This is a genomic window from Citrobacter sp. EC_71 (assembly GCF_019584005.1).
Lineage (GTDB): Bacteria > Pseudomonadota > Gammaproteobacteria > Enterobacterales > Enterobacteriaceae > Citrobacter > Citrobacter werkmanii.
On the sequence record NZ_VDAY01000008.1, the window covers coordinates 114131 to 229473 of the forward strand.

Annotated in this window: 106 protein-coding genes, 5 tRNA genes, 1 other RNA gene, 1 pseudogene and 1 riboswitch (2 of these 114 running past the window's edge); of the genes and pseudogenes, 69 read left to right on the forward strand and 44 right to left on the reverse strand. The window is 52.8% G+C overall.

Annotated features, from left to right (window positions below):
- The 3 genes in view from FHD02_RS10930 to nei are tightly spaced (at most 14 nt apart) and all read left to right on the forward strand, a layout consistent with a single transcriptional unit that may run on beyond the window.
- Window positions 1-270, forward strand: partial view of a DUF979 domain-containing protein gene (locus FHD02_RS10930; RefSeq protein WP_042309733.1) — the end only. It extends 726 nt beyond the left edge of the window; the window shows 270 of its 996 coding nt (coding positions 727-996); the start codon falls outside the window, past its left edge; it ends in the stop codon at window positions 268-270.
- 9 nt (window positions 271-279) lie between these two features.
- Window positions 280-924, forward strand: coding sequence for a pyroglutamyl-peptidase I (gene pcp / locus FHD02_RS10935; RefSeq protein ID WP_137360520.1), 645 nt, complete (start codon window positions 280-282; stop codon window positions 922-924).
- Between the two features lie 14 nt (window positions 925-938).
- Window positions 939-1730 (forward strand): endonuclease VIII, encoded by a 792-nt coding sequence (gene nei, locus FHD02_RS10940; RefSeq protein ID WP_220393872.1) that lies wholly within the window; start codon window positions 939-941, stop codon window positions 1728-1730.
- Between the two features lie 2 nt (window positions 1731-1732).
- On the opposite strand, the gene FHD02_RS10945 is transcribed toward nei, so the two are convergent.
- The gene (locus FHD02_RS10945) at window positions 1733-2581 is read right to left on the reverse strand and encodes an AraC family transcriptional regulator (RefSeq protein WP_137360522.1); all 849 of its coding nucleotides are present in this window, start codon (window positions 2579-2581) and stop codon (window positions 1733-1735) included.
- 191 nt (window positions 2582-2772) lie between these two features.
- Here FHD02_RS10945 and FHD02_RS10950 point away from each other — a divergent pair, with 191 nt between their 5' ends.
- The 4 genes from FHD02_RS10950 (at window position 2773) to FHD02_RS10965 (ending at window position 7925) form a co-directional block, all read left to right on the forward strand.
- Window positions 2773-4554: a DUF2264 domain-containing protein gene (locus FHD02_RS10950; protein WP_170972913.1), complete on the forward strand. Its 1782-nt coding sequence runs from the start codon at window positions 2773-2775 to the stop codon at window positions 4552-4554.
- 24 nt (window positions 4555-4578) lie between these two features.
- The gene (locus FHD02_RS10955) at window positions 4579-5844 is read left to right on the forward strand and encodes an oligosaccharide MFS transporter (RefSeq protein WP_137360524.1); all 1266 of its coding nucleotides are present in this window, start codon (window positions 4579-4581) and stop codon (window positions 5842-5844) included.
- Window positions 5845-5865: 21 nt separating this feature from the next.
- Window positions 5866-7056 (forward strand): glycoside hydrolase family 88 protein, encoded by a 1191-nt coding sequence (locus FHD02_RS10960; RefSeq protein ID WP_137360525.1) that lies wholly within the window; start codon window positions 5866-5868, stop codon window positions 7054-7056.
- An 80-nt stretch (window positions 7057-7136) separates the two neighbouring features.
- Window positions 7137-7925 carry an oligogalacturonate-specific porin KdgM family protein gene (locus FHD02_RS10965; RefSeq protein WP_042309719.1) on the forward strand — a complete coding sequence of 263 codons (789 nt, stop codon included), beginning with the start codon at window positions 7137-7139 and terminating at the stop codon, window positions 7923-7925.
- A 7-nt stretch (window positions 7926-7932) separates the two neighbouring features.
- Here the strand turns inward: FHD02_RS10965 and FHD02_RS10970 are convergent, their stop codons facing one another.
- The 3 genes and pseudogenes from FHD02_RS10970 to FHD02_RS10980 form a co-directional block, all read right to left on the reverse strand.
- Window positions 7933-8982, reverse strand: a complete 1050-nt coding sequence (locus FHD02_RS10970) for an AbrB family transcriptional regulator (RefSeq protein WP_137360526.1) — start codon at window positions 8980-8982, stop codon at window positions 7933-7935.
- Between the two features lie 174 nt (window positions 8983-9156).
- The gene (locus FHD02_RS10975) at window positions 9157-10440 is read right to left on the reverse strand and encodes a citrate synthase (RefSeq protein ID WP_006685463.1); all 1284 of its coding nucleotides are present in this window, start codon (window positions 10438-10440) and stop codon (window positions 9157-9159) included.
- A 203-nt stretch (window positions 10441-10643) separates the two neighbouring features.
- Window positions 10644-10754, reverse strand: a pseudogene (locus FHD02_RS10980) (hypothetical protein).
- A 383-nt stretch (window positions 10755-11137) separates the two neighbouring features.
- Between FHD02_RS10980 and sdhC the strand changes: the two are divergent.
- The 9 genes from sdhC (at window position 11138) to FHD02_RS11025 (ending at window position 21924) form a co-directional block, all read left to right on the forward strand.
- Window positions 11138-11542: a succinate dehydrogenase cytochrome b556 subunit gene (sdhC, locus tag FHD02_RS10985; RefSeq protein ID WP_042309715.1), complete on the forward strand. Its 405-nt coding sequence runs from the start codon at window positions 11138-11140 to the stop codon at window positions 11540-11542.
- Window positions 11536-11883 carry a succinate dehydrogenase membrane anchor subunit gene (gene sdhD, locus FHD02_RS10990; RefSeq protein WP_005122550.1) on the forward strand — a complete coding sequence of 116 codons (348 nt, stop codon included), beginning with the start codon at window positions 11536-11538 and terminating at the stop codon, window positions 11881-11883. Before sdhC ends, sdhD begins: the two co-directional genes overlap by 7 nt.
- Entirely contained in the window at window positions 11883-13649 is a 1767-nt protein-coding gene (gene sdhA, locus FHD02_RS10995) for a succinate dehydrogenase flavoprotein subunit (protein WP_038638885.1), read from the forward strand. Before sdhD ends, sdhA begins: the two co-directional genes overlap by 1 nt.
- A 15-nt stretch (window positions 13650-13664) precedes the next feature.
- Window positions 13665-14381, forward strand: a complete 717-nt coding sequence (gene sdhB, locus FHD02_RS11000; RefSeq protein WP_038638888.1) for a succinate dehydrogenase iron-sulfur subunit SdhB — start codon at window positions 13665-13667, stop codon at window positions 14379-14381.
- A 260-nt stretch (window positions 14382-14641) separates the two neighbouring features.
- Entirely contained in the window at window positions 14642-17443 is a 2802-nt protein-coding gene (gene sucA, locus FHD02_RS11005) for a 2-oxoglutarate dehydrogenase E1 component (protein WP_038638891.1), read from the forward strand.
- 14 nt (window positions 17444-17457) lie between these two features.
- Complete coding sequence (gene odhB, locus FHD02_RS11010; RefSeq protein ID WP_137349216.1) at window positions 17458-18681, forward strand: 2-oxoglutarate dehydrogenase complex dihydrolipoyllysine-residue succinyltransferase; 1224 nt, start codon at window positions 17458-17460, stop codon at window positions 18679-18681.
- A gap of 91 nt (window positions 18682-18772) precedes the next feature.
- Window positions 18773-19939, forward strand: a complete 1167-nt coding sequence (gene sucC / locus FHD02_RS11015) for an ADP-forming succinate--CoA ligase subunit beta (protein ID WP_038638897.1) — start codon at window positions 18773-18775, stop codon at window positions 19937-19939.
- Window positions 19939-20808: a succinate--CoA ligase subunit alpha gene (gene sucD, locus FHD02_RS11020; protein WP_003022929.1), complete on the forward strand. Its 870-nt coding sequence runs from the start codon at window positions 19939-19941 to the stop codon at window positions 20806-20808. Before sucC ends, sucD begins: the two co-directional genes overlap by 1 nt.
- Window positions 20809-21033: 225 nt before the next feature.
- The gene (locus tag FHD02_RS11025) at window positions 21034-21924 is read left to right on the forward strand and encodes a PocR ligand-binding domain-containing protein (protein ID WP_137360527.1); all 891 of its coding nucleotides are present in this window, start codon (window positions 21034-21036) and stop codon (window positions 21922-21924) included.
- On the opposite strand, the gene cobA is transcribed toward FHD02_RS11025, so the two are convergent.
- Window positions 21903-22691: a uroporphyrinogen-III C-methyltransferase gene (gene cobA / locus FHD02_RS11030; RefSeq protein WP_042309705.1), complete on the reverse strand. Its 789-nt coding sequence runs from the start codon at window positions 22689-22691 to the stop codon at window positions 21903-21905. The two genes, FHD02_RS11025 and cobA, sit on opposite strands and share 22 nt — an antisense overlap.
- Window positions 22692-23096: 405 nt before the next feature.
- Between cobA and FHD02_RS11035 the strand changes: the two genes are divergently transcribed.
- A complete protein-coding gene (locus FHD02_RS11035) occupies window positions 23097-23999 on the forward strand; it encodes a LysR family transcriptional regulator (protein WP_137360528.1) in 903 nt (300 codons plus the stop codon).
- Between the two features lie 82 nt (window positions 24000-24081).
- On the opposite strand, the gene cobO is transcribed toward FHD02_RS11035, so the two are convergent.
- The 10 genes from cobO to glmS form a co-directional block, all read right to left on the reverse strand.
- Complete coding sequence (cobO, locus tag FHD02_RS11040) at window positions 24082-24684, reverse strand: cob(I)yrinic acid a,c-diamide adenosyltransferase (protein WP_042309700.1); 603 nt, start codon at window positions 24682-24684, stop codon at window positions 24082-24084.
- Window positions 24685-24693: 9 nt separating this feature from the next.
- Window positions 24694-26346 (reverse strand): class I fumarate hydratase, encoded by a 1653-nt coding sequence (locus tag FHD02_RS11045; RefSeq protein ID WP_137360529.1) that lies wholly within the window; start codon window positions 26344-26346, stop codon window positions 24694-24696.
- 60 nt (window positions 26347-26406) lie between these two features.
- Window positions 26407-27408 (reverse strand): glutaminase A, encoded by a 1002-nt coding sequence (gene glsA, locus FHD02_RS11050; RefSeq protein ID WP_137349211.1) that lies wholly within the window; start codon window positions 27406-27408, stop codon window positions 26407-26409.
- A gap of 105 nt (window positions 27409-27513) precedes the next feature.
- Window positions 27514-28821, reverse strand: a complete 1308-nt coding sequence (locus FHD02_RS11055) for a dicarboxylate/amino acid:cation symporter (protein WP_137360530.1) — start codon at window positions 28819-28821, stop codon at window positions 27514-27516.
- A 169-nt stretch (window positions 28822-28990) separates the two neighbouring features.
- Window positions 28991-29308: a DUF4387 domain-containing protein gene (locus tag FHD02_RS11060; RefSeq protein WP_048212245.1), complete on the reverse strand. Its 318-nt coding sequence runs from the start codon at window positions 29306-29308 to the stop codon at window positions 28991-28993.
- Window positions 29305-30675 carry an acyclic terpene utilization AtuA family protein gene (locus FHD02_RS11065; RefSeq protein WP_042309692.1) on the reverse strand — a complete coding sequence of 457 codons (1371 nt, stop codon included), beginning with the start codon at window positions 30673-30675 and terminating at the stop codon, window positions 29305-29307. The genes FHD02_RS11060 and FHD02_RS11065 overlap by 4 nt, the downstream gene beginning before the upstream one ends.
- Before the next feature lie 3 nt (window positions 30676-30678).
- The gene (locus FHD02_RS11070) at window positions 30679-31920 is read right to left on the reverse strand and encodes a methylaspartate ammonia-lyase (protein ID WP_042309690.1); all 1242 of its coding nucleotides are present in this window, start codon (window positions 31918-31920) and stop codon (window positions 30679-30681) included.
- Entirely contained in the window at window positions 31920-33365 is a 1446-nt protein-coding gene (locus FHD02_RS11075) for a methylaspartate mutase subunit E (protein WP_137360532.1), read from the reverse strand. Before FHD02_RS11075 ends, FHD02_RS11070 begins: the two co-directional genes overlap by 1 nt.
- Before the next feature lie 12 nt (window positions 33366-33377).
- The gene (gene glmL, locus FHD02_RS11080) at window positions 33378-34772 is read right to left on the reverse strand and encodes a methylaspartate mutase accessory protein GlmL (RefSeq protein WP_042309686.1); all 1395 of its coding nucleotides are present in this window, start codon (window positions 34770-34772) and stop codon (window positions 33378-33380) included.
- Window positions 34772-35221 carry a methylaspartate mutase subunit S gene (gene glmS / locus FHD02_RS11085; RefSeq protein ID WP_038638933.1) on the reverse strand — a complete coding sequence of 150 codons (450 nt, stop codon included), beginning with the start codon at window positions 35219-35221 and terminating at the stop codon, window positions 34772-34774. Before glmS ends, glmL begins: the two co-directional genes overlap by 1 nt.
- A gap of 1220 nt (window positions 35222-36441) precedes the next feature.
- Between glmS and cydA the strand changes: the two genes are divergently transcribed.
- The 19 genes from cydA to pnuC all read left to right on the forward strand — a co-directional run bounded on the left by cydA (window position 36442) and on the right by pnuC (window position 48462).
- Entirely contained in the window at window positions 36442-38010 is a 1569-nt protein-coding gene (cydA, locus tag FHD02_RS11090; protein ID WP_038638936.1) for a cytochrome ubiquinol oxidase subunit I, read from the forward strand.
- 15 nt (window positions 38011-38025) lie between these two features.
- Window positions 38026-39165 (forward strand): cytochrome d ubiquinol oxidase subunit II, encoded by a 1140-nt coding sequence (gene cydB / locus FHD02_RS11095; protein WP_042309685.1) that lies wholly within the window; start codon window positions 38026-38028, stop codon window positions 39163-39165.
- 14 nt (window positions 39166-39179) lie between these two features.
- The gene (gene cydX, locus FHD02_RS11100; protein ID WP_061381940.1) at window positions 39180-39293 is read left to right on the forward strand and encodes a cytochrome bd-I oxidase subunit CydX; all 114 of its coding nucleotides are present in this window, start codon (window positions 39180-39182) and stop codon (window positions 39291-39293) included.
- Complete coding sequence (gene ybgE, locus FHD02_RS11105) at window positions 39293-39586, forward strand: cyd operon protein YbgE (protein WP_042309684.1); 294 nt, start codon at window positions 39293-39295, stop codon at window positions 39584-39586. Before cydX ends, ybgE begins: the two co-directional genes overlap by 1 nt.
- Before the next feature lie 275 nt (window positions 39587-39861).
- The gene (gene ybgC, locus FHD02_RS11110; protein WP_061381938.1) at window positions 39862-40266 is read left to right on the forward strand and encodes a tol-pal system-associated acyl-CoA thioesterase; all 405 of its coding nucleotides are present in this window, start codon (window positions 39862-39864) and stop codon (window positions 40264-40266) included.
- Window positions 40263-40955 (forward strand): Tol-Pal system protein TolQ, encoded by a 693-nt coding sequence (gene tolQ / locus FHD02_RS11115; protein ID WP_003022976.1) that lies wholly within the window; start codon window positions 40263-40265, stop codon window positions 40953-40955. The genes ybgC and tolQ overlap by 4 nt, the downstream gene beginning before the upstream one ends.
- 3 nt (window positions 40956-40958) lie before the next feature.
- Window positions 40959-41387, forward strand: coding sequence for a colicin uptake protein TolR (gene tolR / locus FHD02_RS11120; protein WP_003022978.1), 429 nt, complete (start codon window positions 40959-40961; stop codon window positions 41385-41387).
- Window positions 41388-41451: 64 nt separating this feature from the next.
- Window positions 41452-42708, forward strand: a complete 1257-nt coding sequence (gene tolA, locus FHD02_RS11125; RefSeq protein WP_038638946.1) for a cell envelope integrity protein TolA — start codon at window positions 41452-41454, stop codon at window positions 42706-42708.
- Window positions 42709-42836: 128 nt separating this feature from the next.
- Window positions 42837-44129, forward strand: a complete 1293-nt coding sequence (gene tolB, locus FHD02_RS11130; RefSeq protein ID WP_038638949.1) for a Tol-Pal system beta propeller repeat protein TolB — start codon at window positions 42837-42839, stop codon at window positions 44127-44129.
- Window positions 44130-44163: 34 nt separating this feature from the next.
- Window positions 44164-44682, forward strand: a complete 519-nt coding sequence (gene pal / locus FHD02_RS11135; protein WP_006685431.1) for a peptidoglycan-associated lipoprotein Pal — start codon at window positions 44164-44166, stop codon at window positions 44680-44682.
- Window positions 44683-44691: 9 nt separating this feature from the next.
- Window positions 44692-45480: a cell division protein CpoB gene (gene cpoB / locus FHD02_RS11140; protein WP_061381936.1), complete on the forward strand. Its 789-nt coding sequence runs from the start codon at window positions 44692-44694 to the stop codon at window positions 45478-45480.
- Window positions 45481-45645: 165 nt separating this feature from the next.
- Window positions 45646-45721: transfer RNA gene (locus FHD02_RS11145), tRNA-Lys, on the forward strand.
- 36 nt (window positions 45722-45757) lie between these two features.
- Window positions 45758-45833, forward strand: a tRNA-Val gene (locus FHD02_RS11150).
- A gap of 3 nt (window positions 45834-45836) precedes the next feature.
- Window positions 45837-45912: transfer RNA gene (locus FHD02_RS11155), tRNA-Lys, on the forward strand.
- 145 nt (window positions 45913-46057) lie between these two features.
- Window positions 46058-46133, forward strand: a tRNA-Lys gene (locus FHD02_RS11160).
- A gap of 32 nt (window positions 46134-46165) precedes the next feature.
- A tRNA-Lys gene (locus tag FHD02_RS11165) sits at window positions 46166-46241 on the forward strand.
- 22 nt (window positions 46242-46263) lie between these two features.
- A non-coding RNA gene (locus FHD02_RS11170) (RtT sRNA) lies at window positions 46264-46396 on the forward strand.
- A gap of 276 nt (window positions 46397-46672) precedes the next feature.
- Window positions 46673-47716 carry a quinolinate synthase NadA gene (nadA, locus tag FHD02_RS11175; RefSeq protein ID WP_137360338.1) on the forward strand — a complete coding sequence of 348 codons (1044 nt, stop codon included), beginning with the start codon at window positions 46673-46675 and terminating at the stop codon, window positions 47714-47716.
- A 26-nt stretch (window positions 47717-47742) separates the two neighbouring features.
- The gene (gene pnuC / locus FHD02_RS11180) at window positions 47743-48462 is read left to right on the forward strand and encodes a nicotinamide riboside transporter PnuC (protein ID WP_137360337.1); all 720 of its coding nucleotides are present in this window, start codon (window positions 47743-47745) and stop codon (window positions 48460-48462) included.
- On the opposite strand, the gene zitB is transcribed toward pnuC, so the two are convergent.
- Window positions 48459-49400: a CDF family zinc transporter ZitB gene (gene zitB / locus FHD02_RS11185; protein ID WP_042309673.1), complete on the reverse strand. Its 942-nt coding sequence runs from the start codon at window positions 49398-49400 to the stop codon at window positions 48459-48461. The genes pnuC and zitB overlap by 4 nt on opposite strands.
- 113 nt (window positions 49401-49513) lie before the next feature.
- Window positions 49514-49888, reverse strand: a complete 375-nt coding sequence (locus FHD02_RS11190; RefSeq protein WP_042309671.1) for a YbgS-like family protein — start codon at window positions 49886-49888, stop codon at window positions 49514-49516.
- Between the two features lie 316 nt (window positions 49889-50204).
- Here FHD02_RS11190 and aroG point away from each other — a divergent pair, with 316 nt between their 5' ends.
- Window positions 50205-51257 (forward strand): 3-deoxy-7-phosphoheptulonate synthase AroG, encoded by a 1053-nt coding sequence (gene aroG, locus FHD02_RS11195; RefSeq protein ID WP_038638968.1) that lies wholly within the window; start codon window positions 50205-50207, stop codon window positions 51255-51257.
- Between the two features lie 69 nt (window positions 51258-51326).
- Here the strand turns inward: aroG and gpmA are convergent, their stop codons facing one another.
- The 7 genes from gpmA to modE all read right to left on the reverse strand — a co-directional run bounded on the left by gpmA (window position 51327) and on the right by modE (window position 59116).
- Window positions 51327-52079 carry a 2,3-diphosphoglycerate-dependent phosphoglycerate mutase gene (gpmA, locus tag FHD02_RS11200; protein WP_042309669.1) on the reverse strand — a complete coding sequence of 251 codons (753 nt, stop codon included), beginning with the start codon at window positions 52077-52079 and terminating at the stop codon, window positions 51327-51329.
- A 233-nt stretch (window positions 52080-52312) separates the two neighbouring features.
- A complete protein-coding gene (gene galM, locus FHD02_RS11205) occupies window positions 52313-53353 on the reverse strand; it encodes a galactose-1-epimerase (RefSeq protein ID WP_137371048.1) in 1041 nt (346 codons plus the stop codon).
- Window positions 53347-54495 carry a galactokinase gene (gene galK, locus FHD02_RS11210; protein ID WP_137371047.1) on the reverse strand — a complete coding sequence of 383 codons (1149 nt, stop codon included), beginning with the start codon at window positions 54493-54495 and terminating at the stop codon, window positions 53347-53349. Before galK ends, galM begins: the two co-directional genes overlap by 7 nt.
- A 3-nt stretch (window positions 54496-54498) precedes the next feature.
- The gene (gene galT, locus FHD02_RS11215; protein ID WP_038638980.1) at window positions 54499-55545 is read right to left on the reverse strand and encodes a galactose-1-phosphate uridylyltransferase; all 1047 of its coding nucleotides are present in this window, start codon (window positions 55543-55545) and stop codon (window positions 54499-54501) included.
- A 9-nt stretch (window positions 55546-55554) separates the two neighbouring features.
- On the reverse strand, window positions 55555-56571 hold the full coding sequence (gene galE / locus FHD02_RS11220) for a UDP-glucose 4-epimerase GalE (protein ID WP_038638984.1): 1017 nt from the start codon (window positions 56569-56571) through the stop codon (window positions 55555-55557).
- 217 nt (window positions 56572-56788) lie between these two features.
- Window positions 56789-58261, reverse strand: coding sequence for a molybdate ABC transporter ATP-binding protein ModF (gene modF, locus FHD02_RS11225; RefSeq protein WP_137360332.1), 1473 nt, complete (start codon window positions 58259-58261; stop codon window positions 56789-56791).
- A gap of 66 nt (window positions 58262-58327) precedes the next feature.
- Window positions 58328-59116, reverse strand: a complete 789-nt coding sequence (gene modE / locus FHD02_RS11230) for a molybdenum-dependent transcriptional regulator (protein ID WP_137360331.1) — start codon at window positions 59114-59116, stop codon at window positions 58328-58330.
- Window positions 59117-59246: 130 nt separating this feature from the next.
- Between modE and FHD02_RS11235 the strand changes: the two genes are divergently transcribed.
- The 4 genes from FHD02_RS11235 to modC all read left to right on the forward strand — a co-directional run bounded on the left by FHD02_RS11235 (window position 59247) and on the right by modC (window position 62118).
- Window positions 59247-59396 carry an AcrZ family multidrug efflux pump-associated protein gene (locus FHD02_RS11235; RefSeq protein ID WP_003023026.1) on the forward strand — a complete coding sequence of 50 codons (150 nt, stop codon included), beginning with the start codon at window positions 59247-59249 and terminating at the stop codon, window positions 59394-59396.
- A 198-nt stretch (window positions 59397-59594) separates the two neighbouring features.
- Window positions 59595-60368 (forward strand): molybdate ABC transporter substrate-binding protein, encoded by a 774-nt coding sequence (gene modA / locus FHD02_RS11240; RefSeq protein ID WP_042309657.1) that lies wholly within the window; start codon window positions 59595-59597, stop codon window positions 60366-60368.
- Window positions 60368-61057 (forward strand): molybdate ABC transporter permease subunit, encoded by a 690-nt coding sequence (modB, locus tag FHD02_RS11245; RefSeq protein ID WP_042309655.1) that lies wholly within the window; start codon window positions 60368-60370, stop codon window positions 61055-61057. The genes modA and modB overlap by 1 nt, the downstream gene beginning before the upstream one ends.
- Before the next feature lie 2 nt (window positions 61058-61059).
- The gene (modC, locus tag FHD02_RS11250) at window positions 61060-62118 is read left to right on the forward strand and encodes a molybdenum ABC transporter ATP-binding protein ModC (RefSeq protein ID WP_137360330.1); all 1059 of its coding nucleotides are present in this window, start codon (window positions 61060-61062) and stop codon (window positions 62116-62118) included.
- Here modC and FHD02_RS11255 read toward each other — a convergent pair whose 3' ends face one another.
- Complete coding sequence (locus FHD02_RS11255; protein ID WP_042309653.1) at window positions 62119-62937, reverse strand: pyridoxal phosphatase; 819 nt, start codon at window positions 62935-62937, stop codon at window positions 62119-62121.
- Window positions 62938-63102: 165 nt separating this feature from the next.
- Here FHD02_RS11255 and pgl point away from each other — a divergent pair, with 165 nt between their 5' ends.
- Entirely contained in the window at window positions 63103-64098 is a 996-nt protein-coding gene (gene pgl, locus FHD02_RS11260) for a 6-phosphogluconolactonase (RefSeq protein ID WP_137360329.1), read from the forward strand.
- A gap of 58 nt (window positions 64099-64156) precedes the next feature.
- On the opposite strand, the gene FHD02_RS11265 is transcribed toward pgl, so the two are convergent.
- Entirely contained in the window at window positions 64157-65107 is a 951-nt protein-coding gene (locus tag FHD02_RS11265) for a LysR family transcriptional regulator (RefSeq protein ID WP_137371046.1), read from the reverse strand.
- 178 nt (window positions 65108-65285) lie between these two features.
- Between FHD02_RS11265 and FHD02_RS11270 the strand changes: the two genes are divergently transcribed.
- The 3 genes from FHD02_RS11270 to FHD02_RS11280 all read left to right on the forward strand — a co-directional run bounded on the left by FHD02_RS11270 (window position 65286) and on the right by FHD02_RS11280 (window position 70179).
- Entirely contained in the window at window positions 65286-66338 is a 1053-nt protein-coding gene (locus tag FHD02_RS11270; protein ID WP_220393873.1) for a 4-oxalomesaconate tautomerase, read from the forward strand.
- Window positions 66339-66420: 82 nt separating this feature from the next.
- Window positions 66421-67854, forward strand: a complete 1434-nt coding sequence (locus FHD02_RS11275) for an anion permease (RefSeq protein WP_220393874.1) — start codon at window positions 66421-66423, stop codon at window positions 67852-67854.
- A gap of 63 nt (window positions 67855-67917) precedes the next feature.
- Complete coding sequence (locus tag FHD02_RS11280) at window positions 67918-70179, forward strand: hydratase (protein WP_137371044.1); 2262 nt, start codon at window positions 67918-67920, stop codon at window positions 70177-70179.
- A 95-nt stretch (window positions 70180-70274) separates the two neighbouring features.
- Here FHD02_RS11280 and FHD02_RS11285 read toward each other — a convergent pair whose 3' ends face one another.
- Complete coding sequence (locus FHD02_RS11285; RefSeq protein ID WP_047025540.1) at window positions 70275-71558, reverse strand: putative acyl-CoA thioester hydrolase; 1284 nt, start codon at window positions 71556-71558, stop codon at window positions 70275-70277.
- A gap of 224 nt (window positions 71559-71782) precedes the next feature.
- Here FHD02_RS11285 and hutI point away from each other — a divergent pair, with 224 nt between their 5' ends.
- From hutI to hutH, 5 genes are all read left to right on the forward strand, one after another.
- Window positions 71783-73006, forward strand: coding sequence for an imidazolonepropionase (gene hutI / locus FHD02_RS11290; RefSeq protein ID WP_137371043.1), 1224 nt, complete (start codon window positions 71783-71785; stop codon window positions 73004-73006).
- A complete protein-coding gene (gene hutG, locus FHD02_RS11295) occupies window positions 73003-73944 on the forward strand; it encodes a formimidoylglutamase (protein ID WP_137350186.1) in 942 nt (313 codons plus the stop codon). Before hutI ends, hutG begins: the two co-directional genes overlap by 4 nt.
- A gap of 86 nt (window positions 73945-74030) precedes the next feature.
- Window positions 74031-74750 (forward strand): histidine utilization repressor, encoded by a 720-nt coding sequence (locus tag FHD02_RS11300; protein WP_061381925.1) that lies wholly within the window; start codon window positions 74031-74033, stop codon window positions 74748-74750.
- A 137-nt stretch (window positions 74751-74887) separates the two neighbouring features.
- Complete coding sequence (gene hutU, locus FHD02_RS11305; RefSeq protein WP_137361556.1) at window positions 74888-76573, forward strand: urocanate hydratase; 1686 nt, start codon at window positions 74888-74890, stop codon at window positions 76571-76573.
- 1 nt (window position 76574) lies between these two features.
- Window positions 76575-78095, forward strand: coding sequence for a histidine ammonia-lyase (gene hutH, locus FHD02_RS11310; protein WP_220393875.1), 1521 nt, complete (start codon window positions 76575-76577; stop codon window positions 78093-78095).
- A gap of 96 nt (window positions 78096-78191) precedes the next feature.
- Here the strand turns inward: hutH and FHD02_RS11315 are convergent, their stop codons facing one another.
- Both FHD02_RS11315 and bioA read right to left on the reverse strand, forming a co-directional pair.
- Window positions 78192-78668, reverse strand: a complete 477-nt coding sequence (locus FHD02_RS11315) for a kinase inhibitor (RefSeq protein ID WP_038639028.1) — start codon at window positions 78666-78668, stop codon at window positions 78192-78194.
- Window positions 78669-78725: 57 nt separating this feature from the next.
- On the reverse strand, window positions 78726-80015 hold the full coding sequence (gene bioA / locus FHD02_RS11320) for an adenosylmethionine--8-amino-7-oxononanoate transaminase (protein ID WP_220393876.1): 1290 nt from the start codon (window positions 80013-80015) through the stop codon (window positions 78726-78728).
- Between the two features lie 76 nt (window positions 80016-80091).
- Here bioA and bioB point away from each other — a divergent pair, with 76 nt between their 5' ends.
- From bioB to uvrB, 5 genes are all read left to right on the forward strand, one after another.
- Complete coding sequence (gene bioB, locus FHD02_RS11325) at window positions 80092-81132, forward strand: biotin synthase BioB (RefSeq protein ID WP_042309634.1); 1041 nt, start codon at window positions 80092-80094, stop codon at window positions 81130-81132.
- The gene (gene bioF / locus FHD02_RS11330; protein WP_220393877.1) at window positions 81129-82286 is read left to right on the forward strand and encodes an 8-amino-7-oxononanoate synthase; all 1158 of its coding nucleotides are present in this window, start codon (window positions 81129-81131) and stop codon (window positions 82284-82286) included. Before bioB ends, bioF begins: the two co-directional genes overlap by 4 nt.
- On the forward strand, window positions 82270-83025 hold the full coding sequence (gene bioC / locus FHD02_RS11335) for a malonyl-ACP O-methyltransferase BioC (RefSeq protein ID WP_137371037.1): 756 nt from the start codon (window positions 82270-82272) through the stop codon (window positions 83023-83025). Before bioF ends, bioC begins: the two co-directional genes overlap by 17 nt.
- A complete protein-coding gene (gene bioD / locus FHD02_RS11340) occupies window positions 83018-83716 on the forward strand; it encodes a dethiobiotin synthase (RefSeq protein ID WP_137361553.1) in 699 nt (232 codons plus the stop codon). The genes bioC and bioD overlap by 8 nt, the downstream gene beginning before the upstream one ends.
- Window positions 83717-84332: 616 nt before the next feature.
- Window positions 84333-86354 (forward strand): excinuclease ABC subunit UvrB, encoded by a 2022-nt coding sequence (uvrB, locus tag FHD02_RS11345; protein WP_220393878.1) that lies wholly within the window; start codon window positions 84333-84335, stop codon window positions 86352-86354.
- An 89-nt stretch (window positions 86355-86443) separates the two neighbouring features.
- Here the strand turns inward: uvrB and yvcK are convergent, their stop codons facing one another.
- Window positions 86444-87352, reverse strand: coding sequence for a uridine diphosphate-N-acetylglucosamine-binding protein YvcK (gene yvcK / locus FHD02_RS11350; protein ID WP_137361551.1), 909 nt, complete (start codon window positions 87350-87352; stop codon window positions 86444-86446).
- A gap of 289 nt (window positions 87353-87641) precedes the next feature.
- A riboswitch (molybdenum cofactor riboswitch) is annotated at window positions 87642-87787 on the forward strand.
- Between yvcK and moaA the strand changes: the two genes are divergently transcribed.
- From moaA to FHD02_RS11380, 6 genes are all read left to right on the forward strand, one after another.
- Window positions 87775-88764, forward strand: coding sequence for a GTP 3',8-cyclase MoaA (gene moaA / locus FHD02_RS11355; RefSeq protein ID WP_220393879.1), 990 nt, complete (start codon window positions 87775-87777; stop codon window positions 88762-88764). (Overlaps the previous riboswitch by 13 nt.)
- An 18-nt stretch (window positions 88765-88782) precedes the next feature.
- Complete coding sequence (gene moaB, locus FHD02_RS11360) at window positions 88783-89295, forward strand: molybdenum cofactor biosynthesis protein B (protein ID WP_003035187.1); 513 nt, start codon at window positions 88783-88785, stop codon at window positions 89293-89295.
- A gap of 2 nt (window positions 89296-89297) precedes the next feature.
- Window positions 89298-89783: a cyclic pyranopterin monophosphate synthase MoaC gene (gene moaC, locus FHD02_RS11365; protein ID WP_061381915.1), complete on the forward strand. Its 486-nt coding sequence runs from the start codon at window positions 89298-89300 to the stop codon at window positions 89781-89783.
- The gene (gene moaD / locus FHD02_RS11370; RefSeq protein ID WP_137361548.1) at window positions 89776-90021 is read left to right on the forward strand and encodes a molybdopterin synthase sulfur carrier subunit; all 246 of its coding nucleotides are present in this window, start codon (window positions 89776-89778) and stop codon (window positions 90019-90021) included. The genes moaC and moaD overlap by 8 nt, the downstream gene beginning before the upstream one ends.
- A gap of 1 nt (window position 90022) precedes the next feature.
- Complete coding sequence (gene moaE / locus FHD02_RS11375; RefSeq protein WP_047025512.1) at window positions 90023-90475, forward strand: molybdopterin synthase catalytic subunit MoaE; 453 nt, start codon at window positions 90023-90025, stop codon at window positions 90473-90475.
- Between the two features lie 41 nt (window positions 90476-90516).
- On the forward strand, window positions 90517-91221 hold the full coding sequence (locus FHD02_RS11380; protein ID WP_040230421.1) for a Bax inhibitor-1/YccA family protein: 705 nt from the start codon (window positions 90517-90519) through the stop codon (window positions 91219-91221).
- Window positions 91222-91311: 90 nt separating this feature from the next.
- Here FHD02_RS11380 and FHD02_RS11385 read toward each other — a convergent pair whose 3' ends face one another.
- The 3 genes from FHD02_RS11385 to FHD02_RS11395 are packed head-to-tail and all read right to left on the reverse strand — an operon-like array spanning window position 91312 to window position 94273.
- Window positions 91312-92274 carry a YbhN family protein gene (locus FHD02_RS11385; RefSeq protein WP_137361547.1) on the reverse strand — a complete coding sequence of 321 codons (963 nt, stop codon included), beginning with the start codon at window positions 92272-92274 and terminating at the stop codon, window positions 91312-91314.
- A complete protein-coding gene (gene clsB, locus FHD02_RS11390) occupies window positions 92274-93515 on the reverse strand; it encodes a cardiolipin synthase ClsB (RefSeq protein ID WP_200007143.1) in 1242 nt (413 codons plus the stop codon). Before clsB ends, FHD02_RS11385 begins: the two co-directional genes overlap by 1 nt.
- Window positions 93512-94273, reverse strand: coding sequence for an endonuclease/exonuclease/phosphatase family protein (locus FHD02_RS11395; protein WP_137361545.1), 762 nt, complete (start codon window positions 94271-94273; stop codon window positions 93512-93514). The genes clsB and FHD02_RS11395 overlap by 4 nt, the downstream gene beginning before the upstream one ends.
- 132 nt (window positions 94274-94405) lie before the next feature.
- Between FHD02_RS11395 and FHD02_RS11400 the strand changes: the two genes are divergently transcribed.
- Window positions 94406-94816: a YbhQ family protein gene (locus FHD02_RS11400; protein ID WP_042309614.1), complete on the forward strand. Its 411-nt coding sequence runs from the start codon at window positions 94406-94408 to the stop codon at window positions 94814-94816.
- Here FHD02_RS11400 and FHD02_RS11405 read toward each other — a convergent pair.
- Genes FHD02_RS11405 through cecR form a run of 5 tightly spaced genes read right to left on the reverse strand, consistent with a single transcriptional unit; the run spans window position 94778 to window position 100419 of the window.
- Window positions 94778-95884 (reverse strand): ABC transporter permease, encoded by a 1107-nt coding sequence (locus FHD02_RS11405; protein ID WP_137371034.1) that lies wholly within the window; start codon window positions 95882-95884, stop codon window positions 94778-94780. The genes FHD02_RS11400 and FHD02_RS11405 overlap by 39 nt on opposite strands.
- A 10-nt stretch (window positions 95885-95894) precedes the next feature.
- On the reverse strand, window positions 95895-97028 hold the full coding sequence (locus FHD02_RS11410; protein WP_220393880.1) for an ABC transporter permease: 1134 nt from the start codon (window positions 97026-97028) through the stop codon (window positions 95895-95897).
- A complete protein-coding gene (locus FHD02_RS11415; RefSeq protein WP_220393881.1) occupies window positions 97021-98757 on the reverse strand; it encodes an ATP-binding cassette domain-containing protein in 1737 nt (578 codons plus the stop codon). The genes FHD02_RS11410 and FHD02_RS11415 overlap by 8 nt, the downstream gene beginning before the upstream one ends.
- Complete coding sequence (hlyD, locus tag FHD02_RS11420; protein ID WP_137371032.1) at window positions 98750-99745, reverse strand: secretion protein HlyD; 996 nt, start codon at window positions 99743-99745, stop codon at window positions 98750-98752. Before hlyD ends, FHD02_RS11415 begins: the two co-directional genes overlap by 8 nt.
- Entirely contained in the window at window positions 99742-100419 is a 678-nt protein-coding gene (gene cecR, locus FHD02_RS11425; protein WP_137371031.1) for a transcriptional regulator CecR, read from the reverse strand. Before cecR ends, hlyD begins: the two co-directional genes overlap by 4 nt.
- Window positions 100420-100639: 220 nt before the next feature.
- Here cecR and rhlE point away from each other — a divergent pair, with 220 nt between their 5' ends.
- A complete protein-coding gene (gene rhlE / locus FHD02_RS11430; protein WP_137371030.1) occupies window positions 100640-101983 on the forward strand; it encodes an ATP-dependent RNA helicase RhlE in 1344 nt (447 codons plus the stop codon).
- 67 nt (window positions 101984-102050) lie between these two features.
- Here rhlE and FHD02_RS11435 read toward each other — a convergent pair whose 3' ends face one another.
- Window positions 102051-102785, reverse strand: coding sequence for a GntR family transcriptional regulator (locus FHD02_RS11435; protein WP_079224891.1), 735 nt, complete (start codon window positions 102783-102785; stop codon window positions 102051-102053).
- A gap of 202 nt (window positions 102786-102987) precedes the next feature.
- Here FHD02_RS11435 and FHD02_RS11440 point away from each other — a divergent pair, with 202 nt between their 5' ends.
- From FHD02_RS11440 to FHD02_RS11460, 5 genes are all read left to right on the forward strand, one after another.
- Window positions 102988-104340 carry an adenylosuccinate lyase family protein gene (locus FHD02_RS11440; RefSeq protein ID WP_220393882.1) on the forward strand — a complete coding sequence of 451 codons (1353 nt, stop codon included), beginning with the start codon at window positions 102988-102990 and terminating at the stop codon, window positions 104338-104340.
- A gap of 33 nt (window positions 104341-104373) precedes the next feature.
- A complete protein-coding gene (locus tag FHD02_RS11445; protein WP_137361539.1) occupies window positions 104374-105795 on the forward strand; it encodes a DASS family sodium-coupled anion symporter in 1422 nt (473 codons plus the stop codon).
- A gap of 167 nt (window positions 105796-105962) precedes the next feature.
- Window positions 105963-108113, forward strand: a complete 2151-nt coding sequence (gene dinG, locus FHD02_RS11450) for an ATP-dependent DNA helicase DinG (RefSeq protein WP_047025523.1) — start codon at window positions 105963-105965, stop codon at window positions 108111-108113.
- Between the two features lie 28 nt (window positions 108114-108141).
- Window positions 108142-109110 (forward strand): DNA-binding protein YbiB, encoded by a 969-nt coding sequence (gene ybiB / locus FHD02_RS11455; RefSeq protein ID WP_220393883.1) that lies wholly within the window; start codon window positions 108142-108144, stop codon window positions 109108-109110.
- Window positions 109111-109270: 160 nt separating this feature from the next.
- Window positions 109271-110356 carry a malate/lactate/ureidoglycolate dehydrogenase gene (locus tag FHD02_RS11460; RefSeq protein ID WP_137361537.1) on the forward strand — a complete coding sequence of 362 codons (1086 nt, stop codon included), beginning with the start codon at window positions 109271-109273 and terminating at the stop codon, window positions 110354-110356.
- 97 nt (window positions 110357-110453) lie between these two features.
- Here FHD02_RS11460 and ybiJ read toward each other — a convergent pair whose 3' ends face one another.
- The 3 genes from ybiJ to mcbA form a co-directional block, all read right to left on the reverse strand.
- Window positions 110454-110714 carry a DUF1471 family protein YbiJ gene (ybiJ, locus tag FHD02_RS11465; RefSeq protein WP_006685371.1) on the reverse strand — a complete coding sequence of 87 codons (261 nt, stop codon included), beginning with the start codon at window positions 110712-110714 and terminating at the stop codon, window positions 110454-110456.
- 301 nt (window positions 110715-111015) lie between these two features.
- On the reverse strand, window positions 111016-111282 hold the full coding sequence (locus tag FHD02_RS11470) for a DksA/TraR family C4-type zinc finger protein (RefSeq protein WP_220393884.1): 267 nt from the start codon (window positions 111280-111282) through the stop codon (window positions 111016-111018).
- Window positions 111283-111425: 143 nt separating this feature from the next.
- Window positions 111426-111686: a DUF1471 family periplasmic protein McbA gene (gene mcbA, locus FHD02_RS11475; protein WP_006685368.1), complete on the reverse strand. Its 261-nt coding sequence runs from the start codon at window positions 111684-111686 to the stop codon at window positions 111426-111428.
- 211 nt (window positions 111687-111897) lie between these two features.
- On the opposite strand from mcbA, the gene rlmF reads away from it, so the two are divergent.
- Entirely contained in the window at window positions 111898-112824 is a 927-nt protein-coding gene (rlmF, locus tag FHD02_RS11480; protein WP_220393885.1) for a 23S rRNA (adenine(1618)-N(6))-methyltransferase RlmF, read from the forward strand.
- Here the strand turns inward: rlmF and ybiO are convergent.
- Together ybiO and glnQ are read right to left on the reverse strand one after the other, a co-directional pair.
- Window positions 112821-115058, reverse strand: a complete 2238-nt coding sequence (ybiO, locus tag FHD02_RS11485) for a mechanosensitive channel protein (protein ID WP_079224874.1) — start codon at window positions 115056-115058, stop codon at window positions 112821-112823. The two genes, rlmF and ybiO, sit on opposite strands and share 4 nt — an antisense overlap.
- Before the next feature lie 117 nt (window positions 115059-115175).
- Window positions 115176-115343 carry the 3' end of a glutamine ABC transporter ATP-binding protein GlnQ gene (gene glnQ / locus FHD02_RS11490; protein ID WP_042309588.1) on the reverse strand. 555 nt of this gene lie beyond the right edge of the window, so the window shows 168 of its 723 coding nt (coding positions 556-723); its start codon lies off the right edge, out of view — the gene reads right to left on this strand; its stop codon occupies window positions 115176-115178.

Genomic DNA, 115343 nt, shown 5'->3' on the forward strand with positions numbered 1-115343 from the left:
TTTGCCGCTTTCCCGATTGTGACCGCTGGGATTGGTATTCCGATCCTCGTATTGCAACACGGTGGTAACCCAGCGGTGATGGCGGCGATTGGTATGTTCTCGGGGTATTGCGGAACGTTGATGACGCCAATGGCGGCGAACTTCAATATTGTGCCTGCGGCGCTGCTGGAGCTACCAGACAAAAACGCGGTGATTAAAGCACAGGTGCCAACCGGCATACTGCTGCTGTTGGTTAACGTTTTTCTGATGTATTTCCTGATGTTCCTGTAAGGAGGAAGGATGAAAACAGTACTCATCACGGGATTTGAACCCTTTGGCGGCGAGTCAGTTAACCCTTCCTGGGAAGTGGTCTCGGGTCTCGATAATGCTATCATCGGCGGATGCCGCGTCGTTGCCCGCCAGTTGCCGTGCGTCTTTGGCGAGTCTCTCGCCGTACTCAATGCCGCGATTGACGCATTGTCGCCATCGCTGGTGCTGTCAGTAGGACAAGCGGGTGGTCGATCGGATATCACCGTGGAACGCGTGGCGATCAACGTAGACGATGCGCGTATTGCGGATAATCAGGGGCAACAACCGATTGATGTACCGATTGTGGCCGATGGCCCTGCGGCGTGGTTTAGCACATTGCCGATCAAGGCGATGGTTGTCTCCATGCGCAACGCGGGAATTCCGGCCTCGGTTTCTCAGACGGCGGGCACCTTCGTGTGTAACCACGTGATGTATGGCCTGCTGCATAAATTACGCGACGTGCCGGCAGTGAAGGGCGGTTTTATTCATATTCCTTATCTGCCACAACAGGCCGCACAGCACCCCGGAGCGCCAAGTATGGCGGCGGAAACAGTACGTCGGGCGCTGGAGGTCGCGATTGCCACCGCATTGCAGGTGGATAGCGATATCGCCATGACGGGCGGTGCAACACATTAACAAAGGACAGTATTATGCCTGAAGACCCGGAGATCCGCCGTGCGGCGGATACCCTGGAGACGGCAGTCAAAGGCAAACCTCTGACGGATGTCTGGTTTGCCTTTGAGCAGTTAAAACCGTATCAATCCCAACTCATCGGGCAGAGTGTTACCCAGCTTGAAACGCGGGGTAAAGCCTTGCTGACCCATTTTACCAATGGCCTGACGCTGTATAGCCACAATCAGCTTTACGGCGTATGGCGAGTGGTCGATACCGGCAACATGCCGCAAACCACGCGGGTGCTGCGCGTCAGGCTGCAAACCGAGGATAAAACTATCCTGCTGTATAGCGCGTCTGACATCGAAATGCTTACACCAGAGCAGCTCACCACCCATCCATTTCTGCAACGGGTTGGACCGGACGTGCTGGATTTGCGTTTAACGCCCGCAGAGGTAAAAACGCGTCTGCTGTCATCCCGTTTTCGCAATCGCCAGTTTTCCGGTCTGCTGTTGGATCAGGCATTTCTGGCGGGATTGGGTAACTATCTGCGGGTAGAAATTCTCTGGCAGGTGGGGTTGACCGGGCAGCATAAAGCGTCACAGCTTAGCGATGAGCAGTTGGATGCGCTGGCGCAGGCGCTGCTTGATATTCCACGTCTGTCGTATAACACTCGCGGCCAGGTCGATGACAATAAGCACCACGGCGCGCTGTTTCGCTTTAAGGTCTTTCACCGGGACGGCGAAGCCTGTGAGCGCTGTGGCGGCATCATCGAGAAAACGACACTTTCCTCGAGACCCTTTTACTGGTGTCCCGGATGTCAGACGTAGATCTATACCGAAGCATATGTTTTACGATATTGCAGCGGCGTTTTGCCCATGTTTTTGCGAAAGCAGGTAATAAACCAGGCATATTCGGAGAAACCAACCTGTGCGGCAATATCGCGTACCGAGCCGTTGGTATGTAACAGCAGTTCGCAGGCCTGACGGATACGGCGCATCATCAGGTATTCCTGAATGGTACCGCCGGTCTCTTCGTGAAAACGGCGGGAGGCGTGACCCCGCGAGCAACCCATCTCGCTGGCGATATCTTCCAGCGAGCAGCGCTGGTGAAAGTGAGTTTCAATCCAGCGGATAATGCTGACCGAAAATGTATTTTGCCCCGTGGCCTGCGCCTGATGTGGCAGCAGGCTAATGAGCTGCATCACCAGAAATGCGCTGTCACTGATGCTAAAAGTCTGGTCTTTGATTTGCTCTTCAAAACGGCTCAGCAAGGTTTCAATGACTGGCTGAACATCGCCTACGTCAAATACTCGCGCTTTCTCTCCCCTGCCGCACAGTTGGCGCAGCAGCATCTGCTGGCGAGGAAAATCCCGCAGGTACTGCTCAATCTGTGGGCCGTTAAAGTGCAGCGTAGTACGATGATAAATATTACGATCATCCTGTTCGACAAACACTTTATGCAGCTTACCCGGCGGGAAAATAAAAATACGCCCGGGTTTGACGGTGTATTGTTGGTGCTCCATAAGCGCGATGCCTACTCCCTGAGAAACCGATAATATCTCCACGCACTGGTGCCAGTGATAGTAGTTGGCTGGCATATCCTTCATCCGATTAAAGTAAATCGACTTGTCGTTGAGGCTTATGTGCTCAAGATAGCTACTGTCTTCAGTCCGCTGCATTTATGTCTCGCCTGGTAATGTGAATAAACTTAAGTTTTTATCACTGTAATCGAATTTTCTCCGCAAAATGCAGGTGAATGTTGTTCTTCATCACTAGCGTTGTGTGGAAATACGACAATTATCACATTTGTATGTCAGCCCAAATCCTTATTATGCGCCCAATACTTCATCAAATGAAACGAGGTTTCATTATGCGAGCAAGGCAAGAGTATGCAGAAAAGGCGCGGCAATGGTTGGCATCAGCCATTCCTCATCTCTACCGTGATAACACGCGTTTGGACGTGGGCGAAACGTCTGCACAATATCCAATGGATATTGCCGGCATGGAGGGGTTTGCGCGTCTATTGTGGATCCTTTCACCGTTGTTAAGTGGGGGAGATGCGAGTGAGTATCATGAGGCTTTTATTTGCGGTATTCGTCATGGCTGTGACCCCGAACATCCAAATTATTGGGGCAATCTGGTTGATAACGATCAGCGCTGCGTGGAAATGGCCGCCTTCGGCGTTGCATTGGCTCTGCCGAATACCGGGTTATGGGACGCCTTAACAACCGATGAGCAGGACAATCTGGAGCGCTGGTTACGGCAAAGTGCTGATATCCAAATCCCGGATAATAACTGGCACTTCTTCCCGGTATTGGTGCAGGTCGGTCTTAAATGTGTCGGACGCCACTACGACATGATGGTTATTGATAAGCATCTGAATGCGATTGAACCTTTCTGGTTGGGTAATGGCTGGTACTCAGATGGTGCAGGCAAACCGCGCGATTACTATATCTCCAGCGGGTTTCATTTTTATAGTTTGCTGTATAGCCATCTTATGCAGGACGCCGACCCTGAACGGTGCCTGCGCTACCGTCAGCGGGCGCGTCAGTTTGCCAAAGATTACATCTACTACTTTACCTGTGAGGGCGATGCGATTCCGTTTGGCCGCAGTCTGACCTATCGCTTTGTTCAGGTTGCGTTCTGGAGCGCCGTCGTCTGGACGGAACTGGATGTTTTTACGATCCCTATCGTCAAAGGCGTGATTTTGCGCCACCTCGACTGGTGGTTCGCGCAGCCTTTCATTGGCCCGGATGGTTTATTTACGCTGGGATATACCTACCCGAACCTGGTGATGACCGAAGATTACAACAGTCCATGTTCGCCCTGGTGGGCATGTAAGGCGTTGCTGATTTTAGCACTGCCGGAACAGAGCGCGTTCTGGCAGGCCGAGTCGGCCCCGTTGCCTGAACTTGAGCCGATTCATCCGATAAAGGAAGCGGGACAATTTATCGTTCATGATGATGAAAACCGACACGCCTGGATGCTGATGTCGGGCCATTATGACCGCAATAACTTTGTCAATTTCGATGCCAAATACGGCAAATTTGCTTACTCCAGCCACTTTGGTTTTACCCTGGAGCGCGGTCATTATGGTCTGAACCATGCTGCCTGTGATTCGATGCTGATGTTCAGCGAACAGGATAACTACTGGCGTGGACGCCGTGAGTGCGATTCTGTTGAAATGACGGATGCGTTGATCCGAAGCCGATGGCTCCCGTGGTCAAACGTCGTCGTCACGACCTGGCTCGTCCCGTTTCAACAGGGACATATTCGCATCCATCGCGTTGAAACCACGCGCCTGCTTGACTGTGTCGAGGGGGGATTCGCGCTTAACCGCCATCAACTCATCGATACCCAAACTGCATCGCATGGGGTCACGCTTCGTGCCAGCTCCGGCATATGCCAGATAACCGATCTGTTGGCAGAGCGTCAACCGGAGGTCGTCACAACGCCACCCAACAGCAACATTCTGTATGCCTCACCGGGGGAGATCCCCTGTCTTCGTAGCACGCTTACGCCGGGTACACACTGGCTGGCCTGCGCTGTCAACGCCACATCGCTTTTATCGCTGCCGTTTGCGGCGGCAATGGCGTTCGACCGTGAAAATCAGGTGCTGACGCTGGGTGTGAAAACGCTGGAAATCATATAACTGATGCATGTGCGGAGAAAAATAATGACTAACCCTGTTCAGTCGACGCGCTCGGCTTACATCAAACTGAGCCTGTTCGTATTCCTGTTTACCTTTACCTGGGCGGCCAGTTTTGGCCTGTACGCTATCTGGCTGGGAGATAAAGCCGGGTTGGATGGTGTGGAGATCGGCACGGTGTTTGCCGTAAACGGTGTTTTTGCGGTAGTTATCAAACCTGTTTACGGTTACATCATGGATAAAATGGGCATGAAAAAACATCTGCTCTATTTTGTCTGTCTTGTTTCGGCCCTGATGGCGCCATTTTTTATCTGGTGCTATTTGCCGCTATTACAAACGCATTTTATCAGCGGGATGATCGTCGGTGCGCTATTTTTCAGCCTTGGCTGGTATGCGGGCGTGGCGGCGGAAGAGTCCTATGTTGACCGTTTCAGTCGTCTGTACGCGATGGAATTTGGCCGGATCCGCATGTGGGCGGCGCTGGGGTGGGCAACGGCGTCTTCATTCTCTGGGTATCTCTACAATATCTCGCCCAAAATCAACTTTGTTATCAGTAGCGTTTCCGCGCTGTGCATGTTTGCGGTTCTGCTGACGCTGAAAGTTGATCACTTTGGCCAGGAAGAGAATGACGTCCTGTCGAAAGAGAAGATTGTCATTGGCGATGTTTTCGAGCTGCTGCGCAATAAAAAATTCTGGACCTTTGCGCTGTATATCGCCGGAGTGGCATGGATGATGTTTATTGCCGAACAGCAGTTCTCTCGCTATTTCGTCACCTTCTTTAGCACGAAAGAAGAAGGCAACGCCATGTTTGGCTACATGAGTACCGCGCAGTCAGCCGCAGAGTTTTTCGGCATGATGCTGGTACCCACCATTATTAACCGCATTGGCGCTAAGCAGGGGATGATCCTGACCGGTCTTGTGATTAGCCTGCGTTTGATTATCTCCGGATTAACTACCGATCCGTTGATTATCTGTCTGGTGAAGCCGTTGTATGGGATTGAAATCGCCCTGATTCTGGTGTCGGTCTTCAAATACATTGCCGAGCATTTCGACAAACGCGTTAACGCCACGATGTACCTACTGGGCTATCAGGCCATGATTTATGTCGGTTCTATTGTCGTGGCACCACCTGCCGGCTACGCCTACCAAAAAATTGGTTTTGAGCATACCTATCTGATTATGGGCGTGATAGCTCTGGTATTTACCGGGATCTCCGCCATCACGCTTTCTACTTGCTATCAACACAAAAAAACCATTACAGCCCCTGTCCATGGGCAAGAAGCCACCCATTAAAATGAAGAAAACGAGAGAATTATGTCTGTAACTATCCGTAAAGAACCGATCGTTCCTGTTGTACTGCGAAGCGGCGAACGCGCTGCTATTGCGCAGAAGATTCGCCGCGCTTTACCGGTAATTTTATCTGCTGTCGATCGTAACCGTGATTATTTTGGCCTGCGTTATCCCGATGCGGCATGTGAAAACGGTCGCTACCCAATTATTGATAATCAGGAATGGACTACCAGTTTCTGGACTGGTCAGCTGTGGCTGGCATGGGAATGGACGCGTAATGACGCGTATCGCACGTTGGCCGAACAACATGTCCGTTCTTTTGGTGAACGTATTGCCCGACGGGACCATACCAATCACCACGATCTGGGTTTTCTGTACAGCCTATCCTGTATAGCGGCTAATAAACTGACCGGCAATCGCGAGGCGATTTATATCGCGCAGCAGGCGGCAGAAGTGCTGATGGAACGCTATCACGAGAAATGCGGCATTATTCAGGCGTGGGGCGAACTGGATAATCCGGAGCAGCAGGGCAGGATGATTATAGACTGCAATATGAATCTGCCATTGTTGTATCAGGCAAGCGCCGGCACTGGCGATCCTCGTTATGCAGAGGCGGCGAAAAATCATATTGAGCAGGCGCGACGTTATATTGTGCGCGAGGACGGTTCGACGTTCCATACATATTATATGGATGTTAACACCGGTGAACCGAGGTTTGGCAATACGCATCAGGGTTTTTCCGATGACTCCTGCTGGTCGCGCGGGCAGGCATGGGGTGTTTATGGCTTTCTGCTGAATTATCTCTATACCGGAGATGAGCGGCTTCTGGAACTGAGCCAGACGCTGGCAAATTACTTTATTAATCGTCTGCCAGAAGATCTTGTCTGCTATTGGGATCTTGCGCTTACCGATCCGAATAGTAAAAGGGATAGTTCCGCTAGCGCGATTCTCGCCTGCGCGTTGCTGGAGCTGGTAAAACAGTTACCGGCAACCCACCCGGATCGTGAAAGCTATGAAGCGCTGGCATTACGGATGATTGCGCGAATGCTTGATGATTATCTGAATACGTCGCATAAAGCCGGCGAAGGATTATTAAAACACTCTGTTTATTATTTTAAAGGTAACGTCGGTGTGGATGAGTGCTGCACGTGGGGGGATTATTTCCTGATGGAAGCGATGACCCGTGCAATATCCTGCTGGAATAGTTACTGGTAATATTCTGCTCCCCCAGTTAAATAATCAGGCTATTGATTTAGCAGGGGGAGATTTTATCTCTGTACGGCGAGGAAAATATAATGAAAAGTAATAATATTAATACAGCCATATTAATGGCTACACTGGTCATGCCTGCAACTGGCGTTATGGCCGCGGAAAATAATGCAACTCCTGTCTCTCTGGTAAAATCAACGCCATTTACTACTGTATATTTTGCGCCACGTACGCAGTATCGAACTGCCAGCAAAGGCTTTTTACAGCGATTGATGTTAACCGGTGTAGTACAGGATTCAGACAGTATTTTTAAAAGTATGTACTGGAGTTTTGAAACTGATGCCGATCTTGGTAAAAATATGGATCAGTGGAAAAGTAGCTATCAGGAAGCTGAATTTAACAAGCCTTTTGTATTGGGTGATAGTGACTTCTGGCTTGAACCCGGCGTAGTCTTTCACTGGGAGTCCGCGGGCTCACGCGTCGATCCTTATATAGGCATTGGCTATCATTTTGACCCAACGCTGGGCGCCGTATTACGCTACCGTTATAACCATCAAAATCATGACAGCGAAACACTGCAAGGTGACTGGGATGACTCTTCAGAACACCGCGTCGATATTTATTTAACCAAGTATTTTACGCCAAACTTCTGGGTTCAATATAATCCAACGTATTATAGCAAAACGCATGGCGACAAGTTTGAATATGCCAATGGCAAGAATCATACCCTGCAGCATAACTTTGTCTTTAACTTTCATACTACGCCGCGGTTTTATCCATTTTTTGAATTAGGTTATCTTGATAAATATCAAGATGGTGATGATACAAAAAATGAATATCAAATAAGGGTAGGGTTTAAATATAATTTAAACTAATCCCGGCTTACGATGATGAGTTTTTTGGCGCATGCGCTGAAATAAAACGCGCCACCGCCGGACCGGTCAATAAAATACTGAACAGCCGCAGGGTTTGCATCGCCATGATCAGCGCCATATCGGCGTGGCTGCCTGCGGCAATTACCGCGACGGAATCCACTCCGCCAGGGCTGGTCGCCAGATAGGCGGTGAGAAAGTCGATTTGCATGTAATGCGCCAGACCCCAGGCCATAGCGGCACAAATCGCCATCAGTGAAAAAATGGACAACAATATTTGTGGCAGGGGTTGCAGCGCCATCAAAAAAATCTGCTTGTCAAAGCCGAGGCCGATTTGCCAGCCAATCGCCATATAGGCTATCGCCAGTAGCCATTCCGGCAGTTCAATGACCATCACACCGCCCGCGTTCAGCAATGCACCCGCCAGCATGGGCAGCAACATCACGCCAGAGGGGATACGCAGTAAGCGCCCGGCTGTACCGGCAACAGCGGCCAGCAGTATGGTGCTCAACAGATTAACACTCAGCGGCGGAAACCAGACGATTTGCTGATTGACCGTTTGCGCCTGATCGCCCATTACAAGTCGGGTCACTAACGCGGCAGCGCCAACTACCAGCAGTACGCGCAAATACTGCATAAACGCCACCAGGCGGATGTCAGCGCCATAATCCTGCGCCATCGCAACCATCGCGGCTGCCCCGCCAGGTGATGACCCCCACGCGCCGGTGTTCCCCGGTAGATTGCTGTAGCGAACCAGCAGCCAGCCGATTACCGCGCTGCTAATAAGTGTTGCCAGCAGGATGACAATCACCATCGGCCAGTGTGCCGCAAGTGTCGTTAAAATGGAACCGGTGAGGTTTTGCGCAATCATGCAGCCGAGAATGGCCTGAGCGGCAAGAAATGTGCAGCGGGGAGGGTGCAGGGAGATCCCGCGCATACTGAAAATGATACCGACGATCATCGAGCCGAGCAGCAATGCGCCTGGAAGATGTATCAACAGAAAGAACAGGGAAAGAAGGAGTGATAGCAGAAATAGCAGGCTCCACTGCAATACAGGCATCCCATGCTCCTGAGTGAAATGAGGAAGATCTCAGTAAATCATAGAGAAAACGTGATGAGAATAAAATAATGTGGGTCAAGAAAAAACAGGCCGGACAGAGGTATTAACCCCATGTCCGGCCTGGAAGATTCAAGGTAGTAGGCCGGACAGGCGAGAGCGCTATCCGGCAGACAATTAACGCTTAATATCAGACTTAAAATCGCGCTTGTCGTAGCCGGTATACAGCTGACGAGGACGGGCGATTTTCATGCCGTCAGTGTGCATTTCATTCCAGTGTGCAATCCAGCCAACGGTACGCGCCATGGCGAAGATCACGGTGAACATGGAGGACGGAATGCCCATCGCTTTCAGAATGATACCAGAGTAGAAGTCTACGTTCGGGTAGAGTTTCTTCTCGATGAAGTACGGGTCGTTCAGCGCAATGTGCTCAAGCTCCATTGCCACTTCCAGCAAATCATCTTTGGTGCCCAGCTCTTTCAGCACTTCATGGCAGGTTTCACGCATCACGGTGGCGCGCGGGTCATAGTTTTTGTAAACACGGTGACCAAAGCCCATCAGGCGGAAAGAATCATTCTTGTCTTTCGCGCGGCGAACAAATTCCGGAATGTGTTTAACCGAGCTGATTTCTTCCAGCATTTTCAGCGCAGCTTCGTTGGCGCCGCCATGTGCCGGTCCCCACAGGGAAGCAATACCAGCCGCGATGCAGGCAAACGGGTTAGCCCCTGAAGAGCCTGCGGTACGCACGGTAGAGGTTGAGGCGTTCTGTTCGTGGTCAGCGTGCAGGATCAGGATACGGTCCATGGCGCGTTCCAGGATTGGATTGACTTCGTATTTTTCGCACGGCGTGGAGAACATCATGTTCAGGAAGTTACCGGCGTAGGAGAGGTCATTACGCGGGTACACGAACGGTTGTCCGATGGAGTATTTGTAGCACATCGCTGCCATGGTCGGCATTTTGGACAGCAGACGGAAGGCGGCGATTTCACGGTGACGCGCATTATTTACGTCCAGAGAATCGTGATAGAACGCAGCCAGCGCCCCGGTGACACCGCACATAACGGCCATCGGGTGGGAGTCGCGGCGGAAACCGTGGAACAGACGCGTGATCTGCTCGTGAATCATGGTATGGCGAGTGACCGTGGTTTTGAACTCGTCGTACTCCTCCTGCGTCGGTTTTTCGCCGTACAGCAGGATATAACACACTTCCAGATAGTTGGACTCGGTCGCCAACTGGTCAATCGGGAAGCCGCGATGCAGCAAAATGCCTTCATCACCATCGATGAACGTAATTTTGGATTCGCAGGATGCGGTAGAGGTGAAACCTGGGTCAAAAGTAAACATCCCCTTTGAGCCAAGGCTACGAATATCAATAACATCTTGACCGAGCGTACCTTTCAGCACATCCAGTTCAATAGCAGCGTCACCATTTAGAGTGATTTTTGCTTTAGTATCAGCCATTTACGGTCTCCTTAGCGCCTTATTACTTAAGACTGCGGAAGTCAGACTTGTTTTCGATACATCAATCAACCGTTACCAGTTTTTTATTCGGCTCGCCGCTCTGCGATAGAGGCGAAAACCAGGGTACAGAGCAATGGGCGCTTGCAGGTAAATCAGTTAACTCATGGTGAAATAGTAACAAATCAACAACTTAGCAATCCGAATTATTTAACCTGTCTATCACTAATAACTGTCCTGAAGGTATTGGTCAATACTTCCACACTGTTACATAACTAAATCTCCGGTGAAAGAGTGACCCCATAACTTTTACGCATTATATGCTTTTTCTGGTGTCGTTTGTAACAACTTTGTTTAATGATTGTCAAATCAGATGATTAAAAATTAAAATAATGTTGTTATCGTGACCTATGTCACTGTTCGGGATAAAACCCGACAAACTATATGTAGGTTAATTGTAATGATTTTGTGAACGTCCTATACTGCCGCCAGGTCTCCGGAATACCCTGCAATCCCGAGCCAACCAGCGTTGTAACGTGTCGTTTTAGCAACTGGAAGCAGTGTTTTATATGACGCGTAGTTATAGTAAGGACGCTGTCTGACCCGCAAGCAGACCGGAGGAAGGAAATCCCGGCGTCTTTCAGACTACAGAAGTCTGCATCTTCTGTGCCCGAAGTCCAAAGGGAATAATAAGAACAGCATGTGGGCGTTATTCATGATAAGAAATGTGAAAAAACAAAGACCTGTCAATCTGGATCTGCAAACGATCCGGTTCCCAATCACGGCGATAGCGTCCATTCTCCATCGCGTATCCGGAGTGATCACCTTCGTGGCGGTCGGGATTCTGTTGTGGTTATTGGGTACCAGCCTTTCCTCCCCTGAAGGTTTCCTCACGGCGTCATCCATTATGAATAACTTCTTCGTGGAGTTAATCATGTGGGGGATCCTGATTGCGCTGGCTTATCACGCCGTAATGGGCATTCGCCATCTGTTGATGGATTTTGGCTATATCGAAGAAACCCTCGAAGCAGGGACACGCTCCGCCAAAATTTGTTTCGTTATCATTGTCGTGCTTTCACTTCTCGCAGGAGTCCTCGTATGGTAAGCAACGCCTCCGCATTAGGACGCAACGGCGTACATGACTTCATTCTGGTCCGTGCTACCGCTATCGTTCTGACGTTATACATCATCTATATGGTCGGCTTCTTCGCCACCAGCGGCGAGTTGACCTTTGAAGTCTGGACCGGTTTTTTCTCATCGGCATTCACCAAAGTCTTCACTCTGCTGGCACTTTTTTCCATCTTGATTCATGCCTGGATTGGCATGTGGCAGGTGTTGACCGACTACGTTAAACCTCTGGCTGTACGCCTGATTCTGCAACTGGCTATCGTCGTTGCGCTGGTGGTTTACGTCATTTATGGATTTGTTGTGGTGTGGGGTGTGTAATGAAACTGCCAGTCAGAGAATTTGATGCTGTTGTGATTGGTGCCGGTGGCGCAGGTATGCGCGCGGCGCTGCAAATTTCCCAGAGCGGACAGACCTGTGCGCTGCTCTCCAAAGTTTTTCCAACCCGTTCCCATACCGTATCTGCGCAGGGTGGCATCACCGTGGCGCTCGGTAATACTCATGAAGATAACTGGGAATGGCACATGTACGACACCGTCAAAGGGTCGGACTACATTGGTGACCAGGACGCAATTGAATATATGTGTAAAACTGGCCCGGAAGCGATTCTGGAGCTGGACCATATGGGCCTGCCGTTCTCTCGTCTCGATAATGGCACCATTTATCAACGTCCGTTTGGCGGTCAGTCGAAGAACTTCGGCGGCGAGCAGGCGGCACGTACCGCAGCAGCGGCAGACCGTACCGGCCACGCGCTCCTGCACACCCTGTATCAGCAGAACCTGAAAAACCACACCACCATCTTCTCTGAGTGGTATGCACTGGACCTGGTGAAGAATGCTGATGGCGCGATTGTCGGTTGTACCGCACTGTGTATTGAAACCGGTGAAGTCGTTTACTTTAAAGCTCGTGCCACCGTACTGGCGACGGGTGGCGCAGGTCGTATTTATCAATCAACCACTAACGCCCACATCAACACCGGTGACGGTGTAGGTATGGCTATCCGCGCTGGCGTGCCGGTGCAGGATATGGAAATGTGGCAGTTCCACCCGACCGGTATCGCTGGCGCGGGCGTGCTGGTCACAGAAGGTTGTCGTGGTGAAGGCGGCTACCTGCTGAACAAACACGGCGAGCGCTTTATGGAGCGTTATGCCCCGAACGCGAAAGACCTAGCGGGTCGTGACGTGGTGGCGCGTTCCATCATGATCGAAATCCGTGAAGGCCGCGGCTGCGACGGCCCATGGGGTCCGCACGCCAAGCTGAAACTCGATCATCTGGGTAAAGAAGTGCTGGAGTCCCGGCTGCCGGGTATTCTCGAACTGTCTCGTACCTTTGCCCACGTTGACCCGGTGAAAGAGCCGATCCCGGTAATTCCTACCTGTCACTATATGATGGGCGGTATCCCGACCAAAGTAACCGGCCAGGCGTTGACCGTGAACGAGCAGGGCGAAGATGTGGTGATTCCGGGGCTGTTTGCGGTAGGCGAAATCGCCTGCGTATCGGTTCACGGCGCCAACCGTCTGGGCGGCAACTCGCTGCTGGATCTGGTGGTCTTTGGTCGTGCGGTGGGTCTGCATCTGCAGGAATCTATCGCGGAACAGGGCGACCTGCTGGATGCGACGGAAGACGAGATCGATGCTTCTCTGGCTCGTCTGAATCGCTGGAACGGCAACCGTAACGGCGAAGATCCGGTCGCCATTCGCAAAGCGCTGCAGGAATGTATGCAGCATAACTTCTCGGTATTCCGCGAAGGCGATGCGATGGCGAAAGGACTGGAAGAGCTGAAAGCGATTCGCGAGCGTCTGAAAAACGCCCGTCTGGATGATACCTCCAGTGAATTTAACACCCAGCGCGTTGAGTGTCTGGAGCTGGATAACCTGATGGAAACCGCTTACGCCACCGCAGTCTCTGCAAACTTCCGTACCGAAAGCCGTGGCGCGCATAGCCGCTTCGACTTCCCGGAACGTGATGATGAAAACTGGCTGTGCCATTCCCTGTACCTGCCAGAGTCGGAAACCATGACGCGACGTCAAGTCAATATGGAACCGAAGCTGCGCCCGGCATTCCCGCCGAAGATTCGTACTTATTAATGCGGAGACAGGACAATGAAACTCGAGTTTTCAGTTTATCGCTATAACCCGGACGTTGACGATGCTCCGCGCATGCAGGATTACACCCTGGAAGCGGAAGAAGGGCGCGACATGATGCTGCTGGATGCATTGATGCAGCTGAAAGAAAAAGATCCGTCGCTATCGTTTCGTCGCTCCTGCCGTGAAGGGGTCTGCGGCTCTGACGGTCTGAACATGAACGGCAAAAATGGATTGGCCTGTATCACACCTGTTTCTGCGCTGAATCAGCCGGGCAAGAAAATTGTCATTCGCCCGCTGCCGGGTTTACCGGTTGTGCGCGATTTGGTGGTAGACATGGGACAATTCTACGCACAGTATGAGAAGATTAAGCCTTACTTGTTGAATAATGGGAAAAATCCACCGGCTCGCGAGCATTTACAAATGCCAGAGCAGCGTGAGAAGCTCGATGGGCTGTATGAATGTATTTTGTGTGCATGCTGCTCAACGTCCTGCCCATCATTCTGGTGGAATCCGGACAAATTCATCGGTCCGGCTGGTCTGCTGGCTGCATATCGCTTCCTGATTGACAGCCGCGATACCGAGACCGACAGCCGCCTGGAAGGTTTAAGTGACGCTTTCAGCGTATTCCGCTGTCACAGCATCATGAACTGCGTCAGCGTATGTCCTAAGGGGCTGAACCCGACGCGCGCCATCGGCCATATTAAGTCGATGCTGCTCAAGCGTAGTGCATAAGTTGTTGTAGTGGTTGCCGGATGGCGACGTAAACGTCTTATCCGGCCTACAGGTACAATCCCGTAGGCCTGATAAGTGAAGCGCCATCAGGCAAATTGTTAATGTAGGAAACCTCTAAAAACTGCCACATGATTAGACAGTTTTTAAAGGTTCCTTCGCGAGCCAAACAAAAAGAGCTCGCAAGTGAACCCCGGCACGCACATCGGTGTGCGTGGTAGTATCCACGGCGAAGTAAGCATACAAATGCTTAAGGGATCACGATGCAGAACAGCGCTTTGAAAGCCTGGTTGGACTCTTCTTACCTCTCTGGCTCGAACCAGAGCTGGATAGAACAGCTCTATGAAGACTTCTTAACCGACCCTGACTCGGTAGATGCTAACTGGCGTTCGACGTTCCAGCAGTTACCTGGCACCGGAGTCAAACCGGATCAACTCCACTCAAAAACACGTGATTATTTCCGTCGGCAGGCGTTGATTACCCCACGTTACTCTTCTTCTATTTCCGACCCTGATGCCAATGTGAAGCAGGTTAAAGTCCTGCAGCTCATTAACGCCTACCGTTTCCGCGGTCATCAACATGCGAATCTTGATCCGCTGGGACTGTGGCAGCAAGAGAAAGTGGCCGATCTGGATCCGTCTTTCCACGATCTGACCGATGCGGATTTCCAGGAAAGCTTTAACGTAGGCTCTTTTGCCGGCGGCAAAGACACCATGAAGCTGAGCGACCTGGTTGTTGCGCTGAAACAAACCTACTGCGGCCCGATTGGCGCCGAGTATATGCACATCACCAGCACCGAAGAAAAACGCTGGCTTCAGCAGCGCATCGAGTCTGGCCGCGCCGCGTTTAGTAGTGAAGAGAAAAAACGCTTCCTCAGCGAACTGACCGCAGCGGAAGGTCTGGAACGTTACCTGGGCGCGAAGTTCCCGGGCGCGAAACGCTTCTCGCTGGAAGGCGGTGATGCGTTAATTCCGATGCTGAAAGAGATGATCCGCCACGCGGGTAACAGTGGTACGCGTGAAGTGGTGCTGGGCATGGCGCACCGTGGTCGTCTGAACGTACTGGTCAACGTGCTGGGTAAAAAGCCGCAGGATCTGTTCGACGAATTCGCGGGCAAACATAAAGAACATCTCGGCACTGGCGACGTGAAGTACCACATGGGCTTCTCGTCAGATATCGAAACCGAAGGCGGTCTGGTACACCTGGCGCTGGCGTTTAACCCGTCACACCTGGAAATTGTTAGCCCGGTGGTAATCGGTTCCGTCCGTGCGCGTCTGGATCGTCTGGATGAGCCGAGCAGCAATAAAGTCCTGCCTATCACCATTCATGGTGATGCGGCGGTGACCGGGCAGGGCGTGGTGCAGGAAACCCTGAACATGTCGAAAGCGCGTGGTTACGAAGTGGGCGGTACCGTTCGCATCGTTATCAACAACCAGGTGGGCTTCACTACCTCTAACCCGTTGGATGCGCGTTCTACCCCATATTGCACCGACATCGGTAAGATGGTTCAGGCACCGATTTTCCACGTCAATGCGGATGACCCGGAAGCAGTCGCTTTCGTCACGCGTCTGGCGCTGGACTTCCGTAATACCTTCAAACGCGATGTCTTCATCGATCTGGTGTGCTACCGCCGTCACGGCCATAACGAAGCCGATGAGCCGAGCGCAACCCAGCCGCTGATGTATCAGAAAATCAAAAAGCATCCGACCCCGCGCAAAATCTACGCCGACAAGCTGGAAGCGGACAAAGTCGCCACGCTGGAAGATGCGACCGAAATGGTCAACCTGTATCGCGATGCGCTGGATGCTGGCGAGTGTGTAGTGAAAGAGTGGCGTCCAATGAACATGCACTCCTTCACCTGGTCGCCATATCTCAACCACGAATGGGACGAAAGCTACCCGAACAAAGTTGAGATGAAGCGTCTGCAGGAGCTGGCTAAACGCATCAGCACTGTACCTGAAGCGGTTGAAATGCAGTCGCGCGTTGCCAAAATTTACGGCGATCGTCAGGCCATGGCCGCAGGCGAGAAGCTGTTCGACTGGGGTGGCGCAGAGAATTTGGCTTACGCCACACTGGTTGACGAAGGCATTCCGGTTCGTCTGTCGGGTGAAGATTCCGGTCGCGGAACCTTCTTCCACCGCCACGCGGTTATTCATAACCAGGCGAACGGTTCAACCTACACGCCGCTGCAGCATGTGCATAACGGCCAGGGCACGTTCCGCGTATGGGACTCCGTACTGTCTGAAGAAGCGGTGCTGGCGTTTGAATACGGTTACGCCACGGCAGAACCGCGCACTCTGACCATCTGGGAAGCCCAGTTCGGTGACTTCGCCAACGGTGCTCAGGTCGTTATCGACCAGTTCATCTCTTCCGGCGAACAGAAATGGGGTCGTATGTGCGGTCTGGTTATGCTGCTGCCGCACGGCTACGAAGGTCAGGGCCCGGAGCACTCCTCCGCGCGTCTGGAACGTTATCTGCAACTTTGCGCTGAGCAAAACATGCAGGTTTGCGTCCCGTCCACCCCGGCACAGGTGTACCACATGCTGCGTCGTCAGGCGCTGCGCGGTATGCGTCGTCCGCTGGTGGTGATGTCACCGAAGTCGCTGCTGCGTCACCCGCTGGCGGTGTCTACGCTGGACGAACTGGCAAATGGCACCTTCCTGCCGGCTATTGGCGAAGTCGATGAACTTGATCCGAAAGGCGTGAAGCGTGTTGTGATGTGTTCTGGTAAGGTTTATTACGACCTGCTGGAGCAACGCCGCAAGAATGACCAAAAAGATGTTGCCATTGTGCGCATCGAACAGCTCTATCCGTTCCCGCATAAAGCGGTGCAGGAAGCGCTGAAACCGTTTGCTCACGTACATGATTTTGTCTGGTGCCAGGAAGAGCCGCTCAACCAGGGCGCATGGTATTGCAGTCAGCATCATTTCCGTGAAGTGATTCCATTTGGGTCCGCTCTGCGTTATGCAGGTCGCCCGGCCTCTGCCTCTCCGGCAGTAGGGTATATGTCCGTTCACCAGAAACAGCAACAAGATCTGGTTAATGACGCGCTGAACGTCGATTAAATAAAGGATAAATAATGAGTAGCGTAGATATTCTTGTTCCCGACCTGCCTGAATCCGTAGCGGATGCAACGGTTGCAACCTGGCACAAAAAACCGGGCGATGCAGTACGTCGTGATGAAGTACTGGTAGAAATCGAAACTGACAAAGTGGTACTGGAAGTACCGGCATCAGCGGACGGTATCCTTGATGCGGTTCTGGAAGATGAAGGGACAACCGTCACCTCCCGCCAGATCCTCGGTCGCTTGCGTGAAGGCAACAGCACTGGTAAAGAAACCAGCGCCAAGTCTGAAGAGAAAGATTCTACTCCGGCACAGCGCCAGCAGGCGTCGCTTGCAGAGCAGAACAACGATGCCCTGAGCCCGGCGATCCGTCGCCTGCTCGGTGAACATAACCTCGAAGCCAGCGCCATCAAAGGCACTGGCGTTGGTGGCCGCATCACCCGCGAAGATGTGGAAAAGCATCTGGCCAAAGCGCCGGCAGCAAAAGACGAAGCCAAAGCGCCAGCAGCCGCGCCTGCGCCTCAGCCTCAACTGGGTGCGCGTGGCGAAAAACGTGTGCCAATGACCCGTCTGCGCAAACGCGTAGCCGAGCGTCTGCTGGAAGCGAAAAACTCCACCGCCATGCTGACGACGTTCAACGAAGTCAACATGAAGCCGATTATGGACCTGCGTAAGCAATACGGTGATGCGTTCGAAAAACGTCACGGTATCCGTCTGGGCTTTATGTCTTTCTACGTGAAAGCGGTGGTTGAAGCGCTGAAACGCTATCCGGAAGTCAACGCCTCTATCGATGGCGATGACGTGGTGTACCACAACTACTTTGATGTCAGCATGGCGGTCTCCACGCCGCGCGGCCTGGTAACGCCGGTCCTGCGTGATGTGGATCTGCTGGGTATGGCTGACATTGAGAAGAACATTAAAGAACTGGCAGTAAAAGGTCGCGACGGCAAGTTGACGGTTGAAGATCTGACGGGCGGTAATTTCACCATCACTAACGGCGGTGTGTTCGGTTCCCTGATGTCTACGCCGATCATCAACCCACCGCAGAGCGCCATCCTGGGTATGCATGCCATCAAAGATCGTCCGATGGCGGTAGACGGCAAGGTTGAAATTCTGCCGATGATGTATCTGGCGCTGTCTTATGACCACCGTCTGATCGATGGTCGTGAGTCAGTAGGCTTCCTGGTAACCATTAAAGAGTTGCTGGAAGATCCAACGCGTCTGCTGCTGGACGTGTAACGAAAAAGAGTATCACCTGCCCCGTAGGTCTGGACGCCTTATCAGACCTACGGGTAAAAGATAACGATTACCTGAAGGATGGACAGAACACATGAACTTACATGAATATCAGGCAAAACAACTTTTTGCCCGCTATGGCTTACCGGCACCGGTGGGTTATGCCTGTAATACTCCGCGTGAAGCTGAAGAAGCCGCATCTAAAATCGGCGCAGGCCCGTGGGTAGTGAAATGTCAGGTTCACGCTGGTGGCCGTGGTAAAGCGGGCGGTGTGAAGGTTGTTAACAGCAAAGAAGACATTCGCGCTTTTGCTGAGCACTGGCTGGGGAAACGTCTGGTGACTTACCAGACAGACGCTAATGGCCAACCGGTAAATCAGATTCTGGTTGAAGCGGCGACCGATATCGGTAAAGAACTTTACCTCGGCGCAGTGGTTGACCGTAGTTCCCGTCGCGTGGTCTTTATGGCTTCGACTGAAGGCGGCGTGGAAATCGAAAAAGTAGCGGAAGAAACCCCGCACCTGATCCACAAAGTGGCGCTGGATCCGCTGGCAGGACCGATGCCTTACCAGGGGCGTGAGCTGGCGTTCAAACTGGGTCTGGAAGGTAAACAGGTTCAGCAATTCACCAAAATCTTCATGGGGCTGGCGACCATTTTCCTGGAGCGCGACCTGGCGCTGATCGAAATCAACCCGCTGGTAGTAACCAAACAGGGCGATCTGATCTGCCTCGATGGCAAACTGGGCGCTGACGGTAACGCACTGTTCCGCCAGGCTGACCTGCGCGAAATGCGCGACCAGTCTCAGGAAGATCCTCGTGAAGCGCAGGCTGCACAGTGGGAACTGAACTACGTCGCACTGGACGGTAACATCGGTTGTATGGTTAACGGTGCGGGCCTGGCAATGGGCACCATGGACATCGTTAAACTGCACGGCGGCGAACCGGCTAACTTCCTCGACGTGGGCGGCGGCGCAACCAAAGAGCGCGTAACCGAAGCGTTCAAAATCATCCTCTCCGACGACAATGTAAAAGCCGTTCTGGTTAACATCTTCGGCGGTATCGTACGTTGCGACCTGATCGCTGACGGTATCATCGGCGCGGTAGCCGAAGTGGGCGTTAACGTCCCGGTTGTCGTTCGTCTGGAAGGCAACAACGCCGAGCTCGGCGCGAAAAAACTGGCTGATAGCGGCCTGAATATTATTGCAGCGAAAAGTCTGACGGATGCAGCTCAGCAGGTTGTTGCCGCAGTGGAGGGGAAATAATGTCAGTTTTAATTAATAAAGATACCAAGGTTATCTGTCAGGGCTTCACCGGTAGCCAGGGGACTTTCCACTCCGAACAGGCGATTGCATACGGTACGCAGATGGTTGGCGGCGTAACGCCAGGCAAAGGCGGCACCACCCACCTCGGTCTGCCGGTGTTCAACACCGTTCGTGAAGCCGTAGAAGCGACCGGCGCTACCGCCACCGTGATCTACGTTCCGGCGCCGTTCTGCAAAGACTCCATTCTGGAAGCGATCGACGCAGGCATCAAACTGATTATCACCATCACCGAAGGTATCCCGACGCTGGATATGCTGACCGTGAAGGTGAAGCTGGACGAAGCTGGCGTACGCATGATCGGCCCGAACTGCCCAGGCGTGATCACCCCGGGCGAATGCAAAATCGGCATCATGCCGGGTCACATTCACAAGCCGGGCAAAGTGGGGATCGTTTCCCGTTCCGGTACGCTGACCTATGAAGCGGTTAAGCAGACCACCGACTACGGTTTCGGCCAGTCCACCTGTGTAGGTATTGGCGGCGACCCGATTCCTGGCTCTAACTTCATCGACATTCTGAAGCTGTTCCAGGAAGATCCGCAGACCGAAGCGATCGTGATGATCGGCGAGATCGGCGGTAGCGCGGAAGAAGAAGCGGCGGCGTACATTAAAGATCACGTCACCAAGCCGGTAGTTGGCTACATCGCGGGCGTCACCGCGCCGAAAGGCAAACGTATGGGCCACGCCGGTGCGATCATCGCTGGTGGTAAAGGTACCGCAGACGAGAAATTCGCGGCTCTGGAAGCTGCTGGCGTGAAAACCGTTCGCAGCCTGGCCGATATCGGCGAAGCGCTGAAAACCGTTATTAAGTAAGAAGTAAAAAAACAGCCCTGACTCTCTGCATGGTCAAGGGCTGGTCCCGTTTCGACATGGTTGGCCATCTGATGATGGCCTTTTTTTTGTCCTTAAATATTTTTCTTGCCAATTGATCATAATCATCTGCACAAATGAGATTATTTTTTGCGGTCAACATCATTCTTTCTCTTGGTTAAATTCTGCATATTATCGGTTTTAATATTATGAGTGCTGGAGGAGAACGTGCTGCTGAAAATTCAGAATGATTATTTACACGGTTTTTTCTCGATAGCCGAAATATTCTCCCGTGCGACCGGGTTAGCCACGGTTGTTATTGATATTAATGGTAAGCCACTCTCAGATTGTCATAATTTTAATTCTTTCTGCAGATTAATGCGGGCGGATGAGCGCTATCGTGTGGACTGCCAAAAATGCGATAAGCAGTGTGCTTTTGAGGGGTTGAAACAGCTTAAGCCCAGAATACTCACCTGTCATGCCGGGTTAAGTCTGTTCTCGATGCCATTAATTGATGAAGGGCATCTTTGTGGTTTTATTGTCTGCGGACAGGTCCGGCCAAAGTATCAGGAATATAAAACTATTGTTATTGGTAATAAATTCTCATGGATGGATGATCCAAAAATAAAAGCTGAATGGGGTCAGGTTGCGGTAGTGGATAATAATACGCTGGTAGCGTCGGCTAATTTGTTAAGTTTTATTGTTGATAATTATGCGGAAGAACAACAATCCGCTCAAGTTTCAGTTTCACCGATCCGTTACATTCGTCATTATGTTACTGAACCTTCCCGTCATGAGAAAAAACTTCTGGCGGCGCTGCGTTATATTGATGAGAATTTATATGGTGAATTATCCCTGGAATCCGTCGCGGCGCATGTGTGCTTAAGCGCGAACTATTTCAGCCGATTTTTTAAGAAACGGCTGGGCGTTAATTTTAAAACCTGGGTGAGTCAGAAAAAAATGCAGAAAGCGGGGGAGTTGTTGCACGACCCTGAGCATTCAATAGACAGTATTGCCAGGAAACTTCAATACGCGCAAACCAGCTACTTTTGCCGCGTTTTCAGGGCGGCGCATCAAACGTCGCCCCAGTCTTTTCGTCATGCCAGGCTTTCGCAGTAAAGATCTTCTGGCAAGGTGATGGCGTCGGGTATAAAAGAGAGCCGATCGCTCAGGGTCACCACCTCACCAATAACAATCAGCGCAGGTGGAGCAATGTTAGCCTCCTGCGCTTTGCTCAGTAATGAACCGAGCGTACAGGTCAGTCGGCGTTGATTCTCCCGGGTGGCGGACATAATTAGCGCAGCGGGTGTATCTGCTGATTTACCGCCCATCAACAGCTCTTCGCAAATAAACGCCAGATTGGCGATACCCATGACGATAACCAGCGTGCCATTTAGCTTCGCCAGTTGACGCCAGTCCTGCTGCTGGTTGCCTTCCCGCGTATGGCCCGTCACCACGTGAAAACCGGAGGCGAAATCGCGATGCGTCACCGGAATTCCGGCATAGGTCAGGCCGCCGATGGTAGAACTGATACCCGGCACAACTTCAAATGGGATACCCGTTTCAACAAGATCCTCAACTTCTTCGGCCCCACGACCAAACACATAAGGATCGCCCCCTTTCAGGCGTACGATGTTGCTATGTGTTTGGGCATACTGGACCAGTAATGCGTTAATTTCATCCTGAGGAACACAATGATAGCCTGGATTTTTGCCGACATTGATAAGCAGGCAATCAGGTAATGCCCATTCCAAAATTTTAGGATTGACCAGCCGATCGTAAATAATGACATCAGCCTGTTTAATGCACATCATCGCTTTGAGGGTGAGCAATGAAATATCACCGGGACCTGCTCCAACGAGCCAGACCTTTCCGAAAGTTTTCACATTGTGTCCTTTATCACGTCTAACAAAAAAAGGCAGAAACTACATCAAGGAATGATTAAAAGCAGTCGTTTGCCCGTAAGTTATAACGTGAAATTATCTAAAATTATTGCATGGATAATATTGATTAATCTCGCAAAGTTTTTTCTGCAATAAACAAGTTAACTTGAAAAATTATTAAGAACTTATTGGCACTATTTGCATAGGTTTAACCTTATTTAAATTGTGTTTATTGTTGTGCTTGAGTATTATTGGTTAATATTTATCCGCCATCAGTATGAGTAAATCATGGATTGGATCAATGACATCAATGGATGAAATAAAATATAACTCTCGATGCTTATCTGGGCGTCTTGAATTATTTTTTATAAATTAAACTATTTTTGTACGCTGCATATGGAAGAGGTTATGAGAGGAAAAATACCGAAGACGGAGTTGCTGGTAACTTTTGAAGTTGTTGCGCGTCACGAAAGTTATACCCGGGCTGCTGAAGAGCTGGCTTTAACACAAAGTGCTGTTTTCCGCCAGGTGAATGCACTGGAGGATTTTCTGAATACCTCGCTATTTAATCATGCCAAGAAACGCATTTTTTTAAATGCGGCGGGCAAACATTATTTAAGTATCGTTAAAGAAACGTTAAATAAACTCGAGCGAGATACGACGACGATAATGACCTGGCAGCCGACGGTGCAGGTTATTGAGTTGGCAGTGAATCCGACCTTCAGCACGCATTGGCTGATTCCGAACCTGCGCGAGTTCAATAAACTCAATCCTGATATTATCGTCAATATCCATTCGCTGGCGAATATTGGTGATTTTCTCAATCGGGAGTATGACGCGGCAATCATGCGTGAAGATTTCTACTCGCCATGGTCGGGCGTTGAGTACCTGTTTGAAGAGGAAATCCTGCCGGTATGTAGCCGCTGCTTGCTGGCCGAACCGGATCGGAAACTGGCAGTCGAGGAGTTGCTGAACGAATTCCCGCTTTTGCACCAAAGCACGCGTATCAAGGGTTGGCAGGAATGGTTTGCGCTGTCCGATATCAGCAGTCCACTGGTCAATAAAGGTCCAAGGTTTGATCTGTTGTCGATGCTGATTGCGGCGGTTCGCTCTAATCTTGGCGTGGCGTTGCTTCCTCGTTTTGCCATTCAGCACGATCTGGACAGCGGTGATATGGTCATTCCTTGCGATGTCCCGATGCGCACCGGGAACCGTTTCATCATGACGTGGCGTGAAGAGAAAGCGGAATCTGTGCATTTACAGATCTTCCGGGACTGGCTGTTGAATAAATCTGTGGTATCGCCTGCCTGATAGTACCGTGTGCCTTGTCAGGCCTGCAAAGAACGGTAGGCCGGATAAGACGCCAGCGCGTCGTTATCCGGCAAAAGAATAGTTACCAGTCGATTCCCACCTGCGCCTGAATACCGCTGTCAAACGCGTGCTTGACCGGGCGAATTTCACTGACCGTATCGGCCAGTTCCAGCAACAGTGCGTGGCATCCGCGTCCGGTGACGATAACACTTTGTCCGACAGGGCGATTTTCGATGGCGCTGAGAACCTCCTGGGTATCCAGATAGTGGTAAGCCAACATGTAAGTCAGTTCATCCAGTACCACCAGATCGTAATGCGCATCAGCCAGCATGCGCTTACTTTCTTGCCAGACTACCGTTGCCGCCTCGATATCCGCTTGCCGGTTTTGGGTTTCCCAGGTAAACCCGGTGCCCATAATATGGAATTCAACGCCGAGCGGTTGCAGGGTGTTGTACTCGCCATTATCCCACTGACCTTTGATAAACTGCGCGATGCCAACGGTTTTTCCGTGACCAACCGCGCGCGTTGCCGTGCCAAAGGCTGCGGTGGATTTCCCTTTACCGTTGCCGGTAAAGACAATCAGGATCCCTTTCTTCTCCGTTGCCGCCGCCACGCGGGTATCAACCTGTTCTTTCAGTTTCTGCTGACGTTGGCGGTGTCTGTCATTATTGGCTCGCGCTTCCATCGTGTCTCCTTAATGTCCTGCCGGACAGGTTGCGCAGCGATGCTGCTGCTCAAACTGGCTAAAGAAGTTATTACCTTTATCGTCGACTAACACGAAGGCCGGCATATTTTTAACTTCCATCATCCAGACTGCTTCCATTCCCAGTTCGGGATATTCCAGGCAATGCAGGCTTTTCACGTACTGTTGTGCAAGCAGGGCCGCGGCGCCGCCAATGCTGCCGAGGCTAAATCCACCGTGTTTATGGCAGGCATCAGTGACCTGTTGGCTGCGGTTACCCTTGGTGAGCATAATGAGACTGCCGCCTTGTGCCTGGAAAGCATCGACATACCCATCCATGCGCCCGCCGGTGGTGGGACCCATTGAACCACAGGCCTGATTGTCCGGCGTTTTGGCGGGACCCGCGTAATAAACGATATGTTTTTTCATGTATTCCGGCATCGGTTCACCGTTATCCAGGCGCGCTTTGATGTTAGCGTGGGCAATATCACGGGCGACAACAATTGGGCCACTTAACGACAAACGAGTACCGATAGGCAGAGCGGACAGGTCGTGCAGAATCTCGCGTAGCGGGCGGTTGAGATCCAACTGTACGGTTTGGGCGCCATTTTCTACCCGTTGGGAATCAGGTATGAATTTGCCCGGGTTATGCTCCAGTTTCTCCAGCCAGATACCGTGTTTGTTAATTTTAGCCTTAATGTTGCGGTCGGCTGAGCAGGAGAGGGCCATCGCGATAGGACAAGACCCTCCGTGACGCGGCAGGCGAATCACGCGGATATCGTGGGCAAAGTACTTGCCGCCAAACTGCGCGCCGATACCAAACTCGCGGCTGGCATTGAGTAACTCGGCTTCCAGGGCCGTATCGCGGAACGCCTGACCCAGTTCGTTCCCGCTGGTGGGCAGGTTATCGTAATACTTAGTTGAAGCCAGCTTGGCGACTTTCAGCGTCTGGTCGGCAGACAAGCCTCCAACGACGAAAGCGATGTGATACGGCGGACAGGCGGCTGTGCCCAGTGATTTCATTTTTTCGATCAGAAAGGCGGTGAGCTTTTCCGGCTGCAGAATAGATTTTGTTTCCTGGAACAGCGCCGCTTTGTTGGCCGAGCCGCCGCCTTTGTTGACGAACAGGAAGCGGTATTCATTACCCGGCGTGGCGCTGATATCGATTTGTGCCGGCAGGTTAGTCTGAGTATTGACCTCCGTGTACATGTCCAGCGGGGCATTTTGCGAATAACGCAGGTTGTTTTCGGTGAAAGTGGTATACACGCCTTTGCTTAACGCTTCTGCGTCATCGCCGCCGGTCCAGACATGCTGACCTTTGCAGGCCACAATCGTTGCCGTTCCGGTATCCTGACAGTTAGGCAGCACGCCTTTGGCCGAAACTTCAGCGTTGCGCAGTAGCTGCAATGCAACATACTTATCGTTACCGCTGGCCTGTGGATCGTGCAGAATGCTGGCGATCTGTTTCAAATGTCCGGCGCGCAGGAAGAATGAAGCCTCATAAAATGCCTGCTGTGCTAATAAAGTTAACGCTTCTGGCGCAACCTTAATCACTTCCTCTCCGTCTAACTCCGAAACTGTAACGTGCTGATTACTCAGTAATTCATATTCGGTACTATCTTTACCCTGAACAAAGAGTTCCTGCCAGACAAATGGTTTAGACATGTTTACTTCTCACCTCTTCGTGTTGTTTGCCGGATAAGCGAAGCGCCATCCGGCATAGAGTTATTTTGCTAAAAAGACATTCGCTTCGGTCGCTTCGGCGACATATTCGATCGTTTTCTGGGCACGAACGCTGTTACCGGCTTCATCCAGCGGTGGGGAATAGACGGCTATCGCATATTCGCCAGGCACAACGGCAACCATCCCGCCGCCGACGCCGCTTTTCGCCGGGATGCCTACGGTGTACAGCCACTTACCACTACCGTCGTACAATCCGGCAATGGCCATTTCTGCCAGTACCTGCGGGACATACTTTTCATTCAGCAATTGCTTGCCGTTAAACGGTGATTTGCCTTTGTTGGCGAGTACCGCGCCCATTTTGGCCAGTTGCTCAACGGTGATATCGACTGAGCACTGACGGGTATAAATTTCGACAGCGTCGTCTGTGTTGCCATAGAAGCTGTTATAGGATTCCATCAGCTTCGCCAATGCCTGGTTGTGCTGGTTGGTTTCCATCTCAGATTTGAAAACAGGCTCGTTCACGGTGAGTGTGGCATCGGCCCAGACGTTCAGGTTGTCGAGGATTTTGTTCCAGCGATCGGTTTTATCTTTGGCTTCGATCAGGCTAACGGTGCTCATCGCCCCGGCGTTTACCAGCGGGTTTTCCGGTGCGCCTTTAGTCAACTCTACCGCTAAACCTGAATTGAACGGCATGCCGGTGGCATTGGCCCCAAGTTTCTCCAGGACTACCTGTGGGCCATGCTGTTCCATGGCGAGCGCCAGGGTGAAGACTTTACTCAGGGATTCCATTGGGAAGGGCTTGTTAACATCGCCCACCTGATAGATCTTGCCGTCCACCGTGGCAATGGTGATGGCAAAATTTTTCGGGCTGTAGGTGGCCAGGGCAGGGATGTAGTCGGCGACTTTGCCATCGTTGTTACTTTTATATTTCTGATGTGCCTGGTCGATAATCTTTGCGTAATCCGGCGTTGTTTGCGCGAGAGTCGTTGCGCTAAACAAAACGCTGAAGGAAAAAATACTCACGCCAAGAAGGGTTTTATTCATGGTGTAATCCTGTTGGTGTGTTCATCATCGTGCTGGATGGCGGTGTTCCACCTTATCCGGCCTACGGATAATTGACCGTTTTGTAGGCCGGATAAGCGCGTGCTATCAGGACATCGCAACTTCTGACTGTTCGGTCACCGGACGTTCTTGTTCCGGTGTCTTCACTGGCGCAGTTCCGCGACAGCCCTGGCCGAAGTGTTCGCCTTCCCAACGACCCACAATGGCAGCGCCCATGGCGTTACTCATGACGTTGGTAGCAGAACGCCCCATATCGAGGAATGGATCCACACCCATCAGCAGGATCAGACCGGCTTCTGGAATGTTGAACTGGTTTAGGGTGGCGGCGATAACCACCATTGACGCACGCGGTACGCCTGCCATCCCTTTCGAGGTCAGCATCAGGATCAGTAGCATGGTGATTTGCTCACCCATGCTCAGTTCAATGTTGCACGCCTGGGCAATAAATACGGTGGCAAAGGAGCAGTACGCCATCGAGCCGACCAGGTTAAAGGAGTAACCGATAGGCAGAACAAAGCTGGCGATTTTTGAGGAAACGCCGAATTTTTCCAGCTTATCCAGCGTGCCTGGGAAAGCGGCTTCAGAGCTGGAGGTGGTGAAGGCCAACAGTGCAGGTTCGAAGATGGATTTTGCTAAACGCGCGATGCACGGCCCGACGATCACGGTGGACAGGCCGATCAGGATCGCCCACAGCATACCCAGCGTCAGGTAGAACTCACCCATAAAGATCCCGGCGCTGACCATCACACCCAGACCACGTTCGGCAATCAGACCCGAAATAGCGGCAAAAACGGTCAGTGGCGCAAACAGCATGACGTAACCCGTCAGCTTCAGCATCACGTGTACCAGTGAATCCAGAACCTTCACGATAGGCTCGGCTTTCTCACCAATTGCGGCAAGGCTGCAACCGAGGAATATTGAGAAGACGACGATCTGCAGAATTTCGTTACGTGCCATCGCATCAACAATACTGGTTGGCACTGCGTGCGAGATGAATACTTTCAGCGTGAACGGCTCAGACTTAACGGCGGCAACGGCTCCGGCGTCATGTGGAACAAAGTTGATGCCAGCGCCTGGCTGGAAAATATTAACGATAACCAGTCCCAGCGCGATTGACAGCAGTGAGGCGCAAATAAACAGGAAGAAGGTTTTCGAAAATATACGTCCCAGCGTTTTGGCATCGCCCATTTTGGCAATACCCACAACCAAAGTTGAAATAACCAATGGGGCGATAATCATTTTCACCATGCGTAAGAATATGGTGGTGAAAATGGAAATATCTGCTGCATAAGATTTTGCCGTTTCAGCCGCGACCATATTATTTATGGCCACCCCGGCAATCATGCCGAGTATCAGGCCTAATATGATCATCTTCGTTAAACTTATTTTCTTCATGTGTACTCCATCGGATAAAGGTTGGTAATTGGAATTGTGTAGGGCGGCGCGCGCCTGAACCCGGACAGCAGTTCAGACGCACGCCTGTTGTGACCAACCGCATGAATAATTCGAAGCACTGTGATACAGCTGAATTCTGTGCTCCAATGGTTGTTATTGTGTTTTTTTACTACAGGTCGAACTCAATACTTAATAATGGCGCGTGTTGCTGCGCACCATAAACATCATTGTCACCAACATTGCCGGAGATAATATCGCGCGGCATGACAATTTTTACGGCATTCGCCGGGTCAAACCAGACAATATTATGAATAAAGTCAGGCTCAACGTTATATAAACCGGCAATAAGCTGTGGCGTTAATTGTTCTGAACGCTTCACTCGCTGATAATCTTCACGGGTTTTAAATAAAATATCTAAAACCAGTTCGTACGGTCCGGCGTTTTTGGAACGAATGACTTGCGCCAGTGAACAAATTGAGTGTTTCATGCCTGAACTCCTTCTGGCGTCACCTGTTCAATGTGGAAATCAAAACGCAGCGCATCGCTCGCTTCAATCAGGTGATAGATCGAGAACTCATACACTGGACCACTCTGAATATCGGATGGCGAGAACGGGAAGGCGAGGTTACCTGCGGTCGCAATGCGATTTTCATAGCCGTAGTGCAGCAGGGTAGAGCGCACCAGCGAGCAAACGCTGTTGGCGATATCCTGCGTCGGTGCGACGACGTCCAGTAAAATCCCTAGCTCATGACCGGCGGTTTTCATCGGTTCATGGTTGCCCATCACACCGTTCTTACCGTACAGGTGGAAGGTCATACGGATACTGTCGTCAGTCAGCGAGAGGTTACGCTTAACGCTGGCCTGTACCTCTTCGAGAATGGTGTCAATTCCGGCAATCATGATCGGGTCACGCGTTCCGGCGATAGTCAGGCAGCGGAAGCCAACCTGACGTGCGCCTTCCAGTTTCAACGCATACGGCGTTTCTTCATGACGTGAACCGCTGACATACACTTCGCCCTCGTTAACCTGAGTGAAGGTGCACGCTTTCAGGTTCAGTACGCCGCCTGGCCCCGGCAGGAAGTACGGATCGGACTTCTCATACAGGGTGTGCGCCGCCGCGGAAGTTTCAGTGAACTTACGCTTGGGATTGAACGCTTTCAGCGTAAAGCCGTTGTCGTCAATGATCCCCATCGCACAATCTGAGCCAGAGCCAGGGGTGGCGGCAATGGCGGCACACTCAAGGATCTTACCGCAATGAAGCGCCAGACCTTCATCAAAGCCCTGCATAATCGGCAGCGCGGCGAAGCAGGCCGGATCGTAAGCACGTCCGCCCAGTACCACCTGCGCACCGGCTTTCAGCGCACGCTGGAAAGGCTCGACGCCCATCTGCGCGACAATGTAGGTGCTGTCTTCAATTGCCTCGTGAGTCAGTTCAGGCACAAAATCGAGCGCGGTGATTTTGCCGTTATCCAGCGCCTGATGAACGATCTCTTTGTCGACATCAGACGGGATCAGCGCCATGGAGAAGGACAGGTTTTCTTCCTGAGCAATCTCATGGATTATCTGGCGACACCACTCCAGATGCGGAGCGGCGCCTGAACCACCGGCCGTGCCAATCACTACCGGGATGTTGTTCTTAACGCCTGCCACGATCATATAGCGCAGATCGCGTTTCACACCGGCCCTGTCGGTAAACGGTTTACCCGCCCCCAGGTAGTGGGGGCCTGGATCGGAGGAACCTGCGTCAACAGCAATAAGATCCGGTGACTCTTCCATGGCTTTACGAAAACTTTCTTCCGGGAAGCCATAACCCAGGATAGCCGTAGGCGATAAGATCTTAAATGTGCGTGCCATCTCTTAATCCTTAGTTTGCAACAACGCGATGGTGCGGTTCATTTCGTTAAACACGATGTTGAGACCTTCATCGAAACCCATACCTGGTTTGACCAGCATGCGCATAGGACGCGCGGCCAGCGCGACGTGTACGCAGGTGCGAGCACTGATTTCCGTTTCGTTACAGGTACCGCCCTGATAGGCTTCCATTGCGTGTTTGTTGCAATACAGCACCGCATCAACGATGTTATGAATACCGCCCAGATCCGGGGTTTTGATCTGCACCATGTGGCAACTGCCCGCATCGGTGAAGTCCACGATGTCCTGATAGGTGTTACACCACTCATCCGCAACGATTTTCACGCCGGAACCCAGACGGGTCAGCTCTTTGGTAATAGCGGTTAACATGCGGATCTGATCCGGTTTGTTACCGGCATCCACCGGACCTTCAATGTACAGCGGCAGGCCCTGGGCTTCCGCTTCCAGGCTGGCGATATATTCAGCGCAGCGCACCGGATCCATATCGAAGATCAGACCGATAGTGCCATAGACATCAATATGCAGCGTCGGGTGATAACGCTCGCTGGTGCGCAGGCTTAAGATGCGATTAGACAACCAGCGCACATACTCACGCAGTTTTTCACCTTTAAAGCCCAGCTTCTCTTCCACGTTGTTGATCAACGCGTGCGGCAGAACGTCCACGCCTTTGAGGATCATCTTGTCGACGGCGATATAACGGTCATCACCGCTCTGACCAAATAACGGAATGGCTTCCGGGACGCATGGCAGTTGCCACTCGTCGCACACCACTTCAGTTTTCAGGCGGCCGGTCGCCAGTGCGGCCGCGTCGAGCAGTGCCTGAGACAGACCATAACGGACCGCGGTATGCAGCAGATGACCGTCGATACGCAACTGATCAAAGAAGCGGGCATTTGGCAAGAAGGCATCCACGTCACGGCCTTCCAGCAGCGGCTTGATGTGATCGTTGAGGAAAGGGATAAAGTTTTCAGCCAGGAACAGCGGGTCGCGACCGCCTGCGCCTGAATATTGCACTGCTGCGCAATCACCTACCGCCACTGCGCCGTTTTCCAGAACCAACTGCACAGAAACGCATTCACCCGCCTGCCGAACAGAGGTAAAGCCAGGTGTTACCGGGGAGCCGGTATAGATAAACCCGTCATGACCGGCGCCGTTTTTGATGGCCTGCTGATCGTCAAAATAAAATGAGGAGTAGCCAGCGGTGAAAAGGGCCTGTTTAATTTTCATTATGGTCTTCCTATTAATTTACTGTGGGATACGGCGTTGATGTCATCAATGACCATCTGGAAAGAAGGTTTACGGCCTTCGAAATGCGCGCGCTCTGCGACGTAGTCGTGGTGCAGGGCGAGAACGTCTTTCGGCAGCGGAACGGCACCGGCTTCGAGAATACGGATGGCACCTGTGTTATCGCGCACCGGCAGGATCTTCCCGGCGTTACAGGCGGCAGGGGCGAAAGGCACATCCAGCACGCCTGCTTCAAAGGCCAGCACCGTACCGCGCGCAATGTCGCCATTGCCGAGTTCAAAGACTTTTTTCAGCACCGCGCGGACTTCGCTCTTGATCAGTTCGACTTCCTGTTCCACGGCAGCACACTGCGGGAATTTCTGGTCACTGACCATGTTGAGCATCTGGCGTGAGGCTTTAAGTCCCTGGGCGTTCGCTGCCGCAGTTGGGATACCGAACGCTTCGTGAGGGCTTTTGGTGATCACTTTCGTTGCGCCCGACATACCGGCAACCGCTGCGCCCCAGGCGATAACGGAGAAGGCTTTCGCTTCATCTTCCGGGAATCCGCCCATCCACTGGTGGAAAACGGTGCTCAGTTCATAATCGTCGAAGCCGTGGTTATGGAAATATTCGTGGGACAGCTCACGCAGCGCCTGAATAGCGGCAATATCCTGCGTCAGGCTACCGACCTGACCGTAGCCGACGGTGATTGACTTCACGCCCTGTTCCAGCGCCAGCAGACCTTCAATAATCGCCACCGAGTGGGACATAAACGGCGGGATCAGGGTGCCGGTCAGCGGACCAAACGGTTCGCGGTTGATGCGAATGCCGTTCTCTTCGTACAGACCCATCAGACGATCGCAGTACTGCCAGTCGCGGATGGATTTTTCCAGGGTGACGCGTTTGGCGTAAGGGATGTTGTAAGAGATACCGCCGCCTTCGTAGCTGGTAAAGCCACTGGCCATGGCGATTTCTGCCAGCAGACGCGCATCCGGCGTCCCGTGGCGAACCTGGATCGGTTTTTCCAGCGACTCAGTCATACGGCGGCAGGCAGCAACCCCGTGATTGACGACCGGTAAACCATTCAGCTTGGAAGTTCCCGCTTCGATGGATTTCTGGATCCCGATAGCGGCTTCTTCATAGCGGTTCAGACGGGTATAGGCATCAATAGTACTTGGCAGAAGATCGCACTCTTCCTGCAACGTTTTGAGCAGTGCAATATGCTCGTCCATTAATGCCACGCCTGCGCGCGGCTGACTCAGGGTTTTACCTTCCTGATCGGCCTTCAGCAGAGCGAGGGAAAAGCGCTTCTTGTCTGGAATTGATTGCTGGTATTTCACGCCATCTTCGAAGTTCTCAACGTCTTTGCCGGTTTCCCAGGTTTGCAACACCTGATGCCTTTCGGTCATGAATTCGTCATGGGTCAATTTTTTATTTCGAAGTTCCATTCGTAGCTGCCTTTAGTTTTGTAGGGTTAAACACTGAATGCTGGTGCGAGCAGCGGCTTGCGGGTACAGCCTGGCGACGTTTGCCAGTAGAGGGAGCAGGCCATTTGAATCGCGGTAATACTCAAACTGATTCGGTAACAGAATTCTTTTACCCTGGTCGTCCAGCTCTCGGTATTTGAGCCAGTTATGGATATCGAACTGGCTGGCGCGAGAGAGCCATCCACCTGAACCGACGACTTTGCGTACGGTGGTGAGATCGCGACCCATCTGTAAATCCACGTTACCCACGCAGGTGCAAACCTGCTTTTTAGTGCCCGCGTGGCGCTCAGCGGCATAGCCCACGCATAAACCTGCCAGCAGAGTGTCGAAATATTTCTCCTCCTCGCTGAGTGGCAGGTAATCCGGCTGCCCAACCAAATGACGCAGGTAGCGGTAAAATGCTTCCTCGCGCTGCGGCTGTTGGGCGAAGATGACTTTCACCATATCCTGCGTGCTTTCTCCCACCACGACGGCGGAAACGCGCATTCCCAGGTCGCCTTCAACGGTACGTTTGACGAAAGGCTCTGGAACGCCATGCAGGACGGTATCGGGGGAGAGGGTATTCGCGCTGGCCGAATAGACATCCGTGGTGGCTCCGCCCATATCAATCAGCATGAATTCCTTCCATGCGCTGTCGTAATCGCTAATGGCTTTGACTAACTCATATACCGTCCATGGCGTCGGCATTGGCTCTTCGCCTGTTTCACCGACAATGACGTCCAGACCTTTGCCTTTCACAATGCGCGACAAAAACACATCGCAAATCGCCTGGCGCGCGGCAAACGGATTCGGGTGATCGAGGTCAGGCAGAATGTTGTCTACCGTGGTCAGATCCTTGTGCCCGAGAATCGTTTGTATTTCGTCCTGAATGTCCCGGTTTCCTGCGTAGATAATGGCGCAATCCAGCTTCGAGTCTGCCAATGCACGCGCATTCGCCAGACCGTAGCTTTCTTCTCCACCGTCTGTACCGCCGGTAAATAACAGGATGTCCGGTGGTGATGATTCCAGTTCCTGTATGTCATGACGGTTCAGCTTGTACGAATAATATTGCGCGATTTTCGCTCCTGCCGAATGGGCGGTAACTTTTGCTGATTCCAGCGTAATGGAAGGCACCAGCCCCATCGCTGCAACGGCGAGTCCACCTTTGGCCGAGGAGGAGTACTTCAACTGCACTTCACCACTTTTCAGTAACGGGCGAGCATCGGCAACATTCAGCACCTGATTCAGGCTGGCAAAAAAACCGTCTGCCAGATGATGTGTGGTGGTTGGGGTCAGGACATGGTTTACCAGGGTTAACTCCTCGCCTTCATGGGCGAAGAGGGCTGCCTTGGTCCAGGTCGAGCCGATATCGACAGAAACTGTTTGCATCAGATAGCCTCTTCCAGGCAACGCTGTTCGAGGCCATTGTGTTGGTGAATATCATTGGCGATAAGCGCGCAGACATCCTCCAGATCGTGGCTGGGGGCGAAGACGCGGTTAAATCCCATCTCTTTAAACTTCACTTCCACATCGGCGAAGTCATGTTTGCCTACAACCAGGTTGCCGCCGACGTACAGCAGAATGTCACCGAGTCCGCGTTCGATGCAGCGTTCACGTAACCCAAGGCAGTCAATGTCACCATGACCGTAGATGGAGGACACCACGATGGCATCGGCGCCTGTTTCAATCGCGGCATCAATATATTCATCCTGGCTCACCATCACCCCGAGGTTGATTACGTGAAAATCATGCGCAGTAAAAACGCGATCCAGAACTTTATTGCCTACTGCATGGCAGTCAGCACCGATGACGCCAATAACAAGTGTAGATTTTTTCATGGGTAATCCTCTGTAGGGCTGATGGTCAATAAGTGAAAATACTTTTCTAATATTCAGAGCTTGTATTGTGACAACCTTTTAATAGGGTTGGAGTTTCTGTGGAAGCGAAAAAGGAAGCAATTGATCTATTTTCAAAATATCCTGATAAAAATGATTGTTATATTTTTTATTGGAAAAATGTGTTTTTAATCATGTGCTTATATTGTGTTTTCTGTGTTGGTTTTTATTTTTTTAGAAAGTCGCGTAATAAATGACTTGCCATGTTTGTGATCAAAATCTTATTTTGTTGTGCATGCCATTCAGGTCGCGCTTTTAATAATTTCAAAAAATCTCTTCACTAAATAACTTGTGAACCATCTAACGGTTTTTTATTTATTAATCTTATATGTCACAACTATTTCTTTGTTAAATTTAGGATAAAAATGATAATGAATTGTTTTTGTCATATTTAATCTTTGCCACAGAAACGAAGAAGTAGCGTGAACGATAACTTACGGTGATGATAAAAGTGACAGGCGGACTTTCTGCGCCAGAACGTTTAATGCAATGCGTTGGTCAATGGGGTGCGTTTTCGCTTCCAGTTGAGATAGTTACATCTTGGTGTTAATTATAAGTAAAAATAAAATGAATAAATTGTATGAAATAACTATTCCACGCCTTGCCAAACAAAAAACTGTGAGCTACCCAGCAATAGTGACTCTTTATCTGCTATCAATTTTGTCTGCCTGAGCGGTTAAAAGACCGTGTAGATTTAAATAAATATTCTATCATTTGTAGTAACGACAAATACTCATTGAAAAACATGTCGTTAACATGATGTTCACTAGTCACTGTAGTGTTAAACACCATTAACAATAAATTTGAAAATTGATTTAAATCAAAGTTTAAAACTTGGAAAACAACACAAAAAGAGGTTAAATTGCCGCAGATCAAATTGGTCTGAGAGTGATAAATTAGCTATAAATTGATCACTATCGAAAAATGCAAATTTGCCTCGATAAAAACCTGTTTATTGTAAGGATTTTACGGCGTAATATAATTGCGGGATCAATTTGAGTGTTTTATTAACATGTTTGTAACTTTTCATCATTGTCGTTTCTTCAAATGAGAAGAATGAACAGCGGCGGAAGGAAGCAGATAAATTTGTATTGGGGCATGCGTGTGACCCTTTCTAACGGGGTTCACTCTCGGAGTCTTCATGCGATGAGCAAGGAGTCATGATGTTAGATATAGTCGAACTGTCGCGCTTACAGTTTGCCTTGACCGCGATGTACCACTTCCTGTTTGTGCCACTGACGCTCGGTATGGCGTTCTTGCTGGCCATTATGGAAACGGTCTACGTCCTTTCCGGCAAACAGATTTATAAAGATATGACCAAGTTCTGGGGCAAGTTGTTTGGTATCAACTTCGCTCTGGGTGTGGCTACCGGTCTGACCATGGAGTTCCAGTTCGGGACTAACTGGTCTTACTATTCCCACTATGTAGGGGATATTTTCGGTGCGCCGCTGGCTATCGAAGGTTTGATGGCCTTCTTCCTCGAATCCACCTTTGTAGGTCTGTTCTTCTTCGGTTGGGATCGTTTGGGTAAAGTCCAGCATATGTGCGTCACCTGGCTGGTGGCACTGGGTTCTAACCTGTCCGCACTGTGGATTCTGGTTGCGAACGGCTGGATGCAAAACCCAATCGCCGCGGATTTCAACTTCGAAACCATGCGTATGGAGATGCTGAGCTTCTCCGAACTGGTGCTCAACCCGGTTGCCCAGGTGAAATTTGTTCACACGGTGGCATCGGGGTATGTCACTGGCGCGATGTTCATTCTTGGCATCAGTGCTTATTACATGCTGAAAGGCCGTGACTTTGCGTTCGCAAAACGCTCCTTCGCGATTGCTGCCAGCTTTGGTATGGCGGCTGTGCTGTCTGTTATCGTGCTGGGTGATGAATCCGGTTACGAAATGGGCGACGTACAGAAAACTAAACTCGCCGCTATTGAAGCTGAGTGGGAAACTCAACCTGCTCCTGCTGCGTTTACCTTGTTCGGTATTCCCGACCAGGATAAACAAGAAAACAAATTTGCGATTCAAATTCCTTATGCGCTGGGCATCATTGCCACCCGCTCTGTTGATACACCGGTCATTGGGCTGAAAGACCTGATGGCGCAGCATGAAGAGCGTATCCGTAACGGGATGAAGGCGTATCAGCTGCTGGAAGAATTGCGTGCGGGGTCAACCGATCAGGCTGTTCGTGACCAGTTCAACAGCATGAAGAAAGATCTGGGTTATGGTCTGCTGCTGAAACGCTATACGGACAACGTCACCGACGCAACCGAAGCGCAAATTCAACAGGCAACGAAAGATTCTATTCCTCGCGTTGCGCCGCTGTATTTCGCTTTCCGTATCATGGTGGCGTGTGGCTTCTTGCTGCTGGCCATTATTGCGCTTTCCTTCTGGAGCGTCATTCGTAACCGCATCGGTGAGAAAAAATGGCTGCTGCGTGCCGCGCTGTACGGTATTCCACTGCCGTGGATTGCTGTAGAAGCAGGTTGGTTTGTCGCCGAATATGGCCGACAACCATGGGCAATCGGCGAAGTATTACCAACGGCGGTGGCAAACTCATCGTTGACAGTAGGCGATCTGCTGTTCTCCATGATCCTGATTTGTGGCCTGTATACCCTGTTCCTGGTGGCAGAATTGTTCTTAATGTTCAAGTTTGCGCGCCTCGGCCCGAGCAGCCTGAAAACCGGTCGCTATCACTTTGAGCAGTCCAATGTGACTTCTCAGCCGGCACGCTAAGACAGGAGTCGTCAAATGATCGATTATGAAGTATTGCGTTTTGTCTGGTGGCTGTTGGTCGGCATTCTGCTGATTGGTTTTGCGGTCACTGATGGCTTCGACATGGGGGTGGGCATGCTCACCCGTTTCCTCGGTCGTAATGATACCGAGCGTCGAATTATGATTAACTCCATCGCTCCGCACTGGGACGGTAACCAGGTTTGGCTCATCACCGCGGGTGGCGCTCTGTTCGCTGCCTGGCCGATGGTGTATGCCGCTGCGTTCTCTGGTTTCTATGTGGCGATGGTTCTGGTACTGGCGTCTTTGTTCTTCCGTCCGGTCGGTTTTGATTACCGTTCCAAGATTGAAGACACTCGTTGGCGTAACATGTGGGACTGGGGCATTTTCATTGGTAGCTTTGTTCCGCCGCTGGTAATTGGCGTGGCGTTCGGTAACCTGTTGCAGGGCGTACCGTTCCATATCGATGAGTACCTGCGTCTGTACTACACCGGTAACTTCTTCCAGTTGCTGAATCCGTTTGGTCTGCTGGCAGGTATCGTGAGCGTTGGGATGATCATCACCCAGGGTGCAACCTACCTGCAGATGCGTACGGTTGGTGAACTGCACCTGCGTACGCGTACCACCGCGCAGGTAGCGGCGCTGGTGACTCTGGTCTGCTTCGCGCTGGCCGGCGTGTGGGTGATTTACGGTATTGACGGTTATGTTGTGACCTCTGCAGTGGATCATCATGCCGCCTCTAACCCGCTGACCAAAGAAGTGGCGCGCGTTGCTGGCGCATGGATGGTGAACTTTAATAATGCACCTGTCCTGTGGCTGGTTCCTGCACTGGGCGTGGTTCTGCCGCTGTTGACCATCCTGACTTCTCGTATGGAGAAAGGGGCATGGGCGTTCGTCTTCTCCTCACTGACGTTAGCCTGCATCATCCTGACTGCCGGTATCGCAATGTTCCCGTTTGTGATGCCATCCAGCACCATGATGAACGCGAGTCTGACCATGTGGGATGCGACTTCCAGTCAGCTGACGCTGAACGTGATGACCTATGTGGCACTGGTGTTTGTACCGATCATTCTCATCTACACCACCTGGTGTTACTGGAAAATGTTTGGTCGCATCACCAAAGAAGATATTGAACGTAACACCCATTCTCTGTACTAAGTAAGGAGCTAAATATGTGGTATTTCGCATGGATTCTGGGAACGCTTCTTGCCTGTGCATTTGGGATAATCACAGCCCTGGCGCTTGAGCACGTTGAATCAGGCAAAGCCGGACAAGAAGAAAGCTGATGATCAACCTTATCGCGATGGTTTATGCGGTAATGGACAAGCGCCCCTTGCGGGCGCTTTCCTTTGTGCTGGCAATCGTGTTGGCTGGCTGCATATTCTGGGACCCGTCACGTTTCGCGGCCAAAACCAGTGAGCTTGAAATCTGGCATGGTTTTCTGCTGATGTGGGCTGTCTGCACTGGCATCATTCACGGCGTTGGCTTTCGTCCTCGCGCGGTGCACTGGCAGGGCATCTTCTGCCCGCTGATCGCGGATATCGTCCTCATTGTTGGTCTGATTTTCTTCTTCTTTTGAATAAGAAACATCCTTAAATATTTATGGGCTTGCATAAGCCCATAATTTTTTACTCTCCGTTTACTTTCCCCCATTCCAAAGCACCATTCCCGCGCGTATAGTAGCGAAGTTTGAAAGCACTAACCTTTTGTTGCATTACCGGGATGTACAGTGAAGACAGCGCGATATACAACGACATTCTTGATGCATCGCGGCGGCAAAAACGCGAGTCACCAGGCGCTTACCAGGGTAAGCAACGGGTGTGAGTGGACGAAGCCAACAAAGAGGCAGTAAGAATGAATAAGTATATGTTTCGATGGCCGGTTCGTGTCTACTATGAAGACACCGATGCCGGTGGGGTGGTTTACCACGCCAGCTACGTCGCTTTTTATGAAAGGGCACGCACAGAGATGCTGCGTCATCATCACTTCAGTCAGCAGGTGCTGCTGGCAGAACGCGTAGCTTTTGTGGTACGCAAGATGACTCTTGAGTATTTTGCGCCTGCGCGGCTCGACGATATGCTCGAAGTCCAAACCGAAATTACGTCAATGCGTGGCACCTCATTGGTTTTCACGCAACGCATTGTCAACGCAGAGAACGCCGTGCTGAATGAAGCCGAAGTTCTGATTGTTTGCGTTGATCCACTCAAAATGAAGCCTCGTGCGCTTCCCAAGTCTATTGTCGCGGAGTTTAAGCAGTGACTGACATGAATATCCTTGATTTGTTCCTGAAGGCAAGCCTTCTGGTTAAACTTATCATGTTGATTTTGATTGGTTTCTCAATCGCATCCTGGGCCATTATTATCCAGCGGACCCGTATTCTGAATGCCGCTTCACGTGAAGCAGAAGCATTTGAAGACAAGTTCTGGTCTGGTATTGAATTGTCACGCCTGTATCAGGAAAGCCAGGGGCGTCGTGATAATTTGGCGGGGTCGGAACAAATTTTCTATAGCGGATTCAAAGAATTTGCGCGTTTGCACAGGGCAAATAGCCACGCGCCGGAAGCGGTCGTTGAGGGGGCATCCCGTGCGATGCGAATTTCGATGAACCGTGAACTGGAAACGCTGGAAACGCATATTCCATTCCTCGGCACCGTCGGCTCCATCAGTCCGTATATCGGTCTGTTCGGAACCGTTTGGGGGATCATGCACGCGTTTATCGCGCTGGGCGCGGTAAAACAGGCAACGCTGCAAATGGTCGCACCGGGTATCGCGGAAGCGCTGATTGCAACGGCTATCGGTCTGTTTGCGGCAATCCCTGCGGTTATGGCTTACAACCGACTGAATCAGCGCGTGAACAAGCTGGAACTGAATTACGACAACTTTATGGAAGAGTTCACCGCGATTCTGCACCGCCAGGCGTTTACCGTTAGCGAGAGCAACAAGGGGTAAGCCATGGCCAGAACGCGTGGACGAGGTCGTCGCGAACTTAAGTCCGAAATCAATATTGTACCGCTGCTCGACGTACTGCTGGTGCTGCTGCTGATCTTTATGGCAACCGCGCCGATCATCACCCAGAGCGTGGAAGTCGATCTGCCGGATGCGACCGAATCGCAAGCCGTCAGCAGTAACGACGAACCTCCGGTCATTATTGAAGTTTCCGGCATTGGGCAATACAGCGTGGTGGTTGAAAAAGATCGTATGGATCAACTGCCGCCGGAGCAGGTTATCGCGGAAGCGAAAAGCCGCCTGCAGACCAATCCGAAAACGGTCTTTTTAATCGGTGGTGCGAAAGACGTGCCTTATGATGAAATAATTAAAGCGCTGAACTTGTTACACAGTGCAGGCGTAAAATCGGTTGGCTTGATGACGCAGCCAATCTGATGTCTGCGTATTGCTGGCTTGAAAGATAGCGCGTAACAGGCGAACAGTTTTTTGGGAACCGAGAGTGTCAAAGGCAACCGAACAAAACGACAAGCTCAAAAGGGCGATAATTATTTCAGCGGTGCTGCATGTCATTTTATTTGCAGCGCTGATCTGGAGTTCGTTCGATGAGCATATTGATGCTTCAGCCGGCGGCGGTGGCGGTTCGTCCATCGACGCCGTTATGGTTGATCCTGGTGCCGTTGTGCAACAGTACGACAGGCAGCAGCAACAGCAGGCAAGTGCGAAACGTGCAGAAGAGCAGCGTGAAAAACAGGCGCAGCAGCAAGCTGAGGAACTTCGCGAGAAGCAGGCGGCTGAGCAAGAGCGACTGAAGCAGCTGGAAAAAGAACGTTTAGCCGCGCAGGAAAAAGTGCGCGAACAGGCGGAACAGCAGAAACAGGCTGAAGCTGCCGCCGCGAAAGCGCAAGAGCAACAGAAACAGGCTGAAGAAGCTGCGGCGAAGGCTGCTGCAGACGCGAAGGCCAAGGCGGATGCACAGGCGAAACAAGCGGCAGATGCCGCGAAGAAAGCCGCTGCGGACGCACAGAAAAAAGCTGAGGCTGAAGCCGCTAAAGCCGCCGCTGATGCGAAGAAAGTTGCCGAAGCACAAGCCGCTAAGGCTGCCGCAGACGCCGCGAAGAAAGCCCAGGCTGAAGCTGCTAAGCAAGCTGCAGCAGAAAAAGCTGCCGCCGAAAAAGCAGAAAAAGCCGCTGCCGCAAAAGCTGCAGCCGCTGAAAAAGCGGCGGCTGAAAAGAAAGCCGCTGCGGAAAAAGCCGCTGCAGACAAGAAAGCAGCCGCTGATAAAGCAGCTGCTGACAAGAAAGCTGCGGCAGATAAAGCCGCTGCTGCGAAAAAAGCGGCTGCTGAGAAGGCCGCTGCGGCTTCTGGCGTTGACGACTTGTTGGGTGACTTAAGCTCCGGTAAGAATGCGCCGAAATCAGGTGGTGGAGCGAAAGGAAACGGTCAACCGGCGAAAGATAGTGGTACAAGTGGTGCAAATGGCGGCGCATCTGGCGCTGATATCAGTGCTTACGCCTCTCAAATTCGTAATGCGATCCAGAGCCGTCTGTATGGTGCTGATTTGTACGCGGGTAAATCTTGCGTACTGCATATTAAGTTAGCACCCGATGGTCTGTTACTGGATGTGACCGAAGAGGGCGGCGATCCGGCATTGTGCCAGGCCGCGCTGACGGCTGCGAAAACAGCCAGAATTCCTAAACCGCCTAGCCAGGCTGTTTATGAAAAAGTAAAAGATGCCAAACTGGACTTTAAACTGTAATAACAACCCCTGAGAAATCGGGGGAAACAGTCTAAGGTTGAGACAGAGTTCTGGTAGTTTTGTGTATTTGAGTTTGTTAACATTCTGCTAAATTATCGTGGGCGTTCCGTCCAGATAAGGGAGATATGATGAAGCAGGCATTACGAGTAGCATTTGGTTTTCTGATGCTGTGGGCAGCAGTGCTGCATGCAGAAGTACGTATCGAGATCACCCAGGGGGTGGACTCGGCACGCCCGATTGGCGTTGTCCCATTCCAGTGGGCAGGGCCGGGTGCTGCACCTGAAGATATCGGTGGTATCGTAGGCGCTGACCTGCGTAACAGCGGTAAATTTAACCCATTAGACCGTTCTCGTCTGCCACAGCAGCCGGGCACCGCGGCGGAAGTTCAACCTGCCGCATGGTCTGCGCTGGGTATTGATGCCGTCGTGGTCGGGCAGGTAACGCCGAATCCGGATGGTTCCTACAGCGTGGCTTATCAGCTGGTTGATACCGGCGGTGCGCCGGGTACCGTACTGGCGCAGAACACCTATAAAGTGAACAAGCAATGGCTGCGTTATGCAGGTCATACTGCCAGTGATGAAGTGTTTGAAAAACTGACCGGTATTAAGGGCGCATTCCGTACCCGTATCGCGTATGTTGTTCAGACCAACGGCGGTCAGTTCCCGTACGAATTGCGCGTATCCGACTACGATGGCTACAACCAGTTCGTGGTACACCGTTCTCCGCAGCCGCTGATGTCTCCGGCGTGGTCACCGGACGGTTCTAAACTGGCTTACGTGACCTTCGAAAGCGGCCGTTCTGCGCTGGTTATTCAGACGTTGTCTAACGGCGCTGTTCGTCAGGTCGCTTCTTTCCCGCGTCACAACGGGGCACCGGCGTTTTCTCCGGATGGCAGCAAACTGGCGTTTGCCCTGTCTAAAACCGGTAGCCTGAACCTGTACGTCATGGACATTGGTTCCGGTCAGATCCGTCAGGTGACGGATGGTCGCAGCAACAACACGGAACCAACTTGGTTCCCGGACAGCCAGAATCTGGCCTTTACGTCTGACCAGGCCGGTCGTCCGCAGGTATACAAAGTTAATGTCAACGGCGGTGCTCCGCAGCGTATTACCTGGGAAGGTTCGCAAAACCAGGATGCGGATGTGAGCAGCGACGGTAAATTTATGGTAATGGTAAGCTCGGCTAACGGTCAGCAACACATTGCCAAACAAGATCTGGTAGCGGGTGGCGTACAAGTTCTGTCGTCAACGTTCCTGGACGAAACGCCAAGTCTGGCACCTAACGGCACTATGGTAATCTACAGCTCTTCTCAGGGGATGGGATCCGTGCTGAATTTGGTTTCTACAGATGGGCGTTTCAAAGCGCGTCTTCCGGCAACTGATGGTCAGGTTAAATTCCCTGCCTGGTCGCCGTATCTGTGATAATAAATAATTGATTAATAAAGGAATCATTGAAATGCAACTGAACAAAGTGCTGAAAGGGCTGATGATTGCTCTGCCTGTTATGGCTATTGCGGCGTGTTCTTCTAACAAGAACGCCAGCAATGACGGCAGCGAAGGCATGCTGGGTGCCGGCACTGGTATGGATGCAAACGGCAGCGGCAACATGTCTTCTGAAGAGCAAGCGCGTCTTCAGATGCAGCAGCTGCAGCAGAACAACATCGTTTACTTCGATCTGGACAAGTACGATATCCGTTCTGACTTCGCTGCAATGCTGGATGCGCACGCTAACTTCCTGCGTAGCAACCCGTCTTACAAAGTCACCGTAGAAGGTCATGCGGACGAACGTGGTACTCCTGAGTACAACATTTCCCTGGGTGAGCGTCGTGCAAACGCCGTTAAGATGTACCTGCAGGGTAAAGGCGTTTCTGCTGACCAGATCTCTATCGTTTCTTACGGTAAAGAAAAACCTGCAGTACTGGGTCATGACGAAGCGGCTTACTCCAAAAACCGTCGTGCCGTACTGGTTTACTAAGAGAATTGCATGAGCAGTAACTTCAGACATCATCTGTTGAGTCTGTCGTTACTGGTTGGCATAGCGGCCCCCTGGGCCGCTTTTGCACAGGCGCCAATCAGTAGTGTCGGCTCAGGCTCGGTCGAAGACCGTGTCACTCAACTCGAGCGTATTTCTAACGCTCACAGTCAGCTTTTAACCCAACTCCAGCAACAACTCTCCGATAATCAGTCCGATATTGATTCCCTGCGTGGTCAAATTCAGGAAAATCAGTATCAACTGAATCAGGTTGTTGAACGTCAGAAACAGATATTGCTGCAGATGAATAATCTTGGCAGCGGTGGCGCACCTGCGGCGCAGTCTGCGGGTGGGGATCAGAGCGGGGCGGCGACCCCTGCGCCTGATGCGGGAGCTGCGGCAACGTCAGGGGCTCCGGCACAAACTGGCGATGCGAATACCGATTACAATGCAGCAATCGCCCTGGTACAGGATAAATCCCGTCAGGATGACGCGATTGACGCATTTCAGAACTTCATCAAAAAGTACCCGGATTCTACTTACCTGCCAAATGCCAATTATTGGCTGGGTCAGTTGAATTACAACAAGGGTAAAAAAGATGATGCCGCGTTCTATTTCGCTTCGGTAGTTAAAAACTTCCCGAAATCACCTAAGGCTGCAGACGCGATGTATAAAGTCGGCGTCATCATGCAGGACAAAGGCGACACAGCAAAAGCTAAAGCGGTTTATCAGCAGGTTATCACTAAATATCCTGGCACTGATGGCGCGAAACAAGCGCAAAAACGCCTTAACGCGATGTAATGACCACCATGCGACCAGAAATCGTGTTATTTCTGGTCGCGTCGTGTGATTCCTAAGCAGTTGAGTTATTTACCTCGAAATTTTTGTTGCGCTAAAATCTGAAATCAGTAATATATGCCGCCGTTGCCAAGGGATATCAAACAGCCTGAAAGCAGCGAAAAAAGTGGGTCGTTAGCTCAGTTGGTAGAGCAGTTGACTTTTAATCAATTGGTCGCAGGTTCGAATCCTGCACGACCCACCACTAACTCAGTTAGTAAGTAGTATCCAGCGTAGTATCGGGTGATTAGCTCAGCTGGGAGAGCACCTCCCTTACAAGGAGGGGGTCGGCGGTTCGATCCCGTCATCACCCACCACTCGGGGCGTTAGCTCAGTTGGTAGAGCAGTTGACTTTTAATCAATTGGTCGCAGGTTCGAATCCTGCACGCCCCACCAACTTTAACATCGTACTCAGATGTTAAACGTGAAGGATAACGTTGCTTTAGCAACGGCCCGTTAGGGCGAGACGAAGTCGAGTCATCCTGCACGCCCCACCAATTCTTGGTGGTTCCGAGTAAAAATTTGTCAGTGACATCCGAGCGGGTCGTTAGCTCAGTTGGTAGAGCAGTTGACTTTTAATCAATTGGTCGCAGGTTCGAATCCTGCACGACCCACCATCCTGAAAGTATCAAGAAGTAAACCCCATAAGGGGGCGTTAGCTCAGTTGGTAGAGCAGTTGACTTTTAATCAATTGGTCGCAGGTTCGAATCCTGCACGCCCCACCAGTGTAAAAAGGCGCCCTAAAGGCGCCTTTTTGCTATGCACAGAATTAACGATTCGAACCTGCAGCAGGTTCGGGTCGAACGTAGTGAGACAACGGAGCCGTTTACGGCGACGGCCCGGAGGGCGAGCAAAGCGAGTCATCCTGCACGCCCCACCAGTGTAAAAGAGGGCGCTGGCGGCGTCTTTTTGCTATCTGCGATTTATAAGATTCGAACCTGCTTGCCTGATGCGCTTCGCTTATCAGGCCTACGGGTGCCAAATGTAGGCCGGATAAGTCGTCAGTCGCCATCCAGCACTCATCACATGCAATTATTGTGACTTTTCTGCGCTAATCCGCTATCTTGTTTAGCATATAAAACAAATCGAACCGAATATGGCGTGCGTCACGCTTTTAATCGGTTATTTCGTTAAGCTAGTAAAACGAGAAAGCAAGATGAGCGTGATGTTTGATCCTGAAGCAGCAATTTATCCGTTCCCGCCGAAGCCAGCACCGCTGAGTGTGGATGAAAAACAATTTTACCGTGAAAAAATCAAGCGCCTGCTAAAAGAGCGAGATGCTGTTATGGTCGCGCACTATTACACCGATCCTGAAATCCAACAGTTGGCCGAAGAGACCGGCGGCTGTATTTCTGATTCTCTGGAGATGGCGCGGTTCGGCTCAAAACATCCCGCTTCTACGCTGTTGGTTGCGGGCGTGAGGTTTATGGGAGAGACCGCCAAAATTCTCAGCCCGGAAAAGACCATCCTGATGCCGACCCTGCAGGCGGAATGTTCATTAGATCTGGGTTGTCCAATTGATGCGTTCAGCGCATTTTGCGACGCGCATCCGGATCGCACCGTGGTGGTTTACGCCAATACCTCAGCGGCAGTTAAAGCGCGTGCCGACTGGGTTGTGACCTCCAGTATTGCGGTTGAACTTATTGAGCATCTTGATAGTTTAGGTGAAAAAATCATCTGGGCCCCGGACAGACATCTGGGCAACTACGTGCAAAAACAGACCGGCGCAGATGTGCTCTGTTGGCAGGGGGCCTGTATTGTCCACGATGAATTCAAAACCCAGGCATTAACGCGTATGAAGGGGCTTTACCCCGATGCCGCCGTGCTGGTGCACCCGGAGTCACCTCAGTCCATCGTTGATATGGCCGATGCGGTCGGGTCAACCAGTCAGTTAATCAACGCAGCTAAATCGTTACCGCACCAGCAACTGATAGTGGCGACAGACCGGGGTATTTTTTACAAAATGCAGCAAGCGGTTCCGGATAAAGAGTTGCTTGAAGCGCCAACGGCTGGCGAAGGGGCAACCTGTCGCAGTTGCGCGCATTGTCCGTGGATGGCGATGAACGGCCTCAAGGCGATTGCTGAGGGTCTGGAGCAAGGGGGGTCTGCTCACGAGATACATGTAGATGCAGCGCTGCGAGAAGGTGCATTGCTGCCGTTAAACCGCATGTTGGAATTTGCGGCTACACTTCGGGCTTAAGTAATTTATTTGCTCTGGGGGAAAAGATGGACTTTTTTAGCACGCAGAACATTCTGGTACATATTCCGATCGGTGCGGGCGGTTACGATCTGTCGTGGATCGAAGCCGTGGGGACGATCGCCGGGTTATTGTGTATTGGCCTGGCGAGCCTTGAGAAAATCAGTAATTACGTCTTCGGACTGATAAACGTCACGCTGTTTGCGATTATCTTCTTTCAGATCCAGCTCTATGCCAGCCTGTTGCTGCAGGTTTTCTTTTTTGCCGCGAATATCTACGGCTGGTATGCCTGGTCCCGGCAAACCAGCCAGCATGAGGCAGAGCTGAAAATACGCTGGTTGCCGTTACCGAAAGCGATCGGTTGGCTGGCTGCTTGCGTGGTGGCGATTGGCCTGATGTCGGTCTATATCGATCCGGTGTTTGCTTTTTTGACACTTGTTGCCGTGAATATTATGCAGGGGCTGGGATTACAGGTGGCGGCTCCTGAGTTGCAACCCGATGCATTCCCGTTCTGGGACTCCTGCATGATGGTGTTGTCGATTGTGGCGATGATCCTGATGACGCGCAAATACGTTGAAAACTGGCTGTTGTGGGTGATCATTAACGTCATTAGCGTCGTGATCTTTGCTCTGCAAGGCGTATATGCCATGTCACTGGAATATATGATCCTGACGGTTATCGCCCTGAACGGCAGCAGGATGTGGATTAACAGCGCGCGTGAACGTGGTTCCCACGCGCTGTCCCATTAATGGTGATGATGTGCATGGCCGGACACGCCCTGATACAGGTGGCAGTCCGGCCCATTGCATGGCTGATATTCCATCTGGATCGTGGCGTGTTCAATCTGGTAGTGATGAATCAGGAAATGTTGAATACGCTCCAGCAGGGCGTCGTGATCGTGCGGCGGGACTACCTGCACATGCAGCGTCATGACCGGTTTTTCACCTACCATCCAGACGTGTACATGATGCACATTGCGAACTTCGGGGATATCCCGGCTGAGATGGCGCTGCAATGCGGCAATATCCAATGTAAGCGGAGCGCCTTCCAGTAATTCATTTACGCTATCTTTTAACAACCGCCAGGCGCTACGCAGTACCAACACGGAAACCAGAATCGAGAGAATCGGGTCCGCTGGCGTCCAGCCTGTCCAGATGATAATCAGCGCAGCGATGATTGCCCCAACCGAGCCGAGCAAATCGCCCATTACGTGTAGTGCTGCGGCGCGGACGTTAAGGTTTTTCTCTTCACTGCCGCGATGTAAAACCCAAAAAGCGAGCACGTTCGCCAGTAAGCCCGCGACAGCAATGATCATCATCATGCCGCCCGCTACGGGACGTGGCGTATGAAAGCGCTCAATCGCCTCCCAGACGATTAAAATGGTGATCACAACCAATGCGATAGCGTTAACAAACGCGGCTAATGTTGTGAGTCTCAACCAGCCGAAAGTGTGCCGTATAGTGGGTGGGCGTCTGGAAAACTGGACCGCCAACAGCGCAAATAGAAGCGCGGCGGCATCTGTGAGCATATGTCCGGCATCGGCCAGTAATGCCAGCGAGCCTGAAAGTACCCCACCCACCACTTCAACCAGCATAAATCCGGCTGTGATGCAGAATGCGAAAAGCAGTCTGCGGGCATTATTGTCCTTAGGTTGCTCAGGAGAAGTATGAGTATGTGAGTGCGCCATTATGCCATCCCTTTGTTATTCTCACCTTTACTGTATGTCATGATACCGTTTTTGGGATGATAAAATTAAAAAGGAGAGCTATTGCTCTCCCGTTATTAGCTTTATTTTCAGCGCTACTGGGTAGTACCGTCAGTTTTGGTGTCGGCATCATTATTGATGCCGTTTCCGGTCTCAACCTTCTTATTTACATCCGGGCAGTGCCCATCCTTACACATGGTGTTTTTATGCACCTCGTCTTTGGTCATTCCTTCATGGTTCATTGATGAACCGTCCGGATGCAGCATTGTGCCACCCGAATTCACATTGTTGTTATCGACATTATTTGGCGCAACGTTTTCGCGTGCGTCTGGCGCGACTTGACCGGCATCTGCCGCGGAATTTGCCTGGCCGTTATTCGACTGCGTGCTGGTGTCAGCTGCCAGTGCTGCGCCGCTGGCGAGGCTGAGTGTGGCCGTCAAAAAGAGTGAAGTCAGCTTTGTCATATGCATATTATGCTCCTGTTATGATAGAGATGTCGGATAACGTCTTCCAACAGTGCATGTGCCAATACATCAGCAGGACGTGGTTAAAAGTTTTGCTATAAAAATTATAACCAGCATAGAATCTTGAAATATATGAAAATTTAAGTTGTTGCAGTTATAAATTGTAGTCTTGATCTCTTTTTTCGCTACTTTATTGCGTTTTTTTGGCCTATTCCAGGATTAATCCGTCCAAAGTGTAAAACCCCGTTTACACTTTATGACTGAAGATATAGATTGGAGGGATTGCATTCATTTATATAAGTATGGCAACGCTGGAATAATCATGAATTATCAGAACGACGATTTACGCATTAAAGAGATCAACGAATTATTACCCCCGGTCGCACTGCTGGAAAAATTCCCCGCTACTGAAAATGCCGCCAATACGGTGGCGCATGCCCGTAAGGCGATTCATAAAATTCTCAAAGGCAGTGACGATCGTCTGCTGGTGGTGATAGGGCCGTGTTCTATTCATGATCCGGCAGCGGCTAAAGAGTATGCTGCTCGCTTGTTGGCGCTACGTGAAGAGTTAAAAGGCGAACTTGAAATCGTCATGCGCGTCTATTTTGAAAAACCGCGTACCACCGTAGGCTGGAAAGGACTTATCAACGATCCGCACATGGATAACAGCTTCCAGATCAACGACGGTCTGCGCATCGCCCGTAAACTGCTGCTGGATATCAACGACAGCGGTTTGCCAGCAGCAGGTGAGTTCCTGGATATGATCACCCCACAATATCTTGCCGATCTCATGAGCTGGGGCGCAATTGGCGCCCGTACCACAGAATCTCAGGTACACCGTGAGTTGGCGTCAGGTTTGTCCTGCCCGGTTGGTTTTAAAAACGGTACTGATGGCACCATCAAAGTCGCCATTGATGCAATCAATGCTGCCGGGGCGCCGCATTGTTTCCTGTCTGTCACCAAATGGGGTCATTCGGCGATTGTGAATACCAGCGGTAATGGCGATTGCCATATCATTCTGCGCGGCGGCAAAGAGCCGAACTACAGCGCTCAGCACGTTGCCGACGTGAAAGAAGGTCTGGTCAAAGCGGGGCTTTCTCCGCAGGTGATGATCGACTTTAGCCATGCCAACTCCAGCAAGCAGTTTAAAAAGCAGATGGATGTTGCGAAAGACGTTTGCGGACAGGTTGCCGGTGGGGAAAAAGCAATTATTGGCGTAATGATTGAAAGCCATCTGGTTGAAGGTAATCAGAACCCGGATAGCGGTGAACCACTGACCTACGGCAAGAGCATCACCGACGCCTGCATTGGTTGGGAAGATACCGATGCGGTGTTACGCCAGTTGGCGGAAGCGGTAAAAGCGCGCCGCGGGTAAGTTTTAATGCCTCTCTCATAGGCAAAAAGAAGCGCGGATAATCCGCGCTTTTTGTATTCTGCGAAAAAGTTACTTCGCTTTACCCTGGTTGGCAACGGCTGCGGCTTTTGCCGCGATCTCGTCAGCGTTACCCAGATAGTAGTGTTTGATCGGCTTAAAGTTTTCGTCGAACTCATACACCAGCGGTACACCGGTCGGGATGTTCAGTTCGAGGATTTCATCTTCGCCCATGTTATCCAGGTATTTCACCAGCGCACGCAGGGAGTTGCCGTGAGCGGCGATAATCACGCGCTCACCGCTTTTCATACGTGGCAGAATGGTTTCATTCCAGTAAGGAATCACACGATCGATGGTCAGCGCCAGGCTTTCGGTGACCGGCAGTTCTTTGTCAGTCAGTTTGGCATAACGCGGATCGTGACCCGGATAACGCTCGTCATCTTTGGTCAGTTCCGGTGGGGTAACCGCAAAGCCGCGACGCCATTGCTTAACCTGCTCATCACCGTATTTTTCAGCGGTTTCTGCTTTGTTCAGACCCTGTAGTGCGCCGTAATGACGCTCGTTCAGTTTCCAGGATTTCTCAACCGGCAGCCAGGCCTGATCCAGTTCATCCAGGACATTCCATAGGGTATGGATGGCACGTTTCAGCACAGAAGTATAGGCAAAATCGAAGCTATAGCCTTCCTCTTTCAGCAGTTTGCCTGCCGCTTTTGCTTCGCCTACGCCTTTCTCGGACAGATCAACGTCATACCAACCGGTAAAACGGTTTTCCTTGTTCCACTGACTTTCACCGTGACGTACCAGTACCAGCTTAGTTACAGCCATACACTCACTCCTATCAATCATATTTAATGATAATAATTCTCATTATATTGCCGTAATGAGTCAGCGGCAATGCTTACGCATAACCATAGCGAAAATAGCGCCATAGTGTAAGGTTCTTGTGAACTCAAGGTTGCGATTTTGTCTTTGGATGGTGGGCTTTTGAGCGGATTTGCTGTGGGAAACAAACAACAGGCCTGATAGATTTACGCTATCGGGCCTGTCAGGATGAACTGTCAGGCAGGAATAAACTGATATTCTGTCACGCTGGCATACTCTTCACCCGGGCGCAGGAAACAGTCCGGCTGTGGCCATTCCGGATGGTTCGGGCTGTCCGGCAGAAACTCACTTTCCAGCGCCAGACCTTGCCAGTCTTCGTAGGCCTCCGGCCCACGTGAAGGCGTACCGCCAAGGAAGTTCCCGGAGTAAAACTGCAATGCCGGAGCGGAGGTGTAAACCACCATCTGCAGTTTTTCATCCTGAGACCAAACATGAGCCGCCGGAGTCCGCGCATTGCCTTGTGCCTGGAGCAGGAAGGCGTGATCGTAACCTTTTACTTTGCGCTGATCGTCATCGGCCAGAAATTCGCTGGCGATGATTTTCGGGGAACGGAAATCAAAAGTGCTTCCGGCGACGGATTTCAGCCCGTCATGCGGGATACCCATTTCGTCTACGGGTAAATACTCGTCCGCCAGAATTTGCAGCTTGTGCTGGCGCACATCCGTTTTGTCACCATCGAGATTAAAATAGACATGATTCGTCAAATTTACCGGGCAGGGCTTATCAACCGTGGCACGGTAGGTTATCGAAATCCGATTATCGTCAGTCAGGCGATACTGCGCGGTGGCGCAAAGATTACCAGGGAAACCCTGGTCGCCATCGTCAGACGTTAAGGCAAACAGCACCTGACGGTCATTCTGATTCACTATCTGCCAGCGACGTTTGTCGAAACCGTTCGGTCCGCCGTGCAGTTGGTTATCACCCTGGCTTGGCAACAATTCAATGGTTGCGCCGTCAAAGGTATAGCGGCTGTTGGCGATACGGTTAGCGTAGCGGCCAATGGATGCCCCCAGAAACGCAGCCTGTTCCGGGTATTGCTCCGGACTGGCGCAACCGAGCAGGGCTTCGCGCACGCTACCATCGCTAAGTGGAATACGCGCAGAGAGCAGCGTTGCGCCCCAGTCCATGAGCGTGACCACCATCCCTGCGTCGTTACGCAGGGTAAGCAGGCGGAACGGCTGACCGTCGGGCGCCATTACGGGAATTTCGTTTAACATTGTCCGGCTCCTTGTGAAGGTTTGCAGACGTAAAATGTTTCTTTAATACCGGTTTTGGCTTCGTATTGTTCGGCGACAGCCTGCTGCGCGGCAGACACCAGATCTTGCGGGATCAGCGCCACAATACAGCCCCCGAAGCCGCCGCCAGTCATGCGCACACCACCTTTATCGCCGATGGTTGCTTTGACAATCTCAACCAGCGTATCAATTTGCGGCACGGTAATTTCAAAGTCATCGCGCATTGAAGCGTGAGATTCTGCCATCAGTTGACCCATGCGTAGCAGGTCGCCTTTTTCCAGCGCATTCGCAGCTTCAACGGTACGCGCATTTTCCGTGATCACGTGACGAACGCGTTTGGCGACAATCGGATCCAGTTCGTGAGCAACTGCGCTAAAGGTTTCAAAGCTGACATCACGCAAGGCAGGTTGCTGGAAGAAACGCGCCCCGGTTTCACACTGTTCGCGACGGGTGTTGTACTCGCTACCCACCAACGTACGTTTAAAATTGCTGTTGATGATTACCACCGCCACGCCTTCAGGCATGGAAACGGCTTTGGTGCCCAGCGTACGGCAGTCGATCAGTAGCGCATGATCTTTCTTGCCAAGCGCAGAGATCAACTGATCCATAATGCCGCAGTTACAGCCGACAAACTGGTTTTCAGCTTCCTGGCCGTTCAGAGCAATCTGCGCCCCGTCGAGCGGCAGATGATAAAGCTGCTGGAACACGGTGCCTACCGCCACTTCCAGCGAAGCCGAAGAGCTTAAGCCTGCACCCTGAGGCACATTACCGCTGATCACCAGATCCGCGCCGCCAAAGGCGTTATTACGCTTTTGCAGATGCTTCACCACGCCACGCACGTAGTTTGACCACTGCTGGCTGTCATGAGCGATTATTGGCGCGTCCAGAGAGAACTCGTCCATTTGATTATCGTAGTCAGCCGCGATAACGCGAACTTTTCTGTCATCGCGTGTCGCACAGCTAATCACGGTTTGATAGTCGATAGCGCAGGGCAGAACGAATCCGTCGTTATAATCGGTATGTTCGCCAATCAGGTTTACACGGCCCGGCGCCTGAATAGTATGAGTGGCAGGGTAGCCAAATGTTTCAGCAAACAGAGATTGTGTTTTTTCTTTCAGACTCATTATTTAAACTCCGGATTCGCGAAAATGGATGTCGCTGACCGCACGCAGTCGTTCAGCCGCTTGTTCTGCCGTCAGGTCGCGCTGGGTTTCCGCCAGCATTTCGTAACCGACCATAAATTTGCGCACGGTTGCCGAACGCAGCAGCGGCGGATAAAAGTGTGCGTGTAACTGCCAGTGTTGGTTTTCTTCACCGTTAAACGGCGCGCCGTGCCAGCCCATGGAGTAGGGGAATGAGCACTGGAACAGATTGTCGTAACGACTGGTCAGTTTTTTCAACGCCAGCGCCAGATCAGCGCGCTGTTCGTCGGTCAAATCGGTGATACGCAGAACATGCGCTTTCGGCAGCAGCAGCGTTTCGAACGGCCATGCCGCCCAGTAGGGCACGACTGCCAGCCAATGCTCAGTTTCAACGACCGTCCGACTACCGTCCGCCAGTTCACGCTGGACGTAATCAAGGAGCATCGGCGCGCCCTGTTCGGCGAAGTACGCTTTTTGCAGGCGATCTTCACGTTCGGCTTCGTTGGGCAGAAAGCTATTGGCCCAAATCTGTCCGTGAGGATGGGGGTTCGAACACCCCATTGCCGCGCCTTTATTCTCAAAGACCTGCACCCAGGGATAGGTTTTGCCTAAATCTGCCGTCTGTTCCTGCCACGTTTTCACGATTTCTGTTAGCGCAGGCACGCTGAGTTCCGGCAGCGTTTTGCTGTGATCGGGCGAAAAGCAAATCACGCGGCTGGTACCGCGCGCGCTTTGACAGCGCATTAACGGATCGTGGCTGTCCGGCGCGTCCGGGGTATCGGACATCAGCGCGGCAAAGTCGTTGGTAAAAACATAGGTCCCGGTGTAATCCGGGTTTTTATCGCCGGTAACGCGTGTATTGCCTGCACACAGGAAGCAGTCCGGGTCATGTGCGGGTAGAACCTGCTTAGATGGTGTTTCCTGCGCCCCTTGCCAGGGGCGTTTTGCACGATGCGGTGAGACGAGGATCCACTGCCCGGTGAGCGGGTTAAAACGGCGGTGTGGATGATCGACAGGATTGAATTGCGTCATGATTGATCCTTAATCCGTATATCCCTGCGGATGGCGTGACTGCCAGTGCCAGGTGTCTTGTGCCATTTCATCTAGGGTGCGAGTTACGCGCCAGTTGAGTTCGCGATCGGCTTTGCTGGCATCTGCCCAGTAGGCCGGAAGATCGCCATCACGACGCGGGGCAAAATGGTAATTCACCGGTTTACCGCAGGCTTTACTGAAGGCGTTGACCACATCCAGCACGCTGCTGCCGATGCCCGCCCCGAGGTTGTAAATATGCACGCCCTGTTTGCCCGCCAGTTTTTCCATCGCGGCGACGTGGCCATCTGCGAGATCCATGACGTGGATATAGTCGCGAACGCCGGTGCCATCTTCGGTAGGGTAGTCGTTGCCAAATATGGCAAGGGACTCGCGGCGGCCAACGGCAACCTGTGCGATGTAAGGCATCAGGTTGTTAGGAATACCTTGCGGGTCTTCACCCATATCACCTGACGGATGCGCGCCAACCGGGTTGAAGTAGCGCAGTAAGGCGATACTCCAGTCGGGCTGTGCTTTTTGCAGATCGGTCAGGATCTGTTCAACCATCAGCTTACTTTTGCCATACGGGCTTTGTGGTGTGCCGGTGGGGAAGCTTTCAACGTAAGGAATTTGCGGCTGATCGCCATAGACGGTCGCGGAGGAGCTGAAAATGAAGTTTTTCACGTTAGCGGCGCGCATGGCATTTACCAGACGCAGCGTCCCGTTGACGTTGTTGTCATAGTATTCCAGCGGCTTGGCAACGGACTCGCCAACGGCTTTTAACCCGGCAAAATGGATGACGGTGTCAATGGCATGATCGTGCAGAATTTCGGTTATCAGCGCTTCGTTACGGATGTCTCCTTCCACAAAGGTCGGATGCTTGCCGCCTAAACGTTCAATGACGGGCAGAACGCTGCGCTTGCTGTTGCAGAGGTTATCCAGGATCACTACCTCGTGACCGTTTTTCAGCAACTGCACGCAAGTGTGGCTTCCTATGTAACCGCTACCACCTGTAACCAATACTCTCATAATTCGCTCCGTTAAGCCTATGGTATGCAATAAACATAGCATAACAAAGATGCGAAAAGTGTGACATGGAATAAATTAGTGGAATCGTTTACACAGAGGCATTTTCACTCGTTTGCGTGAGTTGTTTTATTTTAAATCATTAGGTTAAGTTGTTATCTCGGAGTTTATCTGAAAAAAATGCAGAAAAAAGGGCGTGTTAAGCGCCCTCAAATGAAAATTAACGCAGAGAGGTTTGTCGATAGGCGTAGATTTCGCCCTCGGGCACAAACTCCAGTCGATGGGTAATGCAGGCTGGGGCGTCTTCAGCGTGGTGGGAGACAAACAGCAGCTGGGTTTCGCCTTCACCGATCAGCACATCCACAAACCGACGAATCAGTTGGCGATTGAGCGGGTCCAGGCCTTGCAAAGGCTCGTCGAGGATCAACAAAGTCGGGTGTTTAACCAGCGCACGCACAATCAACGCCAGACGTTGCTGCCCCCAGGAAAGACTGTGGAACGGTGCATCCGCGGTACGTTTATCCAAGCCCAGAATATCCAACCACTGTTGGACCAGTTTATGCTGTCTGTCAGAGACGGCCTGATAGATGCCGATTGAGTCAAAGTAGCCGGAGAGAATAACGTTGCGTACCGTCGTACTGACCCGGTAATCCAGATGCAGACTACTGCTGACGTAGCCAATATGTTTTTTAATATCCCAGATAGTTTCACCGCTACCCCGGCGGCGGCCAAACAGCGTTAAATCGTTGCTGTAGCCCTGGGGGTGATCGCCGGTGATTAAACTCAGTAGGGTTGATTTTCCCGCCCCGTTGGGGCCGACGATTTGCCAGTGTTCTCCTGGATTTACCTGCCAGCTCAGATGATGCAGGATAGGGCGATCGTTATACGAGACGGTGCCATCGTTGAGCACAATCCGCGGCGCGTTATCGGACAGCGTGCGACGGACCGAAGGCTCATCCGGCTCGGGTAATTGGATCCCTTCCAGGCGTTCACTATGGGCGAGTTGGGCAATTAATGCCTGTTGCAGAAGGTCTGCTTTTGCACCGGTTGCAGTCAACGTGCAATCGGCAAGTACGCCGGCAAATTGCACGAACTCGGGGATCTCATCAAAGCGGTTAAGCACCAGTACCAGCGTAAAACCTGCCTGGTGCAGCTCAGCGAGCAGTTCTGCTAACTGGCGACGGGACGCCACGTCCAGCCCGTCAAAAGGCTCATCAAGGATCAGTAAATCCGGGGCAGACATTAACGCCTGACAAAGCAGGGTCTTGCGTGTTTCACCGGTGGAAAGGTATTTAAATCGCCTGTTGAGCAGGGCGGAAATGCCAAACTGCTGCGCCAGCGCAGCGCAACGCATGGGATCGTTGACCTCATCCTGAATGATTTCTGCGGTGGTGCGCCCGGTGTCATCTTCACCGGGACTGAGAAGATCGGTATTGTTTCGCTGCCACTCGTCGCTGACCAGCTTTTGTAGCTGCTCGAAGGAGAGCCGGGTAATACGCGTGAACTGACAGTGCCGCTCGCCTTTCAGTAGCGGTAATTCTCCTGCCAGCGCGCGGGCCAGGGCGGATTTCCCACTACCGTTAGAGCCAACAAATGCCCAGCTATCACCCGCGTTTAACGTCAACGCATCTAACTGGAGCGTTTTTGTGTCGCTAAGACGAAACGTGCCTTGCGAAATTTGCAACGATGACATTTTGCATCCCATTATTTGCAGCGATAATAACAGGGATACGTGTTCTTCAGGCTGATGTCAACCAACTCAGCACAGCGTCGCAATAATCACTTTGTCAGCATTAAAATATGCTGTGGCGTTAGCACCTTCAGCTAAAGCATGAGTCTGCCCCACTGGCAACGTCGCACACAGCGTCTGGCCGTCTGGCAACGTCATTAACACCTCACACTGTTCTGCGCCGCGTTCGATATGACTAATCGTGCCATGCAACTGATTATCGGCGGCCTGAGCGATAGCATCGTCCTGGGTGATACCCACCCACGGTGCTTTCAACAGAATTAATACTTCTTTGCCTTCCTCAAGACCCAAACGCTCACCGCTTTGCGCAGTAATCGCCACCTTCAGGCGCGTTTCGCCATCGGCCAACAGGACGTCGACATGCTGCTGAACCTGATCGTGGTCGCGGGCGGTTATTGTGCCAAACCATTGGTTACGGGCGCTGGTTTGCAGTGAAAAGCGGGAAATGGCTGCCAGCAGGCTATTGAGCGGCAGCGCATCGTCATCGCTCAACACATCAAACGCTTTTTGTTGAATTTGCGCGAGCAAATCATACAGTTGGATCAGACGCTGGCCGTAACGCGTCAACACCGCGCCGCCGCCGCCTTTACCGCCGGTGGCGCGCTCAACCAGCGTCTGCTCACTGAGCTGGTTCATTTCGTTAATCGCATCCCAGGCGCTTTTATAACTGATACCCGCATCCTTCGCGCCCTGACTGATGGAGCCGGAAAGCGCAATGTGCTTAAGCAGAGAAATGCGACGGGGATCGGCAAACAGTTTTTGCTGAAGTTTCAGCGTAAGAAGGATTTCGGCCTGCATCACAAGCTCCTGGCAAAAAAGGGTATTGTGACGGAAAACCGCGTGCGCGCAAAGCCGACCGCACAAAAGGGGAGTGCTTTTCTGCGTTATGCGGTTAGAATACGCCTAAGGACTATATCTGGAGTTGACCATGTTAGAGTTATTGAAAAGTCTGGTATTCGCCGTAATCATGGTACCTGTGGTGATGGCCATCATTCTGGGTCTGATTTACGGATTGGGTGAAGTGTTCAACATTTTTTCCGGTATCGGTCAGAAAGACCAGTCCAGACAGAATCATTGATTCCCCAAACGCCCGCTCAGTCGGGCGTTTATATTTTTGCCTATCAGCTCGTTTTCTCTGACAACAGTTTCTCAAGATCCTGCTTCTCCTGCCGATATTTTCATGGTGTAACCTCTAATTGGTATTAATAACCGCTGGGAAAATCCTGACTTAACCGTTATATTTGCGCGTACATAACGAAACTCAAAGGAGCTACAGATGGCACGCACATGGTTACGCTTGTTTGCAGGGGCGACGCTTTCTCTTTCTGTCGCAGGACAAGCATTGGCGGATGAAGGGAAAATCACGGTATTCGCAGCGGCTTCGCTCACCAACGCGATGCAGGATATTGCTACGCAATACAAAAAAGAGAAGAACGTTGACGTCGTCTCCTCTTTTGCCTCTTCTTCTACGCTGGCGCGTCAGATTGAAGCAGGCGCGCCTGCTGACCTGTTTATTTCTGCCGATCAGAAATGGATGGATTATGCGGTAGACAAAAAATCGATTGATACCGCCACGCGAGCAACGCTGTTAGGCAACAGTCTGGTGGTGGTAGCGCCGAAAGCCAGCGCTCAGAAAGACTTTACTATCGACAGTAAAACCAACTGGACCCGTTTGCTGAATGGTGGACGCCTGGCTGTCGGCGATCCGGAACATGTTCCGGCGGGCATTTATGCCAAGGAAGCACTGCAAAAATTGGGCGCATGGGATACTCTGGCGCCGAAACTGGCACCTGCGGAAGACGTTCGCGGTGCGCTGGCGCTGGTAGAACGTAACGAAGCGCCGCTGGGGATCGTCTATGGTTCCGATGCTGTCGCCAGCAAAGGCGTCAAGGTTGTCGCGACCTTCCCGGAAGATTCACACAAAAAAGTGGAATACCCTATCGCGATTGTTGATGGGCACAAAAACGCAACGGTCAGCGCGTTCTATGATTACCTGAAAGGACCGCAGGCTGCTGAAATCTTTAAACGTTATGGATTTACGACCAAGTAATGATACTGACCGATCCTGAATGGCAGGCCGTCATACTGAGCCTGAAAGTTTCTTCCCTGGCCGTGCTGTTTAGTTTGCCGTTTGGGATCTTCTTTGCCTGGCTGCTTGTGCGATGCAAGTTCCCGGGCAAAGCGCTGCTCGACAGCGTTTTGCATTTGCCGTTGGTGCTGCCGCCGGTTGTGGTGGGGTATCTGCTGTTGATCGCCATGGGGCGGCGCGGATTTATCGGCGAGCGGCTGTATGACTGGTTTGGCATCACCTTTGCCTTTAGCTGGCGCGGTGCGGTGCTGGCTGCGGCGGTGATGTCTTTCCCTCTTATGGTACGGGCAATTCGTCTGGCGCTGGAAGGCGTCGACGTCAAGTTGGAGCAGGCCGCCCGAACGCTGGGAGCCGGGCGCTGGCGCGTATTCATGACGATTACCTTACCGCTGATGCTGCCTGGCATTATTGTCGGGACGGTGCTGGCGTTCGCGCGTTCCCTCGGGGAATTCGGCGCAACGATTACCTTTGTCTCCAATATTCCTGGCGAAACCCGCACCATCCCCTCGGCGATGTATACCCTGATCCAAACGCCTGGCGGTGAAAGCGCAGCGGCAAGGTTATGTATCATTTCTATTGTGTTGGCGCTGATTTCACTGCTGATTTCTGAATGGCTGGCGCGTATTAGCCGTGAGCGGACGGGGCGATAATTATGCTGGAGCTTAACTTCTCCCAGACGCTGGGAACCCATTGTCTGACGCTCAACGAAACGCTGCCTGCCAGTGGGATTACCGCTATTTTTGGTGTTTCCGGCGCAGGGAAAACGTCGCTGATAAACGCTATCAGCGGCCTGACGCAGCCGCAGTCCGGACGTATTGTGCTTAACGGTCGGGTGTTAAACGATGTCGAAAACGGTATCTGCTTAACGCCTGAAAAACGTCGGGTGGGCTATGTATTCCAGGATGCGCGTCTGTTTCCTCATTATAAGGTGCGCGGTAACCTGCGTTACGGTATGGCGAAAAACATGGCCGGGCAGTTTGACAAGCTGGTGGCGCTGCTGGGCATTGAACCGCTGCTCGAGCGCCTACCAGGAAGTCTTTCCGGCGGTGAAAAACAGCGCGTGGCCATTGGTCGGGCGCTGCTTACCGCGCCAGAGTTATTGCTGCTTGATGAACCGTTAGCCTCACTGGATATTCCGCGCAAACGCGAACTGCTGCCTTATCTGCAACGTCTGGCGCGTGAAATTAATATTCCGATGCTGTATGTCAGCCACTCGCTTGATGAGATTTTGCACTTGGCAGACAAAGTGATGGTGCTGGAAAATGGGCAGGTCAAAGCATTTGGTTCGCTGGAGGATGTCTGGGGGAGTAGCGTAATGCACCCCTGGCTGCCGAAAGAACAGCAGAGCAGCATTCTGAAAGTCAGCGTGCTGGAGCATCATCCTCACTACGCGATGACCGCGCTGGCGCTGGGCGATCAGCATCTGTGGGTCAACAAGCTTGAGCAACCGCTGCAATCCGTGCTGCGCATTCGCATTCAGGCGTCTGATGTTTCGCTGGTACTCCAACCGCCGCAGCAGACCAGTATTCGTAACATACTGCGTGCGAAGGTCGCCCAGTGCTATGACGATAACGGCCAGGTGGAAGTGCAGCTTGAGGTAGGCGGGAAAACGCTGTGGGCGAGGATCAGCCCGTGGGCCAGGGATGAGCTTGGCATCAAACCTGGCCTGTGGCTGTACGCGCAAATTAAGAGCGTGTCGATCACCGCCTGATTACAGCAGGTGGGTGTAGATAAACTTCGCGATGCTGTCGGTGGTATTGTCACCAATCACGATGTTGGCGCGGGCTTTGACCGCGTCATCAGCGTTACCCATCGCCACGCCGGTGCCTGCGGCTTCCAGCATGCTGATATCGTTAAAGTTGTCGCCAAAGGCGATCACATTTTCCATTGACCCACCCTGCGCTTCGATCCACTGAGTAAGACGTCGCCCTTTGCTGTTACCTTTACGGGCAATATCGACCTGATCGTGCCAGGACCATTCACACTCCAGCCCCAACTGTTGTTCAACGTCTTTACCAAACTGCTGCAGTTTTGGAATATCTTCGTCGGTCAGGGCAAATTTCCACACAGCGTTGACATCATGCGCGGCCTGCGCCAGCGAAGGAACCTGGGTGAAGGTTGGGCGCTGTTCCGGCGGCAGCGTTTGCGCCCAGTTAGCGGTACGCACCACATGCCCGGTCGGACGCTCATACAGCATGGCCTCGTCAACATACATCAGTCCATGAATTTGATGTTCATCCAGCATTTCGATCAGCTGCAATGCCTGGTCAACCGGAAGAGGATCGGATTCCAGTACCTTTTTTGCATGATAATCATACAAGTAAGTGCCGTTGCAGCAAATTGCAGGTGTATCCAGCGCCAGCGCCTGATAAAAAGGATGAATAGCAACGTGATGGCGACCTGTGACAATGATAAGTTGGTAGCCTGCTTCTCTGGCGCGTGAGAGCGCTTCAAGAGAGGATGGCAACAAGGTTTTTTTCGGGGTCAGCAAGGTACCGTCTAAATCCAGGGCAATCACGCGTGCGGTCATAGGTTTTTCCAGATTAAGGTTGAGAATTGTGTCTGCTGGAATGGTACACCGAGACGGGAGCCGGACAAAATTCTGAGTCTTAATTAAGCATTCACCGTTAAAAGCGTCTACCTTAGGCGTGTGTCAGGCAATTGCAGCCACCTGCCAACAAGCAAAGGAGTATTCATGAAACAAACCGTTTATACCGCCAGTCCTGAGAGTCAGCAAATTCATGTCTGGAGCCTGAATCACGACGGTTCTTTGACGCTGACCCAGGTGGTTGATGTGCCGGGTCAGGTACAGCCGATGGTCGTCAGCCCGGATAAGCGCTATCTCTATGTCGGTGTGCGCCCGGAGTTTCGTGTTCTGGCATATCGTATTGCGCCTGATGACGGTGCGCTGACCTTCGTTGCGGAGTCTGCACTGCCGGGTAGCCCGACGCATATTTCTACCGATCATCAGGGGCGTTTTGTGTTTGTCGGCTCCTATAATGCGGGCAGCGTGAGCGTCACGCGTCTGGAAGATGGTCTACCGGTGGGGCTGGTGGATGTGATTGAAGGTCTTGACGGCTGCCACTCGGCCAACATCTCTCCGGATAACCGTACTCTGTGGGTTCCGGCATTGAAACAGGATCGTATCTGTCTGTTTGACGTCAGCGATGATGGCCATCTGGTCGCGCAGGAGCCAGCAGAAGTGACCACCGTGGAAGGTGCGGGTCCGCGTCATATGGTGTTCCATCCGAATAAGCAATACGCCTATTGCGTGAATGAGCTGAACAGCTCTGTTGACGTCTGGGAGCTGAAAGATCCGCACGGCAAAATTGAGTGTGTGCAGACGCTGGATATGATGCCAACTGATTTCTCCGATACCCGATGGGCGGCAGATATTCATATTACGCCGGATGGTCGTCATCTGTATGCCTGCGATCGTACCGCCAGCCTGATTACGGTGTTTAGCGTCTCAGAAGACGGAAGTGTGCTGACGAAAGAAGGCTTCCAGCCGACCGAAACGCAACCGCGCGGTTTTAATATCGACCACAGCGGTAAATACCTGATCGCCGCCGGGCAAAAATCTCATCACATCGCGGTGTACGAGATCGCAGGTGCCCAAGGACTGCTGACTGAAAAAGGCCGCTATGCGGTAGGCCAGGGCCCGATGTGGGTGGTGGTTAACGCGTACTAAAAACGCGCGGGATGATAAGCGATCCGCAATCCTTTACAGGTTGCGGATTTTTTTATGCTTATTTAAGCCGCGGTACACTTTCCTGGAGTTCGGCAACAGATTTCCAAAGGCTATCTTTGTGGTCAGCCCATAAATTAAGCAGCAGGGAGAAAAAGCGTTCAGCGGGCGGTGAGAGAACCGCATCTTTTCGGCGGATAACTCCCATAGTGCGTCTGATGACTGGTTCAATCAGCGGGATCCCTATCAGCGTGGGATGCGGCGTCTGTGGCATTGCAAGTCCCGGTAACGCGGAAACGCCAAGCCCGGCCTCAACCAGCCCCAGTGACGTCGACAAATGGCGAACCTCATAGAACCAATCCAATTTCCATGGCTTATCGGCCAAATGTTGTTCAATCAGCAATCGGTTACCGCTTGAGGATCGAACGCCTATCAATTTGTAATTCAGCAACTCTTCCCACTCAACCAATTGCTTACTCGCGAGCGGATGATCGCGCCGACAGGCCAGAACAAACGGTTCGTTAACCAGAGGTGTGAACTCGATAGAGGAATTTGTGATGTTGTTCATGTTTATTCCAAAATCAGCCTCGTTACACAGTACGGATTCCATACAATTATTCGTACCTTGTTCAATAATTCGCACTTTGATGTTGGGATACCGTTCATTAAATTTCCCTATCGCCAACGGTAAAAAATAGAATACCGCGGTGGGAATACAAGATAATGTCACCATTCCGTGATGATGAGTATTTATTTCACTAATGTTAAATATAGTTTCATCTAGCGTTCTGATTAATTTTCTGGCTTCAGGTAATAACATTTCCCCCGCTTTTGTTAATGTTACTTTGCGAGTGGTTCTTTCAAAGAGCTGAGTATGTAAATACTCTTCCATTTTTTTAATTCTGCGCGTTAATGCAGGTTGCGTAATATTAAGTAAGTTTGCAGCCTTGTTAAACGAATCGGATTCTGCCAGCGTGACGAATGCCTTCATGCTCGATAGCTCGTGTTTCATTCTGACTCCGGACAATATCAGGGGGATCCCCTACCTTTGATGAATGTACCCAGTGTATCTGCATTTTCTAACTCTCATTAATAAAAATAAATCACTAATCATGCCAACAAAGTCATTAGCCACCCAATTCATGGCATGAAACCATGTACTGAGTGGAAATAACATTGAGAGCATTATTATGAAAAAAATACCTTGCGTTATGATGCGCGGAGGAACCTCCAGAGGCGCATTTTTATTAGCACAAGACCTGCCGCAAGAAGAAACGCTGCGTGATGAAGTATTGATTGGCATTATGGGTTCGGGCAATGCGCTGGAAATAGACGGTATTGGCGGTGGCAATCCGTTAACCAGTAAAGTGGCCATTGTCAGCCGTTCAAACGATCCTGGTGCTGATATCGATTATTTATTTGCGCAGGTACTGGTACATGAACAACGGGTCGATACCACGCCGAACTGTGGCAATATGCTTTCCGCCGTTGGCGCGTTTGCTATTGAAAAGGGGCTGATTACCGCTTCCGCGCCGACCACCCGCGTGCGTGTTCGCAATGTGAACACCAACACCTTTATCGAAGCTGATATCCAGACACCGCACGGTGCTGTTGAGTATGAAGGAACCGCAAGAATTGATGGTGTACCGGGAACATCCGCCCCTATTGCGCTGACGTTTCTCAATGCCGCGGGCTCGAAAACTGGACATATTTTTCCGACGGGACAGCAGATCGATTATATCGACTCCGTTCCTGTTACCTGTATGGATATGGCGACGCCAGTGGTAATTATCCCTGCCGAATATCTGGGAAAAACCGGATATGAGTTACCGGAAAATTTGGATGCCGACAGCGAATTATTATCGCGTATTGAGTCTATTCGTTTACAGGCTGGTAAGGCGATGGGGCTGGGTGATGTCAGTAATAAGGTGATCCCAAAACCCATTCTCATTTCTGCGGCGCAAAATGGCGGCGCAATTAATGTTCGTTATTTTATGCCGCACTCATGCCATAAAGCACTGGCGATTACCGGGGCGATAGCTATCGCCAGCAGTTGTGCCATTAACGGTACTGTCACGCGTCAGGTAACGGCAGGTGCACAGTATGGAAATATCACTATCGAACATCCTGGCGGCGTTCTTGATATTTATTTAACTAATGAGGGAGACGAACCTTCTACCATCCGGGCTTCGGTTATTCGTACCGCCAGAAAAATTTTCGCTGGTGACGTTTATCTTCCCTGACAGCATTGACCTCATTTTGCTGTGATTACGGAAAATCGAGAAACATTCTGTATGACCTGTACAGATTATCCAGGATTCAAAAATGAACGTTAAGTCATTATGGAAGCTAATATTAATATTAGTCATCCCCTGTATTATAGGATTTATTCCTGCGCCAGCGGGATTAAGTGAACTGGCATGGGTGCTGTTTGGTATTTATCTTGCCGCCATTGTCGGACTGGTGATCAAGCCTTTTCCTGAACCCGTCGTGTTATTAATTGCCGTTGCCGCTTCAATGGTGGTTGTCGGCAATTTAGGCTACGGGGTACTGAAAACCAGCAGTGTGTTGAGCGGCTATGCTTCCGGCACCACGTGGTTGGTTTTCTCGGCATTTACCTTAAGCGCCGCCTTTGTGACTACGGGGTTGGGCAAGCGCATTGCTTATATCCTGATCGGTAAAATAGGCAATACCACGCTTGGTCTTGGCTATGTGACCGTGTTTCTTGACCTGGTATTGGCCCCGGCCACACCGTCAAATACCGCGCGAGCAGGAGGAATCGTATTACCCATCATCAATAGCGTGGCGGTGGCGTTGGGTTCTGAACCAGACAAAAGCCCACGACGTGTAGGCCACTATCTGATGATGACGGTCTATATGGTGACCAAAACAACCAGCTATATGTTTTTTACCGCGATGGCAGGCAATATTCTGGCATTGAAGATGATCAATGATATCTGCCACTTGCAACTGAGTTGGGGTGGGTGGGCGCTTGCTGCGAGTTTGCCAGGCCTGGTTATGTTGCTGGCGACGCCGTTAGTCATCTATTTTATGTATCCACCTGAAATCAAAAAGGTTGATAACAAAACTATCGCCAAGGCCGGGCTTGAGGATTTGGGGCCCATGAAGGTGCGAGAAAAAATGCTGCTGGGCATTTTTGTCCTCGCGCTATTGGGATGGATCTTCAGTAAAACGCTCGGCGTTGATGAATCAACGGTGGCTATTGTCGTAATGGGTATGATGCTCTTGTTAGGTGTCGTAACCTGGGATGATGTCGTTAAAAATAAGGGTGGCTGGAATACCTTAATCTGGTACGGCGGTATTATCGGCTTAAGTTCATTATTATCAAAAGTGAAGTTTTTTGACTGGTTAGCTGAACTCTTCAAAAATAACCTCGACTTTGGCAATCATGGTAACGTTGCGTTCTTTGTTATTCTCTTTTTGAGTATTATCGTTCGTTATTTCTTTGCCTCAGGCAGCGCCTATATTGTGGCGATGATGCCGGTGTTTGCCATGCTGGCGAATGTCTCCGGCGCACCGCTGATGTTAACCGCGCTGGCATTACTCTTCTCTAACTCGTATGGCGGAATGGTCACCCATTATGGTGGCGCTGCTGGACCGGTCATTTTTGGTGTCGGATATAACGATATCAAATCGTGGTGGCTGGTTGGTGCAATGCTGACGTTCTTAACGTTCCTGGTCCATATTACGCTGGGGATCTGGTGGTGGAATATGTTGATTGGCTGGAACCTGGTCTAATTAAATTACATCGTTCATTGGTTGTCTGTGCTCTGTTCAGAGCACAGCAATGTGGAGTATCTAATGATTAAACTTTATGAGAAAGGAATTTACCTCTCCGGTAATAATGAAATTATCGCTGAGGAAAATTTGCCTGAATATATTTGTAAAGAAGAGGCGAAAAAAGGAACTATCGCGTGGTCGATTCTTTCTGCGCATAATACTTCCGCAGACATGAACAAACTTAAAATCAAGTTTGATTCATTAACCTCACACGATATTACTTTTGTCGGTATTATTCAGACGGCAAAAGCCTCGGGTATGGAGCGTTTTCCGCTGCCGTATGTACTGACTAACTGCCATAACTCATTATGTGCGGTAGGCGGAACCATCAACGGCGACGATCACATGTTTGGTCTGTCAGCGGCGCAGCGTTATGGCGGTATCTTTGTACCGCCACATATTGCCGTCATCCATCAATATATGCGTGAAATGATGGCAGGTGGCGGAAAAATGATCCTCGGCTCAGACAGCCATACGCGTTACGGCGCATTAGGCACAATGGCTGTGGGAGAAGGGGGCGGGGAGCTGGTCAAACAGCTGTTAAACGATACCTGGGATATTGATTATCCCGGCGTGGTTGCCGTTTATCTGACCGGTAAGCCTGCGGCGGGCGTAGGCCCACAGGATGTCGCATTAGCGATTATCGGCGCAGTGTTTAAAAATGGCTACGTCAAAAATAAAGTCATGGAGTTTGTTGGCCCTGGCATCAGTCATCTCTCAACGGATTTCCGTAACAGTGTGGATGTGATGACCACCGAAACCACCTGCCTGAGCTCCGTCTGGCAGACGGATGACGAGACTCGCAGTTGGCTGGCATTACATGGCCGTGAACAAGATTATCGTCAGCTCACCCCGCAGCCAATGGCCTGGTACGATGGTTGTATTTATGTTGACCTTAGTGCGATTAAACCGATGATCGCGCTGCCCTTCCATCCAAGTAATGTCTATGAGATTGCTACGCTCAATGAAAATCTGACGGATATTCTGCGCGAGATCGAAATTGAATCTGCGCGTATTGCACAGGGTAAAGCCAGCCTGTCGCTGTTGGATAAAGTGGAAAATGGTCGATTAAAAGTACAGCAGGGGATCATTGCCGGCTGCTCGGGAGGCAACTATGAAAACGTCATTGCTGCGGCGCAGGCATTACGCGGTCAATCCTGCGGCAGCGATGCTTTCTCGCTGGCCGTTTATCCCTCGTCACAGCCGGTGTTTATGGATTTAGCGCAGAAAGGGGTCGTTGCGGATCTGCTCGGCGCAGGTGCGATCATCAGAACCGCTTTCTGCGGTCCTTGCTTCGGCGCGGGTGATACGCCAATCAACAACGGGCTTAGCATCCGCCATACCACGCGTAACTTCCCTAACCGTGAAGGTTCGAAACCGGGCAATGGGCAAATGTCCGCTGTTGCGCTGATGGATGCGCGTTCGATAGCGGCGACGGCGGCCCGTGGAGGATACCTCACCGCCGCGACCGAACTGGACTGCTGGGATAAGGTGCCGGACTATGCGTTTAACCCTGCGCCTTATAAAAGCCGCGTTTATCAGGGGTATGTCAAAGGGGCCACGCAGCAGCCGTTAATTTATGGCCCCAATATCAAAGACTGGCCGGAAATGGGGGCGCTTACGCAAAATATTCTGCTGAAAGTGGCCTCAAAGATCCTTGATGACGTGACGACGACGGATGAGCTGATACCGTCCGGAGAAACCTCTTCATATCGCTCTAATCCTTTGGGATTGGCGGAATTTACGCTTTCCCGACGCGATCCCGGGTATGTGGCGAGAAGTAAAGCCACTGCTGAGCTGGAAAAAAGGCGCCTCTCAGGTGATATCAGTGAACTGGTGCCAGTCTTCGAACGCATCCGACAGATAGCTGGTCACGAAAATGTGCAACCGCTGGACACTGAGATTGGCAGCATGGTGTACGCCGTGAAGCCTGGGGATGGTTCCGCACGCGAGCAGGCGGCAAGCTGTCAGCGAGTGATTGGCGGATTGGCGAACATCGCCCAGGAATATGCCACTAAGCGTTACCGCTCTAATGTGATCAACTGGGGTATGTTGCCGCTACAAATGACCGAGAAACCAACTTTTGAGGTCGGGGACTACATCTACATTCCCGGAATCCGACACGCGTTGGATCAATGCAGTAACACGATCAAAGCGTACGTCCTTCATGATGATGGTGCGGTGAGTGAAATCAGTTTGTATATGGAAAGTCTGACCGTAGAAGAGCGTGAAATTATTAAGGCAGGGAGTTTGATTAACTTTAACAAAGCGCGTTTGGCGTAAAGCGACCTGTAGGCCGGATGGCGGTTTTCTCCGCCCTCCGGCACATTGCCCGGTAGCGCAAATCTGCATACCGGGCCTACAGAAGGGGATGACGTTTACTGCTTAGGTTCTGCAACCACTTTGCTACCAATACCGCGGTTGTTGTATTCCCACATGCGGTTGAAGTTGGTGTCGTTCAGGTTGCGCTGGATTTCGCCTTTATCATCTTCCGCCCCGGTATTACCGGTAAATGGATGTTTTGAGATAACGCTGTCAGCCCACGGCTTCGCCATGTTAAAGCCTTCGTTAATCACGCTGTCGCGAATAACCACCTGTCCATTGGTGTTAGAATCAACATCCAGCGAGCGGCCCAGCTGCGCCACGCCATCACCACTTGCCGTGAAGCGGCTATTGATAGCCAGGAAACCGTAGTAGATGTTTGACAGGGTAGCCGGTGCAAACACGTAAGCTTCCTGCTGGGTACGGGAGTTCACAACGCGGAAATCGGTGTTATCGAATACCACCGCGCCACGACCAGACACGATATCCACATCGCCTTCAATGTAGCTGTTCGTCACCAGCGTACGCGGCTGGCGATCGTTTTCCAGACGGTTTTGTACGCCGCTGTTGGTCACGAAGAAGGTATTCTGACGGCCCAGGATGTTGACCTTGTTGATCTGCACTTTATCGCCATCGGTACGCAGGGCGACGGCCGGATGGTTTCCTGCATCAACGCTATCACCGAGGTTGTTTTCGATGGTCAGGTTCTGCAATTGCAGACCGTTATTTTGCGACCAAACGACCGCCGAACACATCACGCCAATATTCGTGCCGCGCTTGTTCTGGCAATTATCAAACATATACCACGCAGGTTTGCCCGGCATATATTTACCGCCTGGGTTCACCGTACGACGCCAGTCAGCGGTGCTCATATCACCGTCAATGGCCTGGCCAATTTTCACATCCAGCGGTTTTTCACCAGTACCATAAAGCGTCAGGCTACCCGTCGCTGCCGGAATATAGACCGTGCCCTGATACTCACCCGGCATGATCGCGATGTACTGACGTTTGTTGGTACGTTTGATGATTGCCGCATCAACCGCAGCCTGAATGCTGGTATGCGTCACGCCCTGGGTGCCTGCCGGGCCAACGACAAAGTCAGGCTGCGCGGGTAAAGTAATAGCAGAGGGGCTCCATGGCGCGGTATTTGGCGTCAGCGCGGAAAAATAGTGCGCGGCGACGAAGTTTTTTGCTTCATTGGCCGACAGAATCGGGCGCGAAGCGGTACCTGGCGCGGTCTGATCGGAAGGAATTTGATCGGGCGGTGTAGAGCTACAGGCGGTCAGCGTCACGCCAAAAGCCATTGCCAGCGCCAGACGGGAAACTGATGATATGTTCACAGGTTGCTCCGGGCTTTGAAAGTTATCCATTGAAGCCTGCTTTTTTATACTAAGTTGAGCGAAACGGGAAGGTTAAAAGGTAAAAAGTTCTTTTTTATCGCCGTAATGCCCGGCGCGGAGAGACCTTATATCACAAATAGATAACAATTATGGTCCTTCAGGTTGACAACATCCGCAGAATCAAAAATAAATGTCTATACAACCTATGACAAGTGGTGAGTCAAATGCAGCAATTCTTCCCTGATGATGTTATCTGGCGCAATGTTCGCCTGGCGACCATGGATCCTGAACGTGATAACCCGTATGGGCTGGTGGATGGATATGCGTTGATCGTCCGCCAGGGTAAGATTCGCGCTATTGTGCCGGAGTCTTCGTTATACCTCACACATGACAATACCTTTGATATGCAGGGCCGGCTGGTTACCCCTGGCCTGATCGACTGCCATACGCACCTGATCTTTGGCGGGAATCGCGCAGGTGAATGGGAGCAGCGGCTTAACGGTGTTTCCTACCAGCAGATAAGCGCCCAGGGGGGCGGTATTAATGCCACCGTGTCGGCGACCCGCAGCGCCACTGATGAACAACTTCTTCATATAGCGCATCAGAGAATGGAGAGGTTAATCAAAGAAGGCGTTACGCTACTGGAAATAAAGTCTGGATATGGTCTGGATTTGCAGACAGAAGAGAAAATATTACGGGTCGTGGCAGCGCTGGCGGCGGAAAACACCGTCGAAATAAGCCCCACGCTGTTGGCCGCGCATGCTACCCCGGCGGAATACCAGGGCGATCCTGACGGCTATATTACGCTGGTATGCGAGACTATTTTGCCGCGGTTGTGGGAACAAGGGCTGTTCGAGACCGTCGATCTGTTCTGTGAAAGCGTCGGTTTTACGCTGGCGCAGAGTGAGCGGGTGTTTCAGGCCGCACAGGCGCTGGGCATCCCGGTCAAAGCGCATGTTGAACAACTGTCATTGCTCGGCGGCGCCCAACTGGTGAGCCGCTACCACGGTTTATCAGCCGACCATATTGAATATCTTGATGAAGCGGGCGTGGCGGCGATGAGCCAAAGCGGTACGGTTGGGGTGTTGTTGCCCGGCGCTTTCTATTTCCTCAAAGAGCAACAGCGTCCGCCGGTAGAGCTGTTACGGCAATATCAGGTGCCGATGGCGGTGGCGACCGACTTCAACCCTGGCACCAGTCCGTTTATCAGTCTGCACTGGGCGATGAACATGGCTTGCGTCCAGTTTGGCTTAACGCCGGAAGAAGCGTGGGCTGGCGTCACCCGTCATGCGGCCCGGGCGCTGGGCCGTCATGCCACTCACGGTCAATTGAAGGCCGGGTTTGTGGCCGATTTTGTGGTGTGGGATGCCGAACTCCCGGTCGAGATCCTCTATGAGCCTGGGCGTAACCCGCTCTACCAACGTGTATTCAAAGGACAACCTGCATGACTAACTGGCAACCTGCGTCTCCTGCGCTATGGCAGGGGCGAGATGACCGCGCCGAGTCGCCGACTGCGCTGCGCCTGTTTCAGACCATTACGCTGAGTCCGGCGTTCTCCCCGGAAATGTACTCTGAGCAGATAGCACTGCTTGGTTTTGCCTGTGATGAAGGCGTTAAACGTAATCAGGGGCGTACGGGAGCCGCCGGAGCGCCAGACGCGCTACGTAAAGCGCTGGCGAATTTAGCCAGTCACGACGGGCATCAGCGGCTGGTGGATCTGGGTAATATTGTGGCGCAGGCCCCCGATCTTGAGGGCGCTCAGCAGGCGCTACGCAAGGCGGTACAGCGCTGTCAGCAGGAGAATATGCGTACCCTGGTACTGGGGGGAGGGCACGAAACCGCGTTTGCGCATGGCGCTGGCGTGCTGGATGCGTTCCCGCAGGCAAAAGTGGGCATCATCAATCTCGACGCGCATCTTGATTTGCGTCATGCCGACCAGGCCACATCCGGTACGCCGTTTCGCCAGCTGGCGCACCTTTGCGATGAACAGCAGCGCGGATTTCACTATGCCTGTATCGGCGTCAGTCGGGCGGCAAATACCCAGGCACTGTGGGATGAAGCGCAGCGGCTCGGTGTCACCGTGGTGGAAGATTTGCACTGTGATTCGGCACAGGCCCAGCTGGCGCAGTTTGCCTCTGGCGTGGATGTCATCTATCTGACTATCGACCTTGACGTGCTGCCGGTTTGGGAAATGCCCGCGGTGTCAGCGCCCGCTGCGCTGGGCGTACCGTTGGCGACGCTGTTGGGGCTGATTGAACCCCTTTGTCGTAGCGGTAAACTGCAGGCGGTGGATATGGTTGAATTTAATCCACGCTTTGACGATGATGGCAGAGCGGCACGCGTTGCGGCGCGATTAGGCTGGCAAATCGCGCACTGGTGGCACTGACATGCCTGAGGGCGTTACGCTTATCAGGTTCGGGTAATGTCTGTAAACTATACCCATTCACATTTCAGCTTAAGGAAGGCACACGCATGCTCCCATCCCGTTCTGCTCCGGCCCCTTTTTACGAAAAGGTAAAACAGGAGATCAGCGAAAAAATTGCCAGCGGCATCTGGCAAGCTCACGATCGTATCCCGTCTGAGGCAGAGCTGGTGGCACAGTATGGTTTTAGCCGAATGACCATCAATCGGGCACTGCGCGAGTTAACGGATGAGGGGTTGCTGGTACGTTTGCAGGGGGTGGGGACGTTTGTCGCCGAGCCAAAAGGTCAGTCTGCGCTGTTTGAAATTCGCAGCATTGCGGATGAAATCAACGCGCGTCAGCATCAGCACCGTTGTGAAGTTCTGACGCTGGAAAGAACTCAGGCAAATGCGCAGCAGGCTTTGGTGTTAAACGTTAAAGAAGGCACCCCCATTTTTCACTCCATCATGGTGCACTACGAGAACGATTTGCCGGTACAAATTGAAGATCGCTGTGTGAATGCGGAGATTGTACCGGAGTATCTGGCGCAGGATTACAGCCAGACCACGCCGCACGCTTACCTGTCGCTGATCGCCCCTTTAACGGAAGGTGAGCACATTGTCGAAGCGGTACGCGCCAGTGCTGAAGAGTGCGCGTTGCTGAATATCAAAGAACACGATCCCTGCTTGCTGATCCGCCGCAAAACCTGGTCCGCGTCATCCATTGTCTCTCATGCCCGTTTGCTGTTTCCGGGTTCCCGCTATCGCCTACAAGGACGGTTTATGTCCTGATGTCGGGATACCAAAACCGTGATTGCTGACGCAATATAATAAAAATGTATCTTAATTGTTAAAGCCACCCTTGCAGCAGCTTGTATAGACAAGTATATGTTACTTATCTATCCGACGTTCGCGAGGAGTTTTCTGTCATGTCCCATAGCAAATATCGTCAGCAGGATATTCGTGCCCCGCGTGGCACCACCTTAACGGCCAAAAGCTGGCTGACCGAAGCGCCGCTGCGCATGTTAATGAACAACCTGGATCCCGACGTGGCGGAAAATCCGCATGAGCTGGTGGTATACGGCGGGATTGGCCGCGCCGCGCGTGACTGGGAATGTTACGACGCCATCGTTAATGCGCTGACGCAACTGGAGAGCGATGAGACCCTGCTGGTCCAGTCGGGTAAACCGGTCGGTGTGTTCAAAACCCATGACAACGCCCCGCGTGTACTGATTGCTAACTCTAACCTGGTTCCGCACTGGGCAACCTGGGAGCACTTCAACGAGCTGGATGCCAAAGGACTGGCGATGTACGGTCAGATGACCGCCGGGAGCTGGATCTACATTGGTAGTCAGGGCATCGTGCAGGGGACGTATGAAACCTTTGTTGAGGCCGGGCGTCAGCATTATCAGGGTAACCTGAGCGGACGCTGGGTGCTAACCGCCGGGCTGGGCGGGATGGGTGGGGCGCAGCCGTTAGCCGCGACGCTGGCGGGCGCATGCTCGCTGAACATTGAATGTCAGCAAAGCCGCATTGATTTTCGTCTGCGTACCCGATACGTGGACGAGCAGGCGACATCGCTGGACGATGCGCTGGCGCGTATCGATAAGTACACCCGTGAGGGTAAAGCGGTTTCCATTGCGCTGTGCGCGAACGCCGCCGACGTTGTGCCGGAGCTGGTGAAACGTGGTGTGCGCCCGGATATGGTGACCGACCAGACCAGCGCCCACGATCCGCTGCATGGTTATCTGCCGTCCGGCTGGAGCTGGGAAGAGTATCAGGCGAAAGCGGTGTCCGATCCGCAGGGTACAGTGCAGGCGGCAAAACGCTCAATGGCAACGCATGTTGAAGCGATGCTGGCATTTAGCAAAATGGGCGTACCGACGTTTGATTATGGCAATAACATTCGCCAGATGGCCAAAGAGATGGGCGTGGAAAATGCCTTTGATTTCCCCGGCTTTGTGCCAGCGTATATTCGACCGCTGTTCTGTCGTGGCATTGGCCCGTTCCGCTGGGTGGCGCTTTCTGGCGATCCGCAGGATATTTATAAAACCGATGCCAAAGTGAAAGAGATCGTGGCTGACGATAAACACCTGCATCACTGGCTGGATATGGCGCGTGAGCGGATTAACTTCCAGGGCTTACCGGCGCGTATCTGCTGGGTCGGCCTGGAATGGCGTCAGAAGCTGGGGCTGGCGTTTAATGAAATGGTGCGCAGCGGCGAAGTGTCCGCGCCAATTGTTATTGGCCGTGACCATCTGGACTCCGGCTCCGTTGCCAGTCCGAACCGCGAAACCGAAGCCATGCGCGACGGGTCTGACGCCGTATCCGACTGGCCGCTGCTGAATGCGCTGCTGAACACCGCCAGCGGTGCGACGTGGGTGTCATTGCACCACGGTGGCGGAGTGGGAATGGGGTTCTCCCAGCATGCCGGGATGGTCATTGTTTGTGATGGCACTGATGAAGCCGCTGCGCGTATTGCCCGGGTATTGCATAACGATCCGGCCACTGGGGTGATGCGCCACGCTGACGCCGGGTATGATATTGCGGTGGAATGTGCTGTCGAAGAAGGATTGAATTTGCCGATGGTTGCTGCGACGCAGGGGAAACGCTGAGATGAATACCATGACATTAACGCCGGGCCAACTGACTTTTGCACAGCTCCGCGACATCTGGCAGCAACCGGTCCAACTAAGCCTTGATGCCAGCGCGATTGACGCCATTAACGCAAGCGTCGCCTGCGTCAATAACATTGTCGCTGAAGGCCGTACAGCATACGGTATTAATACCGGTTTTGGACTGCTGGCCCAGACCCGTATCGCCACAGAAGATTTGCAGAATTTACAGCGCTCGTTGGTGCTTTCCCATGCGGCTGGCGTCGGCGAGGCGCTGGACGACGCGATGGTGCGTCTGATTATGGTGCTGAAAATCAACAGCCTGGCACGCGGTTTTTCCGGTATTCGCCTGAGCGTGATTGAAGCGCTGATTGCGCTGGTGAATGCCGAGGTGTATCCCCTGATCCCGGCGAAAGGCTCCGTAGGAGCATCGGGTGACCTGGCACCGCTGGCACATATGTCCCTGACGCTGCTGGGCGAAGGGAAGGCGCGCTGGCAGGGGGAATGGCTCCCGGCGACCGAAGCGCTGAAAAAGGCCGGGCTGGAGCCGATAACGCTGGAAGCGAAAGAAGGGCTGGCGCTGCTCAACGGCACCCAGGCTTCGACGGCCTTTGCGCTGCGTGGGCTAATTGAAGCTCAGGAGCTGTTTGCGTCCGCAACGGTGTGCGGGGCGATGACCACCGAAGCCGTGCTAGGCTCTCGTCGTCCGTTTGACGCGCGGATTCATGCCGCGCGAGGACAACGCGGACAGATTGACGCCGCGGCGCTGTACCGTCATGTGTTGACGGATTCCAGTGCGCTTTCGCAGTCGCATCATAACTGTGAAAAAGTGCAGGACCCGTATTCTCTGCGCTGTCAGCCGCAGGTGATGGGGGCATGTCTGACACAAATGCGCCAGGTGATGGATGTCCTGCTGGTTGAAGCCAACGCGGTTTCCGACAACCCGCTGGTGTTTGCCGAAGAAGGTGATGTGATTTCCGGCGGCAACTTCCATGCTGAACCCGTGGCGATGGCGGCGGATAACCTGGCGCTGGCGATTGCGGAAATCGGGTCGTTATCGGAGCGACGCATTGCGTTAATGATGGATAAACACATGTCGCAACTGCCGCCTTTCCTGGTGAAAAATGGCGGAGTTAACTCCGGCTTTATGATTGCTCAGGTGACGGCTGCCGCGCTGGCGAGCGAGAACAAAGCGCTGGCGCATCCGCATAGCGTAGACAGCTTACCGACATCCGCCAATCAGGAGGATCATGTCTCTATGGCGCCTGCGGCGGGTCGCAGATTGTGGGAGATGGCGGCGAATACGCGCGGCGTGATTGCCGTCGAGTGGCTGGCGGCGTGTCAGGGGATCGACCTGCGCGAAGGGTTAACCTCAAGTCCATTGCTCGAGCAAGCGCGCCAGGCGCTACGCGAGCGGGTTGCCCATTATACGCAGGATCGCTTTTTCGCCCCGGATATTGAGTGTGCGACTGAACTGTTAGCGCAAGGAACGTTGCTGAAATTGCTGCCTGAATTTCTGTAGAGAAATGCCTGATGGCGACGCTGACGCGTCTTATCAGGCCTACGGTCTGCTTTATAGGCCGGATGAAGGCGAAGCCGACATCCGGCACAACAGCACTTAACTAAACATCGCCGTAATCGAGGCGCTGGCGAGCGAGTGGAAGTGAACATTAAATCCAACCATCGCGCCGCTGGCGTCCTCATCGACATCAATACGCTCTACATCCAGTGCGTGAACCGTAAAGATATAGCGATGAGTTTCCCCCTTCGGCGGCGCTGCGCCGCCATAACCGGCTTTACCAAAATCCGTACGGGTCTGAATCACCCCGTCCGGCAGTGCAACCAGCCCGGAGCCGAAGCCTTGCGTGAGAACGCGGGTATCCGCAGGCAGATTTACGACTACCCAGTGCCACCAGCCGGAGCCGGTGGGCGCATCAGGATCGTAACAGGTCACGACAAAGCTTTTAGTCCCGGCGGGCACATCATCCCATGCCAGATGCGGGGAAATATTATCCCCGTCATATCCCATGCCGTTAAAGACGTGACGATGCCCAAGCTTCTCCCCATCACGCAGATCGTTACTGATTAGTTTCATACTGACTCCTCTCGTTAGCCAAAAAGTGTAGCCAGAAACCGTAGAGCTTACCGCTGATTAATCGCTAAAAAATGTTGCATGGCGCACAGCTTCATTGACGGCCTGAGTCAGGCGGCGCAACTGCTCGGGCTGAATAATGTACGGTGGCATCAGATAGATCAGCTTGCCAAACGGTCGGACCCACACGCCCTGTTCAACAAAGAACTTCTGTAATGCCGCCATATTTACCGGCTGGGTGGTTTCTATCACGCCGATTGCGCCGAGCACGCGTACGTCGGCGACCCAACAGGAGTCCGCCGCCGGAGCGAGTTCTGCACGCAACTGTGCTTCAATGGCCGCGACCTGCGAGCGCCACTCGCCGGTGTTGAGAAGCGACAGGCTGGCGGAGGCGACGGCACAAGCCAGCGGATTGCCCATAAAGGTCGGGCCGTGCATGAAGCAGCCCGCTTCGCCATTGCTAATGGTTTCTGCGACCAGGCGGGTGGTCAGGGTCGCGGAAAGGGTCATCGTTCCGCCGGTTAACGCTTTGCCGAGGCACAAAATATCCGGCGTAATATCGGCGTGCTCGCAGGCAAACAGCTTGCCGGTGCGGCCAAATCCGGTGGCAATCTCATCGGCAATCAGCAGGATGCCTTCCCGGTCGCACATCTTACGGATACGCTTTAACCACTCAGGATGGTACATGCGCATGCCGCCAGCGCCCTGCACAATTGGCTCGAGGATCACCGCCGCAATCTCGTGACGATGCGCGGCCATCAGGCGGGCAAAAGGCACCATGTCCAGTTCGTCCCACTCGCCGCCCATGCGGCTTTGCGGCGCAGGTGCAAACAGGTTTTCCGGCAGATACCCTTTCCACAGACTGTGCATCGAGTTGTCGGGATCGCAGACCGACATCGCGCCGAAGGTATCGCCGTGATAACCGTTACGAAATGTCAGGAAACGCTGGCGAGATTCCCCTTTAGCCTGCCAGTATTGCAGCGCCATTTTCATCGCCACTTCCACGGCGACCGAACCTGAATCTGCGAGAAAAACGCACTCCAGCGCTTCGGGCGTCATGTCCACCAGTTGGCGACATAGCGTGATGGCCGGGGCATGGGTAATGCCGCCAAACATCACATGCGACATAGCGTCAATCTGCGTTTTCATTGCGGCGTTCAACTGCGGGTGATTGTAACCGTGGATCGCCGCCCACCAGGACGACATGCCGTCAATCAGCCGCTCACCGCTGGCTAAAACCAGTTCGCAACCTTCGGCTTGCGCCACCGGATAAACCGGCAACGGGGAGGTCATGGAGGTGTAAGGGTGCCAGATATGGCGTTGGTCAAATGCAAGATCGTCCGTTGTCATAATCGACTTGTAAACCAAATTAAAAAGATTTAGGTTTACGAGTCTACACCAAACTGACAACGAAACGTATACCAATATGGCTCATTCTTCTCGCTGGACAATGTCGCAAGTCACCGAATTATTTGAAAAACCACTGCTTGATCTCCTGTTTGAAGCGCAACAGGTTCATCGTCAGCACTTCGATCCGCAGCAGGTACAGGTCAGTACGCTGTTGTCGATTAAGACCGGCGCCTGCCCGGAAGACTGCAAATATTGTCCGCAAAGTTCCCGCTATAAAACGGGTCTGGAAACGGAACGCCTGATGGAAGTGGAACAGGTACTGGACTCGGCGCGTAAAGCGAAGCAGGCCGGTTCAACGCGGTTTTGCATGGGGGCGGCGTGGAAGAACCCGCACGAGCGCGATATGCCTTACCTGGAACAGATGGTTCAGGGCGTGAAAGAGTTGGGGCTGGAAGCTTGTATGACGCTGGGCACGCTCAACGAAACCCAGGCCCAGCGCCTGGCCGATGCGGGTCTGGATTACTACAACCATAACCTCGACACCTCGCCGGAATTTTACGGCAATATCATCACCACCCGGTCTTATCAGGAACGTCTGGATACGCTGGATAAAGTGCGTGAAGCCGGGATTAAAGTCTGCTCAGGCGGTATTGTCGGATTAGGCGAAACGGTCACCGATCGCGCCGGTCTGCTGCTGCAATTAGCCAATCTGCCGACGCCGCCGGAAAGCGTGCCGATCAACATGCTGGTGAAAGTGAAGGGCACGCCGTTGGCGGATAACGACGACGTCGACGCGTTTGATTTCATCCGTACCATCGCCGTGGCGCGCATCATGATGCCAACCTCTTACGTGCGTCTTTCCGCCGGGCGCGAGCAGATGAACGAGCAAACCCAGGCGATGTGCTTTATGGCCGGGGCTAACTCGATTTTCTACGGCTGCAAATTGCTGACCACGCCGAACCCGAATGAAGATAAAGATTTGCTGTTGTTCCGCAAGCTGGGTCTCAACCCGCAGCAAACGGCGGTGCTGGCGGGGGATAACGAACAGCAACAACGTCTGGAGCAGGCGCTGCGTACCCCGGATACCGACGATTACTACAACGCGGCAACCGTATGACCTGGCAGCAAAAAATTGACGATGCGCTCACGGCGCGTCGTTGCGCTGATGCGTGGCGTCGGCGCTATGCGGTGACTCAGGGCGCCGGTCGTTGGTTGCAGACCGACGGCCGCCAGTATCTGAATTTCTCCAGCAACGACTACCTTGGCTTAAGCCACCATCCGCAGATTATCTGCGCGTGGCAGCAGGGAGCTGAACGTTTTGGCGTCGGCAGCGGCGGATCGGGTCATGTCAGCGGTTATTCCGTGGCTCACCAGGCGCTGGAAGAAGAGCTGGCGCAGTGGCTGGGCTATTCGCGGGCGTTGTTATTTATCTCCGGTTTTGCCGCTAATCAGGCGGTGATAGCCGCATTGATGGAAAAAGACGATCGCATTGTCGCCGACAGGCTTAGCCATGCCTCGCTGTTGGAGGCCGCCAGCCTTAGCCCGGCTGTTTTACGTCGCTTTACCCATAACGATCCGCAACATCTGGATCGTCTGCTGACTGTCCCCTGTCCGGGGCAGCAGCTTGTGGTCACTGAAGGCGTATTCAGCATGGATGGCGACAGCGCGCCGCTCGCTGAAATCCACGCGGCGGCGGAACGACACGGTGCGTGGCTGCTGGTGGACGATGCGCACGGCGTTGGCGTAACCGGTGCAGAAGGGCGCGGCTCCTGCTGGCGACAGCAGGTGAAACCCGAACTGTTAGTGGTGACGTTTGGTAAAGGATTTGGCGTCAGCGGCGCGGCAATCCTGTGTTCTGACAGCGTGGCCGACTATCTGTTGCAGTTTGCCCGCCATCTGATCTACAGCACCAGTATGCCTCCGGCACAGGCTCAGGCCCTGCGCGCCGCGCTGGCGGTGATCCGCAGCCGTGAAGGCGATGAACGCCGGGAAAAGTTAGCGATGCTGATCCAGCGTTTTCGCGCTGGGGTGAATACGGCGGGCTTAACGCTGGCGAATTCTGCCAGTGCTATTCAGCCGCTGATTGTTGGCGATAACCATAAAGCCTTGCAGCTGGCGGATGCGCTACGGCAACAGGGATGCTGGGTGACGGCAATTCGCCCGCCGACGGTGCCCACCGGTACGGCCAGATTACGGCTGACGCTGACGCAGGCACATGAGGTGCAGGATATCGATCGTCTACTGGAGGTGTTGCATGGCGCAGGTCAATAAACAGGCGATTGCCGCCGCGTTTGGCCGCGCTGCCACTCACTATGAACAACACGCAGAGCTACAGCGTCAGAGTACCGATGCGTTACTGGCGCTACTGGATGGCAGTACGTTCTCGCAGGTATTGGATGCGGGCTGTGGGCCGGGGCGTATGAGTCGCTACTGGCGCGAGCAGGGGAGCGAGGTTTGCGCGCTGGATCTGTCATCGCAAATGCTGGCTGAAGCGCAGCGTCACGATGTCGCCCATCACTATCTACTGGCGGATATCGAAGCCATCCCGCAGGCAACCGCGAGCTTTGACCTGGCCTGGAGTAATCTGGCCGTACAGTGGTGTAGTGACCTGCGCGGCGCGTTAAGCGAGCTTTACCGGGTGGTGCGTCCTGGCGGGACGGTGGCGTTTAGTACCCTGGCGCAGGGTTCGATGCTGGAACTTCGTCAGGCCTGGCAGGCGGTTGACGATCGGGAGCATGCCAACCGTTTTTTGCCCGTGGAACAACTGGAAAACGCCCTGTATGACTGGGATGTTGAATACCAGTCTCATGCCGTCACGCTGTGGTTTGATGATGCGCTGAGTGCTATGCGCTCGCTAAAAGGCATCGGCGCGACGCATTTGCATGATGGGCGCGAGCAGCGTGTGCTGACGCGCGCTCAGCTGCGCCAGCTACAGTTAGCCTGGCCCTGTCAGCAGGGGAAATACCCGCTGACCTACCATCTTTTTTTAGGAGTAATTCAACGTGACTAAAACGTATTTTGTCACCGGGACGGACACCGAAGTCGGTAAAACTATCGCCAGCTGTGCGTTGCTTCAGGCTGCGGGAGAGCTGGGGTTGCGAACCGTCGGCTACAAGCCGGTGGCGTCAGGCAGTGAAATGACGGCTGATGGCCTGCGAAACAGCGATGCGTTGGCATTACAACGCAATAGCGTTGTGGCGGCGGACTATGCGGCGATTAACCCCTACACCTTCGCCGAACCCACCTCGCCGCATATCATCAGCGCCGACGAAGGTCGCCCCATTCTGGCCTCCGTGATGTCTGCGGGTTTACGCACGCTTGAAGCGCAAGCTGACTGGGTACTGGTGGAGGGGGCAGGGGGATGGTTTACGCCGCTTTCGCCAACGCTGAGTTTTTCCGACTGGGTCAAAACGGAGCAGTTGCCGGTGATTCTGGTGGTTGGCGTTAAGCTCGGCTGCATCAATCACGCCATTCTGACCGCCCAGGCGGTGCAGCAGGCCGGACTGACGCTTGCCGGATGGGTAGCCAATGATGTGACGCCGCCCGGCAAACGTCATGCGGAATACATGGCGACGCTGAAGCGCGTGATTCCAGCACCTATGCTGGGGGAAATTCCCTGGCTGGCAGAAGATCCTGAGCAGGCATCGACCGGACGTTATCTCGATCTGAGCATTTTGTCTTTGACGGCATCAGCCGGTTGAATCGAGGCGGGAAATAACGCTGGTCGCTATTGCAGTACGCGGACAAGAATATGGTGAAAATGCGAGCAAGATCTCGGCTCTCCCTGACCGCCTCGTTAGCTGATAAATATCAAAAAATAGCGATAATTTTTTTTATCCCCCCGGAAAAGAGAGTCAGTGCGTTTTTGCCAGGCTACAGTCCACACGGGCTGGAGGCAGTTATCCACTATTCCTGTGGATAACCTTGTGTATTAGGGTTAGAAAACACAATGTAAGCGAGAGAAGACGCGGCTTGCGACTAAATTGATGCGAAAGACGTCTTGAGATAATAATCATTAAATTACAGGTGGTTAGATAAAATCAATGGCTGTCGCAGAAGTGTCATGTGTTGCCATAAAACTTTCATCGGCTGGCTTGACAAATGTTAAAAAAGGCATTGGTTTGGGGATAACACGTTTTTGCTGGTGTTTTATTTTGTCTGGGGGCAAATTTTGGCCTGCCGTCACGGCCATTTGACGGGTGTAACAGAAATATTCTGGCGCGTTACTGTTTTTTCATCCAGTATATTTTACTGGCAATATATACTACTGCGAGTAAAATTACACACCTGCCCGCCCATTGCTTCAGGTAGCTGCTCATGAGTAAACCGTTCAAACTAAATTCCGCTTTTAAACCCTCTGGCGATCAGCCTGAGGCGATACGTCGTCTGGAAGAAGGTCTGGAGGACGGTCTGGCGCATCAGACGCTGCTGGGGGTGACGGGCTCGGGGAAAACATTCACCATCGCGAATGTAATTGCGGACCTACAGCGTCCTACCATGGTGCTGGCGCCTAACAAGACGCTTGCTGCGCAGCTGTACGGTGAGATGAAAGAGTTCTTCCCGGAAAACGCGGTGGAATATTTTGTCTCCTACTACGACTATTATCAGCCGGAAGCTTACGTACCGAGTTCTGATACCTTCATCGAGAAGGATGCCTCGGTCAACGAACACATTGAGCAGATGCGTCTGTCGGCGACTAAAGCGCTGCTGGAACGTCGTGACGTCGTTGTGGTGGCGTCGGTTTCCGCCATTTATGGTTTGGGCGACCCGGACCTGTACCTGAAAATGATGCTGCACCTTACGGTGGGGATGATTATCGACCAGCGCGCGATCCTGCGTCGTCTGGCGGAGCTGCAATATACCCGTAACGATCAGGCATTCCAGCGCGGGACCTTCCGCGTACGTGGTGAAGTTATCGACATTTTTCCGGCTGAATCTGACGACATTGCGCTGCGCGTGGAACTGTTCGATGAGGAAGTCGAACGTTTGTCGCTGTTTGACCCACTTACCGGGCAGGTTGAATCGACTATTTCCCGCTATACCATCTACCCGAAAACGCACTACGTCACGCCGCGCGAACGTATCGTACAGGCGATGGAAGAAATTAAAGTCGAGCTGGCAGACCGCCGTAAAAATCTGCTGGCGAATAACAAGTTGCTGGAAGAGCAGCGCTTAAGCCAGCGTACACAGTTCGATCTGGAAATGATGAACGAGCTGGGTTATTGCTCGGGGATTGAAAACTATTCCCGCTATCTGTCCGGACGCGGTCCAGGCGAGCCGCCGCCGACGCTGTTTGATTACCTGCCTGCCGATGGCCTGCTGGTGGTGGATGAATCCCACGTGACTATTCCGCAAATTGGCGGCATGTATCGCGGTGATCGGGCGCGTAAAGAGACCCTGGTCGAATACGGATTCCGTCTGCCCTCGGCGCTGGATAACCGTCCGCTTAAATTTGAAGAGTTTGAGGCGCTGGCCCCGCAGACCATCTACGTCTCGGCGACGCCGGGGAACTATGAGCTGGAGAAATCCGGTGATGACGTGGTTGATCAGGTGGTACGACCGACCGGCCTGCTGGATCCGGTGATAGAAGTGCGTCCGGTGGCGACGCAGGTTGACGATCTGCTGTCGGAGATCCGCACGCGTGCGGCGATTAACGAACGTGTGTTGGTCACCACGCTTACCAAACGTATGGCGGAAGACCTCACCGAATACCTCGAAGAGCACGGCGAGCGGGTGCGCTATCTGCACTCCGACATCGATACCGTGGAACGCATGGAAATCATTCGTGACCTGCGTCTGGGCGAGTTTGACGTGCTGGTGGGTATCAACCTGTTACGCGAGGGCCTGGACATGCCTGAGGTCTCGCTGGTGGCGATTCTGGACGCAGACAAAGAAGGGTTCCTGCGCTCTGAACGCTCACTTATCCAGACCATTGGTCGCGCGGCGCGTAACATCAACGGCAAGGCGATTCTCTACGGCGATAAAATTACCGCCTCGATGGCCAAGGCAATTGGTGAAACTGAACGTCGTCGCGAGAAACAGCAGCTTTACAACAAAGAGCACGGTATTACGCCGCAGGGGCTGAACAAGAAAGTGGTCGATATTCTGGCGCTGGGTCAGAATATTGCGAAGACCAAGGCGAAGGGCAAAGGGAAGTCACGTGCGGGTACGAAGTCTGACGTTGTCGAACTGGATATGACGCCAAAAGCTTTGCAGCAGAAGATTCAGGAGCTGGAAGGGCAAATGATGCAGCATGCGCAGAATCTCGAATTTGAAGAAGCCGCGACGATCCGCGATCAACTGCATCAACTGCGCGAGTTATTTATTGCGGCATCGTAAGCTTGTGCCGGATGCGGGGTATCCCCTTATCCGGCCTACGGGGTGCTTGCGTTTGTCGGCCTGATGCGCGGCGCATCAGGCAAATCCGTTCAGCCTAATGCCTGTACCGCTTTTTCCAGCGCGCGGTGCAGCAGCTGACGGTCATGACGGTACGGAATATCGCTGGCCTCCAGTACTTCCTGAATCACAATGCGGCCGGTAACGGCGGAAACATCTACTTTCGGGCCGACAACCACCGCGTCTATCACTTTCTTGCCAACGTACTGTTCGATGATTGCCAGCTTATCGTTAAGCGTCAGGCTGGCTGCTGGCAGGCTTAATTCGCGACCCAGGTTGCCAATGTAGACCATCCTGGCGGGGGTACGCCGTAATGCCTGCGCCAGTTCGTCGAGCAGCAGGATCGGCATCAGGCTGGTATAAAAACTGCCTGGTCCTATCAGAATCAAATCCGCTTCGGCGATTGCCTCAACCGCTTCTCGCGTGGTGGGGACTTTTGGCGACAGCATCAGTTCCTGAGGAGGGATAGTGAGCTGATCGATATTCACTTCGCCATAGACTTCATGCCCCTGATCATCAATAGCCATCAGATCCACCGGCAGCTCTGACATCGGAATTAAATGCGCATCGACCTTCAGCAGGTTGCGAATTAAATTTATGGCTTCCAGAGGCCGCACGCTGAGGTGATCGAGCGCCTTTAACATTAAATTTCCGAGGTTATGTCCGGAAAGCTCGCCATTACCGCCAAAACGGTATTCAAACATAGCGGATGCAACGCTGGGTTGGGTAATTAACTGGTTCAGGCAGTTACGCATGTCACCCCAGGCGATGCCGCCTTCAGAACGACGAATACGCCCCGTGGAGCCGCCATTATCGGTGGTGGTGACGATACCCGTCAGTCGTGAACCTAAAGGGGAAAGTGAGGAGAGAACGCGTCCTAATCCATGCCCTCCGCCGAGAGCGACAACGCGATCTAAATCTGCCAGCGTGCGAGTGCGCATAGAGTTTCCTGATATCAATTGATCGGCGCTACAGTACCGTAAATAGCGTGTTTTCAGCAATTATCCAGTTGGCATTTGCCGAAATTAATTTTCGGCGATCTACCCCTTTCTGACGACATGCACCTGACAGCAAGATGATGTATATCAATGCAAAACTGTGGTTTTTGCTTATTCTGTAGCGAAATTGCACGATCATGTCGCTATATACGCATTTATACAGCGTAAGTGTGCTTGGCATTATCGCCATTTACACGCTAGTATCGGCATAACCACTACGTACTCAAAGTATGATGAGTATAAACACTCTAGCCTCTGCACCTGGGTCAAATGATACGGTGCTTTGGCCGTGGCAATGCTCGAACGAGATTGTCACCAGGGCGCAGGAAGAAATGACTGCGTCTCCCGTATTTGGAAAGGTGTACATGGGCTCTCAACTTACCGATGCTTTCGCGCGTAAGTTTTACTACTTACGTTTGTCGATTACCGATGTGTGTAACTTTCGTTGCACCTACTGCCTGCCGGATGGCTATAAGCCCGGTGGGGTCACCAATAACGGCTTTTTGACCGTTGATGAAATTCGCCGCGTCACCCGTGCGTTCGCCAGTCTGGGGACGGAAAAAGTGCGCCTGACAGGGGGCGAACCCTCATTACGTCGCGATTTTACCGACATTATTGCCGCCGTGCGTGAAAACGACGCCATCCGTCAGATTGCGGTAACGACCAATGGTTATCGTCTGGCGCGCGATGCTGCCGCCTGGCGCGATGCAGGTCTGACGGCACTCAACGTCAGCGTCGACAGTCTCGATGCCCGTCAGTTTCACGCCATTACCGGGCAGGACAAATTTCAGCAGGTGATGGCGGGCATTGACGCCGCCTTTGATGCCGGTTTTGAAAAAGTGAAGGTCAACACGGTGTTGATGCGCGATGTAAACCATCATCAACTGGACACCTTCCTGGCGTGGATCCAACCGCGTCCTATTCAACTGCGTTTTATTGAACTGATGGAAACGGGCGAGGGCAGCTCTCTCTTCCGTAAGCATCATATCTCAGGGCAAGTACTGCGCGATGAGCTTCTGCGTCGCGGCTGGATCCACCAGCAACGCCTGCGCAGCGACGGTCCGGCTCAGGTTTTCTGTCATCCAGATTATGCTGGCGAAATTGGTCTGATCATGCCTTATGAGAAAGACTTTTGCGCCACCTGTAATCGTCTGCGCGTTTCCTCTGTCGGCAAACTTCATCTGTGTTTATTTGGTGAAGGCGGCGTAAGCCTGCGTGATTTGCTGGAAGATGACGCTCAGCAACCCGCGCTGGAAGAACGCATTTCAACCGCGCTGCTGGAGAAAAAGCAGACCCATTTCCTGCATCAGAACAATACCGGTATTACGCAAAACTTATCTTACATTGGCGGCTGATCGCTAAAAGGAGTTTTCATGAGTCAGGTAAGCGCTGAATTTATCCCGACACGCATTGCTATTCTTACTGTTTCCAACCGTCGCGGCGAAGAGGATGACACCTCCGGTCACTACCTGCGTGACTCGGCGCAGGAAGCGGGCCATCAGATTGTTGACAAGGCGATTGTCAAAGAGAACCGTTATGCCATCCGCGCCCAGGTTTCCGCCTGGATTGCCAGTGACGATGTGCAGGTTGTGCTTATTACCGGCGGCACCGGACTGACCGAAGGCGACCAGGCGCCGGAAGCGCTGCAACCACTGTTCGACAGAGAAGTTGAGGGTTTTGGCGAAGTATTCCGTATGCTCTCGTTTGAAGAGATTGGCACCGCGACGCTGCAATCCCGGGCAATTGCCGGCGTGGCGAATAAAACGCTGATTTTCGCCATGCCGGGTTCGACCAAAGCGTGTCGTACCGCCTGGGAAAATATCATTGCGCCGCAGCTTGATGCCCGTACGCGTCCGTGTAATTTCCACCCACATTTGAAGAAATAATTATGTCGCAACTGACTCATATTAACGCCGCTGGCGAAGCCCACATGGTGGATGTCTCTGGTAAAGCAGAAACGGTACGCGAGGCGCGTGCTGAAGCATTCGTGACGATGCGCAGCGAAACGCTGGCGATGATTATCGATGGTAGCCACCATAAAGGCGACGTTTTCGCCACGGCGCGCATTGCCGGTATTCAGGCGGCCAAACGGACCTGGGATCTTATCCCGCTGTGTCACCCGCTGATGCTGAGCAAGGTCGAAGTTAACCTGCATGCCGAACCGGAACACGATCGTGTACGCATTGAGACGCTGTGTCGCCTGAGCGGGAAAACCGGTGTGGAAATGGAAGCGTTAACGGCGGCCTCCGTGGCGGCGTTGACCATCTACGACATGTGCAAAGCGGTACAAAAGGACATGGTGATTGGTCCGGTGCGCCTGCTGGCAAAAAGTGGTGGTAAGTCGGGCGATTTTAAGGTGGATGCGCATGATTAAGGTTCTTTTCTTTGCCCAGGTCCGTGAACTGGTCAACACGGATGCGTTAGAGGTTACCGCCGAATTTGCAACGGTCGAAGCGCTGCGCCAGCATCTGGCGGCGAAAGGCGATCGTTGGGCGCTGGCGCTGGAAGACGGCAAGCTGCTGGCGGCGGTGAACCAGACGCTGGTCAGTTTTGACCACTCCCTTAACGCAGGTGATGAAGTGGCTTTCTTCCCACCGGTAACCGGAGGTTAAGATGGCTGAGACGCGAATTGTTGTTGGGCATGCGCCGTTCAGCGTTGGGGAAGAGTATCCCTGGCTTGCCGAGCGCGATGAAGATGGCGCGGTGGTGACTTTCACCGGTAAAGTGCGCAATCACAACCTCGGTGACAGCGTGCAGGCGTTAACACTGGAACACTATCCCGGCATGACCGAAAAAGCGCTGGCGGAGATTGTCGACGAGGCGCGTACGCGCTGGCCGCTGGGGCGGGTGACGGTGATTCATCGCATTGGCGAACTGTGGCCCGGCGACGAAATCGTTTTTGTCGGCGTAACCAGCGCGCATCGTAGTAGCGCGTTTGACGCCGGGCAGTTCATTATGGATTATCTGAAAACCCGCGCACCGTTCTGGAAGCGCGAGGCCACGCCGGAAGGTGAACGTTGGGTAGATGCTCGTGACAGCGATAAGCTAGCAGCAAAACGCTGGTAGAGTACAATTGTTGTAGGCTCATACTGATTCAGGAGATTGTCATGGACCGATTCCCACGATCCGATTCTATTGTGCAGGCGCGTTCCGGCCTGCAAACGTATATGGCGCAGGTTTATGGCTGGATGACCTGCGGGTTGTTGCTGACGGCGTTTATCGCCTGGTATGCGGCAAATACGCCCGCGGTAATGATGTTTGTCTTCTCCAGTAAAATCACCTTCTTTGGCCTGATTATCGCTCAACTGGCGCTGGTGTTCGTGTTGTCCGGCATGGTGCAAAAACTGAGCGCCGGTATGGCAACCACGCTGTTTATGCTTTATTCGGCGTTAACCGGGTTAACGCTGTCGAGCATCTTTATCGTCTACACCTACTCGTCTATCGCCAGTACCTTTGTGGTCACCGGCGGGATGTTTGGGATCATGAGCCTGTACGGTTATACCACTAAGCGTGACCTCAGCGGTTTCGGCAATATGCTGTTTATGGCGTTGATCGGAATCGTGCTGGCTTCGCTGGTTAACTTCTGGCTGAAGAGTGAAGCGTTGATGTGGGCGGTCACCTATATTGGGGTGATTGTGTTTGTCGGTCTGACTGCCTATGACACGCAGAAGCTGAAAAACATCGGTGAGCAGATCGACCTGCGCGACAGTTCAAATCTGCGCAAATACGCGATTCTTGGCGCACTCACGCTGTATCTGGACTTTATCAACCTGTTCCTGATGCTGCTGCGCATCTTCGGCAATCGTCGTTAATTATCTGTTGCCGGATGGCGCAGCGTTTATCCGGCCTACAGTTGTGTATCGAAAGTAGGCCGGATAAGGCGTTAAGCCGCATCCGGCAAATCATTTCGCCATTGCCTTCTCGTTTTTCGCCCGCAGCTTCTTCGCCCGACTTTCCAGCAACAGGTAGCAAATAAGCGCCAGCAGCAGCGGAATAAAATAATAGAGGACGCGATACGCAAGCAGGGCGGCGATAATCTTGCCTTGAGAAGTATCTTCTCCCGCCAGCAACGCCATAAAGACCGCCTCCAGCACACCGATCCCCGCCGGAATATGTACGATAACCCCGGCAATACTGCTCACCAGCAGCACGCCCAACACGAAGAAATAGTTGATATCCTGACCCAGCAACAGCCAGATAATGGCTCCCATCACCATCCAGTTGGTACTGGATATCGCCATTTGCGCGATGGCGAATTTCCAGGAGGGCAGCACCAGCTTTTGGCCCCTGATGGTGATGTGGCGATGTTTAGCGAAGGCGCAAAACCACAGATAAACGACAATAATCAGTAGCAGCGCAATGCCTAAAATGCGCAGCGTATCTTCATCGATATACCAATGCGCGGGCAGCTCGACCACACCAAAGGTAAAAATAAAACCGCCCAGCAGAATATAGCCCAACCAGTTGGTGGTAATACTCAGCGAAAAAATCCGTGTAATAGTGCTCCCCGGCAACCCGAGGCGCGAGTAGAGCCGGTAACGCATCCCAATACCGCCCACCCAGGTGCTTAACGTCAGGTTGAAGGCGTAACAGATAAACGACACCAGCATGACCTGGCGTTTTGCCAGCTTGTGCCCACAGTAATGTCGGCCGAGCAGGTCATAGCAGCCGTAGAGTAAATAACTGACGATCACCAGCCCCACGGCGCTGAGCAGGGCAGTCCGATTGTAATCCCGGATTACCGTCCAGACCTCTTCCCAGTTGACCTTGCTGGCATAAATGACCAGCAACACGATGACGGCAATGAAAAATAGCCACGTGAGTATTTTTTTCGCTAACCGCCAGCGCGGATGTGCTTTGGCCATCAGGATTTTCCTCCGACATCCTCAGTTTGAATGCGATCCTGCGTTTCCATGGCAGGCTGTGCGGGCGGTTCAACTTCGGCCAGATGCGGCGTATGCGCGGGAAGCCAGCCGACCAGCGCCGGGAAATGGCGTAAAAAGTGGAACGCCAGCACGCTTTTGGTCAGGTTCCACCAGGTGCGTTTGGGCAGCATGGATTCATCAACCCGCTTGCAGTCCTGCGCAATAATAGGGTTCAGGTTATCGCGCAGAGTCTGGTTAAACGCACGGTCATGAATAATGAGATTCGCTTCCAGATTCAGCGACAGGCTGAGCGGGTCAAGATTGCTGGAGCCTACCGTCGCCCAATGATCGTCCATCAGCGCTACCTTGCCATGCAGAGGTTTACGGCGATATTCATAGACATGGACGCCGCCTTTTACCAGATAGTTGTACAGCAGGCGGGCGCCCACTTTCACAATCGGCATATCCGGTTCACCCTGCACGATGAGTTTTACCCGAACGCCGCGTCGGGCCGCTTTACGCAGGGCATGCAGAAAGCGATAGCCGGGAAAGAAGTAGGCATTGGCAATGATCACTTCCCGTCTGGCCTGGGTAAGCATTTTCAAATAATGGCGTTCAATATCATCACGATGCTCTTCGTTGTCGCGCCAGACAAACAGTACCTGCGCTTCGCCAGGCCGATGATTTTCGACTGCGCGATGATGACGTCGCCACCAGCGACGTACGGCGCTCTGACCCGGCAAGTTTTCCAGCACGAATGTCAGGATGTCGGCCACGATGGGACCTTCAACGCGCACGGCGTAATCCTGCTTGGCCTCAGGGCCGTAATCAGACATATGTTCAGCGGAATAATTGATGCCGCCGACGAAAGCAACACGGTCATCAATGACCACAATTTTGCGATGCATACGGCGAAAGAGGTTAGTGCGCATGCCGAACAGGCGCGGACGCGGATCGTAGTAGCGGAAAACAATGCCGGCTGCGGTTAGCTCATTAACGAAGCTGTCGCTGAGGTCCGGCGAGCCATAGCCATCCAGCAGTACTTCGGCTTTGACGCCGCGTCGTGCTGCACTCAGCAGCGCGGCATGCAGCTGTTTTCCGACCGCATCTTCAAACCAGATGAAGGTCTCGAGGATAATCTTTTGTTGCGCCTGTTCAATGGCGTCAAACACGGCGGGGTAGAACTGATCGCCGTTTTCCAGTAGTTGAATTTGATTGCCTTCACGCCAGCCAAATTTCATAAATGAATCTCCGCACTCAGAGGGGCATGATCGGACAAATGTCGCCAGTGACGCAGCGCCAGCATCGTTGGGGTACTGGCATTCGCGTTTTTCACATAGATCCTGTCGAGACGTAGCAGAGGAAACTGCACCGGAAACGTCCGCGCCGGGCGACCGTGGGCGCGGGTAAAGATCTCGTCAAGATCGGCATTGGCTTTCAACGGATAATTGGCTTTTTGTCGCCAGTCGTTGAAATCTCCGGCGACCACAACGGGCTCACCCTCAGGTAAGGCATTCACCCAATCTGCCAGCATAGCGAGCTGGGCCTGACGGTGGGCCTCACGCAAACCGAGATGGACACACATCACGTGAACCGGGTGGGAGAGCATCGGCGGCACGATGCGGCAGTACAGGACCCCGCGTTTTTCACTCGCGCCGACCGACACATCGCGATTTTCATAATGTTCAATAGGATAGCGCGACAGCACGGCGTTACCGTGATGCCCCTGCGGATACACGGCGTTACGTCCATAAGCGAAGTCGCTCCACATGGTATCCGCCAGAAATTCGTAGTGCGTGGTGTCCGGCCAGTTTTCCACATGCAGTGGATGCACCTCGTGTGCGCCCATTACCTCTTGCAGGCACACAATATCCGCACCGACCGTTCTGACGGCTTCTCGCAGCTCAGGCAAAATAAAACGCCGATTGAAGGCGGTAAACCCTTTATGAGTATTAATGGTGAGCACATTGAATGAAAACCGTTCTGTTTGTCTGGCCATGATTCTCCCGTTGGCGTCACTTTCCTGATTAAAATAGTGTAGTCGTCGTCACAAAAAGATGCGGTGTTGCGGAATTTTCCGTAAAGTCCGGTACTCTGAACAATTAGTCGAAAATCCTTCAGGAGAAAAGCCATGAGGTGGCAACAACGTGTTCGTGTCGCAACGGGTCTAAGTTGCTGGCAGATTGTGTTGCATTTACTGGTAGTGGCATTACTGGTAATGGGCTGGATGAGCGGCACGCTGGTGCACGTCGGCCTGGGATTATGCGTCGTTTACGGCGTAACGGTTTTATTAATGCTGGCTTTACAACGTCACCATGAACAGCGCTGGCGCGACGTGGCGGATGTGCTGGAAGAACTCACTACGACGTGGTATTTCGGTGCCGCGATGATCGTTTTGTGGCTGCTGTCGCGCGTGCTGCAAAACAACGTCTTGCTGGCCCTGGCGGGGCTGGTGATCCTTGCCGGACCCGCCGTGGTGTCGCTGTTGGCGAAAGACAAAAAGCTACATCACCTTGCGGCGAAACATCGCATACGCCGCTGAGCCGGTTGTGGCCGCTATCACCAACAGCGGCCACAAACTTCCCCAGACAATCTTCAGACTCGCATCCTTCAGGTAAATCTGTTTCGTGATGTCCGTAAAATGGCGGATCGGGTTTATCCACGTCAGATTCTGTAACCATACCGGCATATTTTCGACCGGCGAGACGTAACCTGAGAGCAATATCGCTGGCATCATAAAGACAAATACGCCGATAAACGCCTGCTGCTGGGTGGCGCACAGCGATGAAATCAGCAGACCAAAGCCGACCAGCGACAGTCCGTAAATCACCATCGTGAAATAGAATAGCCCCAGTGAACCGGCAAACGGAATGTGATAAGCCCAGATGCCGATCGCCAGCACAATGGTGGCCTGAAAAGTGGCCACAATTAGCGCAGGCACCGCCTTGCCGATGAAAATCTGCCAGGTGGTAAGCGGGGAGACCAGCAGTTGATCGAGCGTGCCCTGCTCGCGTTCGCGGGCAACAGACAGCGAGGTGACGATCATCACGCCGATGGTGGTAATCATGGCGATCAGCGACGGAACCACGAACCATTTATAGTCCAGATTCGGGTTATACCAGTTACGTATCACCAGTTCGCTGTTGTTCGGTTTTGGCTTGCCGTCCATCAGCTCCTGCTGGTACTCCTTCACGATCTGCTGCAGGTAATTGGCGGCAATTTGCGCGCTGTTCGAGTTACGTCCATCGAGGATAATTTGCATGGGTGCTTGCTGGAAGGTATCCAGATTCCGCGAAAAGTTGGCCGGGAAGCGCACCAGCAACAGCGCTTTTTGCGTGTCGATGGTGGGCTGGATCTCCTGCGGACTTTTCAGTAACAGGACATGCGTAAAAGCGCTGGCGCGGGCGAAGCGCTGGGTAAGCTCCACCGAATGTTTACCGTTATCTTCGTTATAGATAGCGATAGTAGCGTTGGTCACTTCCAGCGTCGCGGCGAACGGGAACAGAATGACCTGAATCAGTACCGGTAGAATCAAAATGGCTCGCGTTTGCGGCTCGCGTAATAGCGATTGCAGCTCTTTACGAATTAATGTCCATAAGCGATGAAACATGCCCGTCCCCTTAATCCAGCCGACGTTTGGTTTTCAGCCACGTCAGGCCAATAAACATTACCGCCGAAGCGATTAAAAACAGCACGTTGATAACCAGCACCACCGGAATGTTGCCCGCCAAAAAAAGGCTTTGCAGGGTGCTGACGAAATAGCGCGCCGGAATAATGTAAGTCACCGCGCGGATAATCGCCGGCATGCTGTCTATCTGGAAGATAAACCCCGACAACATAATCGAGGGCAGGAAAGCGGCGTTCAGCGCAACCTGCGCGGCGTTAAACTGATTACGGGTGATAGTGGAGATAAGCAGGCCCATGCCGAGCGTACTGAGCAGGAACAGGCTGGTAATAAAAAACAGGATTAACAACGAGCCGCGATAGGGCACGCCAAGAATAAACACCGACACCAGCATACACAGCAGCATCGCCAGCATGCCTAAAAAGTAATAGGGGATCAGTTTGCACAGCAGCAGCTCAACGCGGGTAACTTCGGTAGACAACAGAGCTTCCATGGTGCCGCGCTCCCATTCACGCGCCACCACTAACGAGGTGAGGATCGCGCCAATCACCGTCATGATGATGGTTACCGCCCCGGGAATAATAAAGTGCTGGCTGATAGCTGCGGGGTTAAACCAGTAGCGGGTCTGCACATCGATTAATGGCTCGAACGATTCCCCGCGATCCTCTGCCCGCTGTTGCTGCCAAATCTGCCAGATACCTTCGACATAACCCTGCACAAAGTTGGCGGTATTCGGTTCGCTGCCGTCAGTAATCACCTGAATAGGGGCTGTGTCGCCGGGTCGCGCCATTTGTTGGGCAAAATCTACCGGGATTACCACCAGCCCGCGAATGCGCCCGGCCTGCATTTTCTCAATCAATTCCTGACGGTTATCGCTGATGGTGGCGTCAATGTACGGCGAACCGGTCATGGTGTGGGTAAAATCCAGCGCCTCTTCGCTCTGCTGTTCGAGCAAAATTCCCACTCGCAGCTTGCTGGAGTCGAGGTTGATCCCGTAGCCGAAGATAAACAGCAGCAACAACGGGATCACCACCGCAATCAGCCAACTGCTGGGATCGCGAACGATCTGGCGCGTCTCTTTTACGCACAGCGCGCGTACGCGTCGCCATGAGAGCGCGGAGTTACTCATGCGTATGCTCCTTATCCCAGTCATTGATGAGCGTAATAAACGCCTGCTCCATGGTTGGGTCCGGTGTGTCGCTATCGGCAGCCTTTGCTTTCAGGTCGTCCGGCGTGCCGCTGGCGATCAGTTTGCCGCGATACACCAGCCCGATGCGATCGCAATATTCCGCCTCATCCATAAAGTGGGTAGTCACCATCACCGTGACGCCTTTTTCCACCATGCTGTTGATATGCAACCAGAATTCTCGACGGGTAAGGGGATCAACCCCGGAAGTGGGTTCATCGAGAAACAGGATATCTGGCTCATGCATCAGCGAGCAGGCCAGCGCCAGACGTTGTTTAAAGCCCAGCGGTAGCTCGTCGGTAGCGTGGGAGGCGATGCTTTTCAGGCCAAATGCCTCACTCATGCGATCGATCTTCTCTTTCTGCGCTCGACCGCGCAGGCCGTAGACGCCGGAGAAAAAACGCAGATTCTGTTCAACCGTCAGGTTGCCGTACAGGGAGAATTTCTGCGCCATATAGCCCAGATGCTGACGCGCTTTGCCGGAGCTGACTTTGAGGTCCATATCCAGCACCAGCGCTTTGCCGGAGGTGGGAACCAGCAGACCGCACATCATTTTAAAGGTGGTGGATTTTCCGGCGCCGTTGGGGCCTAACAGGCCAAAAATCTCGCCGCGCTGCACGGCAAAGTCTACATGGTCGGTAGCGGCAAAATCGCCGAACTTTTTGGTCAACGCTTTGGCTTCGATCACCGTTTCGCCAGGCGTGCCTTCCACGGTATGCAGGATGGCACCCAGCGGCGACTCTGATGTTCCGGCCCCGCCGAGTAAATCGATAAAAGCATCCTCGAAACGGGGAACGGTTTCGTTGATGGTTATCTCCGGCATACCGTTCGCGTCCTGAATCTGCTGGGCCGTGGCCTCTTTTTTCAGGATCAAACGGACGGATTTCCCCTGAATCATCCCATCGCTGACCTGCGGCAGTTTTAACAAGCGTTGCAGCAGTCGGCGGTTATTTTCCTGCGGGCTGCTCATTAAAAAGCTGCGTCCGGCCATCGTCTGCGTAAGCTGGGTCGGATCGCCCTGATACAGCAATTCGCCTTCATTCATCAGCAACACATCACGACATTGCTCAGCTTCATCCAGATAGGAGGTACTCCAGAGGATCAGCATCCCGTCGCCCGCCAGTTCATGGACCATTTGCCACAACTCGCGACGGGAAATAGGGTCGACGCCGACACCTGGCTCATCCAGCAGCAACACTTTGGGTTCGCCGACCAGCGTACAGGCAAGCCCGAGCTTCTGTTTCATGCCACCGGAAAGCTTGCCAGCCAGTCGTCCGGTAAACGGACCCAGTGAGGTAAATTCCAGTAACCGGGCAAAGGTTTTTTCTCGTACGTCGCCGGTGACGCTGCGCAAATCGGCATAGAGATTGAGGTTCTCCATGACCGTTAAATCTTCGTACAGGCCAAATTTCTGTGGCATATAACCCAGCACGGCATGCAGGGCGCTGTCGTCTTTGATGGGATCAAAGCCAATTACGACAGCACTTCCGGCGTCGGGTTTTAACAAACCCGCCAGCATGCGCATCAGCGTGGTTTTGCCCGCGCCGTCCGGCCCGACAAGCCCGGTCACGTAGCCGGCATGAACGGTACAGTCGAGCGGGGCGACGGCCGGTTTTTCCATTCCGGCAAAGTTTTTCGTCAGCCCATTCAGCGTAATGACGGCGTCAGTCATGCCGTGCCTCATCGCCAAACTTTATTGTTACCGGCATCCCCTGGCGCAACGCATCGTCTGCATCGGTCACCACAATGCGCAGACGATAAACCAGGTCGGTACGCAGGTCAGGGGTCTCGACCGTTTTCGGGGTAAACTCGGCGGTGGGCGACACGAAGCCAATTTTACCGTGATAAGGCTTGTCCGGGCGGCCATCGGTGTAGAGCAGAATTTTGCGTCCTGGCTGCGCCTGGCTCAGATTTCGTTCGTCAACGTAGGCGCGAACCCAGACCGGACGCGTGAGTGATAGCGTCAGTACCGTGCCTCCTTCGTTCAGCATGCTACCCGGTTCAACCGCCCGGGTGAGAATCGTGCCGTCAGACGGAGAGGTTAACGTGGTGTCATGCAAATTCAGTTCAGCCTGCGCCAGCTCAGCTTGTGCTTGCTCGAGCGTGGCTTTCGCCTGCTCAATATCCTGCACACGGTTCCCGCTGCGATACTGGGCGAGTTTATCCTGGGCGGATTTCAGTGAGGCCAGCGCCTGGTCACGTGATGAACGGGCGTTTTCGAGATCGTTAGCGGAGATGGTGCGGCTTTTCCACAGTCCTACCTGGCGATTGTAAAAGTTTTGCGCATAATCATAGGCGGCCTGCGCCTGTTTGACCGCCGCTGCGGTTTGCGCAATCTCTTCTTCACGATAACCGGCCAGCATCAGATCGTACTGTGCCTGGGCGGCGGCAACATTCGCTTTTGCCTGCATTAGCGCGTTTTCATACGGCGCGTGGTCCAGTTCGCCAAGCACCTGACCGGCGGTAATGGCGTCGCCTTCGTCAACCGCCAGCGAGGCCAGCCTGCCGCCGACGCGAAAACTCAGATTGACGCTACGGATATCGACATTGCCGTAGAGCGTCAGACCGTTATCTTGCCGACTTTGATACCACCACGTTCCACCGGCAATCACGGCAACGAGGGCCGCGATAACCAGCCCGAGAACGACAGGTTTTTTCATGACTCCAGACTCCTTTGCGTTAAACCTTGCAGAATAAGATCGATGTGACAGGTAACGGTGTGCTCAATCAGCGCGGTTTTATCCTCATCAAATTTTGACCAGCCCGTACGCAACAGAATGGTCTCTTTCCCCAGACGAAAGGCCAGCACCTCGCCGAGTATGGCGTGGGTGTGCAGAATCATTTGGGTATCGTTAGCATCGCGACCAGTATAGGCAGCAATCAGGCGCGTCAGGTGGGTATGCAGCGGATTGATCACCTGGTCGTGCACCAGTTGATAAGCCGCGGTGGGTGAAAGCTGTTCGCGCGAGATAAATTTGCTCAGGTTAACGGTGTCGTCCTGGGTTAACAGCATGATCATATTTTTACAGGCGCGCAGGATAAGTTCGCGCATCGCGCCACGATCCGGCTCCGGCTGAGCAAACAGACGTTCGGCTTCTTCTGCATGCGGGCGAAACTGTGAGCCAATAAAATCCGCAATCCACTGGGCGCAGGCGAGGTATAAATCCTCTTTTGAGCCAAAATAGTAGGTGATGGCCGCAATATTTTGCCCGGCCTGCGCGGCGATATCGCGCGTTGTGGCGTGCAAACCATATTCGCCAAACTGCGCCAGCGCGGCGGCAATGAGCTGATTTTTCGCCTGTTCACCTTTGCTTGTCATGGTGGGTGTATTCATGGCACGACTCTGATCTTAATCAATCGATTGATTAAGATTATGACTGATGTGCAACCTTGTCCAGTCCGCGAATTAATTTCTGTTGAAGGGATAATTTATGCGGTACATCACAAAAACTGCTACACTCCGCCCCTTCATGACATTGTGGTTTTTGTCATCTCTATTGTGTGTATCTCCCTGAAAACGACACCGGTAACGGTCAGGGCGGTTCGGAGTTGTTATGTCTTTTGATTCCCTTGGTTTGAACCCTGATATTTTACGTGCCGTTGCCGAGCAGGGTTACCGTGAACCTACCCCTATTCAGCAGCAGGCGATCCCCGCCGTGCTGGAAGGCCGCGATCTGATGGCCAGCGCCCAGACCGGTACGGGGAAAACGGCAGGTTTTACCCTGCCGTTGTTGCAGCACCTTGTGACCCATCAGCCGCATGGTAAAAGCCGCCGTCCGGTTCGTGCGCTGATCCTCACGCCCACTCGCGAACTGGCAGCCCAGATTGGCGAAAACGTTCGTGATTACAGTAAGTATCTCAATATTCGCTCGCTGGTGGTTTTCGGCGGTGTCAGCATTAACCCGCAGATGATGAAGCTGCGTGGCGGTGTAGACGTGCTGATTGCCACCCCGGGTCGTTTGCTCGATCTGGAACACCAGAATGCGGTGAAACTGGATCAGGTTGAAATTCTGGTGCTGGATGAAGCTGACCGCATGCTGGATATGGGCTTTATTCATGACATTCGTCGCGTTCTGGCCAAACTGCCGGCAAAACGCCAGAACCTGCTGTTCTCGGCAACGTTCTCTGACGATATTAAATCGCTGGCCGAAAAGCTGCTGCATAACCCGCTGGAAATCGAAGTGGCGCGTCGTAATACCGCGTCCGAGCAGGTGACTCAGCATGTGCATTTCGTGGATAAAAAACGCAAACGTGAACTGTTGTCGCAGATGATTGGTCAGGGCAATTGGCAGCAGGTGCTGGTGTTTACCCGTACCAAACACGGTGCGAACCATCTGGCGGAACAGCTGAATAAAGACGGCATCCGCAGCGCGGCGATCCACGGTAACAAATCTCAGGGGGCGCGTACGCGTGCGCTGGCCGATTTTAAATCCGGTGATATTCGCGTGCTGGTGGCAACCGATATTGCCGCGCGTGGGCTGGATATTGAAGAGCTGCCGCACGTGGTGAACTACGAGTTGCCGAACGTCCCGGAAGATTACGTGCACCGTATTGGTCGTACCGGTCGTGCGGCTGCCACCGGCGAAGCGTTGTCTCTGGTATGCGTCGATGAACACAAACTGTTGCGCGACATCGAGAAGCTGCTGAAAAAAGAGATCCCGCGTATTGCAACGCCAGGCTACGAGCCAGACCCGTCCATCAAAGCTGAGCCGATTCAGAACGTTCGCCAGCAGCGTGGTGGTGGCGGTCGCGGTCAGGGCGGAGCAGGACGTGGCCAGCAGCCGCGTCGTCAGGATGGCGGTGCGCCAAAAGCGAAACCGCGTAGCGGCGAAGGCAAACCGGCAGGCGATAAGCCTCGTCCACCGCGCCGTCCGCGCAGACCGTCTTCAGCGCAGTAATTCACCTGCTGTATGGCAGTATAAACACGCTAGCCGGTCTACATAATGTGTAGGCCGGCCAGGTCAATCATTCCCCTGAGCTTTGCGATTTCAGCACGATTGAGCAGGTATAGCGTCCTGCCGGGTGAACAGAAATCGTCGTTTCAAAAACTTTTCCTTCCCTGTCCAGATAGCGGCGCACAATTCTCATCGCCGGAGAATCAGGTGCTACGTTAAGGATTTTTGCCATCTTCTTAGGCACGCCAACTGCCGTAATCGTCTGGTGAACTTCATGACTTTTAATACCGTAGTGCGCTTCGATCAGATCGCTAATTAACGAGTGCGGATCATCGCGGATGTATGTGCGCAGCTTGGCGTAGTCCGTGCTGGCGTAACTGTCGGTCCAGCAAATTGGCGCGTCCGGGTTTTGCGCATCTTCACGGGTACTGGCAATGTGCAGCCATCGGGAACCTGGCGGACAGCCAATCAACTGGGACAACTCTATGTCCGCCACAATCTCATCGATTTTCTTGATGACGCGCAGATTGTTCCTGGCCAGCAGCAGCAGATCCTCAAGATGCGATAGCGGATGATTGACGCCGTTAGCCTTAGGTTCGCAAACGCGGGTGCCTGCGCCTTTACGCCGTGAAATCAAACCTTGCTCTGTTAATTCCCTTAGCGCCTCACGCATGGTGTGGCGGCTGACCTGCCATGTTTCGCACAGTTCCATTTCCGTAGGAAACAGCGAGCCGGGGGCAAAGGTTCCCACCGAAATTTGCTGCGCCAGTTCACGTGCTATTCGCTTGTACAGAGATTCTTTCATCGCAGTTTCATCAAAATATTAGTGATCTTTATCACGAAAATTTGTACGGACTATTCCCTACATTTCTTATGAATACTATAAATGTCCGTACATTTAAATGTACGGACATTTGATAATGTCTGGACATTGTGGCGGCGTTTGAATATCCAACAAACCGCCGTAAACAAGCATCTTATCATTATCAGATTTTCCAGGGGGATTTATGGCTTCGAATGTACTTGATTCTGTTCTGTTTAGGGATTCTTTCGGCACACCGGCGATGCGCGCGGTGTTTGACGATCGCGAGCTGGTGCGCAAATACGTGGAAGTGGAAGTTGCGTTGGCTAAGGCTCAAGCGCGCTGTGGCGTAATACCTGAGGCGGCGGCGCAGGAAATTGCCGAGAAATGTAATGCCGACACGCTCGATTTTGATTTATTGCGCCATGAAACTGAAATAGTGGGGTATCCGATCCTACCGCTGGTGCACCAGATTTCTAAACAGGCTGGCGAGTCCGGCGGCTATGTGCACTGGGGGGCAACCACTCAGGACATTATGGACACCGCGGTAGTCCTACAAATTCGTGATGCGTTCACGTTAATTGAGACCGATATAAACAAACTTCGTGCGACGCTCGCAGACCTCGCACGTCGCTACCGTGATACGCCAATGGCCGGGAGAACCCACTTACAACAGGCTTTGCCCGTGACCTTCGGTTATAAAGCGGCCATCTGGCTGGATATGTTTGAACGCCACGCGGAACGTCTTACCCAGGCGCGTCCTCGTGTTCTGGTCGGCGAATTTGCGGGTGCAGCTGGTACGCTGGCATCGCTGGGGGATAAAGGGCTGGCGGTACAAAAAGCGATGATGGAAGAGCTTGGACTGAATGTTCCAACGTCCACCTGGCACGTCGCGCGTGATGGTTTTGCCGAAGCGGTTAACTTGTTAGCGGTGATTACCGGGTCGCTGGGTAAGATTGCCTACGACGTAATGTTGCTGGCAGCCAATGAGTTTGGCGAGCTGTATGAGCCGTTTGTTAAAGGGCGTGGCGCCAGCAGTACCATGCCGCAGAAACGCAACCCGATCTCCAGCGAACTGATGCTGGCCTGTGCTAAAGGCGTGCGTCAGCAAGCGGGACTGATGCTGGATGCGATGGTGCAGGACCTGGAACGGGCGACCGGGCCGTGGCATGCGGAATGGATTGCTATCCCGGAAAGTTTCGTCCTCAGCGCAGGGGCGTTGCATCAGGCCAATTTTATGCTGGCGGGACTGATAGTCGATGAAGCGGCGATGAAACGTAACCTCGGTATGACCAACGGCCTGATAGTGGCTGAGGCGGTCATGATGGGACTGGCGCCATACATCGGTCGTCAGGATGCGCATGATGTTGTGTACGACGCCTGCCGTATCGTCAACGAACAGGGGGGACGACTGGCTGATGTGCTGAATGCGATGCCATCCGTTGCAGAACGACTGGAGCCGCAGTTGATTGAGAAACTGACCGACCCGGCAAATTACCTGGGAATGGCACCCGCGATGGTCGATCAGGTGCTGGCCAAATATATGTCGCAGAAATGAAGGTTCTCGGGCTAACGGAATAAGGATATTTTTATGTCAACGAATTCTGTCGCGGGAAAATCCATTCTGGCGTTCCTGATACCGCTGGCGATTGGGGGGATAATTTGGTTTTATCCCGTACCTGATGGTCTGACGCCTCAGGCCTGGCATATGTTTGCTATTTTTGCCGCGACCATTGCCGCCATTCTTACCCAACCGCTCCCTTCGGGGGCGGTAATGCTGATTGCGCTTTGTGTGGTGATTTTTACCAAGACCTTGCCAGAGGCGAAAGCGCTGTCAGGGTTTGCGTCCGGTACAGTATGGCTCATCTTCTGCGCCTATGTTCTTTCTCTGGGGTTTGTCACCTCCGGGCTTGGGAAACGTATTGCGTATAAAATGTTATCGCTATTTGGCGGCAGTAGCCTGGGTATCGCCTACTCGCTGGGGGTATCCGATCTGATTATGGCTCCGGCAATGCCGTCAGTTACAGCCCGTTCCGGAGGGATTATTTTCCCTATCACTCGTTCAATCAATGACGTATTAGGCTCGGCTCCGGGAGTAACCGGCAAGCGCATTGGTGATTTTTTAACCATGGTGTGCTTTCAGTTTACGCCCATTACCGGGGCGATATTCCTCACCGGGATGGCGGCAAATCCGCTGGTGGCGAGTCTGGCTAAATCCTCATTAGGCGTTGAGATAACCTGGGGCGGGTGGTTTGTTTCCGCTGTTGTTCCTGCGATGGCCTGTTTCTGTTTGATGCCGCTTCTGGTCTATAAGTTGCTGGATCCTGAGCTTAAACGTACGCCAGAGGCAAAAGCGATGGGCAAGCAGGCGCTCGGTGAACTCGGTGCGATGAGCAGTAATGAGAAAAAGGTCGCGTTTGGCTTCGTGTTGGCATTGGTCGGCTGGGGCACCAGCTTAATCACGGGATTATCGGCAACCTCGGTTGGACTGGGATTGGCTGCTTATCTTTTCGCCTCCGGCGCAGTCAGCTGGAAAAGCCTGCTCAATGACCATGCAGCGTGGGACACGGTGATCTGGTTTAGCGTCATTATTAGCCTGGCAACCGGGCTTGCCGATCTGGGCTTTATTAAATGGATGACGATAAAACTGGGCAGCGGTATTCAGGGATTTGGCGCGATAGAGTCCTTTATTTTGCTGGGGATCCTCTATATTTACGTCCATTACCTCTTTGCGACCGCCACCGGCCACGTGGCTGCGCTGTATGCCCCTTTTGCGGCAACGGCGATCGCTGCGGGCGCACCGCCGATGATGGTCGCGATTTGCTTTGGTATCTTCAGTAATCTGATGTGGGGCAATACGGAATACGGTGGTGGACCTGGCCCTATCTATTTTGCCCAGGGTTATTTTGAACGCCCGCGCTTTTACAAAATCAACCTCTGTGTGGTGACGGCAAATGTCATTATCATTTTTGCCGTGGGCATGCTGTGGTGGAAGCTGCTGGGATACTATTAACCGACACGTTTATTCGGCCTGCAATGTACCTGACTGTAGGCCGTATAGGGTTCCCGGCAATTTAAGTCAGCGCTGCGAAGCGCTTTCCAGAATGAGGGAAAAAGGTACATCCAGCGCCTGAAATGTGCCACAATAGTGGCTGTTTATACAGTATTTCAGGTTTTCTCATGGCACTTACGGCTGCGCTGAAAGCGCAAATCGCCGCCTGGTACAAGGCGCTTCAGGAACAGATCCCCGACTTTATCCCCCGGGCACCGCAGCGGCAGATGATTGCTGACGTCGCGAAAACGCTCTCCGGGGAAGAAGGGCGGCATCTGGCGATTGAAGCGCCGACTGGGGTGGGGAAAACCCTCTCCTATTTAATTCCGGGAATCGCCATTGCCCGTGAAGAACAAAAAACGCTGGTGGTTAGTACCGCCAACGTCGCTTTGCAGGATCAGATCTACAGCAAAGATCTGCCGTTACTGCGCAAAATTATTCCTGACCTGCGTTTTACCGCCGCGTTCGGTCGTGGGCGCTATGTCTGCCCGCGTAACTTAGCGGCGCTTGCCAGTACTGAACCCAATCAGCAGGATCTGCTGGCTTTTCTCGACGATGACCTGACGCCAAATAACCAGGAAGAACAAAAGCGCTGTGCCAGGCTGAAAGGCGACCTCGACACCTATAAATGGGACGGGCTGCGCGATCACACGGATATCGCTATTGATGACGGACTCTGGCAACGCCTGAGCACCGATAAGGCCAGCTGTCTGAATCGGAATTGTCATTATTATCGTGAATGTCCTTTTTTTGTCGCCCGCCGGGAGATTCAGGAAGCCGAAGTGGTGGTTGCCAACCATGCGCTGGTGATGGCCGCTATGGAAAGTGAAGCTGTTTTGCCGGAGCCGAAAAACCTGCTGCTGGTACTTGATGAAGGACACCACTTGCCGGACGTTGCACGCGATGCGCTGGAGATGAGTGCGGAAATCAGCGCCCCCTGGTATCGACTACAGTTGGATCTGTTTTGTAAGTTAGTGGCAACCTGCCTGGAGCAGTTTCGCCCCAAAACCACGCCGCCGTTGGCAAATGCCGAGCGTCTGAACGGCCACTGCGAAGAACTGTATGAACTGATTTCATCGCTCAACAATATTCTTAATCTGTATATGCCCGCCACCCAGGAAGCAGAACACCGTTTTGCGATGGGGGAATTGCCAGCGGAAGTGATGGAGATTTGTCAGCGCCTGGCGAAGCTCACGGAAATGCTGCGCGGTCTGGCGGAACTGTTCCTCAACGATCTCAGCGAAAAAACCGGCACCCACGATATTGTGCGTCTGCATCGGGTTATTTTGCAGATGAACCGGGCGCTGGGTATGTTCGAAGCGCAAAGCAAGCTGTGGCGGCTGGCCTCGCTGGCGCAGTCGTCAGGCGCTCCGGTGAGTAAATGGGCGACGCGTGAAGTGCGTGACGGGCAGATCCATGTCTGGTTCCACTGCGTGGGGATCCGCGTGAGCGATCAACTGGAAAGACTGCTGTGGCGCAGCGTACCACATATTATCGTTACCTCCGCCACGCTGCGCTCGCTCAACAGCTTCTCGCGTCTGCAGGAGATGAGCGGCCTGAAAGAAAAGGCCGGTGACCGCTTCGTCGCACTGGATTCTCCGTTTAATCATGTTGAGCAAGGCAAAATTGTTATTCCGCAGATGCGCTACGAACCGTTGATGGAGAACGAAGAGCAGCATATCGCGGAAATGGCCGCCTATTTCCGCGAACAACTGGAAAGCAAAAAGCATCAGGGCATGCTGGTGCTGTTTGCCAGCGGTCGGGCGATGCAGCGTTTTCTTGAGCACGTCACCGATCTACGTCTGCTGTTGCTGGTACAGGGCGATCAGCCGCGCTATCGTCTGGTGGAACTACACCGCAAACGGGTACAAAACGGTGAGCGTAGCGTGCTGGTGGGGCTGCAATCTTTTGCGGAAGGTCTGGATTTGAAAGGCGACCTGCTGACCCAGGTGCATATTCATAAAATTGCCTTTCCGCCAATCGACAGCCCGGTAGTGATTACCGAGGGTGAGTGGCTGAAAAGCCTGAATCGTTATCCTTTTGAAGTGCAGAGTTTACCGGCCGCATCGTTTAATTTAATCCAGCAGGTCGGGCGACTCATCCGTAGCCATGGCTGCTGGGGGGAAGTGGTTATTTATGACAAGCGTTTATTGACCAAAAACTACGGCAAGCGTTTACTGAATGCGTTACCCATATTTCCGATAGAGCAACCTGCTGTGCCAGACGTTATAGTAAAACCAAAAGAAAAAGCGAAACCCACGCGCCGCCGCAGGCGTTAACGATGTGAGCAACAGCAAGGAGTTATCGATGGATTACCGCAAAATCATCAAAGAGATTGGGCGAGGGAAAAATCACGCGCGTGATCTGGATAAGGATACTGCTCGCGGACTGTATACCCATATGCTGAACGGCGATGTACCGGAGCTTGAGATGGGTGGCGTATTGATTGCGCTACGTATTAAAGGCGAGGGTGAAGCGGAGATGCTGGGTTTTTACGAAGCGATGCAGAACCATACCCTTCGCCTGACCCCGCCGGTAGCCAAACCCATGCCCATTGTTATTCCCAGCTATAATGGCGCACGCAAGCAGGCGAATCTGACCCCGTTGCTGGCAATTTTACTGCACAAGCTGGGCTTCCCGGTGGTGGTGCACGGCGTTAGTGAAGATCCTACCCGCGTGCTGACAGAAACCATTTTCGAACTGATGGGTATTACGCCAACGCTGCATGCGGGGCAGGCGCAGGCAAAACTCGATGGTCATGAGCCGGTGTTTATCCCGGTGAGCGCGCTGTGTCCTCCGCTGGAGAAACAGTTAGCGATGCGCTGGAGAATGGGTGTGCGTAACAGCGCGCATACGCTGGCTAAACTCGCCACGCCGTTTGCTGACGATGCCGCGCTGCGTCTTTCCAGCGTGTCACATCCGGAATATGTATCGCGCGTGGCGAAATTCTTTGGCGACATCGGCGGCCGCGGCCTGTTGATGCACGGTACAGAAGGCGAAGTGTATGCCAACCCGCAGCGCTGCCCGCAGATAAGCCTGATCGATTCCTCCGGCGTGCGCGTATTGCACGACCGCCAGAGTGAGATGCCTGACGAACCGGTACCGCTGCCGGTGGCAAAAGATCCGGAAACTACCGCGCGCTGGATAGAACGTTGTCTGGCCGGTAGCGAGCCTGTTCCGGCTTCGTTGAAAATACAGATGGCCTGCTGCCTGGTCGCAACCGGCGAATCTTCCTCGCTGGCTGAAGGTCTGGCTCGCGTCGGGCAAAGCTTCTAATTTCTTGTTTCCCCGACAGGGCATTTCCAGGCCTGTCGGTTCATTCTTTGCAACAACGTGAAATTTCTGCACGTTTATTGACCTCATGACTGGCGTGGCGCAGCATAGTTTGTTGAAAAATAAGAAACACAACAAACACGCGACACAACAGGAGATAACAATGAACAGTGGACATCGCTTCCATGTGCCAACGCTGCACGCCTTCATTCAGGCCGTTTTTCACCAGATGGGGAGTAACGAGCAGGAAGCGCGGCTGGTGGCCGACCATCTGATTGCCTCTAACCTCGCCGGGCACGACTCCCACGGTATCGGCATGATCCCAAGCTATATTCGCTCCTTCTCGCAGGGACATCTGCAGATCAACCGTCATGCCAAAGTGGTAAAAGATACGGGAGCGGTGATTACGCTTGATGGCGATTGCGCATTTGGTCAGGTGGCGGCGCACGAGGCAATGACGCTTGGGATTGAAAAAGCGCGCCAGTACGGTATCGCCGCCGTGGCGTTACACAATTCGCACCATATCGGACGCATTGGTTACTGGGCGGAACAATGTGCGGCGGCAGGTTTTGTCTCGGTGCACTTTGTGAATGTGGTGGGCATCCCGATGGTCGCACCGTTCCACGGTCGCGATAGCCGTTTTGGCACCAACCCTTTCTGCGTCGTTTTTCCGCGTAAAGATACCTTCCCGCTGTTGCTGGACTATGCAACCAGCGCCATCGCCTTTGGCAAAACCCGTGTGGCATGGCATAAGGGGGAACCTGTGGCCCCGGGATGTCTGATTGATGCCGAGGGAGCGCCGACCACCGATCCTGCTGTGATGCAGGTCTCTCCGCTGGGGTCGTTGCTGACCTTCGCTCAACACAAGGGTTATGCGCTGGCGGCGATGTGCGAAATTATGGGCGGCGCGCTTTCTGGTGGTAAAACCACACATGAGGAGAGCCTGCAGACCAGTGCGGACGCCATCATTAACTGCATGACTACCATCATTATGAACCCGGAACTGTTCGGCGCGCCGGACTGCGATAAGCAGGTCGCGGCATTTGCTGAGTGGGTAAAAGCGTCCCCGCATGCCGATGACGCTCCGATCCTGTTGCCAGGGGAGTGGGAGGTGAATACTCGTGAGGAACGGCTGGAACAAGGTATTCCGCTGGATGCCGGAAGCTGGCAGGCAATTTGCGAAGCGGCGCGGCAAATAGGGATGTCCGACACCGTGTTACGAGAGTTTCGTCAACGGTTGGAACAGTAGGCAAAAAAAAGCCCGTCCAGTGGCGGACGGGCAAACAAAGGGTAACAAACAGGGTCAATGAGGGTTGGAGCATTGGGTCGTACAGGTATTCTTTCGGTTATTTATAGATAACCGCGGTGCCGCTCATTTTGTCGTTGCCGACAGCGGAGGTGATGTTGTAGCCCGTTGCGCCGGCAGCGGCGGCTTTCTCAGCCAGTTTTGCTTCCAGACCATCCAGCGTGGTGGCGCCATCTGCAGAAACTACACCAATTTTATTCATGCTTTGTGCCTGAGTGGAGGAAACCGGCTCGGCAGCGAAAACGCCGAATGACAGGGTAGAAAGGGCGATGGCGGCAACGGCAAATTTGATATTTTTCATGATTAATCTCTCGCAGGTTTGTTCTGTTAGTCAGTGTTCTGTTTAGAAGACGTTGTTTCGTCGATGTGAGAAGTATCACGTTTTTTTATGCGAGAGAAAATCGAATAGAATTGAGGGCATCAATCAAAAAAATTGAATTGCAAATAACTTATTGAATATTAATAAATTCGAAAGAGGGATTTACAGTTCTTGTCATTGCGCTTTACAGAGAAAGCGGCAACGGCACATTTTGCTACACAGCATGCGAAAAAGCGTGCTCGTAAAGGAAATCGTCTGCGCTGAAACTTTTGGTAAAGATGAGTCAACGTAGCTGGCTGTCTTTCGAACCTCTGCGATTATATCCTGAAAATGCTAATTTATGTGAATCTTTATCCTGCTGGCAGGCGACGCATAAGCGTACGCCCGGTACCGCCTCACGTCTGGCCTGTGGGATAGGATTACCGCATTCTTCGCATTCATACAGACTTTTCCCGGTCGGTAATTCACCGCGGGCGCGAGCAACAGCATCTTCAATAGTATTGTTGATCTGCTCGTTAACTGCGTCGTCATTTGCCCATCCGGATGCCATATGTACCTCCTGTCATTGTCTACAGAATAAGTATAGCGAATATGATGGCTGAAAAACGACCACGCATCAGCGGTATCAGATTTCAGACCATTCGTGCAGGAAACTGCATTCGGGACGAATGCAGTTGGGCTGAGTGAAGTGGGTTACTTATAGATAGTGGCGCTGCCGTACATCTGGTTTTTACCGCCCGCAGAGTTAACGACAAAGCCTTTTGCGCCTTGCTCTTTTGCTTTCTCTGCCAGCTTGTCTTCGAGATCGCTCAGGTTAGAGGCTCCGGTAGCGAATACTGTACCGGAGGCCTGGAGCTGACCGGTTGCTGGGCTGGTGTTGGGCTGTGCGGCAAAGGACGCGAACGTCATACCGGTTAGTACGGTAGCGGCAAGTAATGTGAGGCATTTCTTCATGGTGATATCCTCTGAGAAACAACAGGTGGTGCCTGATAAGTTTAGGTCGCCTGCGGATGATATTTACCGCAAAAAATTGATGATGAATCGTCTATTTTTTGAACGATTTATTCGGCGTGAAACAGGCATAAAGAATCAAATTTCCTTGATGAGTGTGTTTACCGCGTGGCGTTATGCGGGTATCTTACGCCGCTGTTAAAAGGAGAATGCTATGTCCCCCCAGAAACCGGGATTACACCCACGCAACCGCCACAATGGCCGTTATGATCTTGCGACTTTATGCCAGGTTACCCCCGAGTTGACGCAATTTCTCATCCTCACGCCCGGCGGCGAGCAGAGCGTTAACTTCGCCAATCCGCAGGCAGTGAAGGCGCTCAATAAAGCACTGCTGGCGCATTTTTATGCGGTGAAAAACTGGGATATTCCAGACGGTTTTCTGTGCCCGCCAGTTCCTGGTCGTGCGGACTACATTCACCATCTGGCCGACCTGTTAGGTGAAACGACAGGAACCATTCCGACAAATGCGAGCGTACTGGACGTGGGAGTAGGGGCCAACTGTATTTATCCGCTGATTGGCGTGTATGAATATGGCTGGCGATTCACCGGCAGCGAAACCAGTAGCGAAGCGTTTAACAGCGCTCAGGCGATCGTTAACGCCAATCCGGGGTTAACTCGCGCAATTCGTTTGCGCCGACAAAAAGATGCTGCGTCAATCTTCAACGGTATCATTCATAAAAACGAGCAGTATGAAGCCACTGTATGTAACCCGCCATTCCATGATTCTGCGGCCTCTGCGCGTGCCGGAAGCGAACGTAAGCGTCGTAATCTGGGTCAGGACAAAGATGATACGCTGAACTTTGGCGGACAGCAGCAGGAGCTGTGGTGTGAAGGCGGCGAAGTGGCGTTCATCAAGAAAATGATCGCCGAAAGCCAGGCCTTTGGTCGGCAGGTGATGTGGTTTACCACGCTGGTTTCGCGCGGTGAGAATTTACCTCCGCTGTATCATGCATTAACGGATGCGGGCGCGGTGAAAGTGGTTAAAAAAGAGATGGCCCAGGGGCAAAAGCAGAGCCGCTTTATTGCCTGGACCTTTATGGATAACGATCAGCGTCGTCGTTTTATGGCGCGTAAACGCTAAAGCGTTGGCTCCCCTGGCGGCAGTTGATCGCTTGCCGCCGACGGAGGGCCATTCACCGGTGCAGGCAAGACCTGATACGTCTGTACCGGGGCGCGTACGTTGGCCAGATCGAAATGTTTCTTCACCTGGCTGTCGAGCGCGAAACGCACGGTCCACTGTTTCAGCGGCAGGGTCGTAAATGAGACCCGTAGCGTGAAAGCCGTATTGGTTAACCCGACGATCCCGGCAAACGACGGCTCGCCGATAATAAGCCCGCGAATGTCGTCCTTTTCCATCAGCTCAGCGACAGCGTCTTTCAACGCCTGATTGGCTTTATCCGCATCCTCATGACGATCGACATCGTAATTGGCGACGACCGAGCCAATGCCACGCACAAAGTTGGCGAAGGTGGTTATCGATGACCAGGGAATGATATGGTACGCCCCGGTATCCTGACGCACCCCCACAGAACGAATGGACATCCTTTCAACCGTACCGGTGAGTGGACCGATAGTGACTAAATCCCCGGTGTTCATACCATTTTCGAACTGAATGAAGATCCCGGTGATAATGTCTTTTACCAGCGTTTGCGAGCCGAAAGAGATCGCCAGCCCCAGCGCCCCGGCCCCGGCCAGCAAGGGGGCGATATTGACGCCAATTTCGGACAGCACAATCATGATGGTGATGGTGCTGATAATCACCGCCAGCGCATTGCGGAACAGCGTTAACAGCGTGCGGGTACGGGCGCTGGGCAACGGGCGACCGTGAATATCGGAAGCCAGACGATTTTCAATCAGGCTGGCAAGGATCGTCCAGCCAATGGCGGAGAAGAAAAGAATCAGCGCGATACGAATCAGGATATCCACCGTTTTTTCTCCGGCGCCGTAATGCAGCCAGTTCCAGAAGTCGAACAATCCCCAGGCATTGAGCAGCAGCATCACCGCGACGCACACCGTCAGGATCCGGGCCACGCTTAACGCCGTCGACAGCCAGCCATTCAACCGTTTTTGTAATTCCGGGTAGCTACGCTGGGTATGTGGCGACAGGGTAATCGTTTTGGCTATCCAACGCGAAAGCATGCCGGAAACAAAGGCGGCAATGCCGATAATCACCAGGCTGCGTAACGTTGCGCCCATCATGAATTTCAGACTGTTGCCAGGGTCAAACAGCGAGAAGAAAAACAGCACAATGAAGTAAGCGCTGGCCAGCCAATGCCATACCAGCGCGAAGGCGCGGATAAACAGGCTGAAAAAGGCTAACGATCTTTCCGCCAGATTGAGCAAATGCTGTGTGATCTCTTTCTTATTTCTAAAAATAAGATACAGCGCCCATAGCGTGATACACAGCATGATGATGACGTTTGCCATTGCGCCGACCTGTACGTTGACCTGATTTGAGATAATAGGAACAGCAACAATCAGTCCGTAACCAATCAGGCTGCTTAATGAACTCAAACGGCGATTCCAGTAGCGCGCGCCGTCATCCTGAATGTTAAACGGGCGTAGCTCCGCTACCGTCGGGCAAAATATCAGACGTAAAATCGCCTTGAAGAATTCAATCAACGCAAAGGCATTGAGGAACAGGCTTTGCTGGAAAGCGATGGTGCGGCTCCCGGCGTTCATTCGATCGCTCAGAATCTGCCCTATAAACAACGTCAGCGCCAGCAGTAATAAATCGATAATAAATGCGCCGACGATCATTGCCGGAAGCTGTAGCCAGTTGCTGCGTTCGCGGTTTTTCCGTCGCGCCCATTGTCCCATTTTGCGATACAGCGGCAGCGCGCACAGGCGGATCAGCCAGTAAAACCCAAACACTGACGCTGCCAGCATTAAAAAATGGGTCAGGGCATTGGTGAAGGTTTGCGGGTTAAAGGTTTTATGCGGGGCGTCGGTGATGTTGCGGTAAAGCTGAGCAAAGCGGTCGGAAAGAACTTCACTATAGTGACGACTGACATCTGTCACGTTTTCCAACACCGTTTTTTCTTCAGTTAGCGTAGGGGGGACAATCACCGGCACGGGCTCGGGAGGAGGCGTTGCCGCGACTTTGCGCAATTGACCAATCAACTCCTGGCGCGATGCTTCATTGTCCAGTACGTCAGCCAGCGCGGCGTAAGCGGCTTTCTTTTGCTCAACATCAGGCTCTTTTGCGGGGGTGGCTTGCGGGTCGGCTGAAGTCGAGGTTGTGACACCGGGTATCGTCACCGCGTGAGACGGTATGCTCAGCAGACAAAAGAAGACCAACAGGATCCAGCGCATGACTCCTCCCATGAGAAAATAAATTCAAAAGGATAAGTATAGATGCCAGAGCGTAAGAGAATTGAAATGAGAGGATTCTGGTGAAAACCTCCCTTCGGGCGAAGGGAGGTCAATGCATCAGGAGACGTGCTGCAAGAATTCCTGTAAACGCTGGCTGGGAGGATTTTCAATCAGGGCTTGCGGATTACCGTCTTCGGCAATGCGTCCCTTATCAATGAAAATCAGACGTGAGGCCACTTTTTCGGCAAAGCCGATCTCGTGGGTCACAATCACCATGGTCATCCC

What these genes read in the sequence shown, in the direction of transcription:
- pcp (WP_137360520.1), top strand. Translation starts at nt 280, where the DNA reads ATGAAAACAGTACTCATCACGGGATTTGAACCCTTTGGCGGCGAGTCA.
- nei (WP_220393872.1), top strand. Translation starts at nt 939, where the DNA reads ATGCCTGAAGACCCGGAGATCCGCCGTGCGGCGGATACCCTGGAGACG.
- FHD02_RS10945 (WP_137360522.1), bottom strand. Translation starts at nt 2,581, where the DNA reads ATGCAGCGGACTGAAGACAGTAGCTATCTTGAGCACATAAGCCTCAAC.
- FHD02_RS10950 (WP_170972913.1), top strand. Translation starts at nt 2,773, where the DNA reads ATGCGAGCAAGGCAAGAGTATGCAGAAAAGGCGCGGCAATGGTTGGCA.
- FHD02_RS10955 (WP_137360524.1), top strand. Translation starts at nt 4,579, where the DNA reads ATGACTAACCCTGTTCAGTCGACGCGCTCGGCTTACATCAAACTGAGC.
- FHD02_RS10960 (WP_137360525.1), top strand. Translation starts at nt 5,866, where the DNA reads ATGTCTGTAACTATCCGTAAAGAACCGATCGTTCCTGTTGTACTGCGA.
- FHD02_RS10965 (WP_042309719.1), top strand. Translation starts at nt 7,137, where the DNA reads ATGAAAAGTAATAATATTAATACAGCCATATTAATGGCTACACTGGTC.
- FHD02_RS10970 (WP_137360526.1), bottom strand. Translation starts at nt 8,982, where the DNA reads ATGCCTGTATTGCAGTGGAGCCTGCTATTTCTGCTATCACTCCTTCTT.
- FHD02_RS10975 (WP_006685463.1), bottom strand. Translation starts at nt 10,440, where the DNA reads ATGGCTGATACTAAAGCAAAAATCACTCTAAATGGTGACGCTGCTATT.
- sdhC (WP_042309715.1), top strand. Translation starts at nt 11,138, where the DNA reads ATGTGGGCGTTATTCATGATAAGAAATGTGAAAAAACAAAGACCTGTC.
- sdhD (WP_005122550.1), top strand. Translation starts at nt 11,536, where the DNA reads ATGGTAAGCAACGCCTCCGCATTAGGACGCAACGGCGTACATGACTTC.
- sdhA (WP_038638885.1), top strand. Translation starts at nt 11,883, where the DNA reads ATGAAACTGCCAGTCAGAGAATTTGATGCTGTTGTGATTGGTGCCGGT.
- sdhB (WP_038638888.1), top strand. Translation starts at nt 13,665, where the DNA reads ATGAAACTCGAGTTTTCAGTTTATCGCTATAACCCGGACGTTGACGAT.
- sucA (WP_038638891.1), top strand. Translation starts at nt 14,642, where the DNA reads ATGCAGAACAGCGCTTTGAAAGCCTGGTTGGACTCTTCTTACCTCTCT.
- odhB (WP_137349216.1), top strand. Translation starts at nt 17,458, where the DNA reads ATGAGTAGCGTAGATATTCTTGTTCCCGACCTGCCTGAATCCGTAGCG.
- sucC (WP_038638897.1), top strand. Translation starts at nt 18,773, where the DNA reads ATGAACTTACATGAATATCAGGCAAAACAACTTTTTGCCCGCTATGGC.
- sucD (WP_003022929.1), top strand. Translation starts at nt 19,939, where the DNA reads ATGTCAGTTTTAATTAATAAAGATACCAAGGTTATCTGTCAGGGCTTC.
- FHD02_RS11035 (WP_137360528.1), top strand. Translation starts at nt 23,097, where the DNA reads ATGAGAGGAAAAATACCGAAGACGGAGTTGCTGGTAACTTTTGAAGTT.
- cobO (WP_042309700.1), bottom strand. Translation starts at nt 24,684, where the DNA reads ATGGAAGCGCGAGCCAATAATGACAGACACCGCCAACGTCAGCAGAAA.
- FHD02_RS11045 (WP_137360529.1), bottom strand. Translation starts at nt 26,346, where the DNA reads ATGTCTAAACCATTTGTCTGGCAGGAACTCTTTGTTCAGGGTAAAGAT.
- glsA (WP_137349211.1), bottom strand. Translation starts at nt 27,408, where the DNA reads ATGAATAAAACCCTTCTTGGCGTGAGTATTTTTTCCTTCAGCGTTTTG.
- FHD02_RS11055 (WP_137360530.1), bottom strand. Translation starts at nt 28,821, where the DNA reads ATGAAGAAAATAAGTTTAACGAAGATGATCATATTAGGCCTGATACTC.
- FHD02_RS11060 (WP_048212245.1), bottom strand. Translation starts at nt 29,308, where the DNA reads ATGAAACACTCAATTTGTTCACTGGCGCAAGTCATTCGTTCCAAAAAC.
- FHD02_RS11065 (WP_042309692.1), bottom strand. Translation starts at nt 30,675, where the DNA reads ATGGCACGCACATTTAAGATCTTATCGCCTACGGCTATCCTGGGTTAT.
- FHD02_RS11070 (WP_042309690.1), bottom strand. Translation starts at nt 31,920, where the DNA reads ATGAAAATTAAACAGGCCCTTTTCACCGCTGGCTACTCCTCATTTTAT.
- FHD02_RS11075 (WP_137360532.1), bottom strand. Translation starts at nt 33,365, where the DNA reads ATGGAACTTCGAAATAAAAAATTGACCCATGACGAATTCATGACCGAA.
- glmL (WP_042309686.1), bottom strand. Translation starts at nt 34,772, where the DNA reads ATGCAAACAGTTTCTGTCGATATCGGCTCGACCTGGACCAAGGCAGCC.
- glmS (WP_038638933.1), bottom strand. Translation starts at nt 35,221, where the DNA reads ATGAAAAAATCTACACTTGTTATTGGCGTCATCGGTGCTGACTGCCAT.
- cydA (WP_038638936.1), top strand. Translation starts at nt 36,442, where the DNA reads ATGTTAGATATAGTCGAACTGTCGCGCTTACAGTTTGCCTTGACCGCG.
- cydB (WP_042309685.1), top strand. Translation starts at nt 38,026, where the DNA reads ATGATCGATTATGAAGTATTGCGTTTTGTCTGGTGGCTGTTGGTCGGC.
- cydX (WP_061381940.1), top strand. Translation starts at nt 39,180, where the DNA reads ATGTGGTATTTCGCATGGATTCTGGGAACGCTTCTTGCCTGTGCATTT.
- ybgE (WP_042309684.1), top strand. Translation starts at nt 39,293, where the DNA reads ATGATCAACCTTATCGCGATGGTTTATGCGGTAATGGACAAGCGCCCC.
- ybgC (WP_061381938.1), top strand. Translation starts at nt 39,862, where the DNA reads ATGAATAAGTATATGTTTCGATGGCCGGTTCGTGTCTACTATGAAGAC.
- tolR (WP_003022978.1), top strand. Translation starts at nt 40,959, where the DNA reads ATGGCCAGAACGCGTGGACGAGGTCGTCGCGAACTTAAGTCCGAAATC.
- tolB (WP_038638949.1), top strand. Translation starts at nt 42,837, where the DNA reads ATGAAGCAGGCATTACGAGTAGCATTTGGTTTTCTGATGCTGTGGGCA.
- pal (WP_006685431.1), top strand. Translation starts at nt 44,164, where the DNA reads ATGCAACTGAACAAAGTGCTGAAAGGGCTGATGATTGCTCTGCCTGTT.
- cpoB (WP_061381936.1), top strand. Translation starts at nt 44,692, where the DNA reads ATGAGCAGTAACTTCAGACATCATCTGTTGAGTCTGTCGTTACTGGTT.
- nadA (WP_137360338.1), top strand. Translation starts at nt 46,673, where the DNA reads ATGAGCGTGATGTTTGATCCTGAAGCAGCAATTTATCCGTTCCCGCCG.
- pnuC (WP_137360337.1), top strand. Translation starts at nt 47,743, where the DNA reads ATGGACTTTTTTAGCACGCAGAACATTCTGGTACATATTCCGATCGGT.
- zitB (WP_042309673.1), bottom strand. Translation starts at nt 49,400, where the DNA reads ATGGCGCACTCACATACTCATACTTCTCCTGAGCAACCTAAGGACAAT.
- FHD02_RS11190 (WP_042309671.1), bottom strand. Translation starts at nt 49,888, where the DNA reads ATGCATATGACAAAGCTGACTTCACTCTTTTTGACGGCCACACTCAGC.
- aroG (WP_038638968.1), top strand. Translation starts at nt 50,205, where the DNA reads ATGAATTATCAGAACGACGATTTACGCATTAAAGAGATCAACGAATTA.
- gpmA (WP_042309669.1), bottom strand. Translation starts at nt 52,079, where the DNA reads ATGGCTGTAACTAAGCTGGTACTGGTACGTCACGGTGAAAGTCAGTGG.
- galM (WP_137371048.1), bottom strand. Translation starts at nt 53,353, where the DNA reads ATGTTAAACGAAATTCCCGTAATGGCGCCCGACGGTCAGCCGTTCCGC.
- galK (WP_137371047.1), bottom strand. Translation starts at nt 54,495, where the DNA reads ATGAGTCTGAAAGAAAAAACACAATCTCTGTTTGCTGAAACATTTGGC.
- galT (WP_038638980.1), bottom strand. Translation starts at nt 55,545, where the DNA reads ATGACGCAATTCAATCCTGTCGATCATCCACACCGCCGTTTTAACCCG.
- galE (WP_038638984.1), bottom strand. Translation starts at nt 56,571, where the DNA reads ATGAGAGTATTGGTTACAGGTGGTAGCGGTTACATAGGAAGCCACACT.
- modF (WP_137360332.1), bottom strand. Translation starts at nt 58,261, where the DNA reads ATGTCATCGTTGCAAATTTCGCAAGGCACGTTTCGTCTTAGCGACACA.
- modE (WP_137360331.1), bottom strand. Translation starts at nt 59,116, where the DNA reads ATGCAGGCCGAAATCCTTCTTACGCTGAAACTTCAGCAAAAACTGTTT.
- FHD02_RS11235 (WP_003023026.1), top strand. Translation starts at nt 59,247, where the DNA reads ATGTTAGAGTTATTGAAAAGTCTGGTATTCGCCGTAATCATGGTACCT.
- modA (WP_042309657.1), top strand. Translation starts at nt 59,595, where the DNA reads ATGGCACGCACATGGTTACGCTTGTTTGCAGGGGCGACGCTTTCTCTT.
- modB (WP_042309655.1), top strand. Translation starts at nt 60,368, where the DNA reads ATGATACTGACCGATCCTGAATGGCAGGCCGTCATACTGAGCCTGAAA.
- modC (WP_137360330.1), top strand. Translation starts at nt 61,060, where the DNA reads ATGCTGGAGCTTAACTTCTCCCAGACGCTGGGAACCCATTGTCTGACG.
- FHD02_RS11255 (WP_042309653.1), bottom strand. Translation starts at nt 62,937, where the DNA reads ATGACCGCACGCGTGATTGCCCTGGATTTAGACGGTACCTTGCTGACC.
- pgl (WP_137360329.1), top strand. Translation starts at nt 63,103, where the DNA reads ATGAAACAAACCGTTTATACCGCCAGTCCTGAGAGTCAGCAAATTCAT.
- FHD02_RS11265 (WP_137371046.1), bottom strand. Translation starts at nt 65,107, where the DNA reads ATGAAACACGAGCTATCGAGCATGAAGGCATTCGTCACGCTGGCAGAA.
- FHD02_RS11270 (WP_220393873.1), top strand. Translation starts at nt 65,286, where the DNA reads ATGAAAAAAATACCTTGCGTTATGATGCGCGGAGGAACCTCCAGAGGC.
- FHD02_RS11275 (WP_220393874.1), top strand. Translation starts at nt 66,421, where the DNA reads ATGAACGTTAAGTCATTATGGAAGCTAATATTAATATTAGTCATCCCC.
- FHD02_RS11280 (WP_137371044.1), top strand. Translation starts at nt 67,918, where the DNA reads ATGATTAAACTTTATGAGAAAGGAATTTACCTCTCCGGTAATAATGAA.
- hutI (WP_137371043.1), top strand. Translation starts at nt 71,783, where the DNA reads ATGCAGCAATTCTTCCCTGATGATGTTATCTGGCGCAATGTTCGCCTG.
- hutG (WP_137350186.1), top strand. Translation starts at nt 73,003, where the DNA reads ATGACTAACTGGCAACCTGCGTCTCCTGCGCTATGGCAGGGGCGAGAT.
- FHD02_RS11300 (WP_061381925.1), top strand. Translation starts at nt 74,031, where the DNA reads ATGCTCCCATCCCGTTCTGCTCCGGCCCCTTTTTACGAAAAGGTAAAA.
- hutU (WP_137361556.1), top strand. Translation starts at nt 74,888, where the DNA reads ATGTCCCATAGCAAATATCGTCAGCAGGATATTCGTGCCCCGCGTGGC.
- hutH (WP_220393875.1), top strand. Translation starts at nt 76,575, where the DNA reads ATGAATACCATGACATTAACGCCGGGCCAACTGACTTTTGCACAGCTC.
- FHD02_RS11315 (WP_038639028.1), bottom strand. Translation starts at nt 78,668, where the DNA reads ATGAAACTAATCAGTAACGATCTGCGTGATGGGGAGAAGCTTGGGCAT.
- bioA (WP_220393876.1), bottom strand. Translation starts at nt 80,015, where the DNA reads ATGACAACGGACGATCTTGCATTTGACCAACGCCATATCTGGCACCCT.
- bioB (WP_042309634.1), top strand. Translation starts at nt 80,092, where the DNA reads ATGGCTCATTCTTCTCGCTGGACAATGTCGCAAGTCACCGAATTATTT.
- bioF (WP_220393877.1), top strand. Translation starts at nt 81,129, where the DNA reads ATGACCTGGCAGCAAAAAATTGACGATGCGCTCACGGCGCGTCGTTGC.
- bioC (WP_137371037.1), top strand. Translation starts at nt 82,270, where the DNA reads ATGGCGCAGGTCAATAAACAGGCGATTGCCGCCGCGTTTGGCCGCGCT.
- uvrB (WP_220393878.1), top strand. Translation starts at nt 84,333, where the DNA reads ATGAGTAAACCGTTCAAACTAAATTCCGCTTTTAAACCCTCTGGCGAT.
- yvcK (WP_137361551.1), bottom strand. Translation starts at nt 87,352, where the DNA reads ATGCGCACTCGCACGCTGGCAGATTTAGATCGCGTTGTCGCTCTCGGC.
- moaA (WP_220393879.1), top strand. Translation starts at nt 87,775, where the DNA reads ATGGGCTCTCAACTTACCGATGCTTTCGCGCGTAAGTTTTACTACTTA.
- moaB (WP_003035187.1), top strand. Translation starts at nt 88,783, where the DNA reads ATGAGTCAGGTAAGCGCTGAATTTATCCCGACACGCATTGCTATTCTT.
- moaC (WP_061381915.1), top strand. Translation starts at nt 89,298, where the DNA reads ATGTCGCAACTGACTCATATTAACGCCGCTGGCGAAGCCCACATGGTG.
- moaD (WP_137361548.1), top strand. Translation starts at nt 89,776, where the DNA reads ATGATTAAGGTTCTTTTCTTTGCCCAGGTCCGTGAACTGGTCAACACG.
- moaE (WP_047025512.1), top strand. Translation starts at nt 90,023, where the DNA reads ATGGCTGAGACGCGAATTGTTGTTGGGCATGCGCCGTTCAGCGTTGGG.
- FHD02_RS11380 (WP_040230421.1), top strand. Translation starts at nt 90,517, where the DNA reads ATGGACCGATTCCCACGATCCGATTCTATTGTGCAGGCGCGTTCCGGC.
- FHD02_RS11385 (WP_137361547.1), bottom strand. Translation starts at nt 92,274, where the DNA reads ATGGCCAAAGCACATCCGCGCTGGCGGTTAGCGAAAAAAATACTCACG.
- clsB (WP_200007143.1), bottom strand. Translation starts at nt 93,515, where the DNA reads ATGAAATTTGGCTGGCGTGAAGGCAATCAAATTCAACTACTGGAAAAC.
- FHD02_RS11395 (WP_137361545.1), bottom strand. Translation starts at nt 94,273, where the DNA reads ATGGCCAGACAAACAGAACGGTTTTCATTCAATGTGCTCACCATTAAT.
- FHD02_RS11400 (WP_042309614.1), top strand. Translation starts at nt 94,406, where the DNA reads ATGAGGTGGCAACAACGTGTTCGTGTCGCAACGGGTCTAAGTTGCTGG.
- FHD02_RS11405 (WP_137371034.1), bottom strand. Translation starts at nt 95,884, where the DNA reads ATGTTTCATCGCTTATGGACATTAATTCGTAAAGAGCTGCAATCGCTA.
- FHD02_RS11410 (WP_220393880.1), bottom strand. Translation starts at nt 97,028, where the DNA reads ATGAGTAACTCCGCGCTCTCATGGCGACGCGTACGCGCGCTGTGCGTA.
- FHD02_RS11415 (WP_220393881.1), bottom strand. Translation starts at nt 98,757, where the DNA reads ATGACTGACGCCGTCATTACGCTGAATGGGCTGACGAAAAACTTTGCC.
- hlyD (WP_137371032.1), bottom strand. Translation starts at nt 99,745, where the DNA reads ATGAAAAAACCTGTCGTTCTCGGGCTGGTTATCGCGGCCCTCGTTGCC.
- cecR (WP_137371031.1), bottom strand. Translation starts at nt 100,419, where the DNA reads ATGAATACACCCACCATGACAAGCAAAGGTGAACAGGCGAAAAATCAG.
- rhlE (WP_137371030.1), top strand. Translation starts at nt 100,640, where the DNA reads ATGTCTTTTGATTCCCTTGGTTTGAACCCTGATATTTTACGTGCCGTT.
- FHD02_RS11435 (WP_079224891.1), bottom strand. Translation starts at nt 102,785, where the DNA reads ATGAAAGAATCTCTGTACAAGCGAATAGCACGTGAACTGGCGCAGCAA.
- FHD02_RS11440 (WP_220393882.1), top strand. Translation starts at nt 102,988, where the DNA reads ATGGCTTCGAATGTACTTGATTCTGTTCTGTTTAGGGATTCTTTCGGC.
- FHD02_RS11445 (WP_137361539.1), top strand. Translation starts at nt 104,374, where the DNA reads ATGTCAACGAATTCTGTCGCGGGAAAATCCATTCTGGCGTTCCTGATA.
- dinG (WP_047025523.1), top strand. Translation starts at nt 105,963, where the DNA reads ATGGCACTTACGGCTGCGCTGAAAGCGCAAATCGCCGCCTGGTACAAG.
- ybiB (WP_220393883.1), top strand. Translation starts at nt 108,142, where the DNA reads ATGGATTACCGCAAAATCATCAAAGAGATTGGGCGAGGGAAAAATCAC.
- FHD02_RS11460 (WP_137361537.1), top strand. Translation starts at nt 109,271, where the DNA reads ATGAACAGTGGACATCGCTTCCATGTGCCAACGCTGCACGCCTTCATT.
- ybiJ (WP_006685371.1), bottom strand. Translation starts at nt 110,714, where the DNA reads ATGAAAAATATCAAATTTGCCGTTGCCGCCATCGCCCTTTCTACCCTG.
- FHD02_RS11470 (WP_220393884.1), bottom strand. Translation starts at nt 111,282, where the DNA reads ATGGCATCCGGATGGGCAAATGACGACGCAGTTAACGAGCAGATCAAC.
- mcbA (WP_006685368.1), bottom strand. Translation starts at nt 111,686, where the DNA reads ATGAAGAAATGCCTCACATTACTTGCCGCTACCGTACTAACCGGTATG.
- rlmF (WP_220393885.1), top strand. Translation starts at nt 111,898, where the DNA reads ATGTCCCCCCAGAAACCGGGATTACACCCACGCAACCGCCACAATGGC.
- ybiO (WP_079224874.1), bottom strand. Translation starts at nt 115,058, where the DNA reads ATGCGCTGGATCCTGTTGGTCTTCTTTTGTCTGCTGAGCATACCGTCT.